Raw genomic sequence first — 99593 nt, 5'->3', positions numbered from 1 at the left:
CATCGACAGCATCTGATCTCTTTTTTCCTTTGAACTCATTAAGCAAACCTCGGAATTATAAAGCGTTCATAAAATATGCACTTGGTCGGGCGGATACTTCACAATCATTTACTTGCTGAAGGTTATGCCGTTCAAATTGGTATTTTATCTTCCTACGAAATCGATTTTATCGCGGAAAAAAATGGTGAAAAATTATACCTTCAAGTAGCCCTATCACTTTTGGAGGAAAAAACTATAGAACGGGAATTTGGCAACCTACAAAAAATCAACGATAATTACCCAAAGATGGTCATTACCATGGATTCGTTTACAGGAAACACTATTGACGGCATTTTAGCAGTTGACCTACGAAGTTTTCTAACTAACCGATGGAAAAAATACTAAAGGGAAAATGTTAAAATCGGAACGGAAACTATTCTGAACAATGAAAAGTATTCCACAATCCATCCAACTTTGACCATACCGAGGCAGATCTCTCTTGCGGTGAGAACTGATGAAAAATAATCGTATGGTCGTTACCGGGACATTTTTTCAGATGTACTATTGCCTGAAGTGTGATGGGCTGTTTGCCCATATAATCTACCATCTGGATGGTTCCAGTAAAGGTCGACTCGTCTTCACCTTGGGGTTTGGTCAGCTTCTGGAATTTTGCTTTCGTCTTCTTTATCAACTCCTTTGGTAATGCGCGTTTTTCGATATTGCGATTTACCAGTCCATCAAAATAAATGGACAGGTTATTTTCAATTGTTTTTGTATCAAGAATTTGGCTTCCTTCAACATACCAGAGAAAAGCATAAGACCAATACTCATCGCTCTCGGGTTTACTCCATCCTGTTGCAAAGCGTACATCTTCTACTCCCTTATAGGGGATATTAGGCGCAAAGTCTATGGGTATCGGAAACCGCTCTATTCCCCAGCCATCAAGACTAAGGGTATATGGAGCCTTCCAAGCGACAGGATCGAATTTTTCTTGTGCCCGAAGTGCTGTATGGAGAACAAAAACAACAAGTAGTATAAAGAATAGCCTTATCATAATTAACTCATTTATTGCTGATTAAATAAAGTTAACGATTTTTGATTAAAACTCGCTGCAATTTATACCAATAGTCTAAGGGCACGCGCCGATACTTTGTTGTTTCTACTGTTTTAACAGTATACATATCATGAGTTCTTGTATGAAGGTGATAAAAAAGAGGACAAAACTTTTAAAGTTGGTAATCTTGAATTCGCAAAAGCTAATTTAGTTTATGATAGATCGACCAACAAGTATTTTTTGGAAGTGCAGGCAACGCAGGAGATCTCTTTTTTCCAAATTATGTAAGATCTCTTAATATTAATCCTGCTTGGCCACAACCCAGCGGAAATGAAAACGGTGCTTTTGGCGACCCATGTAAATTAGTGACACCATGTCGTTCACACCTTCGCAAGTGTCGTTCACACCTTCCCAAGTGTCATTCACATCTTCATAAACGTCATTCACACCTTCCCAAGTGTCATTCACACCTTCATAAACGTCATTCACACCTTCATAAACGTCATTCACACCTTCGCAAATGTCGTTCACACCTTCGCAAATGTCGTTCACACCTTCATAAATATCGTTCACGCCTTCATAAACGTCATTCACACCTTCGCAAATGTCGTTCACACCTTCGCAAATGTCGTTCACACCTTCGCAAATGTCATTCACACCTTCGCAAGTCATTCACACCTTCCCAAGTGTCATTCACACCTTCCCAAGTGTCATTCACACCTTCCCAAGTGTCATTCACACCTTCATAAATGTCGTTCACGCCTTCATAAACGTCATTCACACCTTCTTAAATGTCGTTCACGCCTTCATAAACGTCATTCACACCTCCGTAAATGTCATTCACACCTTCGCAAGTGTCATTCACACCTTCCCAAGTATCGTTCACACCTTCCCAAGTGTCATTCACACCTTCCCAAGTGTCGTTCACACCTTCCCAAGTGTCATTCACACCTTCCCAAGTGTCGTTCACACCTTCCCAAGTGTCGTTCACACCTTCCCAAGTGTCATTCCCACCTTCATAAACGTCATTCACACCTTCCCAAGTGTCATTCCCACCTTCATAAACGTCATTCACACCTTCCCAAGTGTCGTTCAAACCTTCCTAAGTGTCATTCACACCTTCCCAAGTGTCGTTCACACCTTCCCAAGTGTCGTTCACACCTTCGTAAGTGTCATTCACACCTTCATAAATACCTTTCACACCTTCGTGGTAATCCGTAAAAACTAAAAATCATACAACGACCTACCTAAAATTCATACATCCAGGGCAGATTACTGGGCTAAATTTGGTATAAGATAACAGATCGATTGGACTCAGGTAGTACCGGTCGGTCAATAGAGAACAACTCCAAGGCCGATCCAGGAGGATAATAAGGATAAGCAACAATAATAAACTTAAAAACATTAGAAATGAAAACATTAGTAAAAAGAATCATCGGCACCATGAGCATTGGTGTGATGACATTAGGAATTTCGCTGAGCGCAAATGCGCAAAGTATTAAAACTGAAAAAGAAGGAAAAGCTGAGAAAGAGGTAAAGACGAGCAAAGAAACCAAATCTTTTGCAACACAGTCTGTATGGTATGATGTCGTAAAAATTAATCCTTCGGGTGGTGACACCCCTTCTAATTATCGCATTGTCAGTATTGGGTCGGCGCCTTCGACATCGCCTAACCCGAACGATTGTGCCCAGCCTAACAGCTCGGGCCAATACTGTGCTTTCCAACTGACATTTGATGAAAATGAAGATAGCAGTTCGGCACTGGAGAAAGATGTATCCACTGCGATGTCCGATCTCACTGCTACCCAAACTGGGCAGGCACGGAATCCTAGCCATCCGTAGTTGTCGATTGTTAAGCAAAAGGGAGTCCAAAATACGGATTCCCTTTTGTTATTTCATCTGCTATTCTGCTCATGCGCTCCTATTGCTATAACCCAAGCACCTTTTCTAATCATATTGGAATACAACCGATACGGGCAGATGATCCGAAGCATATTGGCCCGCCAGCGCAACAGATGATACGAGGGTATAGCTGTTTGCGGCCTTGGGATTAAATATCACAAAATCTATTGCTTTGCTTGGCTGCCTTACCGGAAACGATAGCGGACAGCTCCCCATGCAAGACAAGGTAAATCCTTCTTTAAGCTTGAGCATTTCACTGCTTGATGGTATGGCATTGTAGTCTCCCCCCACAAACAATTCTTTACTCAATACGGCACTTATCTGATTAAGATACGCAGCCTGCGCAGTCCTATTGGGCACATTGAGATCAAAATGCGTAGCCGCAAATTCGATGTTTTTACCATTGGGCAAGGTAACTGTAGCAAGAGCAATACTTCGTTGTTCACCGGCTGTCGGCATTGGCAGCAGCTCCCGCCTCTTATTGGACATTGGATATTTACTTAATATGGCGACACCATATTCTCCTCCATTGTAATCAATGGACTTCGAGAAATGGTATTCCATTCCCAATAGTTTTGCCAATTCAGCAGCCTGATTGACTTTGCCCGAGCGTGGGACATTGACATCCACTTCCTGAAGTGCAACAAGTTCCGCACCACTGCTTTTTATTACCGCAGCAATGTTTGCCAGATTGACCACTTCCGAATTTTCGGGTGCTCCATGGTGAATATTATAAGTCATGGTTACCAACTTTTTCTTTGCTGGAGGGGTAAGTTCTATTTTCTCATCGCCACTGCAGCTAAATAAATTTAATAGAGCCAAAGCCCCAAGAATAATTTTTTTCATTTTATGGTCTATTTTGGAAGTTTTAATTTGAATTCAGCAGTCATTGGTAAAAAGTTATTGGCTGATTTGGAGAAAGTCCCATATTTGCTCAATTGCAGTTTGTCGTCGAGATTCTTAAATGTAATATAGTCAAATACGCCTGTAGGTTTGTCTTTTGGTGCATTCCAGGGACATCCTGTACCTAGGCAGGCGAAGGTAAAACTACCCTTGAGATAAGACAGCACAGGACCATTTGCAGATTCCTGTTCATTTAGATTTCCAACCAAAATCACAGGTTGGCTCAGTTTTTCTGTGGCATTGAGCAGATCAACGACCTGAAGAGCCCTGTTATTGGCTACCGAAGGATCAAGCTCAGTCCCGGCAAAATAAAGCTCATGTCCTTTCTCGACTTCGACTTTGATCATTGCCATACTGCGTAATTCGGCTGTATTCCCATCTTCACGACTTAACAATTGGCTATACTTTTCTTTGACCGGAAATTTTGATAATACTGCATTCCCGAATCCCCCAGTCTGGTAGTCTATATTTTTCTTGAAGTAAGATTCCATATGCAATTCCTTAGCAATGACTCCCGGACGATCTACTTTCCCCGCCCTCGTGGTCGCACTATCTACCTGTCTCAAAAACAAAAGGTCAGGATCATATTCTTTGATCAGTTCCATCATGGCATCAAAGTTGGCTACCGTCGTACCCACATTCATATTTAAGGACATCACCTTAAAGCTTTTTGTAGGCGTATCATCCGGTTCCTGCGGTTTTTCGGGCTCTTTCTCCGGCAGGAGATCCCAATCACCTGGGCTATAGGATTTTCGGCATCCATGTATTACCATACCGACTTGCAGGAATAGTAAGCCGAATAAGATTATCTTTATTTTCTTTCTCATCTGTAATGGACTTTTAATAATTTGGATTTTGTACCATATTGGGGTTAGCAATCATTTCTGCCTCTGGAATAGGCCATAGCCCTTCTCTATTTCTTTTGTATGTCCGGGTCTGCACCCTTACCAGTTCACCGGTTTTGGGGTTGGTGGCACCAAAGACCTCACCATTCATTACCGCTTCATCGATCCCCCAACGGCGGATATCAAAATAACGGCCACCTTCGAAAGCCAGTTCTGCCTGACGCTCACGGCGGATGAGTTCACGCATTTTAGCCTGCGTCCCATATATGCCACTATTAACGGCAGGCATCGCTGCCCTTGCGCGCACTTCATTGATAGCCGCAAGAGTTTCGGCATTGTTCCATTGCCCCGTTTCTATCATCGCTTCGGCATAATTGAGCAATATTTCCGCATAGCGGATAATCATAAAATCCAGGCTGCCGCTCTTAGCCTGTCTATCTCTGGCGTCGATGTATTTTTTTATCCAATAGCCCGTCGCTGTGGACTTTGTCTCGCCAATTTTATCCGTCGGATTATAAAATGGATCTAGCGTATATTGATTCTGGAACTTATCATTGGGCACAAATACAGACGCTGTCAGTCGCGGGTCTCTGTTATTTTTATAATTTGGATTTTGCTGATAGATCAATATGGAGTCGCGTCCAAGCTCTTGGATGGTTTTACCCTGTTTGGTCTCATAATTATTGACTACGGTATTGGTCGGTGAGAGATAGGTTTCGCCTCCAATCCCAAACGGCGCAAAAGAAGTCCAGGCATTGGAGCAGCCATTTTCCTTAAAGAATATACGTTCATCATTCAGCTCACCTACATAGCTAAAGAGCTCGGCATAACTATCATTTTTACTTGCTGTACTGATCCAGAGTTTATAAACTTTGGAGTCAATCACCTGTTTTGCGGTTGTTTTGGCTAATTCAAAATCTTTATAGTACAATCCCAGCCGGGATAGCAGGGAGAGACATACGCCACTGGTCATGCGCCATCGATCAGCATTTACATAACTTGCCGGCAGCTTTGTGGCACAGTCTCTCAATTCGGCTACTACAAAATCATATACCTCTTTTTGCGGAGTACGAAAAGATTGATTTTCCGTTGGTGTGAGTGGTTTAGTCAATAAAGGGATATCACCAAAAACTAGCATCAGTTCCATGTGATAATAAGCCCGTAGTGCCCTTGCCTCCTGCTTCATTCTTTCTTTCAGTTCGGCATCAATATAGGCCCCATCTATATTTTCCAAGAATCTATTCGCTCTACGGATACAGGTATAATCGTCTGCCCATAGGCTGCTGGAGACTCCCCAGCGGCTGGAGGCCAAGCCCCGTGTGAAGCCATCGTATTCGCCTTTAAAGTCACCGCGCTGCACTGCTTCGTCCGTAAGCCCGGCATAATACATGATGTTTCGTCCGGAACTGCCTCCCGGAATTCCTGCATAGACAGTTGCCAGGGCGTTATATCCATCCGTTTCGGTATTCCACCACTGCTCATCCGACACTCCATCCGGACTGTCAACGGTGAGGAATTTTTCACAAGAACTAGTTAACAGAGCCGTCAATAGTAGGCCCAGAAATTTTATTTTGATTTTTGTCGTATTCATTTTTCTTAGAAATTAGCCGTTAACCCAACAGAAAATATGCGCATCATGCCATATGTCCATGATCCACCTTGCGACTCGGGATCCGCCATTTTCAACTTTGTAAAGAGAAACGGATTTTGCGTATTGACATATAGACGTGCATTTTTTATCCCGTATTTATTGAGGTAGGCACTATTGAATCGGTAGCCCGCCTGAATAAATTTAACACGGAGGTATTTGGCATTGAATAGCCAAAAATCACTGCGCAAGATATTGTTTGCGGGGTTTGCCAGCAGACGTGGATAGATCGCATCCTGGTTATTTTCGCGCCAGGTATTGGCTGCCCGATAGGTAGTCGGGATACCACCCGATGCACTTAAATTGAGCGGATGCCATAAGTAGCCAGCAGATTTACCACCGAGATTGGCCGAATAATCATGGTTACCAGCCCCCTGCAACAAGAATTCAAAATCAAAGTTTTTATAACTGAAACTCACGTTGCTAAAATAATTGATCCGTGGCGTGGGATCACCGATCACTTTTTGGTCGCTTTCATCAATCATTCCGTCACCATTTAAGTCCACATATTTGATATCTCCGGGACCTTCGCCTGCGAGAGCCGGAACCAATGCTGTCTTCTTGTCGGCGGCAAAATCATCATACTGTAGAATACCATCCGTTACATAGCCATAATGGCTTTTAATCGCATACCCCACCTCATTGGTGGATATGCCCGAATAATATGGCCCACCCAATAGCTCAGTAATCTTATTTTTATTATAAGAAATACCCGGTCTTATGGAAAAACTAAAATCGTCACCGAGCTTATCGTTATAATTCAGCGACAATTCCATCCCTTTATTGCTTACCTTACCGGCATTTAAAGGAGCGGCTCCAATTGCACCCGAGGGTGCGACAGTTGGTTTGAGAAGGACATCCTTCGTTCTTTTATCGTAGTAATCAAAGGTTAAGGAAAGCTTATTCTTAAAAATAGACATATCCAAACCCAGATCGAGGATATTCACCTTTTCCCAAGTAATGTTTGGATTCCCCCATACGGACTCGAGTCCGTTGGTGGCATTGATGAGATTTTGATAGAGGTACAGACCAATATTCTCATTACCCAGTTGTCCGTACGAAGCTCTCAGCTTCAGATTGCTAATGGCTTCCACATGAAAAAAGTTTTCATTATGGAGGTTCCAGCCCAATGCTATGGATGGGAAAAATCCGTATTTCTTTCCGGGGCCAAATTTGGATGAGCCATCTGCACGAAAGGATAGTTCGGCAAGGTAACGATTGTCATAAGAATAATTTGCTTTGGCATAGCTGGATACCAATGACGATTCTTTCCAATAGCCCTCATTAAATTTTTCAACGGAAAAACCACCCATTGCAAAAATATTGTGCTTTTTGAAAGTCTTGTTGTAATCCAGTGCACCGCTCAAGTAATAATAGGTATTTCTGGTTTCCGAATAGGCGTTGCGTTGTACGGCCCAGGTCTGTACCAGCTGTTTGGTATAATAGTCAAAGAAATAAAAATTATCTCTATTCTGTTTATACACATCACTGTTGAGCCTATAGCTAAACTGTCCACGTAAGTTTAAATTATCAGTAATAGACCATTTGGGCTGTAGATTGATTGTTGCCTGGTCATATTGATAACCAATGGTACCGCCGACCTCTTCATAGGCCAATGGATTGACAATATCGGCATATCGACCATAGATTGTTGGCCACCCTTCCTCTTGGGGGTATTTGGGCAGTACCGTTGGTGGCAGCCGGTAGAGATCGTCCAGTATTCTGCTTCCCCCATTATCTATGGCCCTATTAGGGTACAAGGTATTCCGTCTGATTCCTAAAACATCCAGATTAATCAAAAACCGTTTAGAAAGCGATACAGAGGTATTTGCCCGGATATTAAAACGATCCATCTTGTTGAGAGGCAACATTCCCTTCTGATACATATAATTTCCTGTCACCGCGAAACGGGCGACATCATTACCCCCGCTGACGGCCAAGGAATGGGAGGTCAGGGGACTGTAATCATCAATGACAATATCCGTCCAGTTGGTATTGGGATAATTGATGGGATCTTCACCAGATTCGGTTTTGCTGATCTGTTCATCCGTATAGAGTATTTGTCCACCGGAGGCTACCTGAGCATAATTATACATGCGCATATAGGTGGGTGCATCGACAAATTCAGGAAGGATTGTTGGCGATTGCTGTCCATAGTAACCATCGTAAAGGACATTGATCTGCCCTGCTTTACCGCGTTTGGTCGTTACCAAAATAACACCATTTGCTGCTCTGGCCCCATATATCGCTGCTGCCGCAGCATCTTTTAATATGGTGACACTCTCGACGGTGACGGGATCGATATGATTCATATCCATAGGTACACCATCGACCAGCACTAAGGGATCCGAGTTATTTAATGTGGAAATACCACGTATTTTAATACTCGCCGCATCACCACCGGGCAAACCAGACCCCTGTTGTACGGTAAGACCCGTCACGCCGCCCTGCAGTGATTGTGAAAGATTGGTAATGGGCTTCCCTTCGATATTGGATTTGATATCCAATGACGCTACGGAGCTAGCAATATGTTTTTTCTGCATTTCTGTCATACCCACTACCACAACTTCATCCAGGTCAGCGACGTTTGGTTTGAGCGATACGGTGAGGTTGGCTTCTGTCTTATTGACCAGCACCTCTTTGGAGAGATAACCTACCGCAGTAAAGGACAACCGGCTTCCTTTAGCTATCTCCAAGGAATAATAGCCTTGATTGTCCGATACGGTCGTGGCCGTTCCTCCTTTTTCGGACACCGTTACGCCCCCCAAGGGACTGGGAGGTTCCGACGTATTAAAAATACGCCCTTTGACAGAGACTTTTTCCTGTAGACCTGCTGGTCCGGCTGTACTCGCCGAGCGCATACCCTGTCCGGGTATTACGGTTATCTGCCCTATTCCATGTGCGATATTTAAATTAAACTTCCCGAGCACCTGCCTTAAGGCCGGGACCAGTTCCTCTTTATCAATATCAACATTTACCCGTTTGCCCGTCAATAAATTTTCGGGGTACAGCAGCGCAATATCGGTCTGTTTTTGAACGGATTGCAAAAAATGCTTCAATGGTACATTTTTCATTTTGAGCGTAATTCGCTGGGGAAACGCAAGTGCACTTACAGAAAGTAAAACTCCTGTAATGGCAAGGGATCCTATCTTCATATTATACCTAATTTTAGGTGACAATAGTTGTCCAGAGGAGAGATTTTGTCCCACCTGTTTTTTTTTCATAATTTTGATGAAATTAAATTTTAGAAACGTTTAATTTTAACGGATAAAGGGGACTGCAATTCCTCTTTATCCAATTTTATGGTTAAATAATCAATTGTTTTTAATCCAGACCTCCTTTTCTTGTTGTGTTATTGTATAGTTTTTCAATTCATAGATATTGCTTAACGAGGTTAGGATACTTACATCCAGATTGATCCTTCCGGAATAGACAGTTGTATTTTCCAATACGGATTGGTCAGCATGAATTTGCACATTATAGATTCTTTCTAATTTTTTGATCAGATCCTTTGTTGACAGTCGGTCGAGTACAAGCTGTTTTTTTGTCCATAAAATTTCATTTCCATCAGCTTTATTATCGATAAGGATTTTGTGCTGTTGCAGATCGTAAGCTATAAACTGTCCCGGAACCATGGTAACATTTTTGAAATGCGGACTACTGAGCTCTACCTTTCCCGTTATCAATTCAATAGCCATTTTTTTATCCTCTTCATAGGAAGATACATTAAACGTGGTGCCGAGCACTTTTACCGCAGCGTTTTTTGTTTTCACAATAAAAGTTGTACCATTATGAGCGACATCAAAATATCCTTCGCCATTGAGATACACTTCGCGGGGCTTACCCAGCATATCCGGGCTATAGGTGAGGTAAGAACCCGCATTTAGCCATACTTTGGTTTTATCTGGCAAGATAAACTCCTGCCTCTTTCCATAGGGCACAAAGACGGTATTGTATTTAGCTGCTTCTGCGGAATTATTGAGATCCAGCAAGTTGAGCATTTCGGTACGGTCATTTACTTTCAAAAAAGAAATGGCATGATTTTCGGCCTTTGGGTCAACTGAAATAAGCTGCAGGCTATCTTTGTTCTTATTAAAAGTCTGGCTTATGGACGCAATTCTTTCGATGTCGAGTGCTGCATGAGCGCCCGTACTTATGGGGGGAAATAATTTGAAGCAGACCAGCAGGCAGGCTGCAGCTACGAGAGATCCAACGTAAACAAGCAATCTTTGCCTACGTTTTTTATTGGTACTGTGGGCGATCCGTTGAAAGAGTTGTGCCTTATCTTCATCCGAAAGGCGGTCTTCCGGTGTTATGTTAAATATGTGTCTAAATTTTTCGTTTTTGGTTTTCACAAACTATGCTTTTATAGTTATAGAGCACAATCTTGGAAAACATAGACTAAAATTTATTAAAAAAAATATAAAAAACAGTAAAAAGCTCAATTGGTTTCAATTCGACTTTCAATTGCTTGATTGCCCGAAAGCTCAGTGTCCTACAGGTCTCAACATTTACCCCCATCATATTGGCAATCTCATCGTAGGAGAAATCGAGATAATACTTTAAGAAAAGCACTTCTCGCTGTCGTTTGGGCAGTGCATCTACTTTGTCTTTGATCACTTTCACCACTTTGGTTTGGACTTCATCATTGATCAGGTCCAATTCGTGGCTATTTGTCCAGCTGATGTCTTCTGAGAGTGAATCGATATCCACGGTCTGCACTTTCAATCTAAGGAGCTTTCGGCGCAGCGCAGCAAAAAGGTAATATTTTACATTAACTTCTTTCGCAATTTTTGGATTATTAAATAAATTCACGAAAAGGTCGTGGATGCAGTCCAATACGGTATCCTTGTCATAATGGTACTGTTTACCATAGGTATACAGATCGTCGATATGTGCATCGTAGATTTCCTTAAATGAACTTTGGTTACCTTGTATAAATCCAATCCAAGACATAAAAGTTGGTAGAAATTTTCCGCTAATTTCCTCTTTTTAATATTAATCCAAGATGAAATAATGGTTACTTTATCACTTAGGTCTATTTCATCAAGGGCGGTTTAGAAACCTTGGTAACAAGTATAACAAATTTAAAATCAATAATCAAACTAAAAAATCATCCTCTATATCCTTCTTTTGGCCATAGTCGATTATATACAGCCATTAACCGAAACCTTACACATTGTGGATGTCCGATCTCGCTGCTACCCAAACCGGACAGGCACGGAATCCTAGCCATCCGTAGTTGTCGATTATTAAGCAAAAGGGAGTCCAAAATACGGATTCCCCTTTTGTCTTTTCATCTGCTATTCTGCTCATACCCTCCTATTGCTATTGCGTTCGGCGGAATCGGAAAGACATACCTTGGGTCATTGGGTTCAATGCGGATTAATTCGCTATTGAATGTTTTTCCCAGGGTGATCGGATATTCCATTTCTTTGTTTAATCTTCGAAGATCTTCCCAGCGCAGACCACGAAAGACTAATTCACGCTGTCTCTCTTCCAGGATCCACTGCATTACAACCTTTTTATCACTCGAATGAAGTTCGTAATCAACATGTTTTTCAAATCTATTTTTACGCAATGTATTGATCCGATCCAGTGCTTTGTTTAGATTTCCGGCACGTGCTTCGCATTCCGCTGCGATCAGCTGCAATTCATCCACAGCAAAACCATATAGGGGACCTCCGGAAAAGGAGGTGCTACCGATAAATATTTTAAAGCTATTGAAGTCTTTGAAGAATAATTTTTTCCTTAGGTCCCCGTCCCGGTAATTGGCAAAATACTTTTGGTTGACACAATACAATCCAATGCGCTGTATTTCGGGTATGGAACCCGAAAAATCAAAGATAATTTCAGGGTTTACTGTAGCAAGAGGCTGCAATGTTGCAAAGCTATTGGGATCAAATGGTACCGTATTAAAGTCAAGTAAGGTACTTTTCCGGCTAAGCGCCCTGTTTGCCTCTGCCAATGCTAAATCATACTTTCGTAGCTGGAGGTAAATCCTTGCGCGCAAGGCGCTGACAGCCAGCCGCGATGGCCGCTGTTTTATGGTCGGTTCTATTGGCAACAGTTCCTCAGCTTCATTTAAATCCTTTAAGATCAAGTCATAAGTTTGCTGTAGCGTACTGCGGGGGATCTTTAGAGAGATATCAGGTTCGGTCCGTAGCGGCAGACCAAGTTGAGTTTTTGCATTCTTTTCGTCATAGACTTCACAAAACAATTGCGCCAGCTGATAATAATTGAATGCACGAAAGAATAGCGCCGATCCTCTGACATTGCTCCAGGCATCGAGCTGTGCATTATCGGGTTTAATTTTTTGAATGCCCTCAATTACCTGGTTGGCATATAGGATTCTCCGGTAGCCGAAATTCCAGTCATCAGATTGTTCTCCTTCAAATAGATCTTCTTTTTTCCACAGATAGGCATTACGCTGGTGTACTGGGGTTAAATTTGCGAGTTGCTCTTCATCGACCTGAATTTCATCCGCAGCGATGGTACCCAACACGATACTTGCTTTTGTATTCATGGTTCGGAAAGCATCGTCCAAAATCGCCTGATAATCTTCAATACGGTAAGGGATAACAAGACTCTGATCTGTTTTTACTTCCAAAAAAGATCCGGAGCAGCTGCTTACCAATATTAAAACAGCTGCATATAGTAGTGTTTTCATCATACAAATATTTTAAAGTTCGATATTCATTGAAAATGACGTTATCCTAGGATTTGGATATGGTGCCCTTGGTATGTCTGGGTCAAGCCCATATTTATTTCGTCGCCAGAGGATGCCGATGTTTGCCATTGACCAGCCGAAGTTTAGCGACTTCACTACCGCAGCCCTATTTTTGTTGATCCAATGATAAGACAGTGTTATATCCCGCAGCCGCAGGTGATCGCCCCGTTCCCAGAGTAATGAAGAATTCGTGGTCATTGATCCAATTGCCCTAATTTCCGGTGAATTCGCAGGAGCCTTGGGCAGTACATCTGTAAAAGCCTCGTCACCCGCCTTTTGCCAGCGACGATAATAATCTTTATGATAGGCACCTGTGGTCTCACCCCCTGGATCCATGGTCGTCCGCTGGAAGTAATAACCCGATTTCCAGACGATATTAGCCGATACCGACCAATGTTTCCATCGAAAGGTATTTAGCATACCTGCTGTCAAGGTCGGTATTCTTCCTCCTATTTTGGTGAGCTCCTCAATGGGGTAATCATTATAGTAGTTTATATAATCTGTGGTCAGTTCGCCATTCTGATAAATAACAGGTTTACCCTCATTATTAAGTCCGTGCCATGGAAAGGCGTAGATGACATCCAAAGATTGACCGACTACCGGTGGCCTGCTATCTATGAATATGGTCGCAGAGGTAATGTCATTCGTATTGTAGTGTGTCACTTTATTGTTCACCTTAGCAAGCTGCAATCTTGTGTCCCAGTTGAACGCTCCAACGATATTCTTACTGTTGACCGTTATATCCCAGCCTTTTGTCTGCAAGTTGGCATAGTTGATCCGATTGACAATTGTCGGATATACATTGTCGATAATACCTGTTGTAGGATCCATTAGATCAGCACCGATCAGGTTGTTTCCTTTTTTCAGGTAATATTCCAGAGAACCTGTCAGTCGGTTATTTCGTGTTCCGAAATCTATTCCGAGGTTCAACGTATTGACCCGTTCCCATTGCAAGGATGGGTTGCCCACGCTTGTCAGCACCGCAGCCGTATTATTGGTCAGGTCGTCGATCATATACGAGATGATCGGAAAAGTCGACACATTCGGATTGGTATTCCCGCTGCTGCCGTAGGTGGCCCTTAATTTCAAGGAAGGGATGATATCATTCTGGAAAAAACTCTCCTGAGCCATTTGCCAGCCCAGTCCGATCGACCAAAGAGGCACCCCTTTTTGATTCGTTTTGACCCCATAGATATTAGAAGCATCCCATCTCAGACTCGCTGTTGCCAGGTATTTGTCCCGATAGCTATAGGCCAGATTGGAATAATAGGATAGAAATCTATACGTATTGAGCCCATAGCTACCACTTGCTGCCGGTATCAATGCGGTCCCAGTTGGCCTCGTGGTATACCTTTTTGTATAATCAAAATTCACCCTTCCAGTGAGCAGATCACGATCGTAGCCGTAGGACCAGGCAAAGGGCGAAGTCGTCGTTATACGGTCGAGCAGTTCAGCACCCAGGAGGTAATTCAGCTGATGCTGGTTCCGATGATTCCATTCCCCTGACAGCTGGGTACGGATGGAGTGCGATCTTGCACCTGTACGTCCCCCCTCCCTTCGGATAGCACCATAGGGAATTACCTTCGTCATATCCGCCTGCGTAAACTTGTTGACCAGATCACGTGCATAATAACTGTCTTTATCATACAAGGCACTTTGTCCATTCAGGTTGTTGAGGTATTGATAAAAGACTTCCCAACGGATCAATTTTGAAAACTCATAAGACAGTCCCATTTGCATGCGCAGTTCCTGATCCGAGGACCGGTTGTCATTTAGCTTTAGTTCGTCCAAGGGCCTATACATCCAGTCCAACAGGCCGAGGCCTGGCGCCGACTCCTGATAACCGTAGCGCAACCCTTTGACGATAGGTAGGCTCTGTCCGTTTCCATCCTGAAAGCGGTAATAAGGTACCACGGAATTCCCACCACCAGTAAAACTGGTAAAGCCTATTCCATTCTGCACGTTAAATTGCTGCGTATACCAGATGGACGGCATGATTTTAAATTTCCCTCCCCAGTGAATCGTCCCCTGCATATTGGCATTCCATCTTGTGTAAGTATCCCCTTTCAAAAAAGAACGATTTTTATCGTAGGACGCGGAGGAGCGGAATGCATAGCCTTTTCCACCACCGGTAAATGCGATGTCCTGATGTTGGTTAAATCCTTTTTGGTAAAAATAGCTGAGGCTTTCCTCCCGCGTATCCGTTGCAGCCAATTGATCCCTAAAATTCATCAATTCCTGATCCGAAATTTTTTTATCGCGGTGTTTTATCAGCCATTCCGTATAGAGCGGGATTGGCGTCTGATTGCGTTCCAGATAGTTTGACCGCGCGAACATCTCATCTTCGATATCCAGCACTGTCGCTGCAGGAAGATAATTTGGTGCATAGTATAAATCCGGTTTATCCTGCAATTGAAACACTGAAGCATATTGGATACGAGTCGGCTGGTTGGTCGTCCCCTTTTTTGTCGAGATGACGATGACGCCATTTCCAGCCCTTGCTCCCCAGATCGAAGCAGCGGCCGCATCTTTGAGCACGGTTATGCTGGCAATATCCGAGGGATTTATGGTGGCCAGCCCCTGCTCATAGGGGAAGCCATCCAGGATAATTAGCGGTTCGCTATTTGACTGAATCGAGGAGAGCCCACGAAGCCGTAATTTGGGATCAGCGGCACGCTCTCCGTTGGTATTGGAGCGATCCATGGTCAGGCTATTCACTATCCCGTCCAATCTATCTAAAATATTGGTAGCCGGCACACGAGCTATATCCTCCTTGCTCACAAATCCAAAAGATCCTGTCGCGCGCTCTTTGGGAATCTGGTAGTAGCCCGTATTGAGCACTTCGACTTCTTCCAAAATAGTTGATCTACTATTTAATTTGATCAACAGGTGGTGATCCCCTTGTTTTACAGCAATTGTATCTGGCCTGTATCCCACATGAGAAAAGACCAAAGTGTTTATCGCTGTTGATAATAGCACCTGAAATTGACCTAAAGAGTCAGTTCTGGCCAATACCATACCTCCGGGGATCTGTACTGAAACCCCACCTACTGGTTTAGCTGCTATTCCATCAACTACCCTACCGTTTATTTTCACTGTTTGCTGTGCAAAAAGTGAGGTCGTTACCACGGAATTAAAAAGAAATAGTATGAATACTAATTTTATCTTCATGGCTATTGGATTTGGTTGCCGAGATCCCAGTTAATAAAATCAGGTATATGATCGAGCTTACCCTCAAGGATCTGAAATATATAGTCAGGATCTACAGGCTTTGAAGAAGTTCTTCCGAAAAGCTTTCCATTTTTGATCCATATTGATGGCCCTACACCACCATATTGTGTGAAATAGCGGACTAATATTGGAGCCATGGAGCCAATAATCTGCGGGCGTGTCCAATTTCTCTCATGCACTTTTACTACCCCCTTGTACTCAGCATCATTTACGACGCCTACTACCTGCATTTTATCCTTAATTTTTGGATATAAGGCTTCCCACTTGTCCATAGATTTTATACAGGGTGCACAATACTCTGCCCAAAGATCTAGCACCAAGAATTCTTTATTCGATAATTCGCGCAATGTTGTTGTCGTCCTTCCATCGGGCATGTTTAACATTCTCAAGGGTAAATCTAAAATGCGGTCGGGGATTGCTTCGCCCTTGAGTATATAGCCTATTTTAGTTGTATCTACATTATATATGTAAAATGGAAATCTATTAAAGTCAACATAAGGAAACTTCCCCCTTAATCTGGTATCTGAATAACTTTTTTTTGAAATGGCGGTTTCAACATCCAGTAAATTTCTTCTTAACGAATCAGCTTTTGATTCTGCAATCAGTAGCCCATTGGCCCCGCTTTCCTGGCGGGGCGTCTGAGCCGATAAACTAAACATAGAAACTAAGCATAGGATAGATAGTAGGGCACTATACCGTTTTATTGTCTTTTGATTGGGCAAGACCTCTCCTGCCCTAAAAAAATGTCTCATTTTTTTAAGTTTTAATGGAGTGGCCTATGGCAAAGATTATCCTGTCCGATCGGGATCAGCAATTTCATCCCAGGGGTCTGGCCTGAGCCACTCCGGTAAATAAATAGAACTATTAATAGGTTCTCAGATGCGGTGCTAGACAATTACAGGTGAATAGATATGGACGATACCGCATCAGTCGGGAAAATGAAAAACCGACCTTTTGTATAGAAAATAAATATCTATTTTTTCTAGAATCTTTGCATGTGAATTGCGAATTTCGTACTTTTAAGCTGCTAAGAATAAAAGAAACGAGGATAGTGCAATTGTCAGGCATTGATCTTGAAAAAATTAGGTCGGCAAAATCAACAACATTATGCCAATAAGTGGGGCTTTTTGAGCCATTCTTAATGGGCATTTTAATACTATAGGTATTGCGTGTTGTTGATTTTAAGCTCTTTGATGCTACTCTGGTGGGCAGCGTTTGTTCTTAATAAGCAGGATTGCTGCATGTTGCCGACACTGATCCTTGATCCGTCGTTGTGATGATGATGTACTTGACTCTAGCTCTTTCATAATTTAAATAGCTGGGTTATTAAAAGAGTCTCGAGGGAAGGAAGTGGAAGCTCCTCCAAAATATAGAAGAGGTAAGCTCCGCTACTATCCACTGAACACGGGCACGGCAAAGAGCCTAGACACAGCTTCAAATAGGGAGCTTACCCCTCCTTGTTGTAAAGATACAAAAAGTGTGGGGGCGCGCAAACCCTACGTCCCGTGTCATTTGAAATTTGCCGTTTCGTGCTCGAGACTTAATCAGACTAACTGATTACATAACAAATATACAAAGGCTCAAATTAAAAAACAAGAAAATCCTCGTTTTTAAAAAATTAATATGATAAAACTTGATTACAAACTTTACAACACGATTTCATTTCGTTCCTTCTTAAAAGGATACGTAAATGAAAAATATAAAAATCTCCCAGTACTCTCTCAGAAAATGGAGGCCATAGACTGGCTTTTGGAAAAGGAAACTGCAAAATTAACTGCTAAAACTTTTTTTAACGTTATAAAATCCTTGGAGTTAGATTTAAAAACAATTTGTGATCTATTCTTTAAGACGATTCCATCTATCAAACTAAAATCTATTAAATCTTCAAAAAACCGATTAGAAGATTTATTGGGACCTTATTTTAATTCTAAACTAGAACTAGTGACAGCTTCTGGAATTAAGGAAACGACTTTAAACGAACTATTTGATAATAAGTTTGACCGACTATATGCATACGAAGCTTGCGCAATTGCTATATCATTTGGAATTGAACCAGCAGTTCTTTTCGATTACTTCTACGGCGATGGTGAACGCCCAATGATCGGGATTATACCTGCCTAGTAACGTCAGTCGTTGATATTGAATATTAAGCAGAAAACAAATCCAAAGCTTTTTGATATTAAAATATTTAGTGCGTAACTTAGGTATGCCGGTTAAAGCAAACCAACATTTGCCCAAGCGCCTTAATTATTTAGGGCGCTTTATTTCAAAATCATCGTTGAATTTCAATAAGAATACTTTTCATAAAAATAGGTTAATATAAAAAAGGTAACTCCCCTCACATCGCCCGATGGCAGGGGAGTTTTTTTATTCATAAATCCGTAAGAGAATAAAAGCCAAAACCGGGAACTCTACCCCAGTACTCTAATTTCTAGAAAAATAGAAACCATTGAATGTAATATCAGCTACATTTCTATTGAAAAACCTGTTTTAGTTTGTAAGGATTCAATAGCCCTAATTGAGGAAGAGATTAACCATCAAAGTTGCCTAAGAAAGTGTGTTTTCCCAGATTGGTCGTCTATTTCGACAAGCACCTTTCGGTGGTTTTCATATTCGTAGATATACCAGTTGGGATGATCGGGATTTCCAGCTGAATATATATTTAATACCTGTTCGTGAGTTGCTATTGTTATTTCTAGTGGATTATTATCCATTCGGGCTTTAATTTTTAGTGCCCTCTAGTTTACATTTTTCTAGTATAGTATGCAATAGCACTATTTTGACTCCTAAGCATAAGGCTTTGCACAGGTAAACATACATCGCTTATTATATTTTATCCAATTCTTCAAAAACAGAGTTTTGCGAACGATATTCAGGTACAATGTCCTTGATCAGCTGTACCAAACGCATTTTATCTTCGTTAGGATCGGCTGTTTTCGCAAGTGCACATAATTGCTCCACACGTTCTTTCTGCAATTCCAAATCTGGCGTATTAACCTTGGCGATCATAATCTTTTCATGATAGGTTTTTTCCGTATTCTCTCCGTTGGCCAAAAGCTCTTCAAAGATCTTCTCTCCCGGACGTAAGCCAACAATTTTGATATCGATATCCTCGGGGTAATTATATCCTTTGAGCCTGATCATCTGCTTGGCCAGGTCCATAATTTTCACAGGCTGTCCCATATCAAAGACAAATATCTCACCGCCTTTACCCATGACAGCAGCCTCCTGTACCAATTGGCAGGCCTCGGGTATAGTCATAAAATACCGGGTTATATTCTCATCTGTGATTGTCAGTGGCCCACCTTTCAACATCTGCTTTTCAAATAATGGTATTACTGAGCCATTCGACCCCAATACATTACCAAAGCGGGTCACAATAAAATTTGTCTTTGAGTTGATATTGACCGTTGATATCGCAATTTCTGCAACACGCTTGGTCGCCCCCATAACGTTCGTAGGGTTCACGGCCTTATCGGTAGAAACCATCACAAATTTGGATACATCGTATTTATGTGCCAGCAAAGCCACATTGTAAGATCCCCAAACATTCGTTAAAATCGACTCATAGGGATTCGCCTCCATCAAAGGCACATGTTTGTAAGCCGCTGCATGGAATACGTAAGTAGGACGATAAAATTGGAACAAAGTATCCATAAACAACTCATCCCGAACATTTCCGACAATAAAGCTACAGCGCGAAAAATGACTGGAACAACTTAGTTCCTGCTGGATATCATACAAAGCCGACTCGGCCTGATCAACTACAATAAGCTGCTTTAAGTCAGTATGAGCTAACTGCCGCACCAGTTCGCCACCGATGGAACCGGCTCCTCCCGTAACCAGTACAATCTGATCTTTCATTTCCGAAGCAATGGCAGGGTTGTCCAGATCAATGGCTTTACGTCCCAATAAATCTTCGATACGTAAGCTCCGGATCTGTCTTGTTGCGACCTCCCCCGCCAGAAGACGCGCAGTATCGGGGATAATTTTGACAATTAATGGAATTGGTTCGGCCAGTTTAAATACCGTATTCAATCGCTCAGGCTTGCGGTCGTCCACCGCGATAATAATTTCGGAAGCTTTGCCATGCCTTAATACAAAATCCTTATTTAAGTCTTTTATATCATAGATTTTAAAACCTTGAATACGGTTGCCGATCCGATGTGGATTATCATCCATAATAGCAACAATACGGTATTTATTACGTGAGGTGGTATGAATAAAGTGAAAAGTCGTATTTCCCATATTACCGGCTCCAAAGAGAATTACGGGGATACGGTTATCTTTGTTTCCCCACATCAATTCATGATACAAGGCACGATACAGCACCCGACTAAAGGTCATACCGAAACCTGCAATTAACGCATGAAAAAGAAGCTGCGTATCTGAAAAAGGTAAGATTGCTTCATAGGATGGATACAACCATTCTATTGCTTTACAAATCAGCACACTGGAAAAATAGGCCAATCCGATCGCCAGAACAATACGCTGCAATTCACGGATACCGGTCTTATGAACCACACCTTTATATGTGCCGAAGATACAGAACCAGATCAAGTAAACTAATGAGACCAGTAAAGCTTGTCTGATCATCTCGTCTAGCTGCACTTCCCCTCTATGCTTGAATATAAGAACATAACTGATAAAAAAAGCTGTTGCAACAATAATCATGTCCAACAGCAGAATTATCCAACGCGGCTTGTTGATGGACAAGCCTTCTTTCCATAAATTACTCATTTAAACGTTATAAAGATATTATATACTTTAATCGCGCAATGCGACTAAAAAGTATCCCTTTCTGTAATTAAATATTTTCAAAAACCTTAATCCATCTCTACATATATCGTACCTAAAATAATCTATTGTCATTTCTAAAGAAAAAACTGTTTGCGATCGAGACTATGGCTTGATGTTATTAATTTCATACTTTAAGAAATAATTAGGATGCGTAAAATTACTAAAATAAATTTGGATCCACCTAGATTCGCCAAACGTCTATGGCAAAATTTCAAACGTTATGTCAAGTACGCCCCAGAAGAAACGATCGCTTTTCTACTGATCCATACCTATTCGTAGTTCTGGACAAGAACAGTGACTAGTCCTGAAGATTTATTTTTAGCATATAAAAAAGCGTATCTTCCTATTGAATGAAGATACGCCCTTACTTTATTATTTGATTTTATTAAAAATCCAGGTAAATACTCTCATCCACCACTTTCTTAACCGGCCACAATCGTTCTGGATAATGGCGGGCTTTGATCAACCGCTGGATACTCCTTTGTACCTGGTCTTTATCTTCTTTATATGTTACTCCGAACCATTTCGCATCTGTAGGAAGCACAGCGAAATTGGCCAAACCCTGCTTCACCATATAATCCGGCAAATCTGGAATAAAGAATTCTGCTTTTGGATTTTCGTAATTTTGCTCAACGAAAGCAGGGAATAAAGCGCGGGCAACTTCAAATATTTTAGGCGTAAATCCCCAAAAGTTCATTGAAACCCTTGTATTGTCCGGAAGGGTTGTTTCACTTTCCGCCTGCGCATATACTATTTTTTCATCCTTACGGTAGATATTGGTCCTTTCAGTTACACTTTGTAGATGATCTGCATCATTGACTTCACATACACCGCGGGATACATAACCAAAATCAGATAGCGTATTTCCCACTTCAAATCCTACCAAAGCCATCTCCTGATCAGTAGCTCTTTCCCGGAGAAAGTCAGCCATTTTTTGAAAGGCATCGTAACCATAAAAATCATCCGCATTAATCACACAGAATGGACGGTCCACAGCCGGCTCAGCGCTCATCACCGCATGCCCTGTACCCCATGGTTTCTGGCGGTCCACAATACGGTCCACACCAAACTTGCTTAAATCAAAGTCCTGGTACACATACTCGACTTCGATTGTATCGGGAAGTTTGTCGCCAACGTTACTCTTCATTACCTCCAAAAATTCCTCGCGAATGACAAAGACCACTTTACCAAAGCCCGCACGTATCGCATCGTAAATGGAGTAATCAATTATTTTTTCGCCAAATGGGCCAAAGCTTTCCACTTGTTTAGCCGAACCATAACGGCTTGCCATCCCGGCAGCCAGGATAACCAGAATTGGCTTTTGGTTATTCTCTCTATTATTTATCATGATGGATTTGTTATCAATTAAAAAACACCTTATTCTACTGTTACAGATTTTGCGAGATTACGTGGCTTGTCAACATCGACAGCACGTTCAACACCGATATAATAAGACAGCAATTGCAATGGGATTACGGATAATAAAGGAGCCAAAATTTCATCCGCCTGAGGAACAACAATATAATCCTCCGCTAATTCAGCAGCTTGTGTATCACCCTCAGAAACGACCGCGATCAAACGTCCTTTGCGTGCTTTGATCTCCTGCATATTGCTTACGATCTTTTCATAAAACGGATCTTGTGTGGCGATAAATACCACAGGAAGCGTTTCATCCACTAAAGCTATAGGACCATGCTTCATCTCTGCAGCAGGATAACCTTCAGCGTGGATATATGAAATTTCTTTCAATTTTAATGCACCTTCTAAAGCGATTGGAAAGTTGTATCCCCTCCCTAAGTATAAGAAATCTGACGAACCTCTATATTTATCAGCGATAGCCCGTATCGTTGCTTTTTGCGTTTTTAATATCCAGTCGACTTGTTCAGGAACTTTAGCCAATCCTTCAATCAATGTTTTAAAACGCTCATCTGATATTGTACCCTTTAATTGAGCCAGACGCAGCGCAAAAAGCTGCAACACCACCAATTGCGCGGTAAAAGCTTTGGTACTAGCCACACCAATCTCAGGCCCCGCATGCGTATAAACACCTGCATCTGCCAAACGCGCAATAGAAGAGCCAACAACATTTACAATACCGAAGATCGTAGCGCCTTGTTTTTTGGCAGTCTCCAATGCAACAAGCGTATCAGCAGTCTCACCACTTTGGGAAATAGCCAGGATAACATCGTTCTCATCAATAATTGGATTGCGATACCTAAATTCAGAAGCATATTCTACTTCAACATTTACCCGGCACAGTTCCTCGATAATATACTCGGCGACCAAACCCGCATGCCAGCTTGTCCCACAAGAGACAATGATAATGCGACGTGCTTTCAATAATTTATCCGAGATACTATCTAATCCACTTAACGTAACCCGTAGCTGCTCGGCATCTAGGCGTCCCCTGAAGGAATCAAAAATTGTCTGCGGTTGCTCAAAAATCTCCTTTAGCATGAAATGTTCATAGCCCCCTTTTTCGATAGCCTCTAGATCAAGATCGAGTCGCTGAACGAATGGTGTGATGGTCTCATTGCCATAATTTTTGAGAATTAATTCATCCGGACGAACGATGGCCATTTCATAGTCGTTAATATAAACGACATCCTTTGTATAGGCAAGCATTGGCGAAGCATCAGATCCCAAAAAATGACCTTTTTCCCCTACACCAATGACCAAAGGCGATCCTTTGCGGGCAGCAATTATTGTATCTGGTAATTGCGGGTCGATGAGTAAGATCACATAAGCCCCCGTAACCCGCTTAAGTGCTATACGCACCGCTTCTTCAAGTGAGCAATTATTATTAATTTGGATATCCTCGATAAAGTTAACCAGTACTTCGGAATCTGTATCGCTTTTAAAATCGTATCCTTTTTGGACCAGATCAGCTTTTAACTGACCATAGTTTTCAATAATGCCATTATGGATCAACGCAATCCTGCCCGAACCCGACAAATGAGGATGCGCGTTACGGTCGCAAGGTTCGCCATGTGTCGCCCAGCGCGTATGCCCAATACCGACATTTCCGTGTATATTTTTACCTGAAGCTTCTTGTTCCAGCGCCGCGACTTTCCCTTCTTTTTTATAGAGATTGATTACATTCTGATGTAAAAGAGCAACACCAGCACTATCGTAGCCACGATATTCGAGTCGCTTTAAACCATCAATAAGAATTGGATAGGCCTCTTCCCGACCTACATAACCAACGATTCCGCACATAAAAGTTTAAGTTTAGTTTTAAAATAAGTGATTTCTGTTTTGTTCTGTTTGTTTTGCATTCAGCTGTTGCCAGCTTAAACTTGCCTATTTAGACAAAACATATGCCAAGTGTCTAAATGACACGTTAACAAATCGTGAAATATCTTGAAAAGCAAAGACCTTTCCTGCGGAGCAGAAAAGGTCTTCACATGCACAAATTTCTTTTATAATTTTTCGGAATTCGTTTCCTCTTCGACCTTTTCTTCTTTTACTTCTTCAGTCTTGGATTTATTTTGCTGTTCCTCAGTTTTAGATTGGCTACCCTCCAATTCTTCCGCTTTCACTCCTTTTGGATTACTCCACAGTTTTTTCTTGTAAGCATCCAGTTTTTCCTCTACTTTCTTACCATCCAATTGCTGCGCACCATTTTCACCTTCCTTTACATTCTGCAACATTCCCGGAGAGGACTCCCGTACAATTGTGCTTGCAAATTTATTCTGCACAAAGAAATCATCCATGGTCATATCATAAAGCCCTTTATCCGGATCCGAAATATCCACTTGTACCAAGCTATAGCGCAACTGTGGAAAATACAGCCAAAAGGCAGGTGTAGATCCTACCGATTCAGCCAATTCCGCGGATGTGGTAATATTCATTAGAGGAGCAACACCAATAATCCGGGTCTCCAATCTACTCCGTTGTTTATCGAAGAAGATATCTTCTTTCACACGAAATTTGGTTACACGAGCCGGATCGAACTCATTGAGTGCCATTTTGGAGTCAATCTGATTTCCTTCGCCGTCAAAGATGGGTACCAATACACTATCCGCAAAACGGGCCATCCCTTCTTGTGCACTTAAACGACCTTTGAAAGAATCATCATCAGGGCTATAAAGTGAAAGTTTTCCCTTTTCAATTGCTTTCATTACCACTTCAATCAAAGAGTTTCCTGGAATAGCTAAAATATAATTTTTTTCATCCTTTAGATCGATATCGCGCCATACCCGTTTATAGAAACGAATATTCTTCTTGTTCACCTCAGGATAAGCGAAAGGTACTGCATCTTCCATGCTATTGGCCTGATAAAAGCCATCGGTGGTTGGGATGGTATCCGGATTGATTTCCCCCGAACCAACTGGTATCGCTGACATTACATTATTTAACGTATCCTGTTTTCTAGGAACTGTATCTATCGTCGTCTCTTGCTGAGCGAACAACAACCCAACGACCAAGGTCATGGAAGCTGTCATTACTGTTTTTATTTTCATCGTAATCGTGTTTATATTTACAGCCAAGATTAATATTTACGTGTTTTACTTTGCACGGTCGGCATTTCAAATGCAGACATTACACAACGAAACCCGATATAAGAATGCGGTTCATAATCTACCGAGTAATTACGCGTCTCGCTATTTAGCTGTTCGCCATTGTCTTTCCATGAACCACCACGGACGACTTTTCGTTTAAGCGCATCACCATCCTTCGCATCCGCATCATAAAGCAAAGCAGGATTTAAGTCGTTGACAAATACGACTGCAGAAGGGCTGTACGCATCCAAAGTCCATTCCGATACATTTCCTGCCATATTGTAGACGCCAAAAGCATTTGGCATATAAGATTTCACAGGAAGAGTAAAGGTCGCACCATCACGTGAGTAGGTTCCATCACCTTGTTTGAAGTTGACGGCTAATTTCTTTTTACCTTCTGTTCCATCAATTGTCATACGTGATCCTGCGATTGTATCTTGGGGATCCAATTTACCAGAAGCTGCATATTGCCATTGAGCCTCTGTTGGCAGACTCAAGCTCAACTGATAACCATTCAAATAAGAATTTTTTAATACCGTCGCAGCCATTTCGTTTGCCCGCCAGTCAGTAAAGGCACGTGCCTGTCTCCAGGTAACACCCACGACAGGGTAATAGTCAAAAGAAGGATGTGTAAAATAATTCGCATCTAAAGAGGCAAGCTGCGCATTCGGAAAATCTTTTGTCCAGATATCCTCAACAGGCATTACCGCGACTGTATCTGTTACATATTTCTTTTTCACATTACCTTTGGATTGAAGATAGGAAAACCGGTATCTAATCACTTCAGGATTGAGTGCACGTCTATTGCCTTGCATTTCGAGCATGGGGGCGATTCGCTCCTGGATACTTGGATCATTGCTTTTCCATATCGGCGATACTTTTTTGACCTTTGCCCAATTGATACGCTTTTGACCAACCTGCTCACCGGCAATATCCAAGAAATACTGATCATCATTTAAATAATCGGTTACGGCAACGGAGTCAGCGACCCAATTTACAAACTCGCGGTACTGTTTATTTGTTACTTCAGCTTCATCAATAAAAAAAGCACTTACACTAACATTTTTTCCTACATTACCACTATCTAAAGAGCCCTTAAAAAGAATAGTTCCTGAAGGGACATACACCATACCCGGAGGCGCAGGTAATTTCCCTCCCCGAAAAGCATTTACTTTTGGTGCTTTATAGATTGCCGAATTAGATTTACAGGCTGAGAAACTAATTAAGATTACTAGGACCCAAAACCCAACTACTGGATTTGTAAGTTGACTGCATATTTTATTTTTCATTTTTTTTTATTTGTCTTTAAAAAATCTAGCGGCCTATTTACGATTAAAAAGTGCATACTTTACGCCAACAGATACGAATCCATATTGGTCATTGTTTTTATTAACTATCCCATCTAAATTATCATTTGTTGTCAATGTATGTTGATAATTTACATTGATTGCCCATTGCGGCCCATATAGAGTCCTGCCAAAAGGAATATCCACACCTATATTTAATGGGACAACAAAATGAATCTCACCTAGGTCCTCAGCCAACTCTCCTCCGAGGTTCACAATATTCTCTACATATTGAGGGTCCAAATTTCTTACAATACGATTCTTTACTAATCCAGCACCTGCACCCACATAAAAATTCGAAATAATTCTCGAAAATGTATTAGCCTCCAAAGAATAATAGCTATAATTATTAGAGCGTCCTAAGAACTGTCCCAATCGAACTTTTCCATTTATATTCCCGGCGAAGTAGCGGTTTTTAAAGTCACTTCCGTAACCATCTCCACTTAGAATGCCTTTTTCTCCACGTAACCCAACCGATATATACGGCGTAATTAAATAATCCAGCTCTCCGTAAAATGCAAACTTCGATTCAACATTGCCCAAGTCTGTTAGGTTAAATGTAGTACCTGCACCGGCTCCTACACTAACAGGACGTGAAAATTGTGCTGATACCGATAAAATTCCTAGGAAAAACAATCCAACAAACGTACATAATAGTTTTTTTCTCATAGTGATTGATTAGTAATAACAAAAGTCCATAGTCAAAACGTTTGGTATTAGATATTATTATAAAATTAAAAACCCAAGTCGATTACCTCGACTTGGGTTTAAACAACAATAAGGCCAAAATTTCCTAATTATAGTATTATTTTATATTTAAACGATCTTTCACATCTTGCCAAACTTTAGCAAGCCCTGTTTTCTTCTTCCCTTTATCGCCATAACCATAGCCGTAGCCATAACCATAACCATAACCTCTTGCAAAATCCACATCATTAATTACAGCTGCAACATTTTTCAATTTACCTTCAACATATAACTCACGCGGTACCTGAAGCAAACGCTTGTCTAAGTAATTAACGCGAGACACATATAGTGTTAAATCTGCATTATGAGCAATTAATAGTGTGTCCGTTACCAAACTAACTGGCGCTGTATCCACCAATATATAGTCATAGTGATAACGTGCATATTTAATTACATCATCGAAATGGCCATTCATCAACAATTCCGCCGGATTTGGGGCAATATAACCAGAATATACTACATCAAAATCGTAATTTCCTGGTTTTTTTATAATGATATTGTTCACATCCATCTCTGGATTGATCAAGAATTGTGTAATCCCAACATTCGTATGTTGCAAATGCGAAAGGCCAAGATAATCCAACACTTTTGGGCTTCGAATATCAGCACCTATCAAAAGAACCTTCTTTCCAGACATAGATAAAATCTGAGCAAGGTTGGTGGTAACAAAAGATTTTCCTTCACCGGAGATGGTTGAAGTAACAAAGACAACCTTTGACTCATCCTTCTTATCCGCACCAAACATAAAGTTCATATTCGTACGCAGAATCCGGAAAGCCTCTGCTAAAGAAGAACGATCGTTTAAATGAACGATGGTATCTTGCGCTGTAGGGATCTCTCCCAACACGGGGACTTTAACAATATCTTCGATATCTTTTCTCGAATGGATTTTATTATCTAGTAAAAACTTCACATAGAGAACAACAAATGGGATTAAAAAACCTACAATCAGGGCTCCCAACAAGACAATTGATTTTTTTGGGGAAACTGGAACCCCATTCCCATAAGCAGCATCAATCACTTTTAAATTGTCCGGTGTTGCGGCTGCTTTCACTTCGCTCTCTTCACGCTTTTGCAATAATAACAGATAGAGTGATTCAACAATCTGCTGTTGTCTAGATATCTTCTTAAAACCTTGCTCCTGGTTTGGTATAGAATTAATTCGGCCCTTAATCTCATTTGATTTGCGCTCAATGCTCCTTAGTGCCATCTGAGTGACCTTTTGATAATTCTGCAAAGATTGGCGTATACTATTGTTACTTTCAGCAATACTTTCGTTCAAAGCAATAACAGCGGGGTTTTGATCAGAAGCTGATTTTAACAAATCATCTCGCTCCAATATTAATTTATTATATGCGGCAATAGTGCTCCCAATGGTAGCATCTTGCAAACCAATATTAGAGGGTAAAAGTTTTCCAACCTCTTGATTCTTCAAAAAATCATTCATATGATCCACCAACTGAAGTTGGGTTCGATATTCTAATACTTTCCTATCGTTCTCAGAAGCGTTATTCAGAAAGACGCCAGCCTCAGTGGCCATGTCTACCATTGAATTAGCTGACTTAAATTCAGCTGCCTGTTCGTCGGCTCCAGATAGATCTTTTGATATTAACATTAATCGCTTATTGATAAAATCAGATGTAGCTCTAGTCATCCGCAATTTATCATTTGTCAAATCAGTATTATAGGTATCGATCAATGTATTCAAAACGAGTTCTGCTTTCTTATCCAGCGTTGATAACATTGAAAAATTAACAACATAAGATTGCATCTCTTTACCAGGAGAAAAACTGATCGCCCCTAAATTGGCATCAACAGCCCAGTCCATTGGAACGACGCTAACAAGATAGTCGGCTTCTTTCTCTATCTTATTGAGATAATTTCTTTTGAAAACAACCCTACTTTTTCCAATACTTACTACATTATCAAAGTCAACACGAACACTTTCTCCGGAAACCAAGTTTGTAATATGAAGTTTCTTCCCGTCATTAATCGCCACCTTGACGTTCAGTTTAGTGGAATCCTGATTGCCTTGAAGTTGCAGACTAAAAGGCATATCCTTTTCTAATACCTCAGAAGAGCGAATTTTACCCTTCACAGCATACGTGATATTTAGGTGATGTTGATCCACTACCTTTCGCATCAATCTTCTAGAAGAAAGCACTTCGATCTGATCTGTTACGAATGCGGCTCGACTTCCTCCAAACCCCATACTACTACTCAATTCTGCTATTCCCGCAAGCTCTCCAGCGGATGCACTTCGTTCATCCTTTAATAAGATTTTAGCAGTTGTACTATAGGTTTTTTGAGCATACCGAAGATACATTATCGCGCAACTAATAGCTATAATGACTGTAAGCAAAAACCACTTCCAGTAATACGCATACTGCTCAAAAATCTGTCTTAAATTGATCTCTTCTTGCTCTTTTTCTTTGACGTGTATAGATTGTTGTTCCATGTAATAATTAGCGGGTCAAAACTGAAATTACGGTAATTAATAAACTCGCAATTGATATAATGATATTTGAATTAGCACCAAGTTTGGAATTATTGATTTGAGATTTATTAGGTTCCACATAAATCACATCATTTTGTGCCAAATAATAATAAGGAGAATTAAGCGTATTTTGTTTTGTGAGATCTAGTCGGTGAGTACTTTTTTTCCCATCCTTTTCTCTAATAAGCATAACATTGCTACGTACCCCTCTAATGGTCATGTCTCCAGCGAGCCCCAACGCTTCCAACACCGTGACACGTTCGGTTGGTAAAATAAATGATCCTGGACGGGCAACCTCCCCAAGGACCGAAACTCTGAAATTATTAAAATTCATGTTTACACCCGGATCCTTTATGTATTGACTCAATTCAGATCTAATTTTCTCAATTGCCTCAACACGGGTTAAATTTGCGACATGCAATTTACCTAACATAGGAAGAATTATATCTCCCTCATTACTAACAGTATAAGTAGGCCGTAAAGCCATATCAACCTGTTGTGTCATGCTACCAGTTGTCATTGTACTGACTGGATTAAAAGGAGCCGTCACTTTAGGGTCAGCAGCAGTCACAACAATCGTTAAAATATCATTTGGCTGTATTCTTGGTATATATTGTTCATATTGAGTATCAATCAAAGTCGAATCTGGCTGCAAATAAACCATATTCTTGCGTGAACCACAGGAACTAAATATTGTCAACATTATCGCGACACACACCAGTGTCAAACCATATTTTGAAATTAACCGCATTTTCTATTTTAATTATAAAATTGATTTTATTATTTGATGACAAAAATATACTTTTTCTCCGAACTATCCGTAAGATTACTATTTTAAAATCATTGTATTGATAATAACCCCTGCCCCACAAAATGCATGCCTAAAACATTCGCTTTTTACAAAAAAAACAAGTTTGTATTTTTTTTATCCTTCGCTAAGTAAAATATTTATATTTGGATACATACTCATGATTAATTGATGGACAAATCACTCAAAGATATTTTTTTTCAACTGTTACGTATTGGGCTTTGGGCTAAAGGGAAACCGACTTTCACTCATTCTTTAAATGAAAGTGATTGGGTTCAGATACATAAATATGCTGTTAATCACACTGTAGAGGGACTTTTGTATGATAGCTTCGCATTTTTGGACGAACATCAGCTTCCACCTCAAAAAATACGCTTAATGTGGACTGTTCGAGTAGACCAAATTGAACGACATAATCAAAAAATGAATGCTGTAATCGCATCTCAGTATAAGATCTTTAAAGAAAATGGCCTTAACCCTTTGCTTCAAAAAGGTCAGGGTGTAGCTCTTTGTTATGAAGTTCCCCTACATCGCATGAGTGGAGACATTGATTGGTACTTCGAAAATAACGGTTATAACAAAGCGCGAAATTTCATTAAAGAAAAGAAGATGTCTATCAGAGACACTGCTGGTTTCAGTCTAAGTTACGATTGGCATGGCATACATATCGAGCACCACAAAAAACTGTTCGATATCCAAAGCCCTTTTAAATCCCGGTTTCTTAGAAAAATTCAAAAAGATCATAAAAATAACTATCAGACCCTGCTAATTAATGATGTTTATGTTCAGTTACTGCCTCATGAGTTACAACTTCTTCAAGTTAACAGTCATATTTTAAAACACCTACTCTCATTTGGAATAGGTCTACGACAACTTTGTGATTCGGCTAGACTGTATTACTGTACTTTTTCGGAAATAAACAAAAAAAATCTTAAAGAATTGTATAGAAATGCAGGAATATTAGATTGGATTCATTTGCTTCACTATATATTAGTGCGACATATTGGTCTTCCAGAAAAATTTCTTCCCTTTGAACTCCCCCAAAATTTAAACGCAGACTGGATGCTTGATGAGATATGGTATTCAGGTAATTTTGGTTTCCATGATCCTCGCTTTAAAGACGGGAAAATATCTCAAATATCAAGACAACCGGATGGGGCACACCGTCTATGGTCTAATTTTAGAAGATATATTAAATATGCTCCCCAGGAAGCCTTTTTTTTCCCCATTGTCCAGACATACTCTAGATTTATTGGTAAGGACAAGGACTAAACAAAGTTTGAAAAATATTCTAGAGGCCAGGTATAATCATCAAACTTTGCATGAGCCAACTCGTAGTCAGCATAAACTAACAACTCACTATTAGCTTCCAGCGCTCTAAAAGCAGTCGCATACCCAGCAGGAACATTTAGCAACGTCATTTCTGAACTATTTATAAACATGTGTTCAATACCTAAATCCACAGAAGGTTTTTCCCAATTATCAATATGAATTAGGTGTAAGGAAAATGCACCAGAAAGTACATAGAACCATCGTTGTTCAATCTTATGTCCTCGCCAGCCTCTAACTAATTCAATATCGTTGTTCTTTATTACATAAAATCTTTTGACCAATGACATGTCAAAATCGTTGACAAACCTAATCTCTCCTCTGTGATCTTTGGCGACGCCCCCCTGTATTGTAGAAACTATACTATTATCAATTTTTAACATATTTTTTAATTACTGTCCTTTTTACGATCAGATAAATAATACTCAATCCCGATAAAATCGTAGTAGAGAATACTAATTGAACTTGAAAACTCTCTCTTGAAACGTATATCACCAATAACCCAATGAGAAATTGAACAAAACCGTAAAAAAAAGAAATAAGTAGCTTATTCACACCGGCTTCATTACCTAGAAACTGATAGAGATGCGACCTATGAGCCTCAAAAATATTTTCTCTACGAGATAAACGCTGCAAGATCGTCCAAACAGCATCAATACCATAAATAGATAAAAATAAAATATAAATCAAATTACCGCTTTTTAATATCAAAAGTCCTAAAGCAAATAATAGAATGTAAGCTATTGCAACGGAGCCTACATCACCGGCAAAACATTTTGCCCTACTGCGAAAATTGAAATACATAAAGATGAGGACTCCTAAAAGTGAGAAAACCAAAAGATCTTGTTCAACAAAACCCGAATATTGGTTTACCATCAATAATAGTCCACCAACAGCAAGACTGTAACATCCAGTAATGCCATTTATTCCGTCCATAAAATTGTAGGCATTAATTACTCCAACAACCACAATGAAACCAGAAAAAAGGTAATACCAGGGCATATCAAATAAATCAAGTTGATATGCCATAAGCAATACAGATGCAAAATGCACTATTAATCGAATTTTATTAGAAAGTGTAAAGATGTCGTCTAAAAATGAAATGGTTGTCATTAATGTAAGCCCCCCAAAAAACCAAGGATAATGGCACCCCGATAACACGAAGTAAATCATTGCCCCAAAATAAAAAACAATCCCTCCTCCTCTTAAAGTGACAACAGAATGAGAAGATCTTTCATTTGGCTTATCAATAATATTGTAGTAGTCAGCTACTTTAAAATAATATAATTCTAATATTAACAAGAGAATAAAAACAACTATGTATAATACCATAATAATGAAAATAAAAAGCAAAAAATATAAAAAAGGCAAATAATATACCTCAATTTGGAGTTCTTTTAAACATTTGATGATCGAAAAGACCGAATCGTCTGTACCAGTCCTTCTTTTGATGTAAGTGGCAATTTTTCAATTTCCAATGCACCCTTAATTTTCTGATTTGATACGACATAGGATTCTGTCAACTTTTTTACTCTTTCCGAATTTAGTGGAAATGGAATACTATCTCCGATTTTCGCGACAAAGTTAATTAATGTTGTAGGAATATGCCATAATCTTGGACTTCGTCCCAAATTATTAGCAATCAATGTCACCAATTCATTTGTTGATATCGCAATGTCATCCGCAAAATTATAAACACCAGAATTCATCTCTTTTTTGTTAATCATAGCTAATACCAAAAAAGATAAATTATCAATACTTAAAAATGATCGTTTATTATTAAATGATGCTAGCGGCCAGGGTATTCCTTTTTCAACAACTTTATAAAGTAAGTTGAGATTTCCTTTGTTCCCTGGACCATGTATCATACATGGTCGAATAATAAACAGTCTTTTTCCCTCCGGCAAATGTTTACTTAACAAATACTTCTCCGCCTCCAACTTTGATTTTCCATAGGGAGTAAGAGGCACTGCTGTAAAATTTTCCTCCAATATATCCGCAACAGAATCAGCAACAGCTTTAACGGATGAAAAATAGAAAAAATCACGGGTTTCTGATTTTAGAAAAGTTTCAAAAACTTCTTTTGTTAATTCATAATTCACTTTAAAATAGTCGGTGGGATCCGCCGTATTGCTGGTATCATGTGCCTTACCTGCTAGATGTATAATCGCAGTATACACATTTTCCAATACCTTTGTCTCCCAATCCGAAGAACGGAGGGAACAACCTACTACAGTAAGATTATTCGTTGTTAGATAGCGCTGTAAATTTTGACCAACGAAGCCCGATATCCCTGTAATTAAAACGTTCATAGTTAAATATATTTTAACATTGTTGCTGCCATCTCTCTATTTACGGTATCACGTTTGAAGCGCTCGATGAAACTCACTCTATTTATTTTCTTATACTGATAAATATTCATCTTTTTAACGAACTCCTCAACATTGCATGGTTCAAATAAAATAGTGTTTTCAATGTTATCTTGTACAAATTCAGAAGCAAATCCTCCGACACCAGCAATTATGGGCAATGGAAAAGTTGCTAACTCAAATAATTTTGATGGCAAAACTTTTTCAAATGCTCTGTAGTTATTGAGATGCACAAATAAGAAATCAGCTTTTAAATATATAGCAATTAGCTCATCTCGTTTAACTGGAGCTCGTAATTCAACATTTCCAACATTTAAACTTTCAAGCTGTTCCTCCAGTTTTTCTTTTGCACCACCATCTCCGATAATTAAAAATTGGAAACGTCCTTCTAGCGCCTTAGCTGCCTCTGGTATAATTTTGTGAAGCCCCTGTCCTTCACCAAGATTTCCAGCATATACAATTGTTTTTACGGGCTGTTCCTCTCGGTTAATGGGTATTTCACTATTATTGGCATCAATAAAGATATTATCAACTCCATTGGGATAAAAAGAATATATCGCTTGTCTATAACGACTAAAGTATGATTTAAAACCGCCAGAAATAAGATTAATATGTTTGGCATAACCAAAAGTCCGCTTTTCTATTCGCTTTATGATCGGAAGAGCTATCTTTTTCAGAAAACCGTCTTTAAGAACATCCTCTAATGTATCATAAAAAATATCCCTAATATCCAAATAAAGCGGTATATGTTGTTTTTTTGCAATTGTATAACCAAGATATGCTGTAAATAAGCGAGATGAAGACGCTATAACCAGATCATATTTCTTACCTTTAGCTATCTTTCTCGCTTTTGAATAGTATTCTCTAAAGGAGAGGATCTGATCCTTCATCCCGCTCTGATGTTTCGGAATTGCCACGCGATGAATACTGAGATTTTCATATTGCTCATATGCAAGAGCATCCGCTTCAAATGAACTATATCTATTTGGCAATGTGGTAATCACTTCAATATGTATATCCTGACCGGCTTGGCCTGCCAATTCTTTGACAAGAGGGCTATTCCTAAAGGAACCAGCACACAAATCTGGTTCAAAATAAAATGTTAAATATAATATTCTCTTCATTTGAATCTTTCAAAAATGGATTGAAGTATTTAGGCTTTTAGAAAATGAAGCTACTAGGCGTTTTGCAATATGGTAATTATTATATTGATCAGCAAACTTATATTCTTCTAGTTTTATATCATGTGCTCCCACCATAACAACCTTTATCCTGCCATCAATAATATATGTTGAAGCATCAAACTTTTCAACCGTTCGAGTCGGATGCAGATGAAAAAAAGCTGTTGCTTCTGCTTCAGAAGAAAGAAAATCCTCAATCTCGATTCGATCATCTTTAAATCCAAAAGACCTTTTATGTGCAAGATTTAATTTGCGATAACCATCATGGGAAGCCACTAATTTATTTTCAGTCTCCGCTAAAACTGTCGTATTGGCGCGTGCTCCAACCCTAAACCCTCCCCAAACCTCAGATTGGTTTTTCCCTGCCACAACAATAGTGTTATGCGCGGAGGTAGACCTTTCTAGATCCCGACGGAAACCTATTTGATAGGTGGAGGTACCTTGTTCAACCAGTAGTGGCTGCCGATTGCTATATAATATAAAGCTCAATGAATCCGCATGAGCATGCCCTGGCTGATAGTCTGCTCCTATAGGCCCTACGTCTACTTTTATCTCGTAATTTTTGCCTTTGTAGGTACGGTATCCTGATTCCCCAAGCGCAATATCCACTGTATTCACACCACACCTTGTCGCATAAGCCAACAGATCTTCCGTTTTCATAGCAATTCCATTAGCCGCGTCGTTAAATAAAGGAATATCACCATTTTCAAAAGAAATCTCAATCAACCAGCTTTTCATACCTTCTGCAATCTTTCTAAGGAAAAACTCAAATTTCTTATCCTTTTTGGGATAATTTTCGTACCAATCCAATAATTCCAAAGTTCGATAAAAGATAATTTGATGATACATAGGGCTCAACTCAAAGTGCCCCCCATCTTTTAATATTTGTTCTGACAACTGGTTTTGAAGGATCTTAACGGCTTTAGCATGCCAATTTTTATTATTAAAAAAAGCGCCACCAAGACATAATGCGAATGCATTTTCCAATAGATGATTTCCTAAAATATGATACTCATAGTTTTTACTAAGATAATCCAATTCCTGACAAACAAATTTTAAAAAATCAGCATTTAAACGGTTTGAATCTAATACAAAACGGATAATATTAATACTTCTGAGAGAGACAGGATAGGGTTCTAGCTTTCGCTTTTTACTAATAGAAAATTTATAAAAATCTTCAATAAGACGTTCCTTCTCGTTAGTAGAGATATCATTCTGTTGGAGATAATCAAAATACTCTAAATTGTAGTTCCATAATTTACCAAAATCCATGAAATTCCAATTTATTTCGTTCTGAAAGTGCTGTTCAAGATTTAGAAAACAAAATCTATTATTCTGCAAATATTTAACAGCTAATTCGCTTTTGCCTTTAAACTGTAGCGACTGATAATTAATTTCATGCGCCCCCCCTTCAGTGACGTTCGTCGAAGGTCGTGTCCTATATACTACCTGCCAGTATAGTTGTGAAAATTTCAGATGCTTTATTGTATTATACAATAAAATGAGTTTAGACATCATAACAAAAGATCAACAGTTAAATAGAACCAAAAAGAAAAACCACCAGTTATAACTCGATCCATTTATTCTCTTTCAAACTCTCAATCGCACCAAAAGAAGCCTTTGTTGTATTAACTAAATCCTCCATAGAGATAAGTGGCGCTCCTCCATTTTTTACTCTGTCAATCAAAGCTAAAAATTGATTTGTATGACCTTTATCCAATTTCGTTTTCAATTTCGAAAAACCTCTGGTTCCAAAACCTTCCGTAACCCTAAAATTATCCATTATTATTGTCCTCTCCTGAGAGAAAACCTCTACTCGTTCCTTTGAGTAAGACTTCGAACCGTTGGCAAAATAATTTATAACACCTGTTGAGCCATTCTCGAATTTTAACAGAATTGAAGCATTGTCTGTATTCTCTTCGGGGTTTATACCCATCGCATTCATACATACTGCTTTCACCTTGCTGCCAGTTAAGTAGGTAATCAGATCAATATAATGGCATGCTTCACCGATGATTCTTCCCCCACCTACTTTCATGTCATGTACCCAAATATTTGGAGGAATAGCTCCGGCATTCATAGTAGCAATAACATTCATCGGCGAATCCCCAACAATCTGTTTAATTTTCTGAATATGTGGAGAGAATCTCCTGTTGAAACCAACGGTAACATTTTTTCTTGTTTGCTTTTGAACCTCTATGATTTCGTTCAACTCATCCAAATTCAACGCCAAAGGTTTTTCGACAAAAACATTCTTCCCTGATCGCAATGTCTCGATTACCATCGAAGCATGTAAATTATGTCGCGTTGTGATAAGTACTAAATCTACATCAGAATCATCTAATATAGTCTTATAGTCTGTCGTTGAATTTGCTATACCATACTTTTGAGCTAACGAAGTTCCGGTTACCCCCCCATTACTCGCAATGTACTTATAATGGGCACCACTGTTCTTAAGGGCAGGCATAACTGTCATCTTCGTAAAGTTACCAGCACCAATAATTCCGATTACACCCTTAGAAGATGAAAAATCAGCATTTAATAACGCTATGTTCCGTTTCGGATTTAACTCTGTCTCTTCCTTATATTTAAGAATGGATGCAATCGAACTGCTACTTCCAATCTGTCCATAAATTTTCAAATAATCTGGTAAATCAACGATCTCTGTAATCATTTCGTTTACCCGAATCCGTTGGGAGCTAATAGCTTGTAGAATCGTTTCAAAGTTTCTTTTCTCTGTCCATCGAACAAAAGGTAATGGATAATCTATTCCTTTTTGTTCGTAATCTTCGTCATAGCGCCCAGGCCCGTAGGAACATGAAACCTGAAAAGACAACTCTTTTTCATAAAAATCAGCACGGCTAATGTCGAGTCCAATTACTCCAACCAAGACAATCCGACCTCTTTTTCTGCTCATCTTCGCCGCTTGCGAAATAATTTCGTTATTTTTTGCTGAAGCTGTTATAATAACGCCATCTGCACCAACACCATTTGTTTGGTCTTCAACGAACTTAACAATATCACCTTTTATTGGGTTAAATGGAATTACTCCCCATTCTGCCGCCATTGCCAATTTACTCTCATCAATGTCCGAACCTATAACCCGGCAACCATTAGCGACTAAAAGTTGGGCGGTAATTAAACCAATTAAACCAAGGCCTACAACAACTACAGTTTCACCTAATGTCGGATTTAACAGTCTTATCCCTTGAAGACCAATTGAACCTATAACAGTGAAAGTTGCTTCATCATCCGAGACATTCGACGGAATATGAGCAACAAGATTCTTTGGTATCGATACAAATTCGGCATGATGACCATTCGAGGCTACGCGATCGCCCACTTTAAAATCATTAACACCTTCCCCTACAGCAATAACCCTACCTACGTTACAATAACCTAACGGAAGTGGTTCTCCTAACTTGTTAAAAACAGCTTCTAATGTCGGTACTAATCCTTCCGTTTTAATCTTGTCAAGCACCTGCTTTACTTTATCGGGTTGCTGTCTAGCTTTCTGGATCAAATTTGATTTTCCAAACTCGACTAACATACGCTCTGTACCTAAAGAAACAAGTGACCTAGTGGTTTGAATAAGCACGCTCCCCCTTTTTACCTGTGGCGCGGGAACATCTTCTAATATAGTTTCTCCTGTTTTAAAGGATTGAATTATCTGCTTCATACTAATATTTTATTGCTTTTTTATAAGATCTGTAGAAAACGTCATTTATTTCATAACGTCTAAGTTTTTGAAGGCTATTTTCTATCTCATTTTTATTAACCTTATTTTTTGTTATAGGGTTGCTTATATTATTGACATAATAATAATTGAGACATTGAAAATCAAACATCTCCTTCAAATATTGTATCCTTTCTTTATACTGCCCATTTTCAGCATTCTTTAATGCATCATTTAGGTAACTAAGAGAGCGTGCATAGTTGTCCTGAGGGATCTCCTTTAAATAAGATGTGTCAGAGAATGCCAGCCATATTTTCCGCTTCTTCCACCAGGCAGTCTTCTTCACATCCACGGTCCAAAAGTTTTCCCAAACACCATAAAAAGCTTTCATTGACTTCGACGATCTCGTACCAAAAGCTTTAGTGTACCAAGTATCAAGCAAATTTTCGCTCGGTATATTTGGATCCCATAAAAGTTTTGTTAAAAGCCATCCCTTGGGTCCGTCAATCCAATTCGGATAGAATTCCGCATAATAATGTCTTACATTATTTGCAGCCCCTCTTTTTATATAATTATCTAATGTTTTGAAATATGGTCTTGGAACCAAATAATTTAGCCCATATATATAATCATACCATCCCACTTCCTGTGACACGTCTTTCCAATCTTTCAACATCATTAGATCTGACTGTGCTGATTGCCCATCAATCCATTGCAACCGCTCGAAAGGGATAAAAGGGACAACGTTCTTGGCCAACTTAAAACTTGGAGCATCACCAACATTTAGATAAGCCAGTAAACCAAAAGTTTTATTGGGAACTTCCTTATTTACATTATTAACAACGTTGTTAACCCATTTGTAATAAGAATCAGAAAAATTTGTCAGCCCCGCCTTCGTCTTGGATAAGCCAACAATACGCGTATCAAAACGATAAGAATCGTTGATACCTAGGGAATAGGAACTTGCTGTTGGATTCTTTCTAAAAAATGCGATAATCTCCTTTGAGGCATACTCCGTAATACCTTTAGCAGAAAAATTTGGTTGCCAATTGCCATTAGATGAAAAATTTGGCATCGCCTGCTGTCCTTTATAGCTCGCAATGAAGTCAACATTTTTTGAGTTCTGAAATAGAGTATTCATATTATGATGGAACTCGACTCTTCTTCTTAGCTTATTTCTTCTTGCCCATTCTCCCATTTTGCTCCCTTTTTTCCCAGGATCTAGAGGAGATAGTTCTCTTGTTAAGAAGAAAGGCTGTTCAATTTTCACAGAGCTCGGGAAAAATGTAGAAATTTTTGCGGGTAAATCCAGCCATAAATCGGAAGGCATTAACCAGCAGACGCCTATGACATCCTCAAGGTAACCGTATATACCAAACTCAGTACCAATTTCAGAAATGCCAGAAATCAGAACCGTTCTATTATCAATTTTCTTGATAACAAATCCATCCGAATCGCTAAGATTCGACTTTGCAAAAGAATCTCCTGTTTTGATGACAATATTAACATTATCATTAGATGTTGACTGACTACGTTGAATTCTAAGAGTTGGTTGAATTTTCTTTAAAATAGTAGTCATTTCTTGAACAGCCCCAAGAATATTTGTTGAACTATTCGGATCAACAACAATATTCACCGACTGCTGAGACAATACAGTCATGGGCAGAAAACACAAGAACAATAATACATTCACCAAATTTTTCATAGCGTTTTATCTAAAATTAATTGGATATATTGATTCGCTCGCTCGCTCGCCTTCAGAAAGAAAGAAAGTCGATTTCTTCCCTTTTGGATTAATTCTTCCTGCAGGCTTGAATTTTCATAAAGTTGTATTATTTTATCCGCGATATCATCGGGATTAATAGGGTCAAAATATATGGCAGCATCTTGACAGATCCCTCTTGCAAATGTTAAATCTGAGGTGATAATTGGTTTTCCCATTTTCATTGCTTCCGCATAGGATGCTGAAAAACATTCCAACAGTGTCGGTAGAAACATGAAATCACTTTGCTCATACAATGATGGACATTGATTTATAGCAACTTTGCCGAGAAAGATAGTATAATTTTTATGTGACTCACTAATCTGTAATTCACTTTCATTGATCGTTAAGACAAATTTAAAGTTAAAATACCCCTTATTTATCAGGGATTCTATTACTTTCGGGATAATAGCTAGGTTTTTATGTAAATAATTAGCTGAAATTGTTAATAAATAGCAATGCTTAGAATCCCGGTAACGAATTGATCGGTCCCAATCTTTGGGAATATCATAAATTTGATGGTGATTATTTGATACTGTAACTATTTTTTTATCAAACATCTCCGCTAATTTGGATGTCACATCCTCGTTTTCCGACACTAAGACATCTGAATTATTCTTAAAATCCCTTAAGTGAAGAGTTTCCTTTATCAACAATATCAATCGTTGTTTAAGGGATAACATTCTAAAAAAAGGGGATTCTTTATATACATAATGGGGTTTCGCATATCCACAAATATGTTTGACTTTTGGTCTCCAATAACTTGGTCCAAAAACAGTGAATACGCATTCGATTTTCTCCTGTTTGACGATTTTGTCCAGGAAACTATTTGAAGAGAATAGTGAAGGCTTTATATTATATTCAATGAACTTAATATTTAAGGGAAATATCTTTCTGTCAATTTGAGATAATATTTCAGTAGTACAAACAATTACAATATTCTCTTCACGAGAAGTAAGTTCGTTAATGAAAGAGTGTGCTACTTGAATCCCCCCCCCAAGTCTAAGATTGGAACAATTAATTAAAAAATTCATTTTTAGTCCTTTCTAATATATTCAGAGTCCATATATTTCTTCCACTTTTCAGCTTGCTCAGACAACTTACCGACGACGACTCCCGGATTCCCAATAACAATTCAGTCATCTGGGATCCGCCCCCTTACAACCGCTCCCGCTCCGATAATTATATTATTCCCGATTTTTGTATTAGGCATTATAATCGATTTTTTCCCTATAAAAACATTATTCCCAACTTCGATTCCCCGCACTAATGCAATATCATTTTTGGGAATAACCCCTCTCGCTATCTCCGCAGTTGTTATACTGTAATCATGAGTTAAAAAATGGCTATGATCAGATACAACAACCCGCTCACCAAGCGTAATCAAATTAAAATCATCAAATTCAACATGAGCCCCAATATATCGAGGTGTACCATTAAATCTCATGCCCTGTTTTTCCAAAAGTGGCACATAGAATTTCATGTACAAGCGATGGTTAAAATATGCAATAGTGAGAATTAGCTTTTTTTGAGTATGGAAAACTATCCTTTTTAATATACGTTTAACTTTCATAAAATTTTCGAATTTTGTCAAACCAAAGCTTAGAAGTATAGTTATTTAAAATAGTCTTCTTTGCATTATCTTTTATTAAAGCAAATACAGTACCGTCTTGTGTAATTCTCTGCAATGCTGCAGTTATTTCTTCAGATTTTGCAGGTTCAAACAAGAGCCCATTTTCCCCATCTTCAAGAACCTCTGCAAGTCCCCCAATATTTGACGCTAAAACTGGAACACCTAAATACATAGATTCAAGCATTGTAAGAGAAGTTGCCTCAATGTAGTCTCCTACAGGTACGGAAGGAATTATAGATGCGTATGCATTCGAAATCAATCTGATAGAGTCGACATGATCCTGTCTCCCCATTAGCTTAACCTTCTGTTGTAAATCATTATCATTAATATACTTCTCAACTCTCTCCCTCTCTGGCCCTTCCCCCAAGATAATCAACCCGTAGGACGGGTCTAGTTTATTAAAAGCATTAAATGCTTCGACGCCATAAATAACACCATTTTTTTCTTGTAAATGACGAGCGATAACAAAGTATTTTTTACGCTCGAATTCAATATCTTTTTTTCCTGCTGCATTTTCAATCATATCCAATTGCCCAACGTCAACAGCGTTAGATATATTTGTTACCTTAAAATGTTTATCTAACAATTTATTGGCCAATTGCACTTGAAGCGTGTCAACGCCGATAATTCCATCCAAGGTCGTTGTCATTCCAATATCTAATAATTTACTTAAGCTAATCAATTCATTATTACCCTTATGGGTAATTTTAAATTGTTCATAAAACGGAGCATGGAGTGTTTGGATGATCTCAAGATCTCTTTTTTTGTCTGCTCTTTTTATAATGGAAGCTGCGATAGCAGTATATTTATCATGGCAATGAACAATTATCTTTTCCGTATTGACAGTAGCAATTTCGCTCTCCAATCGCGCTGCCAATTTAGAGATAAATGCCACAAAATATAGCGTTTCAGCGGTATGTTGACCTAAAAATATCTTATTAGCGATTTTATTTAATTTAAGCAGAATCAACGACTCTTTTTTTAATCCTAAAATAGTTCTGTAGCTATAATTGGATTGTGAAATTTCAGAAATTAGGTGTCGTAGATGCGTACCAACTCCACCACTCTCCAAGCTCCGATGACTACTAAAAACTATAACCGTTTTATCCATATTTATTTAATTTATATTTTTAATAACAAAGTATGAAAATGACAACAATACTGTCACTAAAGCTACCCCTCTACCATATTTATAGAGCTTGGCTTCTATTTTATTCATTGGTCCAGATTGCTGAATTGCCAATAACATTAAATATATCACCATAAACATCAACCTATGTCTCGATTGAAGAGAGACAAACGCAACCATCGCTGCAGAAACAAAAAACCATATAAAAATGGGTTGATAAAGCTTCATTTTGTAGGTACGATAAATCCCCACAATTATAATTGGGAGCACATAAATCCAGAGGAAAATGGTTATCCCATAAAAAATTGCCGTATAATCAGTATATAAAGGCACAATTGATGATGAATATTTGGTACTTACACGAAAATTTCGGACATCTATTCCCTTGAAACTTATTGGAGAATATATTTGTGAGAGTACCCTTAATGGATAACCCGCAACCCCCAGTTTGTAAATGATTACTGTATTCTGATCTTGATCTACTTTTTCAAAGAAATTTTCCTGGCGCGAACTACTTAACTCGGAAAAGCTTTCTACTTTTTTATTTCCCACACCAAATCTCGAAATGGAATTAATCAAAATACTTGATAAGGCCAAAGAGCCAAGAATCAATGCTACAGATAGCATAACTGCAATACTAAAAGTTGTCTTTGAAGCCACCTTCTTAATTCTAGCGGGGCTATATAACCAATAGTCTAAGAAGACATAGAATAAGAGAAGGAGACAATTCGCTCCCCTCAACACGAAAATTAAAAAGACACAAATTAGCCCAATTAACAGATTTTTCTTATTTCCAACTGACTTGAATTTCTCGTAGTTAATCAAGAAAACAAATATTAGCCCATAAATCAAAGCGTCTCGATAGAGATGAACTAAAATATCTTGAAAAAGATAGTTTAAAATTACAAAACAGAATAAAAACTTTAGGCTCACCGAAAAATCGAATTTCACTTTAATATATCGCACCATCATGGCAATAAAAAAAGCAGAAATCATCCAATTTAGAATTAATACATTCAAAAAACTGAAGAGTCCCAAAGGTTTTAAGAACAGGATGAATATTGCAAGAATACTCTCATAGGGGCGAAAAATATCTATAAAGTTTGTCTCCGATAAATTTAATGCTTCGTTAAAGAAAAAACTATCATCTCCATAAGGTGCGTGAAATTCGTTATAGTTGCTATAATAAGTCCATGCATACAGCAAACCTAGTAGAGATATAACATTGAACACAAGGGATATTTTCCTATTACCTTTTCCGGCGAGCAAAACAATCACATTAGCGAATAACAGGACAATGCCCGATTCGGGACTGCCTAAAATTAATGTAATGAGAATGTTTACACAAAAAATGAAAATGGTAACTAAACTTTGCATATTATAGAAGCTTTGAAATTCTAGATGTTAAGTCTTCAAACATACCATCACCAATATTGATCAATTGATTATTTGTATCTTCAGACACGATTGTCTTATCCTTTGCAATGGCAATCAAGTTGACCAATTTTTCAAGTTGAAAAGGCTCCTTCAGTATACTTTCATTACCATACATTTGATTCGGTACATTTAGTTTCGGTTCTATTTCAAGTGTAATAAATGGAATATCTAAAAGTGCAGAAAATATCGCTCCATGGAATCTAGACGTTATTACCAAGTCGTAGGTTTTCATTCGATCAAAAAAACCAACTAGATTGTTACTACTTGGATCCCAGCTCCAAAAATCCAAATTATCAAGACCTCTAAATTTTTCTTTAAGATTACTATCCAATTGGTCACAAAAGAAAATTAGATCGAAACGTTCTTCCTTCTTCAACGAAATAAGTTGTCTCAAAGAAAGTAAGAGTTTCTCATGATCAACGTTGTCGTAATGCCAATCTCGCAGAATAATTGCGTTTTTTTTAATATTGCCAAATTTTTCCGGGTTCGCTTCAACAAGAATCTCTTTAAAAAACCTGTTATAGCATATATCGGTTCCTTTAGTAATTTTACTTAAGAAAGCCTCCGGAATATATTGAAATGAATTGCTATCTCTCACATAAAGATGTTCCGCCTCTTCTAAAACATTCAAAAATTTTGCGTATTCTGCTGTCTCTTTTGAAATGAACGGACCAAATCCTATTCCCAATAGAAATTTGTGATTGGATTTAACTTCTTTCTTTGAAACATGCTTTTTTAAGCTTTTAAAAAAAGACAGCGGATTTAATAAAAATTTAAAGCCTTTTTTTATAATACTGGACTTCTTTTTATCTTTAGTAAAGTGAAAAAACTGTGTACCACCACCATATATAATTACTTTAGATTCAACAGAATAATCCTCAAAAGTATCGACAACGTCATAACTCAGTCCCTTCAATACGTTTAAGATCAATTTCTTATCATAAACCACAAGCAATGGTGTTATATTCGGAAATTTTACATTCAACCATTTTATAACATTCCACATAAGGGCATCATCTCCAACGTTCCCACCTCCATAACCACCTATTACTGTAATTTCATTCTTAATTACTTTCATTTTTTATTCTTATAAATTTCTTATATACAATATATACTACCAGACACAATACAATACAAAAAACTATAATCCTAATATACAAGGTATAATTCTGTAAACAAAAAATTGCCGACGACAGTAACAATAGCCAAATCAATAGGGAATCAAATCCTAGGATAGAATTTTTAGGGATTAAGTTTCTCTTATTAAAAATTGGGAAAAGAACCAATATGTTAAGCGAATATGCTAAAGTGTAACCAATAGCCATTGTAGTAGAATCAATTCCAACATAGAAATACACAAATGTCACCAGAGAAAGCCCCCAAATCAAATTACTGAATAAGCTCCACCATTGTAGATTATTTACCGCAACAATGCGAGTAAGGCCTTCTTTAAACATCATTATTATTGTAAAAAACAAAGCTACAATAAAAGTTGGTCGAAACTCCATCACTTCATATGAATCACCAAACATCGAATGCCCTATTTCGAAAAAATAGATTAAAGGCAGGGATATCAAAATTGACAGGTACCATGGAAATAAAAGATTAAATCTTTCAATATTTACATCTGTTTTATTTTCATTATCCTTTTTACTTGCCAAAGTTGTCAAAAGCGGTCCACTAATCATACTAGCCATAACCATGACTATATTATTAAATGTAAGAGCTGCAGTAAAGATTCCCATTGACTTGAAGCCCGCCGAGCTTATCAAAATTGTATCGCAGATCCATTTAATAGGACTCACCATTAAGCCTGAAATAAACGTTGGAAGACTATAGGTATAAAGAATGGAAAATCCCTTTTTTACGCTTAAAAAGCTAAATGTTATATTATTCTTAGCAAAAATATCTTTAATAAAAAAAGAGCATAAAATGCATATTAAAATATAACTAACTAAAAAAGCAATCACTGCACCATGGACGCCAAAATAAATAGCTCCTAAAATATAAAGAGGAAAACATATTATTGACTGAATAACATTTACCTTGGCAATTTCCTTAAATTTCTGAAACCCTTGCAAAATCCCAATCTGGATTCCATTTAATGAGCTAAAGAAAAGAATTATAGAGCAAATTTTCAAATCAAACAGCAATTGGGGAGCTTTCAAAGTTACGCTCAACTGCTGCGAAAAAAGGTAGAAGAGTACGGAAATAAGAATTCCCATAAATATTCCGAAGAAATAGGTCACATTGATCGTCGTTACAACCATATTTCTATCTCGGTGCATATATTCAGAAACAAATTTTGTCGCTGTCAACCCGAGTCCGAAACCGGAGAATGTCGCAAACATTAAAACCGTATTTCTTATTATTCCAAATTCTCCGTACGAGGCACTACCGAGAATTCTACCTACTAAAATCCAAACAAGAAATAATAATCCTTTTGACGCAATAGCACCTCCTACTGACCAAAAAGAATTATTAATCAATTCTTTCCATCTGGGATTTTCAATCTTTAACATTTATTTTCTTACCCCACAAAAGTCCAACACAATTTGATCCGCTTTAAAGTTCAAACTTTTAAATTCCTCATGAGCAACCAAAAGAGCAACTATATCAGCTTTTTCAACAGCTTCTTTACAGTCAGTTAGTTTAAAAACCTTATGTTCATGAACATTTGGTTCAACAATATACATGTCAGCATCACCAGAATCTTGTAAAACTCGCTCAGCTATATGAATTGCTGGAGATTCTCTTAAATCATCAATATTAGGTTTAAAAGCTAGGCCCATAATCGCAATAGAAGGTTGTCGCCCATTTTTAATCTCAAATTCCAATCGCGCTGTTTTAACTTTTTCAGCACACCAGAAAGACTTATAGTTATTTGTTTCACGAGCTTGGGCAATCATACGCGATTCCATAGGAAAATCCGCAGTCAAGAAATAAGGATCCACAGCAATACAGTGACCACCAACACCACAACCGGGCTGCAATATATTAACACGAGGGTGCTTATTCGCTAGACGAATTAAGTCCCATACATTAATATCTGCTTTATCACATATTAACGACAGTTCATTCGCAAAAGCAATTTGAGAATCTCTAGAAGCATTTTCAGTCAATTTACACATCTCCGCGGTACGTGCGTTTGTCGGGTGTAATTCGCCTTTTACAAACTGAGCATAGAATCCCAATGCTTTTTGAGTGGACGCCTCATTAACACCTCCAATTACACGATCATTATGAACCAACTCATACATCACATTACCAGGAAGCACTCGTTCTGGACAATAAGCTAAGAAAATTTTCCCCTCCAATTCAGGTCTCTTTGAAAAAATGAGTGTCATCATTTTTTCTGTAGTCCCAACGGGAGAAGTAGATTCTATCACATATAAATCACCTTCTTTTAGCAATGGGATAATTCCTTCTGTTGCAGCTTGTACATAAGAAATATCCGGCTGATGGTCTCCTTTAAAAGGTGTTGGAACGACAACTAAATAAGTATCTGCTTCAATAGGTTTTGTCCCTGCTTTTAGATAACCATCTGCTACAGCCTTCGCTACAGCTTTATCCAAATCCGGTTCTACTATATGAATTCTTCCCGCATTGATTGTATCCACCACATGCTGTGATATGTCTACACCATGAACAGCTATACCACTATTGGCTATTAATGCTGAAGTAGGCAATCCAATATATCCTAGACCAACTGTTACTACTTTTGCTTGCATTGATATAATCTATTTTAAGTTTTTAATAAAATTTACAATTCTTTCACAGGCTTTTCCATCCCCATATGGATTATGTAATCCACTCATTTTATGGTAGCGATCATCATTGTCCAATAGGTCTTGTGCTTCAGCAACGATCTTTTCAACATCCGTTCCCACCAAAATAACAGTACCAGCATCAACAGCTTCTGGGCGTTCCGTTGTATCACGCATCACCAATACGGGCTTACCAAGACTTGGCGCTTCCTCTTGAACACCACCTGAGTCCGTGATGATCAAATATGACTGATTCATCAACCAAACAAAAGCTGGATAGGCCAATGGGTCAATTAGATGAATATTACTAACATCGGAGAGAATCTCGTATACAGGTTTCTTTACATTAGGATTTAAATGCACGGGATAAATCACTTGTACATCAGGATTCGACACGGCAATGTTTTTAAGGGCTTCACAGATATTAATAAAGCCTTGTCCATGATTTTCTCTTCGGTGACCAGTAACAAGCACCAACTTTTTGGAAGGATCTAAAATTCCCCTCAATTGATTAATCTCCTCGTTCTCTAAATCCTTTACACGTCTAGAGCTATCAAACAACGCATCAATTACAGTATTTCCTGTCACAAGGATATCTGTATCTTGAACATTTTCACGCAATAAATTCTTACGAGAGGCTTCCGTCGGGGCAAAATGAAAGTCACAAATCCGACCAGCAACCTGCCTATTTATCTCCTCAGGAAATGGTGACCGTTTATTATGAGTACGAAGTCCCGCCTCAACATGACAAACTTGAGCCCCTGCATAGAAAGCGGCAATACTTGAAGCCATTGTTGTTGTAGTATCTCCGTGAACATAAACGTAATCGGGTCTAAAATCTTCTAATACAGCTTTCATCTTGGTTATAATATCAGCTGTCAATGAGTATAGATTCTGATTTGGCTTCATCAAGTTCAAATCATAATCTGGTGTAATATCAAAGAACTCAAGTACCTGATCCAACATTTCTCGATGTTGGGCAGTAACACACACTTTCGTCTCAAATGTCTGGTCTTTTTGAAACTCTTTCACCAAAGGAGCCATTTTGATAGCTTCTGGCCTTGTACCGAATACAATTAAATTCTTCTTCATATAATTTAAATAGTGAAATTACAAACTATGCTTCTAGAAATTGGTTAGTTATTAAAAATCAATTTTTAGTAAATGGTGTTTTCTGCGCATCACTTAACAAATAATATCACTTTACGTTGTATATTAAAATTTTCAAAGCTAATTCCGATTTCTTTTCCCAATTTTTCCGCAACCTTGTCCGCTAACCGCAATAAATATGCCTGATTTATATTTTCGCCCAAAATTAACACATCTATTTTCCCTGAATCTAACCCTTCTGCATAATCGCCAATTAGGCTAACTTCCTGAATATCTCCTGATCTTTGTAAAACGGAGTCGACAATTTCATCTATCCCTAAATAGGCATGAATTAATTTTTGAAGAGGTTTAAACAACGAATGGTTAGTATTTGCACGATACATTATTTTGTTTTTATCTGTGCTCTTTTCTAAATACCCAGCATCTGACAATTGATTTAATTCCTTGCGAATTGCATTCGTAGATTCCTGGAACTCATCAGCCAAGCCACGCAAATGCCCATGATTGCTAGCAGAAACAAAAAACTTAATCAACAGTTTGAGTCGGGTCTTGGAAGTAATTAACGAGTCCAGCATCGATTTAGCCTTAATGAGTAACAAAAGTACTCAATATAAATAAGCTATGCAAATGAATAAATTGTTAAATAAAAAAGACGAATCATTTAGATCGGGCCACCCTTTGTTAGGTATTGATTTGAAAGCATTGGTGATTAAAATTCACGTGGAACATCGAATTTATTGGATATAAAATTAGGTTCCTTGTAAAAAGCAGCCCGTTAAAAAAATAAAAACAAAAGCTATTTTGAGCCGATTATGCAATTGATTGGAACTATCTAGTTTTGAGTACGCTATTAAAGGGAGACGGCAATCAGACCTCATCGTTCTTATAAAGGTCTGAAATGTGCAAAATTGCCTTAAATGATTTAGAACGACTTTCTTCAAAATTCAGTACTCCGGAAATATATACACGCCCACCTGTTAAATCTGCAATTTTTGAAGTCGTTCTATTGATCTTAAAGCGAACAGAAACATCGGATTTAGTACTATCTTTCCTCTCAAATGGAATAACCAAGATCTGTTCCAGATTGACATTGAGTGCAACATGTAAAGGCCGGACTTTTCTTATAACTATATTTTTTAACCTATCATCATTACGCTCAGCCTTGAACACAAAAACACCACTTTTTGAGTTTCTATCACCACTATATTGCCCAGAACGCTCCTGAAACATATAATTGACCGTCATGCTCACCACGCTATTAAAACGTTGTTTCTGTTGCTTTTTACTGATAAAAAAATAAACGGCAAATAATAATAAAACACATATTGTTATGACAAGTATCATATATGGATTAAGTTTATGGTCAACTGATTTTATTGATTTACGTCAAACAAATATAGCGATGTCTATTTATTATTGACTTAAATGAGATACATATGTGATAAGTAAAAAGCGGAAATTTTTACAAAAAAAAGAATAATCAACTAAACACACCCATTTGCTATATTATTAATAAATAGTTTTCTTAAAAAACATCAACGAGATGGATAATTTCAAGATAAAACACAAGAATTAACACATTAATTACAGAAATGATCATCAATCTAGACGCGTATCTTTTTCTGATGACATCAAAGTAGCCCAGAGAAATAAAAGAGGTCAAGCCTCAGCTTTCTGATAAAGATCCGAGATAAACACTGTTGCAGTAAATGATTCTGGTCGCCCTTCTTCAAAATTTAGCACGCCAGAAATACTTACACGGCCACCTGTTAAATCTGTAATTTTTGGAGTCGCTCTATTGACTTTAAAACGAACAGAAACATCAGATTTTGTATGATCTTTCCGTCCGAATGGAATAACCAAAATCTGCTCCAGATTAACATCCAAAGCCGAATGTAAGGGCTTTACCTTTCGAATAACAATATTTTTTAGTTTCTCATCATTCCGTTCGGCTTCGAAGACAAATACCCCACTTCTGGCATTTCTATCTCCACTGTATTGCCCAGGCCGTTCCTGAAACATATAGCTTATAGTCATTCCAACACTTCTGTTAAATCGTTTCTCAAGCTGCTTTTTCCTCCAAAAAAGATACCCGCCTAAAAATAAAAAAATAAGTATAACTATGGTCACCATATCAATATGTTGGTTAAAATTAAATGACTAAGTGTTGCATACAAAGGTGCTATTAAACACTAACCAAATATCGGATATTACTATTAATTCAACATTAAATCGACCAGAGACAAATAGGGGACATTTGAGAATATCCTTCAAAACAGCAGCACACAGAGGTTAACTTTGTATTAACAACGGTGTTTTATGAAAACAAGATTTAATAACAAGGACAACCTGGAAATAAAACAGCCCGAACAAAAAAATGATCAGGCAGCTTTATTTCTCTATTACGCTAGTCAATCAGTTTGGACTGATGACGTTCTAATGTATTGTATATTTTTTTGACGTCCTGTGACTTCTCTTTCTGCAGCACAAGAATGGCATCTTTAGTATGAACAAGTATACTATCCTTTAAACCTACAAAAGCAGTATAAACATCGGTACCGATCACCATATTTCCATTCTCGTCAACCGGATGGCCAGTCTGCTTTAGATAATCGTACATGGATTCAAAGGACCCCAGATCGGACCATTGAAAACTTGTCGCAACTACGCGAATTTTCTTCGATCGCTCCATAACGGCATAGTCAATCGAAATCGATGGGATCTCCTTGGACAAGGCTAGATCAAGCTCCCCATCCTGGTGATGCTGCCAGGCGTTAAATGCCGTTGCATAGACCTTGGGTTCGAAATTCTGTAATTCGCTCAGAAAAGTATCCGCACGGAAACAGAACATTCCTGAATTCCAGAGGAAATTGCCCCGCTCAATAAAATCTTCCGCTGTATCCTGATTGGGCTTCTCCCGAAAAGATAACACCTTATCATCTTTGTATTCAATATAACCATAACCCGTTTCAGGTCGTGTCGGATGAATGCCGAAAGTAACGATATAGCCTTTATTTGCTTTTTCAATACCAGCTTTTATTGCTTCTGCATATTCTTTCTCCCCAACAATAACATGATCAGATGGCGTTACAATCAAAATATCATCCGGCTGAGCTGCAAAGGCTGCAAAGGCAATTGCCGCAGCGGTATTACGTGGTGTGGCTTCAACAATATCGATATAGTCTATCTTATTGTTTTCCATCACCTCCCGGCTCAGACCATGATTATCACGATTGCCTACGACAATGACCTGACCGCACAAGGACTGATTGCGCTTAATGGTCATTTCAAACAAGGACCCCTCTTTGAATAAAGAGAGATATTGTTTGGGATAGCTCTTGCGTGAAAGTGGCCATAAACGACTCCCTACCCCACCTGTCAAAACAACATGGATAACTGTACTCATAATATTATTTTTTCTCAGCCTCCTTATCAGCTACGACCTTGCGCAGCCCCGTACTCGAAAAACGATGTGTACGTTTGTTATAATAGATCTCGATATTTTCTTCCACACAATACAGACGGCCAGAAAAATCTTTATCTCGATACTCCTCGCCAATAATACGCATATGGATTGGCAAAGCCTTGATCATATCAATAAGATCTTGCTCTGTCTCATAGGGTATAATCTCATCCACATAACGACAGCCCTCCAATTGGATATAACGTTCTACGATGGTCTGCGTAGGCTTCGCTTTTTCCGGAGACACCTCCGAAGGATCGGTATTCAGGCCAACGATTAAATAATCACAATGGCGTTTTGCTTCTTCTAACATCATAATATGGCCGGCGTGCAAGAGATCAAATACACCGAAAGTTATTCCTATCTTCATTTCGTTATCTTCTTTAAATTGTTGATGAGAGGTCTGATTTTAAAATGGATTCCTCTTCCAAATTGGCATTGGCCACTATCTTTCTTAATCCTGAACTGGAAAAACGGTGGTCTCTGCTATTAAAATATAACTCAATCCCCTTTTCCTCGCAATATGCCCTCCCGGTAAAGTTTTTCTCCCGGTATTCATCCCCAACGATACGTACATCAATATTAAAAGAACGGAGTACATCCTCCAGATCTTGCTCCGTAGCGTAAGGAACAATCTGATCCACATATTTACAGCCTTTGAGCTGGATATAACGCTCGACCACGGTCTGCGCCGGCTTGTTTTTCTCCGGCCGGTCCAATGTTGGGTCGGTCTGTAGGCCACAGATCAAAAAGTCGCATTGGCGTTTGGCATCTTCAAGCATTTTGATATGCCCCGCGTGCAAGAGGTCAAACGCACTGAAAGTAATCCCGATACGCATTCCTTTGGCTGGAATAGTAATCATAGTCTAATTGAATATTAAAAATTTATAATAAAACGGCAGTACACCTATACCAAAGATAAAAATTAAAACATGATGCTACCTTCTTTATACGAAGATTTAACGAAAAAATCATGCCAAAGAGGGTTGTTAACTAGCTTATGTTCTTAATAAAACTCACTATTCTTTCGGATGCTTTGCCATCTTCATAAGGGTTATGCAATTCACTCATATCTCGATAACGATCGGAATTAGACAATAAGTCATTGGTTTCCAATACTATTTTTTCCTTTTCTGTCCCAACCAGTATCACAGTACCTGCCGCTATAGCCTCTGGTCGCTCTGTGACATCACGCATAACCAGCACAGGTTTACCCAAACTAGGCGCCTCTTCCTGAACACCTCCAGAATCAGTGATAATGAGATAAGATTGACTCATTAGCCAAAAAAATGCAGGATAGGACAGAGGCTCGACCAAATAGATATTGCTTATGTCAGAAAGAATATCATACACAGGCTTCCTTATATTAGGATTCAAGTACACAGGATATATAATCTGTACATCATCGTTGGTGACGGCAATCTCTTTCAATGCTTCACAAATATTTATAAAGCCCTGACCATGGTTTTCTCTTCGATGCCCTGTGACCAAAATAGTTTTTTTGAAGAATCAAGAATATTCTTAAGAGTATTTATTTCTTTATTTTCAAGGCCCTTAACACGTTCAACGCTATCGAAAATCGCGTCAATGACTGTATTTCCAGTCACAAGAATATCTCGTTCCAAAACATTCTCAAGCAATAAATTATTCTTTGCCGATTCAGTTGGCGCAAAATGGTAATCGCAAATTCTCCCTGCCACTTGTCGGTTCATTTCTTCCGGAAAAGGTGACCGTTTATTATAAGTTTTCAACCCAGCTTCAACATGGCACACCCTTGCTCCTGCATAAAATGCAGCAATAGCCGAAGCCATTGTTGTAGTTGTGTCTCCGTGGACAAATACATAATCTGGCTTATATTCTTCCAAAACGGCTTTTAATCCAATGATGATATCTGCGGTGAGATTATAAAGATTCTGCCCTTGCCGCATTAGATTTAGATCGAAATCAGGTCTAATGTCAAAAAAATTCAGCACTTGATCAAGCATCTCACGATGTTGGGCTGTGACACACACCTTTGTTTCAAATGAGCTATCAGATTGAAAGGCCTTCACAAGTGGAACCATTTTTATAGCTTCTGGTCGAGTGCCAAATATGATTAAATTTTTTTTCATAAAATAAGTTTTTCAAGTATCTAAAAATAGAAACTTCGCATAAAGGCTGTATGTCTTATACTATATTTTGGTATTTATACTACTGACGGAACATCAGCATGCCTAAGATACAGATGCGCACAACCGCGAGCATCGGAAAGTGCCTCATGGTGGTTAAGCTCAATTCCCAACACTTCACAACAGGCATTAAGTCTAGCTGGCTTAAAACCCTTCTCCTGATAGATCTTGAAGGTACACTCCCATTTATCCATGAGACCTAAGCTATCATAAGCTAGATTATAATAATTCATAGTCTTGCGCAAAACTCCTCTATCAAATAGCTCATTGTGCGCGACCATAATTCGGTTATTGATCAATGGAAGAATACGAGGAAACAATTCTTTAAATGTCGGCGCTTCAGCCGTATCCCTTGGTCTGATTCCGTGGACACGTGTTGTCTGCCACATATATTGATTCTGAGGAGGCCGGATCAGCGAATAAAACTCTTCAACAATAGTACCTTGCTCCACCACCACCAGTCCAATTGCACACGCGGAATTTTGATTGGCCGTGGCTGTCTCGAAATCTATCGCTGTAAAACTTAATCCTGATCGCATGTTTACTTCTCCTTAAAGTCGAGGTAAAATTAACGGTTTTTTAGATCATATCAAACCCCTGTGTGCAACAAGCTCTCCTGCTTCTCTTTCTTCGACATTTCGATAATTTTCGTATCCTGAACCTGGGCAAGTTTGACTTGCGGAGCAAGCTTTCGGCCGGCGTTTTTCCGCGCTTTCAGCATCTGAATGCGTCGACGGCGGATAGTATGTTCCATTTCACCTTTAATATGATAATTATTAAAGATATACTGCTTTATTATCAGGTAAAATGCACTCAACCCAGAAAGTGTCGCAATCGCAAAAGACCACTGTACAGAAGCATCAAACTGAACAATATAAATAACGGACGCGCCGAGCACTAATTGAACTAGACCATATACAGTAGAGACCAATAGGCTGCTATGACCAACTTCGTTGCTTAACATGTGCAATAGAAATGTACGGTGAGGCTCAAAAATATGGTATCCCTGATATACACGGCGCGCTACTGACCATCCGATCTCGATCCCATATACCCCCAGAAAGAGGATATAGGTAAAATCGCCTGTTTTTAGGATCAATTTTCCCAGGGCAAACAATAACATAAAAGAGAGTACGGCAGGTCCCACATCTCCAGCAAAACAAGCCGCTTTCTTACGAAAATTAAAAAATCCAAAAACGATTACCCCCAATAAAGTATAAATTAAAAAATCCTGTTCGATATAATTAATCTTCGTATTCACATAAACTAAAAGTCCTCCCATTATCAACGTACAAAATGCGGTCATGCCATTGATCCCATCCATAAAATTGTAAGCATTGATAACTCCAATGGTGAATACAAAAGCCAAAACAAGGTAATACCAGGGATAATTGAATATACCGAATTCATACACCAACAGCAAGACTGACGCGAAATGCACTGTCAATCTTGCTGTTGGGTGCACTCCACGAATATCATCCAAGAATGAAATATAAGTTAAAAGCGTGAGCCCCAAAAAGAACCAGGGATACTCAAAATCGTTATTTATAAAATATATAATTGCAGTGACATAAAAAATAATGCCCGCCCCACGAATTGTCACTTTCGTATGCGAAGAACGCTCGTTAGGCTTATCAATTATATTGAACCGATTAGCAACTTTTAAGTAAAAAAATTCTAAAGCGAAAAGGAATATAAGGGTAAAAATATAGATCATAAAATGTAATTAGTGAGTCAAATAAAGCTGTGCAAATATAATAATATTAAGTTTTATTTAACAAACGATAACCACAGTATTTTCGCTACATTAAGAAAATATTTTTTTATCTTTTTATGTATTGCTCGTATTGAAAATATGCTTTTGCCTCAAGACTATCTTCGGTTTGAATGAATTAGCAAACAATTCTAATCCAAAACAATAGATAAAAGACTAAAAAACAGGAAATTAAAAGATTCTATAAAATAGAGAGTTACTGGATCAGCTTAACACTTTCTTCTCGATTTCTACAAATAGCCTCTGTTCGGAGAAGTTATTTTTCACAAACGTAACACCATTATTACCATGCTTTTCTCGAAGTTGCGGATTTCTATAGTAGTAATCTATTGCATCGGCAATCTGATTTGGAGAAATTTCTGTGTATATACCTGTTACGTTTTCCTGAATAGCATTAATACAACCCGTACTTCGAGTTGTGACAATAGGTAACCCACTGGCAGAAGCCTCCAATATACCCACTGGAAAACCCTCACGATACGATGGTAGAATAAAGACGTCCATATTATTATAATAAGGAGCAGTATCTTCCACAAAGTCAAAAAAATGAATCGAAGGACAGTTCTTTATTTTTTGGAGGGTTTCTTCTGGAACAGCATCTCGTGCTTCCGCAGGTCCAATAATATGAAGAGAAACATCGTCTTTGCCTGCTGCAAATCGCATCCACCCCTCTACCAACTCAATTATGCCTTTATCCCTAACAAGCCGACCAACATACCCAACTACAAAGTCACTATTTTGTTTTGGTCTATATTGAAAACGTTGTATATCTATTCCACTACAGGTTCCTTTTCCCAATAAAATATTTTTGGTAGGATTATTTAGTCTATAATCGCTTGATACTCTTTCCAAAGACTCACTTACAACCACTATATCCGTAGCTAATAATCCTACAAACCTTTCAATCAGGATCAACAATTTCTTTTTAAATCCTTTGGCAGTCTCAAAAACAACTCCGTGCCTGAAAAAAACTCTTTTTTCCACTCCCGCTAAATAAGCTGCTGTCATTCCTATTAGCCCACCCTTTGGTGAATGTGCTACTACAATCGGAAACTTTTCCTTTCTTATAAACCTTGTCAGTCTTATGATAGATAGAAAGTCCTGTATTGGTGAAATCTCTTTTAAAACAGGAACTGGGAAGGCTTTAAATCCCTTTTCCTTGGCTTGCTTATATAGATATTCATCTTCTGTGCACGCCACTGTAAAATCATATCCTTTTTTGGAAAAATGTGAAAATTGATTTCCAAAAAAGTGGTTCAACACAAATGATACGTTTATGACATGTAAAATCTTCTTCATCTCTTGCTATTAAATTTTCATTTGTATTAATTTTTACTCAGTTTTTTGTACAGATCAAACAGATGATTCACTGTGTTACGCAAATCATATTTTTTGGCCTTTTCGATACATCTTTTTTGAATATTGGTATAATAATCTTTGTCTTCCAACGAGACGATCTTTGACGCTAAGTCTATTACATCTCCTTTTTCAAACAAAATACCTCCTCCTTTTACAACATCTGAAAGTCCCGGTACGTTTGAGGCCACAACAGGTAGTCCCGCAGCCATTGCTTCGACAGCAGCAAGCCCAAACCCTTCCCAGTGCGAGCTTAAAATACCTATATCACAAGTTTTTAGTACTCTTTCGATATCATTTCGGATCCCGATGAATTTAACTCTGTCTTCTAAACCGAGACTGCTAACCTCTTCGACAACTTGATCTTTCTGATACCCACCTCCCGCAAGCAAAAGTTTATACCGATGATCCAATCTTAACAAACTCTTAATAACCGTGCTATGGTCTTTTTCCCGTCTAAAGGCAGCTACCATAATAAGAATAATATCTTCCTGCTCATACCCTAATATGCTCCTATTGTATTCTTTAGCTAAAATAAACTGATCTGTTTCGATACCGTTATAAATCACACAGAGCTTACTGTGATGAACTCCTAAGCTGATCAGCATTTTCCTTACCTCAGGTGTAATACAGACTATTTTTGAATATTTTAGATAAATTATTCGATCTATTATCCTAAAAAACCATGATTTTAATCTTCTGTTTCCAGTACTATGCTCCGTAAAAACCAATTTTATATTAGAAAAACTTAAAAATTTAGCAATCGCGACAAAATACATCGCAGGGAACAAATGCACATGTACTAGGTCATATTGTCGTATAATCCAAATCAACCGAAAGATATGGATTGGATTATAAACAGAACCTTTTGATAGTATAATAATATTAACACGATCATTTTTTTCAAGGCGTCGCACAAGGGGAGTGTCACTACCATCCAACAATAGCACATCAACTTGTAAATTTTCCTGCAACAAAGGGACCATTGAGACCAATAAACTTTCAGCCCCCCCCATACCTAAATTATTGATAACATGAAGTACTCTCATCAATTCTTAAAACTATTGTCAAATAATGATAGGCGAATATTTCCTTTGACCGCTTTTGATTTAGTATTGATGCTATCATCAAAAAAAAACTTATTCTTTTCAATTATATCAAGCTTGTCAATTGGTTTCTCTCGTAGTATAGCAATATAGGACCTATCTTTATTTCTCAAAGCTATTTTATCCAAATAAGAGCTGATAATATTCGATCGAAAAATGTTAAATTTAATATTGATTGGCTGCTCGTTGCTATTGAGCCCACTGGACCAAAGATAAAAAGATATCCTATTATCTAAAAGAATATTACCCTTTATAGTGATATTACCCGAGGAATTCTCGATGTGAATACCTCTATCGTATCCACTTATATTATTGCCGTAGATAACGCCATTCATTGTAAAGTCCTCAATCACAATCCCCCCACGACCGAGACTTCCGGTATATTTAAATCCATTGCTGATGGTGTTGTTCAGAAAAACAAAATTATAACTATCGGACAAGTATATTCCATCGCCATAGCTATCTGAAGGCGAGCATCCCCAAACATTAATTATATTGCAATTCTTAATTTCAACTTTCTTAAATTTCACCTTATTTATTGATCTTGATTCCTTATTGGAAATATCAATACCATTTCCGTAAAATCCACGGACCTCTATTCCATCGATCTCAACACTTTTAATATTGCTAATACCTATTCCATAAAGATGCCGAACGGAGTTATAAAACTCATTTTTTTTCCCCATACCCAGCCCCGGCCCAGTGATTTTAAAACCTCGCAATAAAATTTTTCCCTTTCCAAAACTCTTTTTTTTGCTTGTTATAAAAAAACCTCGGTCTATATCTAAATTGTCAAATTCGATACTTGTAGCAACAGACTCTCCTTTAATTGTAATTTGGTTATCAGCCATAAATTCCACATTTAAGCGTCCTTGGCAACGATACTTGCCTTTACCAAAAATTACGACTGAATTACTTTTTTGCAAAGCTGCCATAAAACATTTATTGATTACCTCGGTATTATCAAATATTCCATCTGCTTTGGCACCAAAACTATCCACATAGAAACGGTCTTGGGCGGCACAGCTTTTTAATATAAATTCCAAGAGAATTATTAATAAAATATTTTTTTTTGTGTGCATCGTTGTGTTTTTAACACGTAAAACCATAAAATCAAAAATATAAAGTAATTGATATCACCAATTCCTTTAAAATTTATGATCACTATAAATAAGCCCAAGAAAACACAAAATTTATCAATCACAACATCATTGGCCATCTTCTTTATAAGGAATAAACTATAAAATTGCTGAAAGAAAAAAAAGATTGACCCAACAACACCATAATAAAACCAAAGCCTCAGGTAACCAATATCTGTACCCATGTAATATCCGCTACCATCTATAAACTTCCCGTCACCTATGACCCATGTCTTAAAATTATCTGGGAATATATACATTGACTTCAAATGTTCGGTTGAGCTTGTGCTCCCTCCATCACCCAAAAAAATCTCAAAAGCATGAACGAAAGCACTAGACTCTGTCAGTTGCGCTATTCCGAAATATAAAACCGGAATTAATAAAACTATCAAAAATAACCCGGCCAACAGCATTCGATTTTTAGCCGTATACGTTCTTAAAATACCTTTAGAAAAGCTAATAAAAGGTGTATATAGGTAAAAAATAGCAAGCCCAAAACCAATCAGAGTAGTCCGCGCAATAAACAGCCCTGTCAGAGCGATAAATGCAAAAATAAAAATTTGAAAAAGAGCCTTTTTCTTCAATCCCTCTTGAACAATGAGAACTGCAGAGCACAATAGCCCCAATGATGAAATAACTCCCCCAGTAAAAAACGAACCTATTCCTAAACCTATAAATCTCGACTGAAATTCAATAATGCTATTGATCACCAATTGTGTATTTTCGTCTTGGTTCTGAATCATGTTAATAAGGCTACCAAAGCTAGGGAAAACGAATCCTAATGTCGTTATAAGATTATGAAAAGCAATGGCATAAACGATCAATTTTAGAATATCAATTATTGAAAAATCAGTACCCCAATAATAAAACAGGAGCTTCATCAACCCATACGAGGACAGCAAGAAGATCAACGTAAGGACAATATTCTGTACAAACCAAAAATCAAAATACCTATTTAATATTGATGAAATCAAAATAGGAAAAATGGCTAACACCGTTAAGAGTATTAATTTTATAATTGTATAATTCAAAAATATCTTACGTTTCCGCAGAATAAAATACACACCGATTAAGGCAATAATTAACCGTGTTCTCAGCACATAAGGGAAAGGCTTAAAGGAAATATGAAATAGGTATAAAAGCATTAATATTATACTACATATTTTAAACCAAGCATTTTTTAACACGCTATTATTCATATTTCAATATTCTAATCAACCGTTTGAAAACAGCCAATAAAGTAAATTTATGAAAAAATAGCTTCCGCAGTGTTTTAAGCTGTCCCCGTCTGATATGAAAGAAAATAATTTTCAAAAATTTTTCTCCTATTGTAGCCTCGAGAGAGATTATAACCAATTTTTCATTTAATTTAGCTGCCTTAACTAAAAATCGGCTATAATTCAACAGGTCATCAATCAACATATTACTAATTTGAAGTTTTTCAATTTCTGATGATAACGACAAACTGTAATGCAGCTTTGACCGGCTCTCATTCAACAGAATATTGTAATCATTTAAAATAATACGATGAATACTTGAAATTTTATTGTATCTGTCAATGGAATTATTTGATCCAATGCTGGTTTGACTTGACGGAAGCATTCTATAACTTAGTAAAAACTTAGGAATGTTTTTTATGTTTCCATATTTGGATAAATCATAGAAAAATTTATAGTCTTCACAAAACTTATAATTCCTATCAAATCTTATATTGTTTTTCCTTACAATATCGCCGTCAAACATAGCTAAAGGATGAACAATACTGCTATTAAATAATAATTCGTTTCGCATATCAGCATCACTGAGCGGATAGTATCTTTTTTTCCGATATCCATCAGGCGAAAACGCTATGATGCCTCCCGAACAAACAACAAGGTGTTCATCCTCTCTAAATGCTTTTAATTGGAATTCAAATCTTTTAGGATGGGCAATATCATCAGCATCCATTCGCGCAATATATTTCCCCTTGCTCAAACTTAATCCAATATTAAGCGTATCAATCAAGCCCTTGTTGGGTTGATCTATAAAAATAATTCGATTGTCTTGAAATTTTTTTATTATATCCCGGCTATTATCAATGGAGCCATCATTGATGATAATTAGTTCAAAATCAGAAAATGACTGCTCCAAAACACTATTTATAGCTTCAGACACATATTTATCAGCGTTATATACTGGTAAGATAACGGAAAGCAATTTCATCACACAGTAAGATAATGTTGTAGGTTTGCACTAATCCTCTCAACGTTTTTGAGATCGTTATAATATGTCTGGAATACATTTTTAAACGTTTGAAAAACCAGATTAGAATCAACAGTTTTTGCCTCAAATTCCAACAACTTAACCAAAATCGAATCGACATTTAAAGAGTCAAATTTAATCTCAAATTTACCTAGATCTATATTTCTGTCAAAGTCATCCACGATAGTGGTATAGATAGGAATAACTCCCGCACTCAGATAGGAATTCATCTTCGTTGGAGTAGACACTTTATTCACTATATGGTCTCTCCGCAGAAGAAACCCATATTTATATTTACTTAGCTCATCTTGTAACGATTCAAGAGGCACATATTTAACAAGCACATCTTTAGTCCCGACCTCCTTAATGAGTGAATAAGCCCGACTCATATCTTTCGTCAAAATAGTGAATGTGGCATTTGGATAATGTTGTTGGAAAGCCTTATAAACCTGCAAAGATTCCTTTACGCACTGCCAATTAAGAATCCCCCCCGCATAAACAAAATTCGGAGCATTATATTTGTTTTCGATCATAAACGATCGTATCTTCAAAGGGATATTGTAGCAAGGCATAATTGCGCTGCGTCCATCTAATTTTACCCCATATTTTTTTGTATAATGCTCTTTCATTGCTTGGCTGACAAAAAAAAAGAAAAAAGGTTTTCTAAGCAAAATAAATTCCATAAGAGAATATTTAACTGCTGCCAATCGACTAAATAGACTTCCATCCCCCATCATTATACGTTCTTCTGGAGCAATACCCTGAAACCAATGAATGACTTTTTTGCATTTTCTAAAAACAGCAAATGGATCATTAATTCGAATAGTAACCACAGTATCTTCACTATGAATTTTATTGATCGTATCTATGTACAAGACTTCATCAACCCCTTCAATCTTTTTGACTGCATCCCTAATTAAATCACAATAGTAGGCGGTAGCCTCAAAAAGAGCTCCTTTTGGCAAAAAAAATACAACCCGATTTTTCATTTAGTATAAATAATTAAAAAGCCTCATCGAACTAAAAGTTTTTGAATTAAGCGGTCCCTGAAACTAATAATTTGGTTTAGGATAATAGAAATTCCTACCCCAAAGGTGTTTGTTTTTTCAAAATACAATAGTTTGCTTTCTCTCATCCAAACCTTTTTTTTGTCGCTTATCTCCCCTTGAGAGCCTCCCTCTAAATGAATAATTTTACTTTGAGGGATAACATGAACTTCTTTTTTGGCCTTAAAAACCCGATGTGTAAGTTCCGTTTCTTCATAATACATAAAAAAATCTTCATCAAACCTTCCCACTTTCACAAAAAGATCCTTCGCGATACATAGATCTGCTCCCGAAACATACCCTTTTAGCCGGAGAGGGCTATTACCAAAATTAAACGTTAAGTTTTTACCAAATTGAAGTTTGGAGAGAAGCATAAAAAATAAACTATCGATATCTCGTAGAGTACCTGGAAGCCGTCTTTCAAATGAAACGCCAGGCCGCAAATTTACTTGATATAAATTGCCTCCACAAATCCCCACCTTTGGATTTCTCTCCATATATTCATAGAATTCCTTTATTGCATTATTTAGAAGAAGAGTGTCAGAGTTTAAAAATAATAAATATTTGCCTTTAGCATGCCTACTTCCTAAATTATTTCCTGCACCGAATCCTTTATTTTGCTGACTTAAAATTAATTTCACCTCTGGAAAAGCAACATTCAACTCTTCAATATCTCTGTTAGGGGAACAGTTGTCAACTACTATAATTTCGAATATTAGATCGGCAGTCTTCTTATAAATGGATTTAATACAATTTAATGTTAAATTGTAAGTGTTGTAGTTGACAATTATAATCGAAATATCCATAAACCTTATTTTAAGCTCAAATAAATATCATAAACCACTTGCTTCCAATTGTATTTTATGTCTGCATATGTTGACATCTCTTGAGGACTAGGAAGACTAAACTCATTTTGGTCACAATTTAAGATTAGTTTGGCCAATGTCTCATCGTCTTCCGCCTGAAAAATTCTACCATAACGCTCATTATCAGTAATATCTCTGGCTGCAGGAAAATCAGAAGATATAATAAAACAGCCATTCGATATTGCCTCAAGCAAAACTAATGGAAATCCTTCATGTCTAGATGTCAATACAAAAAACTTACTCTTCTGATAATAATTCATTAACTCTGTCCGATCCTTTACTTCCCCCTTGAACTCAATTTTGTCAATTAACCAGGGATAGTCTTTAAAATACTCATCAACGAACGATTGAAAACCACTTTCCAAGTGACCAATCAAAATTAATTTTAACTCTTTGGGATTTGCTAATTTAAATGCTCTTAACAAGCTTTCTGTATCCTTTTGATAGCTCCCCAAACGTCCGACAGTTAATAAGACATTTTCTTTTTCGAAATGGTTATTTGTGGAAGGAATTATTCCATTTGGTACGTGTTTTACCCTGAACTTCCCGAATTGATGAAACTGCTTAAAATCATCATAAGACTCTACACTCAACAAATCCATTTTACTCATAAGATAGTTGAAAATTTTCCGCTTCCAAGACTTCTTATAAAGTCCGGAAAAATCAAATGTACTATCAAGATCCATTTTAAAATAAAACTTAGTTCTATTGAAAGAGAGTTTCTTAATCAGATAGGCAATTGACAACGAAAAATAATTGGGGTGGAACATCATTACGATATCAAATTCTCGAATGCGCAACAACAAAAATAACAGGATATTGACATATTCGTTTCGAAAAATCTTTTTTATCCTCGCATATCTTACCCCTTTGATTTCTGTACCAAGGTATGGAAGATCCTTGGGGTCGGAATAAAACGCGATAGTAGATTCAAAGTACCCCTCATGATCCAAAAAATAAGGTATAAGACCTACATCTTTTGTGAGGTGTACATTCTCTCCTTTAGGAAAAACACAGGCTAATTTTTTCATTTAAAACCGATCTTTTTGAGTAAAAAATTCACCGCCAAATGAATCTCATTTATATTAAAAACAAAGCCAAACAGGACAAACAAAATAACCTCTATAAAGCTAATTATAGCCACCCGTGCCATTGAAGAGTGTATAGATAACTGATTAAATAAAAGAGATGTTGATAAAGCTAACCCAACCGTAACTATACCAAGGAAACAAATAAATCTTAAAAAGAATCTAATCACTAATGATTTGTCATAGGGGTAATATGTAAACATAAACACCGCAGCGAATAGATGAGAAAATAGGATACTAAAAGGAAAAATCTCGACTCCAAATTTATTAACAAAGGTGAGGTTTATAATGATAACTGCTAACTGAGTTATTGTACCTGATAATGCATTCATTTTGTTTTTCCCAATTGCCAGCATACAGGTTCCAAAAACAACATAAAGAAATACTGTAAATGCGGCTAAAGAATAATATTTGTTTAGTTCAATAATCTCAAGTAAGGAATTATGGTCTACGGAAGATTTACCATAAAAAAACATCATTAAATCCCCTGACCCGACCATCATGAAGACACAAAAGAAACCTATTATTAGTAGTCCTAAACCAAAAGAATCCAAAAAGCACTTATCAAATTCACTTTTATTATTATTGACGAATAAGCGTGTTATCGTCGGGGTCAGTACCGTCAACACAATGCTAGAGATTATTACATTTATCATATCTGGAAACTTCTTCGCAAAATCTATTATAGAAACCGCCCCAGTACCGACGGAAGATATGAGCTTCTTTTCAATGACGCTATTAATCTGACCGATTAAATATGGAACAAACAATGGTAAAGCAAACAGAAAGAAAATTCGAAAATAACTAAATTTAGGTCTAAACTTCTTAAAAAGGGGTATTTTTAACTGCTTTATTTTATAGATTATAAAGAAAATAAGTAGTAATAAACTTATAATTGAGGCCAGCAACAAAACATATATTCCCAACTTATCTACAAGGAATATCAGTATGAGAATATTTAATATCTGAGAAAAAAAGCTTGCGATTTCGGGTACAATAAATGAATTGAATGCATTCAAAATTGATATACCAATTAAAGAAGCTTGGTTAACCAGTAAAATTGGAGCTACTAAACGTAACATCTCAATAAGCTGTTGCCGTCGTTCGGCACTATATCCAGTTGATATGACGTCTACAAAGGAATCGGTAAACAAAAACAAGATAAGGACAATAAGACATGAGAATAAAAACATGTAAAAAAGTAGCGACTGCGTTGCTGCAATAGCTTTTCCTGGGCCATCAAGTTCTTTTATGGTAACAAATTTAGCTCGGAAAACATCATTTATAGGTCCCCACACCGCAGCATCTAAAGTAAGTATCAGAGAAAAAGATAATAACCAAATATCTTTTTCAATAGATACTCCAAAATATTTAGCAATCAATGTGTAAGAATACAGTGATACAGGTATCTTTAAGATTTTAAGCAAAAACAGAAGAGTAGAAATACGTCTCAATTTACAAATTTAAGTAAGGAAAACATCTTTAAACTTTTGCATCACATTAACAGGAGAAAATTGCTCATATCTTGCCTTTGCAGATTTACCTAAATCACTTGACATCAAAATTGATTTCAATTCTATCTCGGAGCTGTAATAGTACGCATTATCTCCTAAAGTTTCTATGTGAGATCGTTCAGGTGAATTTGCATATGTTATAATTGGGACATCCCGTATTGCAAATTCTCCGATAGCCATTCCAAATGTTTCTCCCCGCAAACGAGCATGTAACATGGCAAAACATGTATTGACAAATCTAGCCTTATATTCCAAATCAGAATTGGGAGGAAGGAAAATTATGTTTTCGTATTTCCGATCTCTTTGCCAAAAATATCTTGGTTTCGTAAAATCATCTACACCCATAAAAAGGAAATAAATATTTCTATTGTCTTTTGCTATACGCTTAACCAACTTCTTAACAAAATCGATATCGAAACTATCTGCCCCACCATAATAACCAAAAACTCTTGCAGTTTCTGGAATATTCAAATCGCGATGCAGGCTTTTTTTTGTAAATGGGAGATCAATGATATGAGGCACGTAAGTTGCCCCCTGTCCTACTTCCTTTGCCAGCCAATCTGACACATAAGCGTAAACGTCCCCATGTGGTTCATAAACTTTAAATACTGCATGTACACAACATTTACATTTGTCTGTACTAACTTGGTCCCTCTCCCCACTCTTGATGGCATAAAAAACATCCGGTTTTTCCTTCTCAATAATAATAGACAGATCTTCAATTGTTTCATAAGAAAAGACTTTAAATCTATTCTTAAATTTAGCAATTGCGGATTCTGAATTATATAAACTCGACTTATTATAAACAATAATAGACTCGTTTCCGAGCAGTTCTACGTTGTAATGAGCATAATCATACAGAGCCACAGACGTCCCCCTATAGCTTAACTGATTTTCGTGAAATAGAACTTTCATTTTTTTAACTTATCTAATATTTTAGCACCTATAATCTTTAGTCTTTGGAAAGTTGAATATTTGATCAAGTCTTCATGTTTGAAAAGACCTTCTCCATGAGCAACTTTAAAATGCTGCCTGGGCCACCAATATGCTATTTTTCTCTCTAAATCAATCGACTCTCCCAAAAATTCTTTAGTCACCTCAATATAAAAATCCTTTTTGAACATGCAGGGATTATTTGTCCAATTGCCATATCGAGAGGTTGTAATAAAATGCTCTTTATACTTTGTTATTTTATCAGGGAATGCTAATGCAGGATCTAACCAGTGTATAGAGTCCAATAAATGTGGGCTAGTTATCTGGTGCCATTCATCGTAATACTCCAGCTCCCTCCCCTTCAAACTAAAAGAATAATGTGGATAACCAGGACGCTTTCTATGCCTATATCGAACTACATGAAACCCCTCGTTTAATAAAGAAAGACCTTGATTTAGTCGTTTAAAAACGATTTCCTTAGGTTCGATTAGCTCCCAATCATGTTCCAATAATATGATATGTTCATTCTTTGCCCTCGCCGCAAGCGTAGCAAAAGCTCTGCCTATACCAATATTTTCTTCAAATCCAATATAATCGATTTTAAATTTTTGTGCTAGCTCCAAATCCTCATCCGAAATTTCCTGAAAGAGAATGAGAATCTCATCACAAACATCAAATAATCCATTTCTTTTATAAGAGTTTAGAACATTTTTTAAATTTCGATGGCTTTTCCATGCCAAAACAGCTATGGTTATTTTTAATTTTTCCATACTTTGATGTCCTAATTGAGTTTTGAAATCCACCAGCCGACAGAAAAAACAAATACTAAAATAATAGAACACACTAATCCTCCTATGATCGAATAGGAGAAAACAGAAAATGTTTTTTTATTGATTGGATATCTTGGCTCATCCAAAATTTCAATCAAAGGAGTTTCTTTCATAAGGCCCATTTTCGTTAACTCTAGATTTTGAACTAACTGGCTCAAAATAGCTTTGTTAGTCTCAGCGGAAAATTGAGATCGTTGAGTTGGGGCGATTCTTTGTGACTGACGGGTTGGATTTAAGTTTGGTGTCGCATCCAAAACTGACGCCATTGCACCAATACTGGCATTCATCACAGCCTTTACAGAGTCAGTCTTATGTTGCAATATGGAAATATTATCTAAAGACTTCTTTGTTTTTGTTCTTAAATAAAATTCGTTTACTTGTCTTACCAATGATTCATTAAACTCTTTAGAAAAGGTTTCATCAGTAGACTGTATATCTATTTTAAAAATCGCAGACTTCTTATCTAACTTCCCAACAAGAAGATTGTTCTTATTAATATCCAAAACAACTTTTTGTAAAATACTATCTCTAGATCGTTGAAGCCTCGGGTCTTTATTAGTCTTAAAGTTAATGATTGTTCGTTTGGTAGATTTGTCTTTATCCTCACCTTTAGAGGTAAAAAGATTTAGATATCTATCTATCAACAATAAAGAACTGTCGCTTGGCGATGGTAATAACAATGTCGCTTCGAGCATCTTTCTGGACTTATAAAGTTCAAGAAGATTATCCCCTTGAAAAATACCTTCGTTTCCACTGCCCAAATCTACTCCCATCATTGAAGCAATACCGGCATATTGCCCCAAACCACTTCCCTTATCCGCCCCTTCCAATACAAAAGTTGTAGTAGCTGTATAAATAGGTTCTTGCCTGTTAGCATAAAAAAAGCCAATCCCCCCCCCCAATATACCAGCAATAATTATAATATACCACTTAGAAAGTAAATATTTTAGCCAGGACTGAAATTTCTCAAACAATTCTTTTAATGAAATTTCATCAGTTTGATTTTCCTGAATATTTTGTAAATTTCCCATTATTTTAGCGCAACAATGATACAATAATAGCTGCCAACGATGCAATCCCCGTTCCTAGACCAACCCAACCTTGCGCGCTCATCCGCTCTCTTGGAGCACGCTTCGGAACGACAATCTCCGCTCCCGGCTTCACCTCAGGATATCCTCCGGATTTACCTTTCACCGCACCATTTGCATATTGAACAAAAACCCGTTTTTTCAGCGCATTATCCGTAAATCCACCAGCTTGATTGATATAGTATTTCAAATTTTTACCTTTGACATAAACCACATTATTAGGGTTCAGGACTTCACCTGCCACCTTAACTGTTTCCAGTTCTTTTGGTACAGTAATAATATCCCCATCCAAAACCAATAAGTCGCCTTTTTCGTAAGGTTTTTCCAGAATTTTATTCAACTCAATCCCGACAAGATCACTTGGTTCAACATCAGCAGCAGACATTCCTTGCTGTGATACCTTTGCTAGTGCTTTATTTTTTGCCTTAGCACCGTTTGCGCCCTCCTCATTTTCTTGTTCTTGGTTGTTATTTTTTTCTTTTCCGTCTTGGTCCAAACTATCTTGCTCCAATTCTTTTTTCAGACGCTCTTTTTCTTTCTTTTCCTCTGCTTTTAATTTAGACATACCGGTTCGTCTTAACGAAGCGCCTTCGGTATAAGCATAGGTAGTCAATCCCCCCGCCCGCTTGACGATGTCGGAAATACGTTCATCTTCACGCGAAATGGTATAAATGCCCGGATAGCGTACCTCGCCCTCAATCGTTACTTGTCGCTGTGTACGGAACCCCGCGTCACCTAAGACCGAAACAACATCGTAAGGTTGTAAAGCAATCGTCGGATCTGTAAGGATACCATCTTTAATATCGACTAAAATCGTCTGCGAAGAGCTGTGATCGTCCACATTACGCTGTTTAAGTCTTCGGGCAATCTCCACACGTGCATTTTTAGCAGCTTCGGTCAGCCCGCCAGCCTTTTGAATCACATCGCCCAGCGTAGCATTGCTAGCGAAAGGCAAATCACCTGGGAAACGTACCTCACCCTGAACGGTAAATTTATACTCGTCTCGTAAATCAAAAATAGAGGCGATCTCGATTTTGTCTTCGCGTTTCAATGGAATGTCAGCAACTGTGCCAGCCAATACCTCTCGCACATTGAAATTGATTAGTTCAGAACTATTATCTGCTTTCAGGCGATTGATGATTCCGCGCTCCAAAAAAGCATCCTCACGCACGCCATCCGCCATCTCAAGCACTTGTTTGAGTGTCAGCCCCGGTTCTAAACCAAATATACCCGGACGGAATACCGCACCAAGGACAGAAACCCGATTAGCATAACGTTCTAATATCGGCGCTACAATATATTGGTCACCTCCCTTAGGCGTATAGTTGGCAAATTGATCGGAATAGACATCCTGAACACTGCGCTCACGCCCTGTTGTTTGCAACACCTTTATCTTAGCCGTATAAGCATTCTCCGTGAAATCGCCAGCATAGCGCAAGATATCGGATAAGGATTCTCCAGCTACAGTCTCGAAAATAGCTGGTCGTTTTACTTCACCTTCAAACTGCACACGCGCCCCATATACAGGAATATGAATAATATCCTGATCCTGTAAACGTATATTACCCTGTTGTATACCGTTGGCCAAAAAGTCATACACGTCGATCGTACTCACAACACGATTACCACGAATTACCTGGATCTGACGGTAGGTACCGTTTTTATTGGGACCGCCAGAAGCATAGAGCGCGTTGAAAACCGTAGCTAAAGACGGTAGGCTATAGGTGCCCGGTTTGGTAACCGCTCCGGTCAAGGTGACGCGGATGGTCCGGATATTGCCAATTGTTACGCTTACATTAGTTCTTCCTGAACGAATAGCAGGGTAGGTACCGCTCAAACGTTGCTCAATTTTACTCTTTGCTGCAGCGATGGATAAGCCCGCGACACTGATCTGGCCAACATACTCCACTTTGATCATTCCATCGGGGTTAACTGGCAATGTATAGGACGCCTCATTATCTCCTGTAATATCCAATAAGATCTCATCATCGGGACCAATAATATAAGAGCTTGGTGTCGCCATCCGAAGATTAGGCTCGAACGTAATGCTATTATTTTTAAATAGATCTGCGCCAAAAATCTTCAATTTTCCATCGTCTTGCTGAAGAGAATCGGGATTATTGTTTTGTTTATGCTGTAAGGAATCGGTATTATTTGATCCGCCAACCTGACGCCCTGTTGTGCGGGCCGAGATAGCGGTATTATTATTTCCCTGATATTGATTGGGCTGTTGCTTCTTGCGTTTAATTTTCGCCAAACGATCTTTTAGTTTTTGCACTTCAACAGCAGATACTCCTTGTGCGCGGGCAAAACCATCCAATTGGCTTTCGTCATAGCCCATTAAAGCAGCCTGTTTTACATATTGCTCAATCTGGGCATCCGTCAGATTATCTACTTTGATATTAGCAGGATTGGTCTGTGCGTATACTGAGCCCACAAATCCGATCATGCAAAACCATAAAATTACTTTTTTCATTCGATATATTGGCATTTGCCGCAAAATTAGTAAAACTATTTAATTAAATCGTCTAAAATATTTACACCTGGGGGCTTAAACTGACAAGAAAGTATTCTTTACGTCCTTCTTAAATCCCCCACTATCCAGGCTTCTAACGTAAAAGATGGTTCTATCGCTACGCGAGCCTTTTTATTTCATTAAATATCATTGATTTAATTACTTTTTAAGGCAACTCAGTGACCATAGCCGCTCAATGCGAAGAATCTGTCAATGGAATTTTGAAAGTTTTATTAACTTAGCGAAGTTAAGCATTAAATTAGAATGAAAAGTTCAACTCTTGGTTTTTGGTTACCGATGGGCCTGATCGTAGCCCTGCTCTGGGCCTGCAACGGAAATAATAATTCAAAAAAGGAAAGTAACGAAACAACGCCGCAAAAGGCAAGTATGACTAGTACTACCGACAGCAGTCTGCTCCATTTCTGGGACAAATTTGACATGAACGATACTGCGGAGGTGAAGAATCCGGACATCGGTGAACAAAAACTTGCTGATTTTATCGGGTTGTTATCGACAACCCCCGATTCCGCCCTAAGGGATAAAGCGGTGGACGGGATGTTGGATAAGGCCAAATCCAATAGGCCGAACTTTGACCATTTCATTAAACTATACGAACGCTATCTTTATGACGGCAATTCGCCCATGCGGAATGACATTGTCTATGAGTCGGTGCTACGTTATCTAATCAAAACAGACCTGTTGTCAGACCTGGAGAAAGAGGCTTATCGGCCGATCTACAAATTGCTATTGCGCAATAAGGCTGGACAGCTAGCGGAAGACTTCAGTTATGAGCTAGCGAATGGAAAAAAACAAAAACTATCGCAGACAAAAGCAAAATATACCTTCTTGCTCTTTTATGATCCAGAATGCTCGCATTGCAAAGAAACAATCCATCAACTCCGCGATACGCCACAACTGGTCCAGCTGTTTGAACAGCAACAGGTGCAGGTGCTGGCCATTGACCCCTGGGGCGACCGCAACAAATGGAAGGATTATATGCCCGAAATTTCCGAAAAATGGATCAACGGTTTCGACAGTGAAAGCAAGATCTTATCGTTCAATCTATATGACCTCAAAGCTTCGCCAACCATTTATCTTCTGGATGAAAACAAGAGAGTCCTTTTGAAAGACACTTACCTGCAACCCGTAATTCAGTATTTCGTTCAACCCAAGCCATAGGATATGACCGGATATTCGGAAGACAAGAAGACACGTATCATTTCCAATGACCTCTATTTTGCTGAAGTACAACGTATGCTGGATGAAGGTAAGGAGGTCCGGATCCGGATCAAAGGCGGCAGCATGCGCCCTTTTATTCAGGACGGAGACAGCGTTTTGTTGCTGGCTTACAGCGGCGGGGCATTGCTGCCAGGAAGTAATCTATTGGCCAAACATCAAGGGAAGTATGTTTTTCACCGATATGTCGGAAGAAAAAATGGGCAGATCATCCTGGCCGGGGACGGTAATCTCGTATTAAAAGAGTATATAGACCCGAAAGATATTATTGCTGTCGCTTCGGTCCATTATCCACAGCAATCAGTCGAGGAAATTAATTTAAATTACCGCTGGGCAAGATTGCGTGGCCTGGCCTGGTACCGTATCCGCCTGCTCCGGCGGATTGTTGCCAAATTGAAACGTATGGTATGACCATATACAGATTATGCTGATGGAAAATAATTATTAACTTTGGTTTTATTTATTATATTTTGCCCCAACATATCCTTTTTCCAAGAAGACAACATTCGAAAACAGGATATGACCATTAAAAACAGATAATTTACATATGAAATTAAGATCGGATTTAGTATTGAGAACAATTGGTTCAGATCATTTAATTGTTGACCCCAGCCAGGATAGCATTGACCTATCGACCGTGTACACGCTGAACAGTTCTGCGGCATGGCTTTGGGAACAACTCAAAGGAAAAGAGTTTGATCAGACAACAATCGTTGAGCTGCTCTGTGATAACTATGAAGTAGATGCGGAGCAAGCACAATCCGATGCCAAAGTGTTACTTGGAGATTTTGAAAAACAAGGACTATTGGAAAAATAACCTTTCCACTGATCTAGCCAAATGAACAATAACAGCCTGAAACAACATGCACGCTGGGCATGGTCCATCAGCGAGGGCTATCGCGGCAGATTGCTTCTTTATTTTGTATTGGAGCTGATATGCATCGGTCTGTCCCTTCTCTTTGTATACCTGTCCAAAAAAGCGGTTGATGTCGCAACCTCCCCGGGAGAATTGCCGCTCAAATGGCTGTTGGTCGGCATTATAAGTAGTATTACGCTCAATGTGGCTATCAAAGGCTTTTCGGGCCGTCTACTGGAACGGATCAAATTGATGCTGACACTCCAGTTGCAGCGTCATATGCTCGATGCGCAGATGTTATCGGTATGGCGATTGATCAAAAACTGGCATACAGGTGATATCCAGATCCGGATTCAGACAGACTGTGAAGAAGTGGCCAACACCATCGCCAGTACTGTACTTTCTTTTGTATTGACGATTATCCAACTATTGGCTTCTGTGGGTTTCTTGTGGTATATGGACCCCATGCTGGCCCTAATGATTCTGGCCATCTCACCTCTTTTTGTCTTTTCAAAGATTTACTTCCGTAAAATGCGCAAACTCAGCAAGGAGGTCAAAGAAGAAGAAAGTAATTTTTCAAAGGTCCTCCAGGAAAATCTGCGCTTCCGCCTGCTGATCCGTGCCATGGGCATTTTCCCCAAAAGGCGTGCGAAGCTGACCGCAAGCCAACAGCAGCTTTTTATGCTGAAAATGCGTCAGATCAATTTTTCAACGTATACGCAAGGAGCAATGAAGGTGGCTATGAACGCGGGTTATTTGGTCGCATTTATCTGGGGGGTCTATCGGCTACAATCCGGGCAGATCACTTTCGGAACAATGACGGCTTTTTTGCAACTGGTGGCGCGCATTCAGAGCCCAATCCTTGCCTTGATCGGCTATATCCCCGGCTTCGTACGCTTTCGGGTATCTGCAGACCGGCTCCTGGAATTGCAGGAAGGCGAGATTGAACCTCAGGTAGAGCAGCAGCGATTAAATGGGACAGAAGAGCTGCGTATCAGGGACCTGTCCTTTCGTTATGAGGATAAATGGGTATTGCAGCAGCTAAACCTCTCGCTAAAAGTGGGCGAGCCAACAGCAATTATCGGCCCGAGCGGAAAAGGAAAAACAACCCTGATCCGTCTGTTGCTGGCATTGCTAAAAGCTGAAACAGGTGACATTACACTGGTGGACAGCGACGGTGAAAGATCGCTGGAAGCAAAACATCGTGTCAATTTTGCTTATATTCCGCAGGGTAATTCGCTTTTCAGCGGAACGATACGGGAAAACCTCATGCTCCATGTGAAAGAAGAGAGCCCACTGGACATTGATAAAGCGCTTTGGCTGGCCTGTGCTGAATTTGTATACGATTTTCCGGATGGTGTGGACACGTTAGTGGGCGAATCAGGAATGGGCCTATCGGAAGGACAAGCACAACGTATCGCCATTGCGCGTGCCTTGATGCATGACGGTGATATCTGGCTCTTTGATGAAGTTACCTCAGCTCTGGACCGTACTACTTCGGATACGCTAACGCATCGTCTGCTGGAATATGGAAAACATAAAATATGTCTATTTGTAACGCACGACCTGAATCTGGCGGATAAATGTCCGCATCGCATCTATCTCGATTGAGGAAGATCAAGATGGCAACATATAAACATCAATAAAAAGAATCTGGATATTTCAACGAATATCAATAGATTAAAACAAACCGAGCTTGCAAGCTCATGAAGTAATTAATCAAAAGATGAACTGAATCATGGATATCACCAAATCACCTGAGCTCGCTCAAACCCGCTACCATGTTGCGGAATTATTGCTGGAATTTAACCATCCTAAGGAATTTCCTTTATATCAACTCCTTCGCTCCTTCCAGGATTTTCGCTGGGTAGGTACCTATAATGCTGAAATTGTCATCAATATCAGTTTGGACAAGGCTCCAGAAACAGCCGATATGGGTATATTACGTACAGATGACTCTATCGCCTGGGGCGACCGATTCCGTTTTTATGAAAAGGGTGATACATTTATAACGGCCATTGTAAATGAGAAGGGCAATGGGACATGGTACCAATACAGTAGCCGTAACTTTGAAGAATCGACGATTTATGTCCCTGAGAGCTCGGCGGATGAACAGAGTGCCGTGATCACCTGGATGTCCATGATGATATTTGGCCAGGCCAGCCTCCTGCATGATACCATTATGCTCCATGCCTCCGTGGTCAACCACAAAGGCGAAGGAGTTGCTTTTTTAGGTAAAAGTGGAACCGGAAAAAGCACGCACAGCCGGCTTTGGCTGACACATATCCCCAATACATCACTGCTGAATGACGACAACCCTGCTGTCCGCATCAGGGAAGAGGGTATTTTTATCTATGGGACGCCCTGGAGCGGCAAGACGCCCTGTTATAGAAATCAGCTGCTACCACTCAAAGCATTTGTACGGCTGGAACAGGCTCCGGCCAATACATTTACATGGCAGCCCGGAATCAAGGGCTTTATTGCAGTGCTCCCGAGCTGTACAGCAATCCGATGGAACAAAGATCTTTTTTCCGGGATGAATACAATTCTGGAAAAAATTGTAGGCGAAATACCGGTAGGTTATTTACAGTGCCTACCCGACGCTGCTGCTGCCCAACTGTGTCATTCATCAGTATTTAGTAGTCAGTAATTAGAATTGAGCCTTCTGTTAAATTAAAAGGTCACCGGATAACAATGATTATCCAGTGACCTTCCTATCTCTTTGATCTATTATCATACCGTCTAGTGCTCTTAGCACACTGTAGCAGCATTAACTTATCTGCCACGGGTCTTGATCATACCCCGCTCAGGCCTTGTATGCATTTTGCCCTGATCCACCGGTTGGATCGTTCGGGAAGAAATACTTCGCAATGCTGCCCGAGCTCTGGTCGAGGGAGCCGCATCCGCTAAAGCTGTTGCCAGCATTCTCTCCTTAGGATCTCCGACTTCGGCTGACACATCGTCACCAACTTCGCTCTTATCGGGAACAAGACCATCCCAATAATCACGCAGACCGGATTCAGCACCCTTGTTATATTTTTCGCCAAGATTTCCACGTGAATTCTTCAGAATAAATGACGCCGGCCAATAAGATACTTTATCGCGGACTTTCTGCTCGAAAAATCCAACGGGTTTACCATATGTCCTTGATTCCGTGGCAATGATCTCTACCGGAAGGTGCGGGGTAAGCACGTTGATTAGCATCTCAGCTGCTGAAGCGGTTTCTTCACTCACCAAGAAATAAACTTTATTGAGATTTAAGGCACTTAATCCTTCGAAGTAGGTATCATACATATGCAGCTGATCTCTTAAGCTCTTTGCTGCATCCGACTGCATGTAATTGTTCATTTCATAGGTCAGCATCAATTTACCCTTGGTCTTGGCGCCACCGATCTTATCAGCGACATAAATAGCCGCGTCTACATAGCCCCCGCCATTGTAACGCAGATCAACAATCAGGCTTTTGATTTGTTTGGCCTCATATTGCGTAAAGGCCGCATCGATATTTCTCTGGTTTTGATTGTTATTTTCAATTTCCTCAAAAGACGACAAGGCCAGATAACCGATATTATTATTACTATTCAGGTAGATCGTATCCTTATAGATCGGATTGATCACATAGGAATTGTTATAGCTCATCGGTTTTTCGAACAGCTTGTTATCCGCACGTTTCACCTGCAGGGTAAGACTGGCGGCATCCAAAGCTGTATTGATATTGTTGCGCAGTCGGCTGTAGGCCGCTGGGTCCTTGACTTCGCAGCTTCCGCCGGGATCCGGACAGGTAACTTCGACCGAATAATTTTCCTTGTCATTATTGACCGATGTAATAATATCTGCGCGTTTAAACCCAGCCACCTGTGCCGGAGATCCCCCTTCCACAAAGGAAATATAAGGCTGTGCGGTAGCAGCATCCAAAGAAAACCATTGTACTGAGATGCCATAACCTTCGTTGTTGTCCATCTTTGTACTGGCCTGCCCTGCAATATTGTAACCGTTGATACCTTCTATAAAGGAAAAACGGTCAAAAACCCCCGAGTAACCAGCCGCTACATGGACAGGTGTCAGCCTTTTAAGTGCATCGAGCACACTACTGGCCGATCCATATTGATCGGTATACTGTGCTGGATCTTTTAAATAATCCGGTATAGATCCGTCCGCCCAAACGGAATACAGTTTATAATATTTATAAATATCGTCTTTAATAAGCTGACCTTCGGTGCGGTCAGTTGGTTCCGGCTCTGGTTCGGGTTTAGGATTATCCTTCTTGCAGGAGAGGACAAAAAGTCCTGTCAGTGCCAGTGCAGCCAAACGTCCGGCTTGTTTTATGGGCATTAAGTTCATTGTTGAAACATTTGTAAGACAAACATAAATATTTTAAGCTGATTCGCAATGAAAAAAAACGCACTGACTTTGGGAGTGTCAGCGCGTTTACTACCTATTGAAAAACGTTATCAGAACAATCTCTTAAAGGAAAAGTTTTGAAAAATAAAAAATTATTTATTTCAGTTTATTGATGTGATAAACCTGTGTTACTCCAGGATCAATCTCAGCACCTTTTTTAACCGTATTATTTTTAATATTATATTCGTAAATAAACCATTTCGATGCTGGTGTTTTTACGGCGGTATACAGGTTGCCATCTTGAATCAGGTTGATGGTCGTCGTTGGATCGCCTCCTGTCATTTCCGCCAGATTGGCCACTATTTTCTTGTTGGCTACGTCGATGACATAAGGTCTGATATAAGCCTTACCATCACCTAACCAAGCGAGGTCACCACCTTTTACAGCGTAATCTTTTAGATCGTATAGATAGTTTTTGTCAAATTCATACTGCCCATTGTTGACACGTAAGATCGCATAGGTACCATCCGTTTTACCGCGGGTCAAGAGGTAAAGATTATTGTTGTCATCCAGGAACGAATAGTTTTCTCTTTGCCAGTGACCTGCGACATAGCTTGTCCGGTCATCGCTCATGATATGTCCATTGGCCATGCTTGGGTAATCACAGATGTAAGCATAAGCTTTCTTGCTGACTACATTGTAATCAGAGTCATAATAAAATAAGCCAAAATAAGCTTTACCGCCAGCAATACGCATACTGGTCACATTCAATATCGTTGGATCAACTGTTTTTCCATCGGCTTTGTAAACGGTGTAATCCAAGGTCGGAATCTGCGCTTTTAAGGTTTTATTGAGCGTCATATCCTTGGTATTCATAAAGTAAATGTCTTTCTCAAATATTTTTTTCTCCAGGTTGGCGTCACTGGCACCTGTGGATGTGAAGACAATTTCGTCAGTGGTACTGAATTGGCTCGCCATCTTTCCGAGGTAGAACGCACTTGGAAATGCGTAATTATCGACTTCTTTAAATACAAGACCTTGCGGTGTTTCTACCAATTGATGTTTACTAAAACGTGTACCATCGTTGGACAAGTAATAGAAACCATTAAAAATATAAGCATAACCGGCATAACGCGCTTGAGGTAAGTTGCCGGTGATGTCGACCCCTTTATTGTTGGCAGGCGATAATAAAGTATCTTTCATGATCTCATCAGTCGTTAAAAGATAAGATCCAGTTGCGGTGGCCACCCACACGGAATATTCAGACGCTTCAGGTGTTGTCACTTCTGGAATGTTCGGGCTATCTTTGCAGGAGGATACCAACAGTGCTGCTAATGCACAAAAGCCAAATAATCTATTTTTTTTCATGATTATAAATGATGTTTGATTAATTATAGTAGGGAAACTCTAAATTTTACATAAAATGCGCGTCCGGGTTTTTGCAGACGGAAGTTGTCATAGGAGCGCTCATCAAAGATGTTGCGGGCCTCGCCAGAAATATTATAACGGTTGCGATTCCAGGAATAGCTCACCAACAAGTTGTGCACCAGTTGTGTGGGAATATAATTTTTGGAAGCCAATGAACCCAGGTGGCTATCGCTTAAGTAAAACCATTTGGTGTACAGCGTGGTCCAGTTGATCTGTGTACGGCTACCTTTGCTGAACCAATCGTTTTGTGCAAAGCCGAGATCCAAATTGCCATAAACCCATGGTCGGTTTGGAATTTGGTAGCCATAACTCAAACTTACTTGCTGGTTGGTCTCATCGGTATATTTCTGATTGTCGATGGCTCGGTCATAACTTCCATTTATTGCGGCCGTAATAACGTCTTTATAGCCGTAGCGTGCTTCGAAACTGCCACCATAGATTTTGACGCCCGGAATATTGTAATACTGAAATTTGTCCTGACCATTATCGGATACAATGCGTGTATTTTGGTAATCTTTTGCCAGGCGATAAAAACCGGAAAGATCAAAATTGATAAAATGGTTTTCGTTAAAGAAGGTATTGTAGTAAAAGCCCCCGTTGAGATTGTCGCTCTTCTCAGGCTTTAAATCCCAATTGGGAAGAACATTAAAATTGTCGCCATATATGGCAGTCATTTCAGGCAGGTTATAAGCCCGTTCGGCAGAGAACTTGACACCACCATCCTTGAAAATACGATAGCGAGCAGCTACACTATACCCTTTATACCCCAAATATCTTGTTTGGGTGACGATGTCACCACTCAGGTATTGATTGTTATCGTCAAATTCCCGTTCATCAATCTTTTGGTAGGTATCGATGCCGTAGTATTTAAAGGCCAGGTTGGCAACCAAGCGTTTGTCAAACCATTGACTTTGCCAGGCTAGACCGGCAATATGTTTCACCATGTTCTTTGGTAATCCGGAATCATCGTGATCAGAAATTACATCATAGGTCTGACGGTCATTGGTACTGATATTATAGTTCAGGTTTAAGCTCTGATTGCGGCTCTCATCAAAATCGTAGTTTAAGTTTATTCGTCCGAGCACACTATTGATATTATCTTTAATATATTTCTCTGGGTTGGAAGCATTTCCTGTCGTATTGGTTATTGGAACACCATCCCATTGATAGTTATATTGCGCTGTATCCCTATTGCGTTTAATTTCAAAACCATAATTGGCATAGATATCGGCATATAGGCGGTCTACGAGGAAGTTTTGCTTTTTGTAGCTTAGGGTCGGCATCATATAGGCCGATTCGGTCCAGTTGCCACCATAAGGTTTATTGATTGTTGCGCCGAGCTGATTTTGTTTATTGTTGCCCGAATAAGTCAGTCCCACAAAAAACTGATCGGCCCAGCTTTTATCGCGAAGGCCCACCTCAATCTGACCCATGGTAGAATAGTAACGGTCCTTGAATCGTCTAGCTTCGTCGATCTTGACAAATTTATTATTGATTTCTTTTTCAAGAATTACGCCATACTTCTCCTCGGTATACATCTTGTAGTCATTGTCGGAATAATTGTAGAAGGCATTCGTACGAACCGATAGTTTACTTTTGGGATTGGTGTACATGCCGACCAATGACGCTTGATGCGTATTGAAGGAACCATAGCTATAACTGAGATCAAGAAAGTGTCTGTTGCGTTGTTTGGTAATAATGTTAACAGCACCACCCAAGGCGTCTGAGCCTAAAAATGCGGGAACGACTCCTTTATAGATCTCGACACGGTCGACCAGATTGACAGGGATATTATTTATCGACATGGCTGGTCCGAAATCATCCATGGGAACGCCGTCTATATAAATTTTTGCTGCGAGACCGTTGATCCGAAATACAAAATTAGATCCCAATCCGCCATCTTCACGAATGGTGACGCCGGGCGCGGTACGTAAAATTTGACTGACATTGGCCGTTTGATTAGCATAGCGGTTCATATCGATCACACTGACATTAAAGCCTGATCGCTTGATTTCGTTCACACGGCGCTGGTTGTCGGTTTGCCCCCTCACGTTGGCAACTTCGAGAACACGTTCATCCTTTTTGAGCTGGAAGTCTCTGTAGGTTTCATTGCTTTTCAATACAGCGCTTTGTGTGATATAGCCTACAGATGTCACTTCCAATTTAGGAAGTTGTTTACCCTCAATTTGGAGTTTGTAAAAACCGTCCACATCGGTGGAAGTGCGCTGGTTCGTACCGACAATAGTCACCGTAGCGCCTTCGACTCCTTTTCCGAAGAGGTCTTTCACATAACCTGAAAGGGATGTTTGTGCCTGGGCTATGGTCGTGACGAAAAATAGGGATATAAAAAAAATGTAGGTAGACTTGAGCATGGTAGTCGCGTTATTGAATTATGTTTAATAGTGACATTTTCATTCGAATTTTTACCGCATGATCGTATTGCCTTCCACTGTTCAAGGCAATACGTTTTTCAAAGCGGGACAAATATAATTTTATTTAGATTAATTACAAATAATAATTTAACATTTTATAACATTTCGCCTCTAAGGCTCGCTGGACCAAGTCTGCTGAACAACTCAAGTAATAGGCCTGGTAATGATGATGTTCATAGTTTATTCGATGTATAGCAAAGTTTTCCAAGCGGCGTTCGAGGTTCTTTTGTGCAGGAATTAGTTTTGAATGCCGGGACAAAAAGGGCATCGTGGAATAAAATCAAGCAAAATGGGAAGGCATGCTTGCAAAAAAAGATATTATTAATATCTTTGCATTGTTTAAAATCAATCTAAATAAATATAAAGGTTTATTCTAGATCTAACAATTATCTAACACATGTATACTATATTACTCCTGCTCATTTTTGCTGGTAGTTTTTTCTGGTATAGTTCATCAGAAAAAGTGAAGATCAAGCATGCGCCAGCGCTCATACTCCCCCTGGTGAGTGATAAGATCCGCGCGAAGATACTGGCTATCGTTCTGCTCGGCCTTTCCTGGACGATAACCATGTACCTACAGGGTTTCCTCTCAGGAACACTTGCCTTTGGCGCTTATGTGATGGGATTTTTTAGCCTTATCGTGCTTTTATGGCCTTACCGCTATTTCCAGTGGAAACAAATTACTGTTGTTTTTCTAATTGCTCTCTTTTTTGAAATAATCATCTTCTAAACCATGCCAGCGAATAAAAAATATTTAAGCCATCCTTTTCAGCGGTTCCTCAAACTGACCGCGGGATTCTTCGGTGGTTATTTTGTGATGCTCTATCTGCACCTTTGCCTGACCAAAATGTTTGATAAAACGGATATATTGATCACGACTTATGTGACGGGTTTTATCGTCTGGGCAATCTTATTACTTGTCGCCTTTCTTTCAAAAAACGGCTGGCTAATCTGGGGTATCTATCTGCTTCTGATTGCTCTTTTCTATGGTATCTTTCTTTACCTATAATCTCCTGACCTATGAATTTAAGACGTTATAATATCTACTTCAATACGCATACCATCTCAGGGATAATCATCTGTGCGATCTTGTATGTGATCTTTTTTGCGGGATCTTTTTCGTTTTTCAAAAATGAGATCAACGCCTGGCAAAAAAATGACTCGGACAAAGGAGGAACCTACCGAAATCTGGTTTTTGACCACCTCCTGGATTCTATTGGTCAAATCAAAGAACTGAAAGGAAGGGATATCGCATTTTATATGCAGCATAATGGTCACGCTAGCTATGTCAATATCGGAGCCTCACAGGATACAATCGTTGCGAATAAAGCAAAAGCGATCGCTGCGCAAAAAGAATTGGCCGAAAAGAAACGGCTCGCAGCGACTAATAAAGGTACAGCGGTAAAAGACGCAAATGCCAAAGATGAAAAAAAGAAAAAACGGGGCCGTGGCCGACGTAGAGCTGAGGATTCCATGTATTTTACCTATGACCTGGCAACAAAAAAACCGTCGGACTATAGTGATGGTTACACCATGGGTGAATTTTTGTACAGGCTCCATTTCCTTGCTCCGCTCAACCAGATCGGGATCAATATCGGAAGACCTTTTGGCTATACCCTGGCGGGCCTGGTTTCTTTTATCTTTCTATTTGCCCTGATATCTGGTCTAATGCTCCATTGGGACAAAATCAAATCGAACTTTTTTGTATTCAGGCCGGGAAACAAGTGGAAGACCGTCTGGACCGATATGCATACAGCACTCGGTGTAATCGGATTCCCATACCAGTTTATGTATGCGCTGACAGGTATCGTCCTCATCGTGAATTCAGTCCTTATTATTCCATTCAGCAAATATCTGTATGATGGCAAGGAGGATGAAGTATATGCCGCGCTTGGCTATAACGATAATACTAAATACACCTATCTGTACGAGCCGCTCTCCACAACCTTTAAGATGGGGGATTTTTTGGATAAACTGGAAAGCAAATGGCCCAATAGCCATATGAACCGCATCTTTATCAAAAATTACGGCGACAAAAGCATGCATGTGGTCGCTTTGTACGATGCTGATATCGACAAAAATTTTGCCGGTTCGGGCAGGATGGTCTATCGTGTAGCGGACAATAAAATACTTTTCGAAAAATCTGCAGCCGAAAATGGTACCTACCTGGATTATGTCAAAGGATTTATTTATCGTCTGCACCTTGCTGATTTTGGTGGGTATCCGATCAAAATCATCTACTTTGTCCTGGGTATTATGGGCTGTTTTGTGATTATTTCAGGTATTTTGATCTGGTTGGTCGCACGTGATAAAAATAATATCCCGAAACACAAGCGTATCTTCAACTTTTGGGCTGCCAATGTATTTATGGCTGCTTGCCTCACGATGTTTCCGGTCACGGCAGCATCCTTTATCGCGGTTAAACTGGCGTCAAAAGTGGATCAGTCCTTTATATTCCATGTTTATTTTTACAGCTGGCTGGCTTTGGGTGTTTTTTACATTATTCGTCGAAATATCGGAAAAACCAATCAAGAGACTCTACTACTAGGCTCAGTGTTGTCATTAGCGGTACCGATTGTCAATGGCATAAAAACCGGAAGTTGGATCTGGGTAACTTATCGTTCGGGAGCAAACGACATTTTATTAGTGGACTTACTCTGGCTCTCACTGGGAATCATCGGATTATTGATCTTCAAAAAAATGCTTCAAGCGGCAAAAAAAGAAGGTGGCAACGTAAAACAAGCGACTTCCAATGGACCGAATAATGACATAAAAAAAAATTTGCCACCCAAAAGAGCTTTTGCCTTAAAAAGCAATCCATCGACAGAAGTATAAATTTTCGTTGTTCATATTTGCAATGGGCGGCTTGAAAAGTCCGCTCTTGCTTTTATTAGCCATGCCATCTCAGATAGCAGAATATCCGATAATAAACGAGTAGCTTTTCGCTAGGTTTTAGTACTAATACTTATATTTCTCTTTCCACTTGTCGCGTAGACTCTGACGGATCTTCTCTTCCTGCGGATTTTGTCCGGGTTCATATAATTTTACGCCACTGACTTCCTTGGGCAGAAATTCCTGTACCACAAAATTTCCGGGATAGGCATGCGCATATTTATATTCAGCACCATAATTAAGGTCTTTCATCAGCTTGGTGGGTGCATTCCGAATATGAAGGGGCACAGACAAATCGCCGGTTTGCTTCACCAGGGCCTGGGCCTTATTGATCGCTTCATAGGAGGCATTGCTCTTAACTGAAGTGGCCAGGTAAATAACGGTTTGCGACAGAATAATACGCGATTCAGGCCAGCCGATTACATTCACTGCCTGAAAACAATTATTGGCCAACAAGAGCGCATTGGGATTGGAGTTGCCAATATCCTCGGATGCTAAAATCAGTAATCTACGGGCGATAAATGAAGGGTCTTCTCCCCCCTCGATCATGCGTGCCAGCCAGTACACGGCAGCGTTTGGGTCGGACCCACGAATAGACTTAATAAAAGCCGAAATAATATCGTAATGTTGTTCGCCCGCCTTGTCATATATCGCCATGTTCTGCTGCACTTGCCGCAGGACAAAAGCATTCGTAATCGGTTCCTTATGGAGAACCGCGGCATTGACCACAAGCTCGAGCACATTCAATAGTTTACGGGCGTCACCGCCGGACAAGCGCAATAGCGCCTCATATTCCTCGACAACAATTTCATGCTTTTGGAGATATTCGTCCTCGTGCAATGCCTTCTGCACAAGACCAATAAGATCCTCTTCCGACAAATGCTCGAGCACATAAACCTGACAACGGGAAAGCAATGCTGATATCACCTCAAATGAGGGGTTTTCGGTGGTGGCACCGATCAGTGTAACCAAGCCCCTTTCGACAGCGCCCAGTAAGGAATCCTGCTGGGATTTGGAAAAACGGTGGATCTCATCAATAAATAGAATGGGCTGATCCTGATTGAAATTCATCAGCCGCTCGGCTTTGTCAATGACCTCACGGATATCTTTCACACCTGCCTGTATGGCACTCAACGAAAAGAAGGGGCGGTCCAGCTCTTTCGCAATCAACAGCGCCAGACTTGTTTTTCCAACCCCCGGTGGACCCCATAGGATCATCGAAGGAATATTTTTTTGTTGAATCGCATGATACAGGACTGCATCAGGGCCGACAATGTGCTGCTGTCCCACATAATCATTCAATTGATGTGGACGCAGTCTTTCTGCAAGCGGGATACGTGTTGCCATAACGCAAATTTAAAAATTAAACCGCAAAATAACTAAATATTTTAGCTTAGACTAATGATGTATACCCGGGCAGCGGACTTGTAATTAAAAAAGAAAATAGTCGGTAGGTCGCAAGCTTGTACCACCAAAATGGCAATACTCGGCTCGAACTACTCCATAAGCAAAAGACACTTTAACATTTTTTCACACAATTTTTCTTCATATTTGCTCTAATATAAGTTCTTTGCGGCTAAGCAGAGAGCGATAAAGTTTGCTCTATTGTATTTAGAATGCTAGTGGAAGCAGAACTGAGCTTGCGAGCTTATTGAAGATAAAACGACAAATTGCTTTTAGTATGCAATTTATCTAAGTTTGTAATACACGTTTATGACGACGTAATCATTTATAAGGATGACAAAATACTGGACCCGACTGCTGACTGCCCTAATCCTGACCCTTGGAATGAGCGGTAAGGTGGCGGCACAGCAAGCTCCAAAGGATTATACAGGGGCGATAAAAAAATATGACACTTCATTTAGGGGGGTAGGCCCGGAGGTATATTTCCTACCTCCTCCAAAGACTGAAAACGAAATTATTAAAGATAATTATAGTGATAAAAAGGGCTTTAGCAAGGAAATTGCCAGACAGCTGCTCTTCCAGCGCCTGTTACTGCAATTGAAAAGCACCAATAACATGGGGCATTTTCAATATCTGATGAACCCCGTTCCTGTCGATGCCACAGCATGGAATAATATCATCGAGAACCAAAAGAAATCCGAAAACTGGATTGCAGGTTACGCCCTGGCAAATGAGGCCGCGCTATTTGCCATTAAAAATAACGACAGCAGCAATGCCTCAAAATTCCTTTATGATGCTCTTTTATTGGCCAATCGTACCGACAATAAAGACGACATTGCCACAATCAATCTGAATCTGAGTAATTTTCAATTGTACCATGGGGACTTTGTCAAAGCGGAAGAAAGTGCCCAAAAATACCATAGCCATGCAACGGTCAGCAAAAGCTATCTCGAACAGGCCAACGCATGGTTATTAATTGCCATGGCACGTGCAGGGCAAGGAAACTTTAAAGCCGCTGAAAACAACATTATCCGAAGTGCCATCCCCCTATTCAATAAATCAAAAGCCTATGAAGGCAAAATATTCGCTTGGGAAATGCTTGCGGAGATTTACTTTAAACAAAATAAATACACACAGGCACAGTGGTTTTTGCTGCAGGCCCGCGATCTGGCCAATGCAAAAAAACTGAGCGGCGAACTTGCTGAGATCGAATATTTACTTGCGGCCTCCAAGCAAAAGGATGGTAATTACAAGGTCGCCATCAAAGAATTTATTCAGGCCGCTGAACTGGCCTCCAATGAGAATAACAAACAGCTGTCATTGGCAATATTGGACAAATTGGGCGAAGTATACCTGGCTCTGGAGGATTATCCATCAGCAGACCAAACTTACAAAGCCTATACCCAGCTGAAAAATGAATTGTACAATTAGTCGGCTATGATCAGATCATAGCAACCGTAGGAATAAAAAGTAAGAAATAAATTGTATTTTAAGCTTTTTGTAAATATTAAAGGATAAATCAAATAAATTTTTAGAATCTATGATAATGTGCTATGAATTTCACTAAATTTAGCACGCTCATCAATAGGAGCTGAAATTTTTTTATAAAATGATTATTAAAACTGTCGAAAATATGTTTAGGAAACTCATATTTGCACTTTTTGTGGTATCTATTGTCTCTTGTGGATCAAAACCACGGGTGGCACTTCCAGATGATGGCGGCCTCAAGCCGAGTACCCAGCATCAGATCATCGCGAAAGAAGTGATTGGATTATTGGAAAATGCGAGCTACAAGAAGGTCAAAATGAATGATTCGATATCTGGAATTATCTACGATAATCTAATCAAAGGGTTAGACCAAAGCAAAAATTATTTGCTCCAGTCGGATATCGATGAATTTCAGGCTTACAAGAGTAATCTTGCCCAAGATATGAAAGATGGCGATCTTTCTGCTGCTTTCCATATCTTCAATGTCTACAAAAAAAGATATTTAGAAAGAATGCAATATGCACTTTCTGAAATAGACAAAACACATGACTTCACCAAAGATGAATTCTATCAACCCAACCGGGAAAAATTAGGCTGGTTCAAAACGGATGCCGAGGCGAACGACCAATGGCGTAAACGGGTAAAGTATGACTTATTGAACCTGGAAACAGCGAGTGGAAAATCTACGGACAGTGCCAAAACCAAACAGGTGGAAACATTGAAGAAACGTTATGTGAATTTAATTTCGCAGACAAAAAAATACAATTCCAATGATGCCTTCCAGATTATTATGCAGGCGCTTACGGATGCCGTGGATCCGCATACATCGTATTTCAACCCATCCTATGCACAGGCTTTCAATGAAGGCATGGCAAATACTTTTGAAGGCATTGGTGCAAGACTGATGATTGACAACGAGGCGGTGAGCATCAACGAAATCATTCCCGGTGGCCCGATCTTTAAGGATAAAACCATTCAGGTGAATGACAAGATCATCGCTGTCGCGCAAGGTAAAGATGGCGAATTTGAGGATATCATCGGCTGGAGACTGGATGCAGCGGTCGCCAAAATAAAAGGACCTAAGGGAACGATCGTACGCCTGAAGATCATTCCAGCAGGCCAACCGATGAACTCACATCCGCGCATAGTTTCTTTGGTCCGCGAGAAAATCGTTGTCGAGGAAGAATCTGCGAAGAAAGAGATTATGAACATCAAAGGTGCTGATGGAAAAATGTATAAAGTCGGGGTGATCAATATCCCTAAATTCTACATGGATTTTGAGGCTTACAGAAGACGTGATCCAAACTATAAAAGTACAACACGGGATGTAAGATTGATCTTAGACAGCCTGAAACAGGCAAAAGTTGATGCTGTACTTATTGATTTACGTTTCAATGGTGGGGGGTCACTTCCGGAAGCCATTGATCTGACAGGATTGTTTATTGACAAAGGACCTGTGGTACAGGTACGAGATACCAAAAATAATATTGACGTCGAAGAAGACAAAAATGCCGGTGTGACCTGGGACGGTCCACTAGGTGTGATGATCAACCGCTTCTCAGCCTCAGCTTCTGAAATCTTCGCCGGTGCGATTCAGGATTATGGCAGAGGGGTCATCCTTGGTTCACAAAGTTATGGTAAGGGAACCGTTCAATCAGCTATAGACATGTCTCGTGTCATTAGTCCGACAAGCCGCCTATTGCTGAAAGCTTCTGGTGAGAAAGATCCTGATACCCCCGAAGGTGCGCCGCAATATGGACAGATCAACATTACACTGGGTAAATTCTACCGCGTCAATGGCAGCAGCACGCAACATAAAGGGGTAACACCCGACATTACATTTCCATCCCAATTCTCCGCAGAGAAATTTGGTGAAAGTTCAGAAAAATCTGCGCTTCCGTGGGATCAGATCCAGTCCAGCAACTTCAAAAAAGTCGCTGATATGACCGGTGTGGACAAACAGCTCGAAACCCTGCATGAGGCACGTATCAAAAATTCACTTGAATACAAGTACCTGAAAGAGGATATTGAAGAGGCTCAAAAAGATGAGGACGTGAAAATTTCGCTGGAACTGAATAAATTCAAAAAAGAAAAAGATGACAACCTCAAGAAAAATAGAGACCGTATCAATGCTTTATTGAAATTACAGGGCAAACCAGCATGGGAAGAGGGCAAACCGCAACCGAAAATGGATCTTGACTTTGTAAAAGATGAAAGTGCAAAAGTAATGACGGATTACATCATCAATTTTGCTGGCAAAAAATAAGAAGTGATCAAGGAGAAGTATCCAAAAAAAGAAAAACCTTTCTTCAAGTTAAAAAAAAAGTTAAAAGCTGCAGCTTTTAACTTTTTTTTTATATCTTAAGGTCGTCTTTTGAAAAGCGCTGTTTTACATAAAAATCGCCGGACCTACAACCACAAGACCACACTTGCTTGCAAGATTTAATTTTTTTAGATCAAATTACTCAACATTTAAACACTAAAACTGTTGTGAACACTTTACATTTATTGTTATATTATAATTTAGATAAGCAAAATGAGCAAAACGATCAAGAAAATCTGCTGCATTGGAGCTGGCTATGTGGGAGGCCCGACCATGTCTGTAATTGCCAAACAATGTCCCCATATCGACGTGACAATTGTGGACGTAAATGCCGCCCGCATTAATGCCTGGAATGATAAAAACTTAGAAAACCTTCCTGTGTATGAACCTGGACTAAGTGAAATTGTCGAAGAGGCACGTAACCGAAATTTGTTTTTCTCAACAGATATCGACAGAGCTATTGACGAAGCAGATATGATTTTTATTTCGGTTAATACGCCAACAAAGAACTACGGAAAAGGAAAGGGCCTTGCTGCAGATCTAAAGTATATCGAATTGTGCGCCCGCCAAATCGCTGCAGTGGCCAAAAACAACAAAATAGTTGTTGAAAAATCCACTCTTCCCGTCCGTACAGCAGCAGCTCTAAAAAGTATTCTTGATAACACTGGAAATGGAGTCGATTTTCATATTTTATCAAATCCAGAATTTCTGGCAGAAGGTACTGCTATTACAGATCTGATCAATCCGGACCGAGTCCTAATTGGAGGTGAAAATGAAAACGCCATTGCCGCACTTGTCGATATTTATGCAAACTGGGTAGAACGGAGCAAAATATTAACCACAAACCTATGGTCTTCTGAACTTTCTAAATTAACAGCTAATGCATTTTTAGCGCAACGAGTGTCTTCAATAAATGCCATTTCAGCATTATGTGAAAAGACTGGGGCTAACGTGGATGAAGTAGCTAAAGCGATTGGTATGGACACGCGTATTGGCTCAAAATTTCTTAAAGCATCGGTGGGCTTCGGTGGATCTTGTTTTCAAAAGGACATTCTCAATCTGGTTTATATAGCTAGAAGCTACGGCCTAACTGAAGTAGCCGATTATTGGGACCAGGTAATCCACATGAACGACTATCAAAAGCATCGCTTCGCAGACCATATTATTCAAACATTGTATAATACGGTTTCTGGTAAAAAAATTGCTTTTTTAGGATGGGCCTTTAAAAAAGATACCAACGACACACGTGAATCTGCCGCTATTTATGTTGCAGACTACCTACTCAACGAGCAGGCCGAAATTACCGTATACGACCCAAAGGTCAGTGCCGAGCGAATTTATGCAGACCTTGACGATTTAAACTCACGTTCATCAGATGAAAATAGACGATTAGTCAAAATCGTTAATACGCCGTATGATGCCTGCGATGACGCCCACGCCATTGCAATACTCACAGAATGGGATGTATTCAAGACCTATGATTGGCAAAAGATAAAGGAAAAAATGAAAAAACCTGCTTTCGTATTCGATGGGCGCAAACTCTTGAATCGTAAAGAATTAGAAGATATCGGATTTAAATATTACGCAATAGGTGAATAATTATTCGTCCTAGTGATTGGAAAAGGGACTTTAAGCCAGATACTCTTTGTTTTGAGCGATAGGCTATGTCCCTTTTTATTCTATATAGTATAACCTTAAATCGCAATTTTGCCTTTTGTTTGTAACTTATCGTAAGATTAGTTGTTATATCAAAAACGGAAGTACAAATAGACGCTAAGGGTAATGACCCTGCAACAACATGTACTGTACCAGCGATTCGGAAGAAACCAAATTTAACAATTAAAAAGACATGAGCATGAAACGCATCCTGCTTTTAACCGACTTTTCAGAAAATGCACTTCTAGCTGCAAAACAGGTAGCCCTTTGTACAACGGCTTGGAAAACTGAACAAGTGATTGTTTACCATACGTACAACAGCGTAACAATTGTAAACAACGAACCTATTGTTGTGGTCAATGACGAAGTAAAAGAGGCCAAAGAGAACGAATTAAATGCCTGGCTGGAACTAATCAAACCACTCTTTCCACCACAAGTGGCCTTATCTCATAGGATGGAAGACGTCGACCTGCCGATAGGAGTGAATGACATCTGTAAATCCGAGTTCATCGATCTGGTGGCACTCGGAATCACCGGACAGACTGGATTTGCAAAAATATTGGTGGGCAGCAACGCCATTACCTTAATGGATATCTGCAATAAGCCAATGCTGATTGTCTCCCATAAGGTCGATCCGGCAGTTCCAAAACATGTACTGGCAACCACCGACCTGAAAGAAGTGGACCGGAAATTAAGTCTGTTTAATCTGGATCAGGTCCTTGATGCTTTTTCCGCACAGTTATACGTACTGAATGTTGCGAAGCGGGAGAGTTCGGCCGCAGATCTGGCACAGGAATTAAAACATTTACATGAACGGCTGGACAAGTATAAACCCATCTATGACTACATCAGTCACGACGATATTACGATGGGAATAGCGGAATATGCGAAAGAGAAGCATATTGACCTCATCCTGTCCTTTCATAAGAAACAAGGTTTATTGGCAAGTTTATTTAAAACGAGTATATCCAAAAAGATGGCCTGGAACGGCGCGGCTAACTTATTGGTTATCCCAATGGACAAGTCCTAATTAAGCACTACCACAAAAGGGGTGGGGAGCATCAAATTTGATGCTCCCCACCCCTTTTGTGTGCATGTCAATATCACGAACGACTGGAAGGACGGTGGTTTTCCGCCTAATCCTGCTATTTCTTGTCCACGGAATGTTTCCCGGGTCCGATAAATACAAGTCCGAGAAACACGAAAAACAGTTCGATAGCATGGGATGCACCAGAGATACCGTCACCTTTGGACAGGTGCATCAATCCGGCAACCACCATCGTAAAGGCAAGCAACAGCGCTGAGGGCCTAAAGAATAACCCTAAAAGTAGAAAAAGACCACCAACGGTTTCTGCTGCTGCAGCCATAAAACCCCAAAATGCCGGCATAAAATTAATACCCATATTGCCCATTGCTTTACCGACACCGGCCCAAAGTTCAGGTCCTCCCTGCAGCTTAGGCAAACCATGCATAATCATCATGACGCCTAATCCGATACGAAGAACCAATAAGCCTGTATCTCTATATTTACCCAGTGAATTCCAAATTGCCATAAATAAAAATTATAATTAAAATGTTAATGACTGATAGACTTTCCTAAAATAACCAAAATTTTTCATTGATCGGTGTTCAAATTCTCCTTTTGATACCACAAAATTAAACCAGTATGGTATATCTTCCCTTGATATAGATTAAGAAATTTCACAAAATAAACTGATCTGAACAGAAAAATATTGCATTTATGCTACTAAATATGTAATTTAATGGACATAGACCCGATTATAAAATAAAATGAAGAATCTTCTCTTGTTAACGGATTTCTCTGATAATGCTTATGCTGCCGCCCAATATGCAGCAAAGTTGGCTCCGCTTTGGGGAATAGAAAAGGTTGTGCTTTACCATACCTATGAGGTTGTCCCTACAGTCGGAACAGAGCCTGTCGTTATCAGTAATTCGGATATTCTGGAAGAAAAACAAAAGGATCTCAACGTGTGGCAGGAGGATCTGATGCAACTATTTCCACAGGGGATCGCATGGAAAGTGGTCCTTGAAGAGTATGAGTTAAGCTATGGTGTCAACCGCACCTGCGCCGAAGAAGATATTGATCTTGTGGTGGTGGGAACGGCTGGTAAAAGTGGTTTCAAAAAACTGCTTCTGGGAAGCAATACCTTAAAATTGATCGAAAACTGTCATACCCCGCTATTAGTTGTACCGGCCAAAGCGGAATTTAGGATTCCCAAAAAAATGCTGATCGCAACGAATCTCAAAGAGGTGAAAATCAAACTGGACCGCCTGCTGGTCAATGCGGCGGAAGTACTCCGCAAAAGCGAAGTGTATGTGGTCCATGTGACCAAAGAAGATCCTGCGAGTAAAGCGCTAAGTACAGAGATTAATATTATGACCGATCTGCTGGCTTCCTACCATCCGATCTACAGCTATATCCTGCAATCGGATATTGCCGTTGGCATTAATCAATACATCAATGAGAATCATATCGATATGATGGTCACTTTCCATCGCGACAAGGGATTACTCAGCCGGATTTTCAACACCAGTATTGCACAAAAAATGGCCTGGAAAAGCCAGGCCGCAATGATGGTTATTCCTGTCCATTCAGGATAGTGGAAAGACTATATGTATATAAGTTCCGTTTTATTGGCACTCGTTATTAATCTTACTTTTCGGCCCAATACCAGCGCACGGTTATCATCAATATGCCCCGCGGGATAACCAAAGGCAACCGGAAAGTCGTATTCTTTAACTTTGTCCCAGATAATTTCCTCTACAGTCTGTCCAAATGCGGGGTCATTGTCTTTCATCGACGAAAAACCACCGACGATAAGGCCTTTCAGTTTTTTAAATTTACCCGCGCGCTTCAACGCCCAGAGCATCCGGTCCACGGAATAGTAGGCCTCGCCCACATCTTCAATAAAGAGAATTTTATTGGCATACTTAACATCGGAATCCGAAGCTAAGACAGATAATAGAATAGCCAGATTTCCACCAATCAGCTTCCCTTCGGCCTCTCCTGGACGATTGGGAAATACAAACTGTTCGTAGGCAAAGTCCATGGATTCCCCAAAAAGCGCATTTTTCAGCGTCTCAAGTGAAGCTTTTGTTCCCGATTCAAAAGACTTGGGCATCTGCCCATGGATGGTTGCAATTTTATGGTTACGCTGAATATGACTGTGCAGCACAGTGATATCGCTAAAGCCGACCAACCACTTGGGATGCTGCTCAAACCCCGAAAAATCAATCTCATCCACAATACGGACACACCCGTAGCCTCCCCGGGCCGCAAACACAGCTTTAATGGATGGATCATCCAAGGCCCATTGCAGATCTGCGGCGCGCAGCTGATCATTGCCGGCAAATTGGTGGTAGGATGTCCCTACCGTCTCCCCCACCAGAACCTCCAGTCCCCAGCTCTTCAATGTTTCAATACCAATATCAATCGTGCCGCGAATGAAACTGGCCGGACAAACGATCGCAACTTTGTCGCCTTCTTTAAGAAAATCAGGTATTTTAGACATATTTATTATGTTTCATGAATGATTTGATTCTTTATGGCTATGAGGTTATCATAAGCCAAGGTACTTCATTTTAACTCAAATTATTTTGCTCTTGCCCATGATGGTTTCCCCTATTAAAAATTTTCAATGGATGAGGAGAAAACGATAAATTTTGGTCGTCCATAAAGCTCTCTGAGCGCCAAATTAACACAAATTTATCTTAGTTTTATACCGTAAATTGAATTATCTTTGTGAAGAAAATAAGTAAAAACTTTAATATACTTTCAAGCATTGAGTATTCTAGATAAAAAACGTTATACAATTACTTCGGCATTACCCTATGCCAATGGTCCTTTACATATCGGACACCTTGCCGGTGCTTATATTCCCGGTGATATATTTGTTCGCTATCTGCGTTTAAATCAAAAGGATGTAGTCTATGTATGTGGATCGGACGAGCATGGCGCAGCCATTACCATCCGCGCAAAAAAAGAGGGCATTACGCCACAGCAGATCATAGACAAATACAACAAACAGATCAAAGAGAGCTTTGAAGAGTTTGGCATTTCTTTCGATATCTACCACCGTACTTCCGAGCCGATCCACCATCAATTGTCACAGGATTTTTTCCTGAATTTATACAACAAAGGTGAATTTGTCGAGAAATTTTCGGAGCAATACTATGATGAGGAATACCATCAGTTTTTGGCAGACCGTTATATCATAGGAACCTGTCCAAACTGTAAATCCGAAGGTGCTTATGGCGACCAATGTGAAAAATGCGGCACCTCACTTAGTCCAACAGACCTGATTAACCCCATTTCTACACTGAGCGGGAAAACACCGGTATTGAAAGAGACGAAACATTGGTATCTGCCATTGGATAAATATCAGCCCTGGCTTGAAAAATGGTTAATCGAAGGCAAGAAAAATATTCTTAAATCCAATGTTTTTGGCCAATGCCAATCTTGGCTAAAATCCGGTCTGCAGCCTCGCTCCATGACCAGAGATCTGGACTGGGGAGTGGATGTACCCCTGGAAGAAGCACAAGGGAAAAAACTATACGTATGGCTGGATGCGCCAATAGGTTATATTTCTGCGACGAAACAATGGGCAATTGACCACGGAAAAAATTGGGAAGACTATTGGAAAACCCATGAAAATCCAGCGGATGATGCCACATTGATCCATTTTATCGGAAAAGATAATATTGTATTCCATTGTATCATATTCCCGGCGATTCTTCATGCTCATGGAGACTATATCCTACCAGAAAATATACCTGCAAATGAATTCCTTAATTTGGAAGGCGATAAGTTATCGACATCCAGAAACCATGCTGTTTGGTTACATGAGTATCTAGAGGAATTCCCAAACAAACAGGATGAATTACGTTATGTATTGACCTCTATATTACCGGAGACCTCGGATGCTGAATTTACCTGGAAGGACTTCCAGTCACGGATCAACAACGAGCTAGTAGCAATCTTCGGGAACTTTGTCAATCGTGTGATGGTACTTTCCCATAAATATTTCGATGGCAAAGTATTAAATGGCTCTCCGTTGACAGCAGTGGATCAAGCGGTATTGGATGAGTTAAAATCCTATCCAGCGTCTATCAAATCATCACTGGAGCAATTCCGTTTCCGTGAAGCTCTTGCGGAGTTTATGAATGTTGCACGCCTTGGAAACAAGTATTTAGCTGATGAAGAGCCTTGGAAAGTAATCAAAACGGACGAGGAACGCGTAAAAACGATCCTAAATGTAGCATCTCAGATTGTAGCTAACCTTGCCGTGTTGGCACAACCATTTTTACCAAAAACAGCAATCAAATTATTTGAAATGCTCAATTTCCCACAAGGGAACTGGAGTGATGCGGGCAACGAAGGACTAATTGAGAACGGCCATCAACTGGGTGAAGTACAGTTATTGTTTGACAAAATTACTGACGAACAAGTTGAGTTCCAATTAAACAAACTTGCGGAAGCGAGACTGAAAAATCTCGCGGACAATGCAAAAGTCGCCCCTGCAAAAGAAAATATCAGTTTTGACGATTTTGTGAAAATGGATATCCGTGTGGGAACAATTTTAGCGGCTGAGAAAGTTGCGAAAACAAAGAAATTACTAAAACTAACGATAGATACGGGTATTGACAAACGCACTGTCGTATCTGGTATTGCGGAATTCTTCAGCCCAGAAGAAATCGTCGGACGCCAAGTTTCTATTTTGGTGAATCTGGAGCCTCGTGAAATCAAAGGAATTACCTCTCAAGGAATGATCCTGATGGCTGAAGATGCTGATGGCCGGCTGGATTTTGTCAAACCGGATACTGCAGTCAAAGTAGGTAGCACAGTACGCTAGTTAGCTATAAACGATACCATAAAGAAGCCTGTCTTTTGGACAGGCTTCTTTATTAGGGATATTCAGAAAAACCCCAACTATTTGATAAATAAATAGTTGGGGTTTTATTATCTTCGTGTATTCCCCCGAATAATAAGGTTAGCGGCCAA

83 protein-coding genes are annotated in these 99593 nt (G+C 39.2%); 18 read left to right on the top strand and 65 right to left on the bottom strand.

Features of this window, described 5'->3' with window-relative positions:
- Positions 1 to 75: 75 nt before the first annotated feature.
- Positions 76 to 384 carry an ATP-binding protein gene (locus tag D7322_RS26210; RefSeq protein ID WP_121127149.1) on the top strand — a complete coding sequence of 103 codons (309 nt, stop codon included), beginning with the start codon at positions 76 to 78 and terminating at the stop codon, positions 382 to 384.
- A gap of 28 nt (positions 385 to 412) precedes the next feature.
- On the opposite strand, the gene D7322_RS26205 is transcribed toward D7322_RS26210, so the two are convergent.
- The 4 genes from D7322_RS26205 to D7322_RS26195 form a co-directional block, all read right to left on the bottom strand.
- A complete protein-coding gene (locus D7322_RS26205) occupies positions 413 to 1033 on the bottom strand; it encodes a hypothetical protein (RefSeq protein ID WP_121127148.1) in 621 nt (206 codons plus the stop codon).
- Between the two features lie 300 nt (positions 1034 to 1333).
- Positions 1334 to 1705, bottom strand: a complete 372-nt coding sequence (locus D7322_RS26200; RefSeq protein WP_121127147.1) for a hypothetical protein — start codon at positions 1703 to 1705, stop codon at positions 1334 to 1336.
- Complete coding sequence (locus tag D7322_RS29155; RefSeq protein ID WP_262707669.1) at positions 1683 to 1814, bottom strand: hypothetical protein; 132 nt, start codon at positions 1812 to 1814, stop codon at positions 1683 to 1685. Before D7322_RS29155 ends, D7322_RS26200 begins: the two co-directional genes overlap by 23 nt.
- 6 nt (positions 1815 to 1820) lie before the next feature.
- A complete protein-coding gene (locus D7322_RS26195; protein WP_147430549.1) occupies positions 1821 to 2129 on the bottom strand; it encodes a hypothetical protein in 309 nt (102 codons plus the stop codon).
- A gap of 314 nt (positions 2130 to 2443) precedes the next feature.
- On the opposite strand from D7322_RS26195, the gene D7322_RS26190 reads away from it, so the two are divergent.
- Positions 2444 to 2875 (top strand): hypothetical protein, encoded by a 432-nt coding sequence (locus D7322_RS26190; RefSeq protein ID WP_121127145.1) that lies wholly within the window; start codon positions 2444 to 2446, stop codon positions 2873 to 2875.
- A 105-nt stretch (positions 2876 to 2980) separates the two neighbouring features.
- On the opposite strand, the gene D7322_RS26185 is transcribed toward D7322_RS26190, so the two are convergent.
- The 9 genes from D7322_RS26185 to D7322_RS26145 form a co-directional block, all read right to left on the bottom strand.
- The gene (locus D7322_RS26185) at positions 2981 to 3781 is read right to left on the bottom strand and encodes an endonuclease/exonuclease/phosphatase family protein (protein ID WP_121127144.1); all 801 of its coding nucleotides are present in this window, start codon (positions 3779 to 3781) and stop codon (positions 2981 to 2983) included.
- An 8-nt stretch (positions 3782 to 3789) separates the two neighbouring features.
- Positions 3790 to 4665: an endonuclease/exonuclease/phosphatase family protein gene (locus D7322_RS26180; RefSeq protein ID WP_121127143.1), complete on the bottom strand. Its 876-nt coding sequence runs from the start codon at positions 4663 to 4665 to the stop codon at positions 3790 to 3792.
- 13 nt (positions 4666 to 4678) lie between these two features.
- Positions 4679 to 6274: a RagB/SusD family nutrient uptake outer membrane protein gene (locus tag D7322_RS26175; protein ID WP_121127142.1), complete on the bottom strand. Its 1596-nt coding sequence runs from the start codon at positions 6272 to 6274 to the stop codon at positions 4679 to 4681.
- A gap of 5 nt (positions 6275 to 6279) precedes the next feature.
- Positions 6280 to 9555 carry a SusC/RagA family TonB-linked outer membrane protein gene (locus D7322_RS26170; protein ID WP_121127141.1) on the bottom strand — a complete coding sequence of 1092 codons (3276 nt, stop codon included), beginning with the start codon at positions 9553 to 9555 and terminating at the stop codon, positions 6280 to 6282.
- 90 nt (positions 9556 to 9645) lie between these two features.
- A complete protein-coding gene (locus D7322_RS26165) occupies positions 9646 to 10686 on the bottom strand; it encodes a FecR family protein (protein ID WP_121127140.1) in 1041 nt (346 codons plus the stop codon).
- A gap of 46 nt (positions 10687 to 10732) precedes the next feature.
- Positions 10733 to 11287: an RNA polymerase sigma factor gene (locus tag D7322_RS26160; protein WP_121127139.1), complete on the bottom strand. Its 555-nt coding sequence runs from the start codon at positions 11285 to 11287 to the stop codon at positions 10733 to 10735.
- Between the two features lie 340 nt (positions 11288 to 11627).
- Positions 11628 to 13004 (bottom strand): RagB/SusD family nutrient uptake outer membrane protein, encoded by a 1377-nt coding sequence (locus D7322_RS26155; RefSeq protein WP_121127138.1) that lies wholly within the window; start codon positions 13002 to 13004, stop codon positions 11628 to 11630.
- Between the two features lie 9 nt (positions 13005 to 13013).
- Complete coding sequence (locus tag D7322_RS26150) at positions 13014 to 16232, bottom strand: SusC/RagA family TonB-linked outer membrane protein (RefSeq protein ID WP_121127137.1); 3219 nt, start codon at positions 16230 to 16232, stop codon at positions 13014 to 13016.
- 2 nt (positions 16233 to 16234) lie between these two features.
- A complete protein-coding gene (locus D7322_RS26145; RefSeq protein ID WP_147430548.1) occupies positions 16235 to 17044 on the bottom strand; it encodes a TlpA family protein disulfide reductase in 810 nt (269 codons plus the stop codon).
- Positions 17045 to 17915: 871 nt separating this feature from the next.
- Here D7322_RS26145 and D7322_RS26140 point away from each other — a divergent pair.
- Positions 17916 to 18413 carry a hypothetical protein gene (locus tag D7322_RS26140; RefSeq protein WP_121127135.1) on the top strand — a complete coding sequence of 166 codons (498 nt, stop codon included), beginning with the start codon at positions 17916 to 17918 and terminating at the stop codon, positions 18411 to 18413.
- A gap of 705 nt (positions 18414 to 19118) precedes the next feature.
- On the opposite strand, the gene D7322_RS26135 is transcribed toward D7322_RS26140, so the two are convergent.
- From D7322_RS26135 to D7322_RS26100, 8 genes are all read right to left on the bottom strand, one after another.
- A complete protein-coding gene (locus D7322_RS26135) occupies positions 19119 to 21032 on the bottom strand; it encodes a polysaccharide biosynthesis protein (protein WP_121127134.1) in 1914 nt (637 codons plus the stop codon).
- A gap of 445 nt (positions 21033 to 21477) precedes the next feature.
- Complete coding sequence (locus D7322_RS26130; RefSeq protein ID WP_121127133.1) at positions 21478 to 22440, bottom strand: nucleotidyltransferase family protein; 963 nt, start codon at positions 22438 to 22440, stop codon at positions 21478 to 21480.
- Positions 22441 to 22469: 29 nt separating this feature from the next.
- Positions 22470 to 24311 carry a glutamine--fructose-6-phosphate transaminase (isomerizing) gene (gene glmS, locus D7322_RS26125; protein ID WP_121127132.1) on the bottom strand — a complete coding sequence of 614 codons (1842 nt, stop codon included), beginning with the start codon at positions 24309 to 24311 and terminating at the stop codon, positions 22470 to 22472.
- A 203-nt stretch (positions 24312 to 24514) separates the two neighbouring features.
- Complete coding sequence (gene porN, locus D7322_RS26120; RefSeq protein ID WP_121127131.1) at positions 24515 to 25558, bottom strand: type IX secretion system ring subunit PorN/GldN; 1044 nt, start codon at positions 25556 to 25558, stop codon at positions 24515 to 24517.
- A gap of 29 nt (positions 25559 to 25587) precedes the next feature.
- Positions 25588 to 26886, bottom strand: a complete 1299-nt coding sequence (gene porK / locus D7322_RS26115) for a T9SS ring complex lipoprotein PorK/GldK (RefSeq protein WP_121127130.1) — start codon at positions 26884 to 26886, stop codon at positions 25588 to 25590.
- A 33-nt stretch (positions 26887 to 26919) separates the two neighbouring features.
- Complete coding sequence (locus D7322_RS26110; RefSeq protein WP_121127129.1) at positions 26920 to 27612, bottom strand: outer membrane beta-barrel protein; 693 nt, start codon at positions 27610 to 27612, stop codon at positions 26920 to 26922.
- A gap of 136 nt (positions 27613 to 27748) precedes the next feature.
- Positions 27749 to 30148, bottom strand: a complete 2400-nt coding sequence (locus tag D7322_RS26105; protein ID WP_121127128.1) for a GumC family protein — start codon at positions 30146 to 30148, stop codon at positions 27749 to 27751.
- A gap of 7 nt (positions 30149 to 30155) precedes the next feature.
- The gene (locus D7322_RS26100; protein WP_121127127.1) at positions 30156 to 30938 is read right to left on the bottom strand and encodes a polysaccharide biosynthesis/export family protein; all 783 of its coding nucleotides are present in this window, start codon (positions 30936 to 30938) and stop codon (positions 30156 to 30158) included.
- A gap of 228 nt (positions 30939 to 31166) precedes the next feature.
- Between D7322_RS26100 and D7322_RS26095 the strand changes: the two genes are divergently transcribed.
- The gene (locus D7322_RS26095) at positions 31167 to 32267 is read left to right on the top strand and encodes a nucleotidyltransferase family protein (protein WP_121127126.1); all 1101 of its coding nucleotides are present in this window, start codon (positions 31167 to 31169) and stop codon (positions 32265 to 32267) included.
- On the opposite strand, the gene D7322_RS26090 is transcribed toward D7322_RS26095, so the two are convergent.
- The 38 genes from D7322_RS26090 to D7322_RS25910 form a co-directional block, all read right to left on the bottom strand.
- On the bottom strand, positions 32264 to 32707 hold the full coding sequence (locus D7322_RS26090) for a WxcM-like domain-containing protein (protein ID WP_121127125.1): 444 nt from the start codon (positions 32705 to 32707) through the stop codon (positions 32264 to 32266). The genes D7322_RS26095 and D7322_RS26090 overlap by 4 nt on opposite strands.
- The gene (locus D7322_RS26085; RefSeq protein WP_121127124.1) at positions 32694 to 33656 is read right to left on the bottom strand and encodes an MraY family glycosyltransferase; all 963 of its coding nucleotides are present in this window, start codon (positions 33654 to 33656) and stop codon (positions 32694 to 32696) included. Before D7322_RS26085 ends, D7322_RS26090 begins: the two co-directional genes overlap by 14 nt.
- Positions 33657 to 33721: 65 nt before the next feature.
- Positions 33722 to 34636, bottom strand: coding sequence for an NAD-dependent epimerase/dehydratase family protein (locus D7322_RS26080; protein ID WP_121127123.1), 915 nt, complete (start codon positions 34634 to 34636; stop codon positions 33722 to 33724).
- A gap of 2 nt (positions 34637 to 34638) precedes the next feature.
- Complete coding sequence (locus D7322_RS26075) at positions 34639 to 35817, bottom strand: glycosyltransferase family 4 protein (RefSeq protein ID WP_121127122.1); 1179 nt, start codon at positions 35815 to 35817, stop codon at positions 34639 to 34641.
- Between the two features lie 9 nt (positions 35818 to 35826).
- The gene (locus D7322_RS26070) at positions 35827 to 37146 is read right to left on the bottom strand and encodes an alginate lyase family protein (protein WP_183078857.1); all 1320 of its coding nucleotides are present in this window, start codon (positions 37144 to 37146) and stop codon (positions 35827 to 35829) included.
- A gap of 292 nt (positions 37147 to 37438) precedes the next feature.
- The gene (locus tag D7322_RS26065; protein WP_121127120.1) at positions 37439 to 39553 is read right to left on the bottom strand and encodes a bi-domain-containing oxidoreductase; all 2115 of its coding nucleotides are present in this window, start codon (positions 39551 to 39553) and stop codon (positions 37439 to 37441) included.
- Between the two features lies 1 nt (position 39554).
- Positions 39555 to 41255, bottom strand: a complete 1701-nt coding sequence (locus D7322_RS26060; protein WP_121127119.1) for a DUF4838 domain-containing protein — start codon at positions 41253 to 41255, stop codon at positions 39555 to 39557.
- Complete coding sequence (locus D7322_RS26055) at positions 41252 to 42346, bottom strand: glycosyltransferase (RefSeq protein ID WP_121127118.1); 1095 nt, start codon at positions 42344 to 42346, stop codon at positions 41252 to 41254. The genes D7322_RS26060 and D7322_RS26055 overlap by 4 nt, the downstream gene beginning before the upstream one ends.
- A gap of 101 nt (positions 42347 to 42447) precedes the next feature.
- On the bottom strand, positions 42448 to 42885 hold the full coding sequence (locus D7322_RS26050; RefSeq protein WP_220700181.1) for an acyltransferase: 438 nt from the start codon (positions 42883 to 42885) through the stop codon (positions 42448 to 42450).
- Entirely contained in the window at positions 42875 to 44056 is a 1182-nt protein-coding gene (locus D7322_RS26045) for a glycosyltransferase family 4 protein (protein ID WP_121127117.1), read from the bottom strand. Before D7322_RS26045 ends, D7322_RS26050 begins: the two co-directional genes overlap by 11 nt.
- 6 nt (positions 44057 to 44062) lie before the next feature.
- On the bottom strand, positions 44063 to 45451 hold the full coding sequence (locus D7322_RS26040) for a hypothetical protein (protein ID WP_121127116.1): 1389 nt from the start codon (positions 45449 to 45451) through the stop codon (positions 44063 to 44065).
- A gap of 1 nt (position 45452) precedes the next feature.
- Positions 45453 to 46589 (bottom strand): polysaccharide pyruvyl transferase family protein, encoded by a 1137-nt coding sequence (locus D7322_RS26035; RefSeq protein WP_121127115.1) that lies wholly within the window; start codon positions 46587 to 46589, stop codon positions 45453 to 45455.
- Positions 46576 to 48033: an oligosaccharide flippase family protein gene (locus D7322_RS26030; RefSeq protein WP_121127114.1), complete on the bottom strand. Its 1458-nt coding sequence runs from the start codon at positions 48031 to 48033 to the stop codon at positions 46576 to 46578. The genes D7322_RS26035 and D7322_RS26030 overlap by 14 nt, the downstream gene beginning before the upstream one ends.
- Positions 48034 to 49242, bottom strand: a complete 1209-nt coding sequence (wecC, locus tag D7322_RS26025; RefSeq protein WP_121127113.1) for a UDP-N-acetyl-D-mannosamine dehydrogenase — start codon at positions 49240 to 49242, stop codon at positions 48034 to 48036. It lies immediately after the preceding gene.
- Positions 49243 to 49251: 9 nt separating this feature from the next.
- Positions 49252 to 50370 (bottom strand): non-hydrolyzing UDP-N-acetylglucosamine 2-epimerase, encoded by a 1119-nt coding sequence (gene wecB / locus D7322_RS26020; protein ID WP_121127112.1) that lies wholly within the window; start codon positions 50368 to 50370, stop codon positions 49252 to 49254.
- 89 nt (positions 50371 to 50459) lie between these two features.
- Positions 50460 to 50921 (bottom strand): helix-turn-helix domain-containing protein, encoded by a 462-nt coding sequence (locus D7322_RS26015; protein WP_245971479.1) that lies wholly within the window; start codon positions 50919 to 50921, stop codon positions 50460 to 50462.
- A 334-nt stretch (positions 50922 to 51255) separates the two neighbouring features.
- Complete coding sequence (locus tag D7322_RS26010) at positions 51256 to 51732, bottom strand: hypothetical protein (RefSeq protein WP_121127110.1); 477 nt, start codon at positions 51730 to 51732, stop codon at positions 51256 to 51258.
- A gap of 315 nt (positions 51733 to 52047) precedes the next feature.
- Positions 52048 to 52425 carry a hypothetical protein gene (locus tag D7322_RS26005; RefSeq protein ID WP_147430547.1) on the bottom strand — a complete coding sequence of 126 codons (378 nt, stop codon included), beginning with the start codon at positions 52423 to 52425 and terminating at the stop codon, positions 52048 to 52050.
- Positions 52426 to 52795: 370 nt separating this feature from the next.
- The gene (locus D7322_RS26000) at positions 52796 to 53794 is read right to left on the bottom strand and encodes a mannose-1-phosphate guanylyltransferase (protein WP_121127108.1); all 999 of its coding nucleotides are present in this window, start codon (positions 53792 to 53794) and stop codon (positions 52796 to 52798) included.
- A gap of 4 nt (positions 53795 to 53798) precedes the next feature.
- The gene (locus tag D7322_RS25995; RefSeq protein WP_121127107.1) at positions 53799 to 54221 is read right to left on the bottom strand and encodes an adenylyltransferase/cytidyltransferase family protein; all 423 of its coding nucleotides are present in this window, start codon (positions 54219 to 54221) and stop codon (positions 53799 to 53801) included.
- A 13-nt stretch (positions 54222 to 54234) separates the two neighbouring features.
- Positions 54235 to 54714: an adenylyltransferase/cytidyltransferase family protein gene (locus D7322_RS25990; RefSeq protein ID WP_241254892.1), complete on the bottom strand. Its 480-nt coding sequence runs from the start codon at positions 54712 to 54714 to the stop codon at positions 54235 to 54237.
- A gap of 130 nt (positions 54715 to 54844) precedes the next feature.
- Positions 54845 to 55342: a non-hydrolyzing UDP-N-acetylglucosamine 2-epimerase gene (gene wecB, locus D7322_RS29205; protein ID WP_317125751.1), complete on the bottom strand. Its 498-nt coding sequence runs from the start codon at positions 55340 to 55342 to the stop codon at positions 54845 to 54847.
- Entirely contained in the window at positions 55297 to 55962 is a 666-nt protein-coding gene (wecB, locus tag D7322_RS29200) for a non-hydrolyzing UDP-N-acetylglucosamine 2-epimerase (RefSeq protein ID WP_317125750.1), read from the bottom strand. The genes wecB (D7322_RS29205) and wecB (D7322_RS29200) overlap by 46 nt, the downstream gene beginning before the upstream one ends.
- 74 nt (positions 55963 to 56036) lie before the next feature.
- Positions 56037 to 56558 (bottom strand): 3'-5' exonuclease, encoded by a 522-nt coding sequence (locus D7322_RS25980; RefSeq protein WP_121127106.1) that lies wholly within the window; start codon positions 56556 to 56558, stop codon positions 56037 to 56039.
- Between the two features lie 50 nt (positions 56559 to 56608).
- Positions 56609 to 57736 carry an MraY family glycosyltransferase gene (locus tag D7322_RS25975; protein ID WP_121127105.1) on the bottom strand — a complete coding sequence of 376 codons (1128 nt, stop codon included), beginning with the start codon at positions 57734 to 57736 and terminating at the stop codon, positions 56609 to 56611.
- Between the two features lie 261 nt (positions 57737 to 57997).
- Positions 57998 to 59092 (bottom strand): glycosyltransferase family 4 protein, encoded by a 1095-nt coding sequence (locus D7322_RS25970; RefSeq protein WP_121127104.1) that lies wholly within the window; start codon positions 59090 to 59092, stop codon positions 57998 to 58000.
- A 26-nt stretch (positions 59093 to 59118) separates the two neighbouring features.
- The gene (locus tag D7322_RS25965; protein WP_121127103.1) at positions 59119 to 60198 is read right to left on the bottom strand and encodes a glycosyltransferase; all 1080 of its coding nucleotides are present in this window, start codon (positions 60196 to 60198) and stop codon (positions 59119 to 59121) included.
- The gene (locus tag D7322_RS25960; protein ID WP_183078856.1) at positions 60198 to 61337 is read right to left on the bottom strand and encodes a right-handed parallel beta-helix repeat-containing protein; all 1140 of its coding nucleotides are present in this window, start codon (positions 61335 to 61337) and stop codon (positions 60198 to 60200) included. Before D7322_RS25960 ends, D7322_RS25965 begins: the two co-directional genes overlap by 1 nt.
- Positions 61310 to 62593, bottom strand: a complete 1284-nt coding sequence (locus tag D7322_RS25955; RefSeq protein WP_121127101.1) for a hypothetical protein — start codon at positions 62591 to 62593, stop codon at positions 61310 to 61312. Before D7322_RS25955 ends, D7322_RS25960 begins: the two co-directional genes overlap by 28 nt.
- Positions 62586 to 63596, bottom strand: coding sequence for a glycosyltransferase (locus tag D7322_RS25950; protein WP_121127100.1), 1011 nt, complete (start codon positions 63594 to 63596; stop codon positions 62586 to 62588). The genes D7322_RS25955 and D7322_RS25950 overlap by 8 nt, the downstream gene beginning before the upstream one ends.
- Positions 63596 to 64624 (bottom strand): glycosyltransferase family protein, encoded by a 1029-nt coding sequence (locus tag D7322_RS25945; protein ID WP_121127099.1) that lies wholly within the window; start codon positions 64622 to 64624, stop codon positions 63596 to 63598. Before D7322_RS25945 ends, D7322_RS25950 begins: the two co-directional genes overlap by 1 nt.
- Positions 64625 to 64647: 23 nt before the next feature.
- Complete coding sequence (locus D7322_RS25940) at positions 64648 to 65487, bottom strand: glycosyltransferase family 2 protein (protein ID WP_121127098.1); 840 nt, start codon at positions 65485 to 65487, stop codon at positions 64648 to 64650.
- 5 nt (positions 65488 to 65492) lie between these two features.
- Positions 65493 to 66578, bottom strand: coding sequence for a glycosyltransferase (locus D7322_RS25935; protein WP_121127097.1), 1086 nt, complete (start codon positions 66576 to 66578; stop codon positions 65493 to 65495).
- Positions 66575 to 68089, bottom strand: a complete 1515-nt coding sequence (locus D7322_RS25930; protein WP_183078855.1) for a lipid II flippase MurJ — start codon at positions 68087 to 68089, stop codon at positions 66575 to 66577. Before D7322_RS25930 ends, D7322_RS25935 begins: the two co-directional genes overlap by 4 nt.
- A 9-nt stretch (positions 68090 to 68098) precedes the next feature.
- On the bottom strand, positions 68099 to 69064 hold the full coding sequence (locus tag D7322_RS25925) for a glycosyltransferase family protein (RefSeq protein ID WP_121127095.1): 966 nt from the start codon (positions 69062 to 69064) through the stop codon (positions 68099 to 68101).
- Entirely contained in the window at positions 69061 to 69852 is a 792-nt protein-coding gene (locus D7322_RS25920; RefSeq protein WP_147430546.1) for a hypothetical protein, read from the bottom strand. The genes D7322_RS25925 and D7322_RS25920 overlap by 4 nt, the downstream gene beginning before the upstream one ends.
- An 11-nt stretch (positions 69853 to 69863) precedes the next feature.
- On the bottom strand, positions 69864 to 70943 hold the full coding sequence (locus tag D7322_RS25915; RefSeq protein WP_121127093.1) for a lipopolysaccharide biosynthesis protein: 1080 nt from the start codon (positions 70941 to 70943) through the stop codon (positions 69864 to 69866).
- 4 nt (positions 70944 to 70947) lie between these two features.
- The gene (locus D7322_RS25910; RefSeq protein WP_121127092.1) at positions 70948 to 73476 is read right to left on the bottom strand and encodes an SLBB domain-containing protein; all 2529 of its coding nucleotides are present in this window, start codon (positions 73474 to 73476) and stop codon (positions 70948 to 70950) included.
- Between the two features lie 303 nt (positions 73477 to 73779).
- Here D7322_RS25910 and D7322_RS25905 point away from each other — a divergent pair, with 303 nt between their 5' ends.
- The 5 genes from D7322_RS25905 (at position 73780) to D7322_RS25885 (ending at position 78257) form a co-directional block, all read left to right on the top strand.
- Positions 73780 to 74694 carry a DUF5106 domain-containing protein gene (locus D7322_RS25905; protein ID WP_121127091.1) on the top strand — a complete coding sequence of 305 codons (915 nt, stop codon included), beginning with the start codon at positions 73780 to 73782 and terminating at the stop codon, positions 74692 to 74694.
- A 3-nt stretch (positions 74695 to 74697) separates the two neighbouring features.
- Positions 74698 to 75162: a S24 family peptidase gene (locus D7322_RS25900; RefSeq protein ID WP_121127090.1), complete on the top strand. Its 465-nt coding sequence runs from the start codon at positions 74698 to 74700 to the stop codon at positions 75160 to 75162.
- 136 nt (positions 75163 to 75298) lie between these two features.
- Complete coding sequence (locus D7322_RS25895; RefSeq protein ID WP_121127089.1) at positions 75299 to 75568, top strand: PqqD family protein; 270 nt, start codon at positions 75299 to 75301, stop codon at positions 75566 to 75568.
- Between the two features lie 21 nt (positions 75569 to 75589).
- Positions 75590 to 77218 carry an ABC transporter ATP-binding protein gene (locus D7322_RS25890; RefSeq protein ID WP_121127088.1) on the top strand — a complete coding sequence of 543 codons (1629 nt, stop codon included), beginning with the start codon at positions 75590 to 75592 and terminating at the stop codon, positions 77216 to 77218.
- A 127-nt stretch (positions 77219 to 77345) separates the two neighbouring features.
- Positions 77346 to 78257 carry a hypothetical protein gene (locus tag D7322_RS25885; protein WP_121127087.1) on the top strand — a complete coding sequence of 304 codons (912 nt, stop codon included), beginning with the start codon at positions 77346 to 77348 and terminating at the stop codon, positions 78255 to 78257.
- A gap of 125 nt (positions 78258 to 78382) precedes the next feature.
- On the opposite strand, the gene D7322_RS25880 is transcribed toward D7322_RS25885, so the two are convergent.
- The 3 genes from D7322_RS25880 to D7322_RS25870 form a co-directional block, all read right to left on the bottom strand.
- Complete coding sequence (locus D7322_RS25880) at positions 78383 to 79939, bottom strand: S41 family peptidase (RefSeq protein ID WP_183078854.1); 1557 nt, start codon at positions 79937 to 79939, stop codon at positions 78383 to 78385.
- A 165-nt stretch (positions 79940 to 80104) separates the two neighbouring features.
- Positions 80105 to 81316: a hypothetical protein gene (locus D7322_RS25875; RefSeq protein WP_121127085.1), complete on the bottom strand. Its 1212-nt coding sequence runs from the start codon at positions 81314 to 81316 to the stop codon at positions 80105 to 80107.
- A gap of 23 nt (positions 81317 to 81339) precedes the next feature.
- The gene (locus D7322_RS25870; protein ID WP_121127084.1) at positions 81340 to 83748 is read right to left on the bottom strand and encodes a TonB-dependent receptor; all 2409 of its coding nucleotides are present in this window, start codon (positions 83746 to 83748) and stop codon (positions 81340 to 81342) included.
- A 457-nt stretch (positions 83749 to 84205) separates the two neighbouring features.
- Between D7322_RS25870 and D7322_RS25865 the strand changes: the two genes are divergently transcribed.
- The 3 genes from D7322_RS25865 to D7322_RS25855 are packed head-to-tail and all read left to right on the top strand — an operon-like array spanning position 84206 to position 86643.
- Positions 84206 to 84538, top strand: coding sequence for a hypothetical protein (locus D7322_RS25865; protein WP_121127083.1), 333 nt, complete (start codon positions 84206 to 84208; stop codon positions 84536 to 84538).
- A gap of 3 nt (positions 84539 to 84541) precedes the next feature.
- On the top strand, positions 84542 to 84817 hold the full coding sequence (locus D7322_RS25860) for a hypothetical protein (protein ID WP_121127082.1): 276 nt from the start codon (positions 84542 to 84544) through the stop codon (positions 84815 to 84817).
- An 11-nt stretch (positions 84818 to 84828) separates the two neighbouring features.
- The gene (locus D7322_RS25855; RefSeq protein WP_121127081.1) at positions 84829 to 86643 is read left to right on the top strand and encodes a PepSY-associated TM helix domain-containing protein; all 1815 of its coding nucleotides are present in this window, start codon (positions 84829 to 84831) and stop codon (positions 86641 to 86643) included.
- A gap of 123 nt (positions 86644 to 86766) precedes the next feature.
- On the opposite strand, the gene D7322_RS25850 is transcribed toward D7322_RS25855, so the two are convergent.
- On the bottom strand, positions 86767 to 88047 hold the full coding sequence (locus D7322_RS25850; protein WP_121127080.1) for a replication-associated recombination protein A: 1281 nt from the start codon (positions 88045 to 88047) through the stop codon (positions 86767 to 86769).
- Positions 88048 to 88437: 390 nt separating this feature from the next.
- Here D7322_RS25850 and D7322_RS25845 point away from each other — a divergent pair, with 390 nt between their 5' ends.
- From D7322_RS25845 to D7322_RS25830, 4 genes are all read left to right on the top strand, one after another.
- Positions 88438 to 89535, top strand: coding sequence for a tetratricopeptide repeat protein (locus D7322_RS25845; RefSeq protein WP_121127079.1), 1098 nt, complete (start codon positions 88438 to 88440; stop codon positions 89533 to 89535).
- A 202-nt stretch (positions 89536 to 89737) separates the two neighbouring features.
- Positions 89738 to 91858, top strand: a complete 2121-nt coding sequence (locus tag D7322_RS25840) for a carboxy terminal-processing peptidase (RefSeq protein ID WP_121127150.1) — start codon at positions 89738 to 89740, stop codon at positions 91856 to 91858.
- Between the two features lie 270 nt (positions 91859 to 92128).
- Positions 92129 to 93514, top strand: a complete 1386-nt coding sequence (locus D7322_RS25835; RefSeq protein WP_121127078.1) for a nucleotide sugar dehydrogenase — start codon at positions 92129 to 92131, stop codon at positions 93512 to 93514.
- Between the two features lie 256 nt (positions 93515 to 93770).
- Positions 93771 to 94601 carry a universal stress protein gene (locus D7322_RS25830; RefSeq protein WP_183078853.1) on the top strand — a complete coding sequence of 277 codons (831 nt, stop codon included), beginning with the start codon at positions 93771 to 93773 and terminating at the stop codon, positions 94599 to 94601.
- Between the two features lie 115 nt (positions 94602 to 94716).
- Here the strand turns inward: D7322_RS25830 and D7322_RS25825 are convergent, their stop codons facing one another.
- A complete protein-coding gene (locus D7322_RS25825; RefSeq protein WP_121127076.1) occupies positions 94717 to 95124 on the bottom strand; it encodes a DoxX family protein in 408 nt (135 codons plus the stop codon).
- A gap of 238 nt (positions 95125 to 95362) precedes the next feature.
- On the opposite strand from D7322_RS25825, the gene D7322_RS25820 reads away from it, so the two are divergent.
- Positions 95363 to 96193 (top strand): universal stress protein, encoded by an 831-nt coding sequence (locus D7322_RS25820; RefSeq protein ID WP_121127075.1) that lies wholly within the window; start codon positions 95363 to 95365, stop codon positions 96191 to 96193.
- 8 nt (positions 96194 to 96201) lie between these two features.
- On the opposite strand, the gene D7322_RS25815 is transcribed toward D7322_RS25820, so the two are convergent.
- On the bottom strand, positions 96202 to 97104 hold the full coding sequence (locus tag D7322_RS25815; RefSeq protein WP_121127074.1) for a S66 peptidase family protein: 903 nt from the start codon (positions 97102 to 97104) through the stop codon (positions 96202 to 96204).
- Positions 97105 to 97374: 270 nt separating this feature from the next.
- Between D7322_RS25815 and metG the strand changes: the two genes are divergently transcribed.
- Positions 97375 to 99444, top strand: a complete 2070-nt coding sequence (gene metG, locus D7322_RS25810) for a methionine--tRNA ligase (protein ID WP_121127073.1) — start codon at positions 97375 to 97377, stop codon at positions 99442 to 99444.
- Positions 99445 to 99593 lie beyond the last annotated feature (149 nt).

Origin of the sequence: Sphingobacterium puteale, from assembly GCF_003627955.1 — a bacterium.
Taxonomy (GTDB): domain Bacteria; phylum Bacteroidota; class Bacteroidia; order Sphingobacteriales; family Sphingobacteriaceae; genus Sphingobacterium; species Sphingobacterium puteale.
This window is presented reverse-complemented; position numbering and strand designations above follow the sequence as displayed.

Excerpts from the sequence above, each read along its gene's own strand:
- D7322_RS26210 (WP_121127149.1), top strand. The coding sequence starts at position 76 with ATGCACTTGGTCGGGCGGATACTTCACAATCATTTACTTGCTGAAGGT.
- D7322_RS26205 (WP_121127148.1), bottom strand. The coding sequence starts at position 1,033 with ATGATAAGGCTATTCTTTATACTACTTGTTGTTTTTGTTCTCCATACA.
- D7322_RS26200 (WP_121127147.1), bottom strand. The coding sequence starts at position 1,705 with ATGACTTGCGAAGGTGTGAATGACATTTGCGAAGGTGTGAACGACATT.
- D7322_RS26190 (WP_121127145.1), top strand. The coding sequence starts at position 2,444 with ATGAAAACATTAGTAAAAAGAATCATCGGCACCATGAGCATTGGTGTG.
- D7322_RS26185 (WP_121127144.1), bottom strand. The coding sequence starts at position 3,781 with ATGAAAAAAATTATTCTTGGGGCTTTGGCTCTATTAAATTTATTTAGC.
- D7322_RS26180 (WP_121127143.1), bottom strand. The coding sequence starts at position 4,665 with ATGAGAAAGAAAATAAAGATAATCTTATTCGGCTTACTATTCCTGCAA.
- D7322_RS26175 (WP_121127142.1), bottom strand. The coding sequence starts at position 6,274 with ATGAATACGACAAAAATCAAAATAAAATTTCTGGGCCTACTATTGACG.
- D7322_RS26170 (WP_121127141.1), bottom strand. The coding sequence starts at position 9,555 with ATGAAAAAAAAACAGGTGGGACAAAATCTCTCCTCTGGACAACTATTG.
- D7322_RS26160 (WP_121127139.1), bottom strand. The coding sequence starts at position 11,287 with ATGTCTTGGATTGGATTTATACAAGGTAACCAAAGTTCATTTAAGGAA.
- D7322_RS26155 (WP_121127138.1), bottom strand. The coding sequence starts at position 13,004 with ATGATGAAAACACTACTATATGCAGCTGTTTTAATATTGGTAAGCAGC.
- D7322_RS26150 (WP_121127137.1), bottom strand. The coding sequence starts at position 16,232 with ATGAAGATAAAATTAGTATTCATACTATTTCTTTTTAATTCCGTGGTA.
- D7322_RS26145 (WP_147430548.1), bottom strand. The coding sequence starts at position 17,044 with ATGAGACATTTTTTTAGGGCAGGAGAGGTCTTGCCCAATCAAAAGACA.
- D7322_RS26140 (WP_121127135.1), top strand. The coding sequence starts at position 17,916 with ATGATAAAACTTGATTACAAACTTTACAACACGATTTCATTTCGTTCC.
- D7322_RS26135 (WP_121127134.1), bottom strand. The coding sequence starts at position 21,032 with ATGAGTAATTTATGGAAAGAAGGCTTGTCCATCAACAAGCCGCGTTGG.
- D7322_RS26130 (WP_121127133.1), bottom strand. The coding sequence starts at position 22,440 with ATGATAAATAATAGAGAGAATAACCAAAAGCCAATTCTGGTTATCCTG.
- glmS (WP_121127132.1), bottom strand. The coding sequence starts at position 24,311 with ATGTGCGGAATCGTTGGTTATGTAGGTCGGGAAGAGGCCTATCCAATT.
- porN (WP_121127131.1), bottom strand. The coding sequence starts at position 25,558 with ATGAAAATAAAAACAGTAATGACAGCTTCCATGACCTTGGTCGTTGGG.
- porK (WP_121127130.1), bottom strand. The coding sequence starts at position 26,886 with ATGAAAAATAAAATATGCAGTCAACTTACAAATCCAGTAGTTGGGTTT.
- D7322_RS26110 (WP_121127129.1), bottom strand. The coding sequence starts at position 27,612 with ATGAGAAAAAAACTATTATGTACGTTTGTTGGATTGTTTTTCCTAGGA.
- D7322_RS26105 (WP_121127128.1), bottom strand. The coding sequence starts at position 30,148 with ATGGAACAACAATCTATACACGTCAAAGAAAAAGAGCAAGAAGAGATC.
- D7322_RS26100 (WP_121127127.1), bottom strand. The coding sequence starts at position 30,938 with ATGCGGTTAATTTCAAAATATGGTTTGACACTGGTGTGTGTCGCGATA.
- D7322_RS26095 (WP_121127126.1), top strand. The coding sequence starts at position 31,167 with ATGGACAAATCACTCAAAGATATTTTTTTTCAACTGTTACGTATTGGG.
- D7322_RS26090 (WP_121127125.1), bottom strand. The coding sequence starts at position 32,707 with ATGTTAAAAATTGATAATAGTATAGTTTCTACAATACAGGGGGGCGTC.
- D7322_RS26085 (WP_121127124.1), bottom strand. The coding sequence starts at position 33,656 with ATGGTATTATACATAGTTGTTTTTATTCTCTTGTTAATATTAGAATTA.
- D7322_RS26080 (WP_121127123.1), bottom strand. The coding sequence starts at position 34,636 with ATGAACGTTTTAATTACAGGGATATCGGGCTTCGTTGGTCAAAATTTA.
- D7322_RS26075 (WP_121127122.1), bottom strand. The coding sequence starts at position 35,817 with ATGAAGAGAATATTATATTTAACATTTTATTTTGAACCAGATTTGTGT.
- D7322_RS26070 (WP_183078857.1), bottom strand. The coding sequence starts at position 37,146 with ATGGATTTTGGTAAATTATGGAACTACAATTTAGAGTATTTTGATTAT.
- D7322_RS26065 (WP_121127120.1), bottom strand. The coding sequence starts at position 39,553 with ATGAAGCAGATAATTCAATCCTTTAAAACAGGAGAAACTATATTAGAA.
- D7322_RS26060 (WP_121127119.1), bottom strand. The coding sequence starts at position 41,255 with ATGAAAAATTTGGTGAATGTATTATTGTTCTTGTGTTTTCTGCCCATG.
- D7322_RS26055 (WP_121127118.1), bottom strand. The coding sequence starts at position 42,346 with ATGAATTTTTTAATTAATTGTTCCAATCTTAGACTTGGGGGGGGGATT.
- D7322_RS26050 (WP_220700181.1), bottom strand. The coding sequence starts at position 42,885 with ATGAAAGTTAAACGTATATTAAAAAGGATAGTTTTCCATACTCAAAAA.
- D7322_RS26045 (WP_121127117.1), bottom strand. The coding sequence starts at position 44,056 with ATGGATAAAACGGTTATAGTTTTTAGTAGTCATCGGAGCTTGGAGAGT.
- D7322_RS26040 (WP_121127116.1), bottom strand. The coding sequence starts at position 45,451 with ATGCAAAGTTTAGTTACCATTTTCATTTTTTGTGTAAACATTCTCATT.
- D7322_RS26035 (WP_121127115.1), bottom strand. The coding sequence starts at position 46,589 with ATGAAAGTAATTAAGAATGAAATTACAGTAATAGGTGGTTATGGAGGT.
- D7322_RS26030 (WP_121127114.1), bottom strand. The coding sequence starts at position 48,033 with ATGTTAAAGATTGAAAATCCCAGATGGAAAGAATTGATTAATAATTCT.
- wecC (WP_121127113.1), bottom strand. The coding sequence starts at position 49,242 with ATGCAAGCAAAAGTAGTAACAGTTGGTCTAGGATATATTGGATTGCCT.
- wecB (WP_121127112.1), bottom strand. The coding sequence starts at position 50,370 with ATGAAGAAGAATTTAATTGTATTCGGTACAAGGCCAGAAGCTATCAAA.
- D7322_RS26010 (WP_121127110.1), bottom strand. The coding sequence starts at position 51,732 with ATGATACTTGTCATAACAATATGTGTTTTATTATTATTTGCCGTTTAT.
- D7322_RS26005 (WP_147430547.1), bottom strand. The coding sequence starts at position 52,425 with ATGACTATAAGCTATATGTTTCAGGAACGGCCTGGGCAATACAGTGGA.
- D7322_RS26000 (WP_121127108.1), bottom strand. The coding sequence starts at position 53,794 with ATGAGTACAGTTATCCATGTTGTTTTGACAGGTGGGGTAGGGAGTCGT.
- D7322_RS25995 (WP_121127107.1), bottom strand. The coding sequence starts at position 54,221 with ATGAAGATAGGAATAACTTTCGGTGTATTTGATCTCTTGCACGCCGGC.
- D7322_RS25990 (WP_241254892.1), bottom strand. The coding sequence starts at position 54,714 with ATGATTACTATTCCAGCCAAAGGAATGCGTATCGGGATTACTTTCAGT.
- wecB (WP_317125750.1), bottom strand. The coding sequence starts at position 55,962 with ATGAAAAAAAATTTAATCATATTTGGCACTCGACCAGAAGCTATAAAA.
- D7322_RS25980 (WP_121127106.1), bottom strand. The coding sequence starts at position 56,558 with ATGCGATCAGGATTAAGTTTTACAGCGATAGATTTCGAGACAGCCACG.
- D7322_RS25975 (WP_121127105.1), bottom strand. The coding sequence starts at position 57,736 with ATGATCTATATTTTTACCCTTATATTCCTTTTCGCTTTAGAATTTTTT.
- D7322_RS25970 (WP_121127104.1), bottom strand. The coding sequence starts at position 59,092 with ATGAAGAAGATTTTACATGTCATAAACGTATCATTTGTGTTGAACCAC.
- D7322_RS25965 (WP_121127103.1), bottom strand. The coding sequence starts at position 60,198 with ATGAGAGTACTTCATGTTATCAATAATTTAGGTATGGGGGGGGCTGAA.
- D7322_RS25960 (WP_183078856.1), bottom strand. The coding sequence starts at position 61,337 with ATGCACACAAAAAAAAATATTTTATTAATAATTCTCTTGGAATTTATA.
- D7322_RS25955 (WP_121127101.1), bottom strand. The coding sequence starts at position 62,593 with ATGAATAATAGCGTGTTAAAAAATGCTTGGTTTAAAATATGTAGTATA.
- D7322_RS25950 (WP_121127100.1), bottom strand. The coding sequence starts at position 63,596 with ATGAAATTGCTTTCCGTTATCTTACCAGTATATAACGCTGATAAATAT.
- D7322_RS25945 (WP_121127099.1), bottom strand. The coding sequence starts at position 64,624 with ATGAAAAATCGGGTTGTATTTTTTTTGCCAAAAGGAGCTCTTTTTGAG.
- D7322_RS25940 (WP_121127098.1), bottom strand. The coding sequence starts at position 65,487 with ATGGATATTTCGATTATAATTGTCAACTACAACACTTACAATTTAACA.
- D7322_RS25935 (WP_121127097.1), bottom strand. The coding sequence starts at position 66,578 with ATGAAAAAATTAGCCTGTGTTTTTCCTAAAGGAGAGAATGTACACCTC.
- D7322_RS25925 (WP_121127095.1), bottom strand. The coding sequence starts at position 69,064 with ATGAAAGTTCTATTTCACGAAAATCAGTTAAGCTATAGGGGGACGTCT.
- D7322_RS25920 (WP_147430546.1), bottom strand. The coding sequence starts at position 69,852 with ATGGAAAAATTAAAAATAACCATAGCTGTTTTGGCATGGAAAAGCCAT.
- D7322_RS25915 (WP_121127093.1), bottom strand. The coding sequence starts at position 70,943 with ATGGGAAATTTACAAAATATTCAGGAAAATCAAACTGATGAAATTTCA.
- D7322_RS25910 (WP_121127092.1), bottom strand. The coding sequence starts at position 73,476 with ATGAAAAAAGTAATTTTATGGTTTTGCATGATCGGATTTGTGGGCTCA.
- D7322_RS25905 (WP_121127091.1), top strand. The coding sequence starts at position 73,780 with ATGAAAAGTTCAACTCTTGGTTTTTGGTTACCGATGGGCCTGATCGTA.
- D7322_RS25900 (WP_121127090.1), top strand. The coding sequence starts at position 74,698 with ATGACCGGATATTCGGAAGACAAGAAGACACGTATCATTTCCAATGAC.
- D7322_RS25895 (WP_121127089.1), top strand. The coding sequence starts at position 75,299 with ATGAAATTAAGATCGGATTTAGTATTGAGAACAATTGGTTCAGATCAT.
- D7322_RS25890 (WP_121127088.1), top strand. The coding sequence starts at position 75,590 with ATGAACAATAACAGCCTGAAACAACATGCACGCTGGGCATGGTCCATC.
- D7322_RS25885 (WP_121127087.1), top strand. The coding sequence starts at position 77,346 with ATGGATATCACCAAATCACCTGAGCTCGCTCAAACCCGCTACCATGTT.
- D7322_RS25880 (WP_183078854.1), bottom strand. The coding sequence starts at position 79,939 with ATGCCCATAAAACAAGCCGGACGTTTGGCTGCACTGGCACTGACAGGA.
- D7322_RS25875 (WP_121127085.1), bottom strand. The coding sequence starts at position 81,316 with ATGAAAAAAAATAGATTATTTGGCTTTTGTGCATTAGCAGCACTGTTG.
- D7322_RS25870 (WP_121127084.1), bottom strand. The coding sequence starts at position 83,748 with ATGCTCAAGTCTACCTACATTTTTTTTATATCCCTATTTTTCGTCACG.
- D7322_RS25865 (WP_121127083.1), top strand. The coding sequence starts at position 84,206 with ATGTATACTATATTACTCCTGCTCATTTTTGCTGGTAGTTTTTTCTGG.
- D7322_RS25860 (WP_121127082.1), top strand. The coding sequence starts at position 84,542 with ATGCCAGCGAATAAAAAATATTTAAGCCATCCTTTTCAGCGGTTCCTC.
- D7322_RS25855 (WP_121127081.1), top strand. The coding sequence starts at position 84,829 with ATGAATTTAAGACGTTATAATATCTACTTCAATACGCATACCATCTCA.
- D7322_RS25850 (WP_121127080.1), bottom strand. The coding sequence starts at position 88,047 with ATGGCAACACGTATCCCGCTTGCAGAAAGACTGCGTCCACATCAATTG.
- D7322_RS25845 (WP_121127079.1), top strand. The coding sequence starts at position 88,438 with ATGACAAAATACTGGACCCGACTGCTGACTGCCCTAATCCTGACCCTT.
- D7322_RS25840 (WP_121127150.1), top strand. The coding sequence starts at position 89,738 with ATGTTTAGGAAACTCATATTTGCACTTTTTGTGGTATCTATTGTCTCT.
- D7322_RS25835 (WP_121127078.1), top strand. The coding sequence starts at position 92,129 with ATGAGCAAAACGATCAAGAAAATCTGCTGCATTGGAGCTGGCTATGTG.
- D7322_RS25830 (WP_183078853.1), top strand. The coding sequence starts at position 93,771 with ATGAAACGCATCCTGCTTTTAACCGACTTTTCAGAAAATGCACTTCTA.
- D7322_RS25825 (WP_121127076.1), bottom strand. The coding sequence starts at position 95,124 with ATGGCAATTTGGAATTCACTGGGTAAATATAGAGATACAGGCTTATTG.
- D7322_RS25820 (WP_121127075.1), top strand. The coding sequence starts at position 95,363 with ATGAAGAATCTTCTCTTGTTAACGGATTTCTCTGATAATGCTTATGCT.
- D7322_RS25815 (WP_121127074.1), bottom strand. The coding sequence starts at position 97,104 with ATGTCTAAAATACCTGATTTTCTTAAAGAAGGCGACAAAGTTGCGATC.